Raw genomic sequence first — 114312 nt, 5'->3', positions numbered from 1 at the left:
ATCACATCTCGACGCCCAGATGCTTCGCCACGGTGAAGATGTCCTTGTCGCCGCGGCCGCACATGTTCATCACGATCAGCGTCTCGGGCGGCAGAGTCGGTGCCAGCTGGATCACATGCGCCAGCGCATGGGCGGGCTCCAGCGCGGGGATGATGCCCTCCAGCCGCGAGCACAGCTGGAAGGCGTCTAGCGCCTCGGTGTCCGTCGCGCTGACGTACTGCACGCGGCCGAGTTCGTGCAGCCAGGAATGCTCCGGCCCGATGCCGGGATAATCCAGGCCGGCGCTGATGGAATGCGCCTCCAGGATCTGCCCGAATTCATCCTGCAGCAGGTAGGTGCGGTTGCCGTGCAGCACGCCCGGCCGGCCCTTGGTGAGCGACGCCGCATGCTGGTCGGTGTCGACGCCATGGCCGGCGGCCTCGACCCCGCGCATCGCCACCGATGCATCATCGAGGAACGGATAGAACAGCCCCATGGCGTTCGACCCGCCGCCGATCGCCGCAACCAGGATATCCGGCAGGCGGCCTTCGGCGGCCATCATCTGCTCGCGGGTTTCCTCGCCGATCACCGACTGGAAGTCGCGCACCATCACCGGGTAGGGATGCGGGCCGGCCACCGTGCCGATGCAGTAGTAGGTGTCGTGGACATTCGCGACCCAGTCGCGCAGGCCCTCGTTCATCGCATCCTTCAGCGTGGCGGCGCCGGAGGTCACCGGGATCACCTCCGCACCCAGCAGCTTCATGCGGAAGACGTTGGGCTGCTGGCGCTCGACATCGGTGGCGCCCATGAAGACCGTGCAGGGCAGGTCCATCAGCGCGCAGGCCGTCGCGGTGGCGACGCCATGCTGGCCGGCGCCGGTCTCGGCGATGATGCGGGTCTTGCCCATGCGCTTGGCCAGCAGGATCTGGCCCAGCACGGCGTTGATCTTGTGCGCGCCGGTGTGGTTCAGCTCGTCGCGCTTGAAGTAGACCTTGGCGCCGCCAAGGTGCTTCGTGAGGCGTTCCGCATACCACAGCGGCGAGGGCCGGCCGACGTAGTGCGTCAGCAGCCGGCGCCATTCCGCCATGAAGGCCGGGTCGTTCTTGGCGTCGTTGTAGGCGCGCTCGACCTCGAGGATCAGCGGCATCAGCGTTTCCGCCACGAAGCGGCCGCCGAACTGGCCGAAGCGGCCGCGGGCATCGGGGCCCTGGCGGAAGGAATTGGGCAGGGGCTTGTTCAAGGGCGTTGTCTCGGCCGTCCCGGGGAAAGGGCTCGTGTAGCGGAAGGTCGCGGCAGCGGCCAGGGGCGCGGCGCAACCCCGGTCGGCTGGCCGCCGTTCCAAAGGACCGCGCCCCCGGCGGCATCGACGGCGCGGACACCGCGCGCCGCCGGCGCTGCTACGCCGCCTTCATCCCCGGCCCCGTCGGCCGGCGGCGTGCCGCCGGCCGCGACGCCAGGCGCTCAACGCACCCGCACGTCGATCACATTGGTCTTCATGAAGCCCGAGACCTCGCCCACCGCGCGCCCGCGGAAGGCGGCGTCGCCCTGCAATTCGGTGCCCAGCGTCCGACAGGCCGCGCGCGACCGCGCATAGGCATCCAGCGTCGACGGGTTGGCCCCGATGCGGAACAGCGAGGCGCCGCTGATGCCCGAGGCGCGTTCGCGCCACAGCCCGTCCGGCCCCTGCTGCCAGACGCAGCGGGTGATGTTCTCGCCCTGCGGGTTGGCGCGCACCGGCCCGGCCGGGTCATCGAAGCCATGCCGGGCGTTGTTGTAGGTGTTGATGGTGATGTTGCCGCCCGAGGCGCGCAGGAACGACCCCAGGTCATCGCAGGCCGGCTTGCCGGTCACGTTGTCGCGGCTGCCCACCAGCACCAGGATCGGCCGCCGCCCCGTGTCGCGGTTGCCCAGGCGATAGGAGCAATCCGGCGCCACCGCCGCGAAGGCCAGGAAGCGCGCCGCATCCGCCGGGCGGCCCTGCCCCACCAGCGTATGCGCGGCCAGCAGCGCGCCCCCGCCGCCGCCCTCCCCGAAGCCGACCAGGCCGATGCGCCGGCGGTCGATGCGCGGGTGCTGCACGGCGGCGTCCATGGCGCCATAGGCATCCAGCGCGAAGTCGATGGTGGTGAAGAAGGCGCGGTCCGCCGGCGGGCGCGTCGGGTCGATGCTGCGCGAGGTGTAGTGGTCCAGCACCACCACCGCCGCGCCCATCCCCTTCAGCGCGTTCACGTAGTCGGTCAGATGCGGGTCGCGCTTGCCGCGGATGTCATGCGACAGGATGACCAGCGGCACGCGCCCGGTGCCCTCCGGGAGCCAGAGGTCGGCGCCCATCGGTTGCCCGCCGGCGCCGGTATAGACCAGCGGGTCGGGGCGCGGGCCGGACGAACAGGCGGCGGCGATCAGCACGAGCAGCAGCGGCAGCAGGCGGCGCATCGGGTTTCCTCCGTCGGGTGCGGCATGTTCCGACGCGCGCGCGCCGGGCGCAATGATCGGCGTCGCACGGAACGCGGAAGGGGGTCGCGCACAGCGCGCGGGCTGGAGGCGCGCACAGCGCGCGGGCTGGAGGCGCGCACCGCGTGTGGGCACGGGTCCCGCACCGCGCGCGGGCACGGGTCGCGCAGCGCGTGTGGGCCGGGTCGCGCCAGGCGCGCGGGCGGGTCTCGCGCCAGGCACGCGGGCAAGCGTCCCGCCCGGCGCGCCGGTCGCCGCCGCGTCAGCCCCGCGCGGCGGCGACGAAGGCGCGGATCAGCGCGGGATCCTTCACGCCGCGCGTGCGCTCCACGCCCGAGGCCACATCCACGCCCGGGGCGCCGGCGGTGCGGATCGCCTCCGCCACATTGCCCGCGGTCAGCCCGCCGGCGAGCAGCCAGGGCTTCGGAATGGCCCGCCCGGCCAGCAGCCGCCATTCGAAGGGCTGGGCATTGCCGCCCGGCAGGGTCGCGCCGGGCGGCGGCTTGGCGTCGAACAGGAAGCGGTCGACCACCGGGGCGAAGGCCGCGACCGCGGCGAAATCCGCCTCGGCGGCGATGCCGAGCGCCTTCATCACCGGCAGGCCGAAGCGCGCGCGGATGGCGGCGGCGCGTTCGGGCGTCTCGCTGCCTTGCAACTGCAGGATCTCCAGCGGCACCGCCGCCAGCACCGCGGCGATGGCATCGTCCGCAGCATCGACGAACAGGCCGACGCGCTGCGGGCCGCCGGCATGGCGCGCCGCCAGCGCGCCCGCATCCACCGGCGCGATGAAGCGCGGCGAGGGCGGGTAGAAATTGTAGCCGACGAAATCCGCCCCGGCCGCGACGACCGCGTCCAGCGCTTCGGCATCGCGGATGCCGCAGATCTTTACCTGCACCGCCATGGACTCAGCCGGCCAGTTCGGCGGCGATGGCGGCGGCCGCGGCGGCCGGGTCGGCCGCACCGGTGATCGGCCGGCCCACCACGATCCAGTCGGCGCCGGCGGCCACCGCCTCAGCCGGGGTGGCGACGCGCGCCTGGTCCCCGGCGGCGCTGCCCGTGGGGCGCACGCCGGGCACCACCAGCGCGGGGCCGGGGCCGAGTTCGGCACGCAGCAGCGCGGCCTCGTGCGGGCTGCACACCAGGCCATCGGCGCCGGCGGCGATCGCCATGCGGGCCAGGCGCAGCACCTGCTGCGCGGGCGCATCCGCCACCCCCGTCGCGGCCAGCGCGGCGGCATCCATGCTGGTCAGCACGGTCACGGCCAGCAGCAGCGGGCGGGCGGCGCCGGCGGTCTCGGCCTCGCGCCGCGCGGCGGCGATCATCGCCGGCCCGCCGCCGGCATGCAGCGTGACCATGGCCGGCTGCAGCGGCAGCAGGGAGCGCAAGGCGCCCGCCACGGTGTTCGGGATGTCGTGCAGCTTCACGTCCAGGAACACCGGCGCGTGGCGCGCGATCGCCGCGACCGCCGGCGCCCCCGCCGCGCAGAACAGTTCCAGCCCCACCTTCAGCACGCCGCAGCGCCCGGCCAGCGACGCCGCCAGCGCCTCGGCCCGCGCCAGGTCGCCGGTGTCCAGCGCCGGGATGATGCGCGCCGCGCCGCTGTCCGGTCTGCCGATCATGTCAGGCCGATCCTGCCAGCCGATCGGATGCGGCGGCCTTCTCCAGCGCGTGCAGCCGGTCGATCTCGCGCTGCAGCGCCGCCGCGCGGCGTTGCGCCGACCAGCCGCGCCGGCGCGCCGGCAGGTCCGACAGCCACACGATCCCGGCCCCCACCAGGAAGGCCAGCGCGGCCGGGATCAGCACCGCCACCGCCAGCGGCGCCGCCCAGGCGACATCGAGCGGCCACAGCCGCATCTCCACCGTGTCGCGGTTGGACAGCGCGAACAGCACGACCAGCACCGCCAGCGGCAGGAAGACCACCCAGCGCATTCAGGCCGGCACGCGCGCCGCGGCGCGCGCCGGCGCGGTGGCGGGCTTGTTGATGCGTTCGCGCAATTCCTTGCCCGGCTTGAAATACGGCACCGACTTGGCCGAGACCTCCACCGCCTCCCCCGTGCGGGGATTGCGGCCGGTGCGCGGGTCGCGCGCCTTGGTCGAGAACGCGCCGAAGCCGCGCAGCTCCACACGGTCGCCGCGGGCCAGCGCCTCGGTGATCTCGTCGAAGATGGTGGTGACGATCAGCTCCACATCCGGCTGGCGCAGATGCGGGTTGGCGCCGGCAAGGTGCGCGATCAGCTCGGACTTCGTCATTCCTGGCCTTCCCTCGGCGTGACGGCGGGGGCCGCAGCGCGCATCGAGATCGCTTGTCGTGAAGTTCAGCGCGAAGGCTGCCAAAGGGCGCGGGGGGCGTCAACGCCAAGCCATTCCGACAAAAGGATTTTCATGAAGCCTTCGGTCGCGGTCGACAGCAGCCGCTCGGCCGTGCCACGGACATCGACCTCGCGCACCGGCAGCGTCTCGGGCACGTGGCGCTCGGCGGCCAGCCAGGCGCGGGCCTCGCGTTCGCCGCCGATCGCGTCCACCAGGCCGGCCTCGACCGCCTGGCGGCCGGTGAAGACGCGGCCATCGGCCAGCGCCCGGGCGCGGGCGGGGTCCATCCGCCGGCCGGTGGCGACCATGGCGACGAATTGCGCGTGCAGGTCGGTGATGACGCGGTCGAGCGCGGCGCGGCCTTCCTCGGTCAGCGGGCGGAACAGGCTCGGCTGGTCCTTGAGCGGGCCGGAGGCGATGACCTGCGCCTGCACCCCGACGCGGGCCAGTAGTTCCGCCACGTTGAAGGATTGCAGCAGCACGCCGATCGACCCGGTCAGCGTCGATTCGCGGGCAATCACCCGATGCGCCGGCAGCGCCACCATGTAGCCGGCCGAGGCCGCGGTCGCGCCCATCACGGCCACCACCGGCTTGCGTTCGGCGATGCGCGCCAGGGCGCCGTGCAGGGCCTCACCGCCCGCGACGGTGCCGCCGGGGCTGTCGATCGCCACCAGCACGGCGCGCACGCTGTTGTCCGTGGCGGCACGCTCCAGCGCCTGGAGCAGGCGGCGGTCCTCGCTGATGACACCGCTGATCGGCAGGCGCAGCACATGGGCGCCGCCCGCCAGCACGCCGGAGGACTCGCGCAGCCCCGCCACCAGCGCCAGCGCGCCGAACAGCGCGAAGATCGCGAGCGCGCGCCAGAGCGTGAGGCGCCGGCGCAGGCGGCGGCGGTCGGCGAGGAGGTCGGCATCGAGGGACATGCAGGGTTCAATGGCGATGCGCGGGGCTGCGGGCAAGGGGAGACGGAGGGGCGCCGCCCCCTGGATCCCCCTTTACCGAACCTGAGCTCAAGGCTTCGAGGACGGTGCTGACGACCGCGTTCTTTTCGCACAGTTCAACACCCCCAGCCTTGAGCATCTCCATGAGGTGCCCGACCAGTTCGATCTCTGGCGGACTGCCTGGCCCGTCCCCGGGCCCCACGATCACCTTGTCGACGAGTGCACGGGCGGCGTCCAGCACCTCCGGCTCGTTGCGCCCTTGGATCGCCGCCCCCAGCACCGCCACCCGCCGTGCGTAGACTTCGGCGATGTTGGGCAGGAGCACGGGCGCAGGAGCCGGCTGGTCCTCGAGAGCCGCCAGCAGCTGCGTCCGCCGCGCCTCGACATCATCCAGCTTCTCCTGGATGCCGGGGCTCCGTAGGCCGTCTGCGATTGCCTGAAGCAGATTGTCTCGCTGGCGCTGCACGACCTGAAGCGCTCGCTTCTGGGTGTCAGCGCTTGCGGTCGTCTCCGCATGCGCCCGGCTCCATTCCGCGACGTAGGCCTTGCCGAAGGCGGCGACGCGGTCGGGGCGCATCAGCCGGCTGCCGAGCGCCCCCATGACCAAGGCCTCGAGCTTGGCGCGCCGCACCGTCCGTGTGTTCGCGCATCCCTTGCCGCGCCGGGCGCGCTGGCAGCCGAGGTAGTCACGGCCCAGCGCGGCATACTGGCCGCCGCAGGTCGCGCATACCACCTTGCCGGTCAGCAGGTGCTTGGCCCGCCGCCGTTCCCAGAATGCCGGAACCTCCCCGTCGCGCGTCGGAGCAGCCTCCTTCGTCAGCCGGGCCTGGGCGCGATCCCACAACCCGTCGTCGATGATGCGCAGGTGCGGCACATCGACCTCGACCACCTCCTCGCGGGGTCGCCGGCGGCGAACATGGCGGCCGGTCTCCGGGTTCAGCAGGTGCTGGCTACGGTTCCAGCGCATCCGGCCGACATAGATCGGGTTGCGCAGCAGCCCATCGTCGCGCTTCGGGCGGCCGCGGATGGTGGTGTCATACCAGGGCGTACCCGCGGGGCCGGCGACGGCCTCCGCATTCAGCGCCGCCGCGATCTCGCGGGGGCTGCGACCGGCGACATAGTCGCCAAAGATCCGGCAGACGATCGCCGCCTCGACGGGATCGACCTCGCGCCGCCCGAGGACGGGGTCGCCCTTGTCATCGAACTGGCGCACCTTGCGATAGCCATAGGGCGGCGGACCGAACGCGAAGCCCTTCCGAACCCGCCCTTCCTGACCGCGACGGGTCTTTGCGGCGAGATCCTTGAGGTACAGCGCGCCCATGGCGCCCTTCACGCCGACATGAAGTTCCGAGATCTCGCCCTCGGCCAGGGTGACGATCCTGACCCGGCAGAATGTCACCTGCTTGTACAGCGCGGCGACGTGCTCGAGGTCGCGGGAGAACCGGTCGAGGCTCTCGGCCAGGATCAGGTCGACCTTGCCGGACCGGATCGCGGCGAGCATGGCCTGGTAGCCGGGGCGCAGCAGCGTGGCACCGGAGATCGCCGCGTCCGCGAAGGTGCTGACGATGGTCCACCCCTCGCGCTCGGCGCGGGCCGTGCAGAGGCGGAGCTGGTCCTCGATCGAGGCGGCGCTCTGGAGGTCGGAACTGTAGCGCGCATAGAGCACGACACGCATGGTCATGCATTGTCCTCCTTGGCGGTCATGGTGCCATCACCGGACCGCCGACGGCGAGGCGGCTTTGCAGGCGCGGGGTCGCGCCAGCCATAGGCCGAGGCGGCGAGCGACCAGGTCCGGTCCCGCTCCCGTTCGATCCCGGCGCCGTGCCGTCGAATGGCTTCGGCAGCGGTGGCCTTGGCGTAGTTGTTGATTGACGTCTGCGGGCTGTGCCCGAGCATGACCGCGGCGTCGAGGGCCAGTTCGGGGGCCACGTTCGACGCAAAGGACCGGATGCATTTGCGAAACCAATGCGGTCCCCGCGCGACCCCGAGCCAGGCCTTGGTCCGGCGCAGCACAATCTTGGTGAGATCGCGCTTGTTCAGCGGCTGGCCGCGCGTGCCGAGCCACAGCTTCGCCGTGCTGCGACCGGCACCAAAACCCGGCCGCGTAACCATGATGTAGTGATCGAGGATCGGCACCAGCTCCGGGTTGATGTCGTAGCTCAACGGTTGCCCGGTCTTGGTATCCCGTTCGCCGAAGTCGAGCTGATAGCCATCGCCCACGCGGCGAATGTGCGTACCCAGTTCCATGACGCCGATCGAGGCGATGCGCGGCGCGTGCGCGGCCAGCAGGCCCAGCAGCGCAGCATCTCGGATCGCGGTCCGGCCTTGGGCGTAGCTCTTGCCGGACTTCCCTTCCGCGAACAGCGCCAGGACGTGAGTGAGCAGGATGCGCGGGTCGATCACCGTCGTCGGGCGCGACACCGGGCGCAGGACCTTGCGCAGGGGCACCCCCCGCGGCCGGAGGATGAAGTCGACGTCCGCATCCGGAACCATCAGGCGCAGGATCGCATGGAGAGCGCGCAAACGACCGAGGACTGTTGCGTCGCGGTTTCCCCGCGAGCGTTGATCGGAGATCCACCCGTTGAGACGGCTCTTCGTCACGCGCTTCGCCGGCGAGAGGTCAGGCTCCAGCTGGCCACTACGTCCCAAGTAGGAGAGCCAGACCCCATACTCCTCCTGAAGCTTGCCAACGGCAGCATCAGAAAGGTGGGCGCCCCCGCCCCCCTCCTCGTCGAACAGGCTGTCGACCGGCGCAACGGCCCGCTGCAACGCCTGCCGATCGAGCGGGGGCCAGTCGGCGATGGCAACGGAAAGCATACGCGGGCGGATCACGTCTGCCTCCGGCGCCCGGGGCCCCGGCGCGCGGGCCCGCGGTGGCCGAGCGGGCCCGGGCTGCGCGCGAAGGCGGCATCGGCCACCAGGCGCGTCTTGCGACGCTCCACGGTGACCTGCGCGTTGAACCGCGCGACGGCCTCTTTCGGAGCCCATCGCGCATAGTAGCGCATCGCCGTTTCCGTCGTGCTGTGGCCGAGGATGAGCCGCAGGTCCTCGATCGCGTGCGGGTTGCGCTCGAGGATCAGGGCCCCGGCAAACGCGCGGAACTGGTGCGGCGTCATGCGAACGCCGACCAGGCTGTGGATTTCGCGCGTGATGGCCGTCCCGAGGCCCTTCTTGCCCCGCGGCCCATCGTCGCGGGTCTTGGACGAGAACAGCCAGTCCGTGACCGCATGGGGCAGCAGCGGCCGGTACAGCCGCACGTAGTCGTCGAGCAGCGCCGCCGAGGTGTCCTCCAGCGTCCATTCGAGCGGCTGATGGTTCTTCATGTCGTCCTCGGTGAGCACCACGTGGGAGATGCGGTTCCGCTGCCCGCCGTTGCGCTGCAGCTGCACGCCGATGCGCAGGTGATCGAGCGTCTCGAGCCGCAGCGGGCACTGCAGTTCGAGCTCGATCGCCGCGGCGAGCGAGGCGATCCGCGCCGCCTCGCCGGGGCGCGGCGCGTGCTCTACGCTGTCAGCATCGATCCAGCCCTCGCGCAGCCGCGCCGCCAATTTCATCATGTGCCGCGGCAAATGCAGGATCTGGGCGCGGCGCGTCGGGTCCTCCAACTCCCGCAACAGGCGGGTGTTCTTCTCCGTCATGCCCTTGCGCTTCGGGGGCTTCGCCTTCGCCAGCACCGGGATCAGCTTCGCCATGCGTTCCGGCGGGAGCCGGACATGATGCTTGGCGATGACCTTCAGCGTGTCGCTCAGCACGCCGGTATGGTCCGTCGTGCGGCGCCCCGCGCGGATCCAGTGCCAGTTGAGGATGGCCTTCGCGGTCTTGATCTCCACCAGCACGGCGAGCGAGGTGATGCTCGCGATGGGCGTGCCGGTGTGGACCGCTGCGGCGAGCAACAACCGCACCGCCTTCATGCGGGTCGTGACGGTCGCGGGGCGGAGCGCGAGGCGCGGCCCGTCGTCCTCGTCCTCGTCGTCCGGTCCGTAGAGGTCGTCGCCGATCGGCACCGTGAGGCGTTCGTTGAACGTGGCGACATCCGCCTGCAGCGCCGGCGGGTACTCGTCGAACTTGAAGCTGTACTGCCGCGTCTCCGCCGCCGGGGCCGTCAGCCGCGACGTCGGCCAGCCGGGGACGGCCTCGACCGCGGCGTTCCAGGCGTGGACCACGCGGCGGATAGTCGCGCGGGCCGTGCCGCGGATGTCGGCGGCGAGCAGATGCGCCTGATAGGCGGCGAGGACCGTGTCCGTCACTTCGCCAGGGGCGATGCCATGGTCGGAGCAGTACCGGACGAAGGCGCGCAGGCGGATCCATTCCTTCACGCCGTCCAGAACCGCCACCAGCGGCGCCCAGGCCGTCATGAGGTCCGAAGCCGCGCGGTGGCGCTCGGCCATGAGCCCGAGACGCTTCAGCACGTAGCCGATCCAGCTGCGATAGGCCCCGAAGCTCGCCGGGCTGACGCCGCAGGCAACCGGCGTGGTGGCGTCGAGGATTGCAATGACGTTGGCACGCGTGAACTCGATCGCGGCGAGCTCCTTCCCGCTCGCGCGCGCGAGCAGGCTGATCGCGGTGCGCAGGTCGCGACGGCGGCCGGGGCTCAGATCGAGCCAGTCGTCGAGGAGGCCGTGGATGGCGTCGACACCGGGGAGGTTCTTGCGCCGACACGCGCGGACCGCCTTGCATCCGGCGACCTCCAGCGCGGTCAGCGTGCGCAGCGCATCGAACGGCGCGAGCGCGCCGAGCTGGGGCTTGCGGGGCATCATCATGTTCATTGAAAGGGCTCCAACTTCAGGACCGGGCAGCAGCCGGCAGTTCTTCGAGGGGGTCGCAGGATCATGCAGGAAATGTGAGGGCGGCCCTGTCGAAGGCGGCAGCACAAACGCTTGCGAATGCTGAGGCCTCACGCGCGGCCCTGCGCGAGCAGGTGCTCGACGTCGGCCCGCGCGTAGTAGCGCCGACCGCGGATGCGGACGGCCGGAACGAGGACCCCTGCTTCCGCCCAGTTGTGCAGAGTCCGGAGGTTGATGCCGAAAATCATCGCCACGCGGGCCGCCGGGATCAGGGCCGACTCGTGCGCGTCGCCTGAGCTCTCGATCACGACCGGGACGCCCGCTTGGCGCGGGGCGACAGCTCCGAGGCAGGAGCCCGCTCAGGCTGCTGCGCCGCCGCCGCGCGATCCGCGCGCGCCGCAGCACGGCCCAGGGCCGCTGCCAGCGTCAGCCAGGCATGATCAGCGTCGCCCGACGCGGCATGGACGATCCCATCCTGCCGGATGCTGGAAGCAACCGGCAGGCCCGTCGTGACGACGTCGGTGCGGGATGTGTTGCGGCGACCGCCCATGGCGATCGAGGGCAGTAGCCACGTTTTTTGCCGATCGCAGCAACAAGATGCTGGAGAAACCCGGCGACTTTCGACGCGCTCGGATCAGCGGGCCCAGCAACGCGAAAAGCCCCGCCGGATCGCTCCGGCGGGGCTCTTTGGTTGGTCAGGTCGCGCTGTCCTCCGCATCCATGACGGCGCCGAGAATGGCGCTCGCCTGGGAGGAGAGGCGCTGCGTCGCCCCGGCCAGGTCGGCCTCGGCAGCAGTCATGAGGTGGATGCTGTCGGCCCAGGCATCGCGCAGCTGTTCGCGACTCGCGACGCCTCGCAGGCGGCCATGCTCGGTCGCCTGCAGGCGCATGAGGGACGAGATGCGCCGGGCTGCGGCGAACACCGCCTCGAGGTCGTTGGACAGCACGGTCCAATCCAGGCACGCGGACGCGCCTGGAGGGTTTTCCTGGTTCATGAGAGATGTTCCTGATTGGGATGTGATCGTGATGGCCATCCAGCGCGCTGGCGGCCGTGCGGACGCAAAGGTGCCGCAGTCATTATATTGTATTCACTACTAAGTATTTCAATGAAGATAGTATATCTTGGACAATTTTACATTATAATTTTAGCGCTCTTTCGCAGAAGGCGTCGAATATTTTTGTATCCCAATCCGCCGAGCGTTCGGATTTGTTGCGTGGCAGGAAATCGACAACCGCGCCCATGACTGTCCCGTCGTCAAATCCAACTGCCTTGGCGCCGAACATGGCCAGAGCGAGGGCAGCGAACCCGTCTTCGCCAAGGCTCTGCGTCGCCTCGTCTCTGCGGTACTGGGTCCAGAGGATCTTCAGGCCCTCCAGTCCCATCTGCAGTGCGTCATGACGGACGGGCGCGCCGTTGCGTCCGGCAAGCTCGTCACCTTGGCTCACGGCCGCGAAGCCACGTTCAACGGTCGCGAGCAAACCGTCCAGCCGAGCAAGATCAGCGAGCATGGTTGCGCGGCTGTGTGCCGTGATGTCCTTCACGACGTCCCCGCTTTCCCCCGCTGGTTCCGCTTCGACGATATCGGAGCCGGCGCCCTCTCCTACCGACGCGACATTCCCGACCAGCTCCGATGCGTCAGGGACGCCCGTGTCGGGGCACGACCCCTCGGCTGCCAAAGTCGGTTCCATGCGCCGTGCGTCACCCTTCATCGTCATGGGGGGCGGGGCGCTCTGCTGGGACATGCCAACGCTTAACGCTTCCACGCGGGTCGACAGATCGATCTTCCGGAGAGCCGTCCTGAGCCGGTGAGCCGCGCTGGCAACTGCGACGAGGTCGGCCTTTCGGGCACTGCGTTGTCCGGGCGTTGGGTTGTTCTCGCGGAATTGGGCGACGGCGCGCGCCAGATCCCGCAGCTTCGGTGCCGCGTCCTGGTCCTTCAAGTACCTCGCAGCGAGGAGGTCGAACGCGGGGGTCACGGTCACGGGCGATGGTCCTGCATAGGCCCAGAGATGATGGCGCCGAGGCCGATGCGCCAGACCGACGGAAATCCGCCGCGAAATCGCAACGACATTTCGCCCGCTCAACCAGAAGGAGAAGTAAGTGCTCAGGCTTGTTCTGGTGGTGAGGTTCGGAGCGGAAGGCAAAGCGGGACCAGTCCCGCGCCTGGCGCCGGATGGTCCCGCCTGCCTTCGCGATCTGTTCCGGCGGAGCCGGCCCGTCGCATCAGGCCCGCATGCCACCAAGAGACGGACACGCGGCACGCTCGCTTCTTCACGAGGGCTGCCTGCACCCCCGGGTGGCCTTGGGCATCGAGCGTCAGCGGTGCCCTTTGGGTGTATGCCACCTGTCCCACAGTTCCCGTTCGTCCAGCGCGCTGCCGTCTGGGACCGACCACGCCGCCCGGCGGTGTGCCCACGGAAGGGCACAGAGCGCGGCGAAGATCGCCGACGACTTGAACGGCCGCACGCGTTGATTGCTCGGAAATCCGAAAAAAACTCGACGCGCCTCCGCTCAGCCATCCATCCCACTGAACCCGGCCCCTTCCGGTGTATGCCGCCTGGCGGATGGCGTCGGCCCAGGCGTCGCGCAACTGGGTGCGACTGGCGATGCCCCGCGGGTGACTGTGCTCGGTCGGCTGAACGAGAGCCGATCGCGCAGTTGGACGGCGTGTAGAGCGCCTGGCCCACCAGCACCCGGACATCAGCATCGCGCCGTAGGGCGGGCGGCCGCCGCGGCTGCGGTCCGGGCGCGGCAGCATCGCCTCCAGTCCCGCCCGGAACGCCTCGAACCCCACCACCGTGCGAACCCGCTCCAGCGGGTCGCCCAAGGCCGGCAGCCAGCGCAGGCGTCGGGCCCGGGCGCCTCGCGGTCGATCAGACCCTAGGGGCCCTCAGCGCTGAAGCGTACGACCTAGTTCCTGACAATCTACAGGGTCGCACGGCCGAGCCACGCAGCCTTCGAGCGCGTGCCGCCGTCGTGGATCGCTGCCACGCCAGCAGACGGCGAGCATGGCACGCCAGCAGACAGCGAGCATGGGCGGCGTCTCCGATCTGCCGCGCCAGACGGCGCACCTACGCGGCATTGAAGTCCGAGCCACCGCGTCGGAGCCCTCCCGGCCAGACCCTCCCACCCAAAGACTTGAAATAACGATTTTTTGACGCAAGCGCGAGAGCAAATGAAGTATTGGTTAGGTCGCTAAAGGTGGATTTAAGATGGCGCGGCGCGTTGTTTATTCGGCAGACGAAAACAGACCAAGACAGGCTGACCACTATGCAAGAATCGGAAATAAAAACATAGTATTTAGATGTGAAAACAGAACGATATTGAAAATTAATGTAGCTAAATTGTTCATCTCTTGGGCATCAATTAAGAATATCGTCTTAATATTTGTGTGCGTTGGTTTAAATTCCTGTGCAATAGGTGCTGTCCCCAATTTGGGGCCCAGCAATAATTCATATATCCTGCAAAGCGCTAGTAATATAAATGAAAATCAGGGAATAACTTATATTATTAATGGAAATAGATTGCGAATTCCTCTATCGGTCCTTGGACCAAATGCCAGGGCTAACTCCTTGGAGGGAGTTTCCCGCCAAGATGTTGTAGCTCTCATCATTTTAGGAGATGCCTTAGGTGCAGAGAGCGGGCGCACTAGAGAATGTTGGCTGCGTGCGCCGGATTGGTGCTCGGATGCTATACATGTTCACTTTAGTGCGCATCGCCCACCATATTTCATACCAACATTAAGCTCACCTTCTATTTTTACAGAAAATATTGGCGCCGGGCCAATTTTGTTCGCGCAATATCATGAGATTAATAGGATGATAACATCATTATTTTCATATCGAAATGACTCAAATGTGCTGTTCGATGGTTTTTGTTCAGTCGAATATCTGCAACAACGCAGCCCGCGGCAAAATTTTCAGGGTCGCGATCGTATAAATTGCCGCGCAGTACGATCATTAGATAACGGTTTACATGTAATGATAAATTTTCAGATTTCATCGATCGATGACATCATAAATTACTTAGATTATGCAAGTGAGTTTATTCGATTAACGCTAAGGTAAAAAATAGAACATAATCCGAGATAAAGGAAGCAATCATGCCGGTGCAGCTAACCTCCTTAACACAAAATTCTGATGGTAGCTACAGCTACAATGGAGCGAACGGAACAACAACGTTTCGATTTGCTGGCGTCGTTACACCTATTGATCGTGACAGAATAGTTCAAGCACTTGATTATTCAATGTCCTTAAGACAACACTCAATTGTTGAAAACCATATTCTTCCAATAAATAATAGAGAAATTACAATCACAACAGATGTCGATGAATATAATAGAATTGTAATGCCTGAACAACCAATAATTAATGACGCGCACTACGCTCATGAGCCTACTGGAACTCTATTTATGAGACCGAATACTGATTTTCCTCAAATGGTCTCTGGCATAAATCATGAACTAATGCATATCGCAGGACACTCTCATCCAGAACAAAATGGCCCGCATTACAGTCCAAGTTGGATGCATCCATTTGGAATTCTAATGGATTTACTAAGGCAAAGTTTACCGGGTGGGAAGCTCGTTGATCCGACGAACGGTCAAGAATTCGGAGTTCCCGGATATAAGGAAGGCGCCGCTGCGCAGAAGGCGAAAGATCATGTCAAAGATGGCGAAGAGAAAATATCCCCGCTCACGCTCGACCTCGACGGCGACGGCCTAGACCTGATCTCCGTCGCGGACTCCACCGCCTTCTTCGACCTCGACAATGACGGCTTCGTCGAGCGTGTCGGCTGGGTCGGCGCCGACGACGCCCTCCTCGCGATCGACCTCGACGACAACGGCTACATCGAAACCCGCAACGAACTCTTCGGCGGCTCCCCCTCCGACGGCTTCGCCTCGCTCCGCCTGCTCGACAGCAACGCCGACAACGTCATCGACGCCTCCGACGCCGCCTTCGCCGACCTCAAGGTCTGGCGCGACCTCAACGGCAACGGCGTCTCAGAGGCCGGCGAGCTGCAATCCCTCACCGCGGCCGGCATCGCCTCCATTAGCCTCGCCTCGGTCCACCTGACCACGCCGCAGACCATCGCCGGCAACTCCGTCACCGACACCTCCACCTTCACCTGGACCGCCGGCGGCACCGGCACCATCGCCGATGTCTGGTTCAGCGTGAACCAGGCCTTCTCCTTCGACGCCCGCCCGGTCGAGATCGTTCCTGAGGCGCTCGTCCTCCCCACACTCCGCGGCTACGGCATCATCTCCGGCCTCACCGCCCAGATGAGCCGCGACGCCACCCTGCTCGACCTGGTGCAGGACTTCGTCGAAACCCCCATCGCCGACGTCACCGACGCCCAGATCCGCGACATCATGTACCGCTGGGCTGAGGTCGACGGCATCTCGCCCACCGCCCGCGGCCCCTACATCGATGCCCGCCAGCTAACCTTTCTCGAGCGCTTCCTCGACCAGCCGTTCCTGCAGAACGGCTGGGGCACCAACCCGGGCGTCAACGCCACCGCCGATCTCGAGGCCGCCTTCGCGGCTGTCCAGCGCGCCGTGGCGGCGCATCTGTTCGTGCAGGCGCAACTCAGCGACGTGGTCGGTATCGGCGCCTACGACTACCTGAGCGATAGCGTCGTCATCGCCGACCTCGAAGCAGCGCTGGAGCTCGCCGGCACTGCCGCGGCGGCCGTGTCCGGCGGCTTCGACGCAAAGCTGGCCTGGTGGAAGCATGTCTCCCCGATCTTCAACGACGCCGCACCGACCCAGGAAACGCCCACCGCGGACTACGAGACCTGGTTTCTTGCCGCAACGGCGGCCGGCCTCGGCTTTGCCTTGGCCTCGGCGGATGTGGGAAAGTTCGAAGTTCGCGGAACCAGCAGCGCCGAGACGCGGAACGGCACGACGGCCGCGGACATGGTCATCGGCGGCGCCGGGAACGACACCCTCAACGGCGGCCAGGGCGACGACGTCTACCTCTTCGCTCGAGGGGATGGCCAAGACCGCGTCGTCGATGCGGCCGGCAACGACGCCCTGACGCTCGCCGCGGACATCCTTCCCGGCGATGTCACCCTTTCACGCGCCGGAGCCGCCGCGAACGACCTGGTGATCTCCGTCGCGGGCGGCGGACAGGTCACCATCGTAAACTACTTCTGGCTGGACTACTCCAGCAACTACTCCAATCGCATTGAGCAAATCCGCTTCGCCGACGGGACCAGTTGGGACTACGACGCCGTTTTCGGCATCGTCACCTCTGGCACGGTGGGCAACGACACGCTGCATGGCGACGAAGCGTCGAATGCTTTCGGCGGTGCCGCAGGCAACGACTGGTTGTATGGTCGCGATGGCGCCGACACCCTTGGGGGCGGCGACGGACTGGACACGCTCGAAGGCGGCGAGGGCGACGACCTGCTACAGGGCGGCGCGGGCAATGACAGCCTTTTTGGGGGCGCTAGCTACACCAGCACCGCCGGCAACGACACGCTCGAGGGCGGCATCGGCAACGATACGCTCAATGCGGGCAACGGTGCCGACGTATACTTCTTCTCCCTTGGTGATGGACAGGACCGCATCCTCGATACGTCCGGCGATGATGCCGTCGCCTTCGCGGCGGACATCCTTCCCCGCGATGTCATCCTTTCACGCGCCGGAGCCGCCGCGAACGACCTGGTGATCAACGTCGCGGGCGGCGGACAGGTTACCATCGTAAACTACTTCTGGCTGGACTACTCCAGCAACTACTCCAATCGTATCGAGGACGTCCGGTTCGCCGACGGTACCGTGTGGGACTACGATGAGCTTTTCGGCATCCTCACCACTGGCGCTGCCGGCAACGACACCCTCTATGGCGACGAAGCCGCCAATGCGTTCGGCGGCGCTGCCGGAAACGACTGGCTGTATGGCCGCGACGGCGCAGACACGCTCGACGGTGGCGATAGCGCTGACAAGCTAGACGGCGAGGAGGGGGATGATCACCTCCGGGGCGGCGCGGGGAATGACAGCCTTTTTGGGGGTACCAGCTACTACAACACCGCCGGCAACGACACGCTTGAAGGCGGCGCCGGTAGCGATACCCTCAATGCTGGCAAGGGTGACGACGTTTATTTCTTCTCTCGCGGCGACGGCCAGGACATCATCAGCGAGCCGGACAACAGCACGACCAACGGTATCGACACCATCTCGTTCGCGCCCGACATCGCCCCCGGGGACATCACTCTCTCCCGAGCCGGCAGTAACGCGGACGACCTGGTCATCTCCATCGCAGGAGGCGACCAAGTCACCGTCAAGGCCTACTTCACCGCTGGACTCTGGGACACCTACGCCTCCCGTATCGAGGCCATCAACTTCGCCAGTGGCACAAGCTGGGACTATGCGAGCATCCTCACTAGGCTCACGACCGGCACCGCAGGCGCCGATATCCTGATCAGCGATCAGAACCACAATACGATCAGCGGCTTGGACGGCAACGACACGATCGATGGCCGCGCCGGCAACGACACGCTCGATGGCGGCGCCGGCAATGATCGCCTGCTGGCCGGCGTCGGGAACGATGTTGCCAACGGTGGGACCGGCCTGGACACGCTCGATGGCGGTGCCGGCAACGACCTGCTGGAGGGTGGCGATGGCGCCGACTCCATCTTCGGCGGATACGACCTCCATGTCGGCGGCGGCAACGACACCATCGTCGGCAGCCTTGGCAACGATACCCTCAATGGCGGCGATAGCGACGACCTCTATACCTTCAATCTTGGCGACGGTCAGGACCGCATTGTCGAGACTGCTGGCGGCGTCGATACCATCTCCTTCGCCGCCGGCATCGTGCCTGGCGCGATCACTGTCTCGCGTGCCGGGACAAACTTAGACGACCTGGTCATGGCCGTTGCCGGCGGCGGCCAGGTGACCGTGCAGGCGTACTTCACGCGCGACTTCTACGGCAACTACAGCAGTCAGATCGAGCAGATCCGCTTCGACGACACGACGCTGTGGGACTACGCTTCGGTCCTCGCCAGCGTGACGACCATCACGGCCGGCAACGACCGGGTGATCGGCGACCACGTCGCAGACGCCTTCGACGGGCTCGGTGGGAACGACACCATCGAGGGCCGCGATGGCAACGACACACTTGATGGCGGCCTGGGCAATGACCGGCTGGTCGGCGGGACCGGTGATGATCTGTACTTCGTCGACTCCTCGACCGACGTTGTCGTGGAAATTGCCGCGCAGGGCTCCGATGAGGTTCGAGCGGCTGCGTCGAGCCTTACACTCGGCGCCAATGTCGAGCGGTTGGTCTACGTCGGATCCGGGAACTTCGCCGGCACTGGCCATTCAAGCGCTGAGACCATCTACGGGGGCGCCGGTGCGGATACCCTGCGCGGCGTCGCCGGAAACGACGACCTGCGCGGCGGCGATGGAGCTGATGTGCTGGTTGGTGGTGCCGGTGCCGATACCCTCACCGGTGGGGCCGGCGCGGACACTTTCCGCTACGAGGTGGCCTCCGAACCAGGGCTCGCTGCCAACGCGGACCGCGTGCTCGACTTCACGCAGGCCGATGGCGACCTGATCAATCTCTCGGCCATCGATGCGAACACGACGGTCGGCGGCGACCAGGCGTTCAGCTTCATCGGGACGGCGGCGTTCGCTTCGGGTACCCGGGGGCAGCTGCGCTTCGAGAACCGCGTCGACGGCAACACCTGGGTTCAGGCCGACCTCGATGGCAATCAGGTTGCTGATTTCGAGATCGTGCTGATCGGGAGCAAGACGCTCACCGCCGGCGACTTCGTCTTGTAGCAACACAAGAATATACAAAGGTGACAGGAGCTACTGCTGGGCTTAATACTCGTCTATGTCCTTTTCGTACTTCATGAACAACCTCTCGACAGGTGTCTCAGCGGCGAGTAGGGCAGCGGGAACTGCATTGCGGGTAGGGCGCGCATCGGCGTGCGCTGGAGGCGATTAAACCGCTGCGCGCCTTCCGCACGACCTGAACGCTACTTGGAATGGAACACGCGACGGCCCAACAAGGCAACTTACCATTGGCACCGCATCCAGGTATGTTTGTCGCCGTTTCGGGGGGGCTCTTCTCGCGTGGCAGGCTACTCGCACCTCGACCGCCCCTTTCTGCTGGGGAAGCTAAACTCGCTCGTTGATTTTCATTTGTGGCCGCCTGAAGCGCGCGTGGACCCACGCCGCTGGCTCGGAAATTTCCGCAATGATGCGGATGCGGTGTACGCGCACCATCTCCTCAACGGCTTTACCTATCTATCGGGAGCTATGACGGCGGAGGTCTTCAGCGCCGGCTTCCATTCACTCAGCAGCCGTTGCGCACAATCGGCAGCTGACTTCCCGACGGCAGCCCGCCTGTGGAGGAGTTTCTGCGACAGTCTGATCATCACGCACGTGACCGGGGAACAGCCAAACCCATCGGACAGCGGTGCAATCTTCGTCCGCATGATGCGCACCGTCGTCGGATTGAGGGAGGAGCAGCTGTTCCCGCCCGACGGTGCGCTGGCCGAAGCGACGGCGACGCCGAGCCGACCTGTCCTCTTCGTCGACGACTTCGTCGGATCGGGCAACCAGTTCGTCGATACCTGGAAGCGGTCCTACTCCATCGGCGCGACGACGACCTCCTTCAAAGCTCTCGCGCATGCCAGCCCGAGCACCGAGTTCTTCTACTGCCCCGCGATCTGCACGGCCTTCGGCGCGCGCAACATCCGCACGAAATGCCCGGCGGTGCATCTCAGCCCGGGCCATCTGCTTCCGCCCGAGTACAGCGCCTTGCACCCTGCGTCCGTCATCTGGCCCGACGACATGCGCGCGGAAGGCGCCGCATTCATCGAGCGCACAAGCCGGGCGGCCGGGATCCCGGACCTGGGGGGCCAGGTCGACGACTACCGCGGTTTCAACCGTTTGGGCCTCACTTTGGCCTTTAGCCACTCGGTGCCGGACGCAACGCTTCCATTGTTTTACTGGGAAGGCAACGGTTGGCACCCGCTGGTGCGCCGCCGATGAGCTCCACCGAAACCCGAAGCCGGATCGAGCAGCTCGGAGAGCTCTTCGGCAGCTACAAGGCCGAGTGGTCGCAAGAGCTAATCTTCCAGCTCTTCACGCGGCCGGACTACTTCCCCGAGCTGGAAACGGCGCGGCCCTGCGTCTTGATCGGCGGGCGCGGCACGGGGAAGACGACGGTACTCCGGTCCCTCTCGTACGAGGGGCGCGCAGCCCTCCCTCGCGGTTGCGACGCCGACCCGAGCACATGGCCGTACTACGGCTTCTACTACCGCGTGGACACGAACCGCGTGACGGCCTTCGACGGCCCTGATTTGCCGCCCAGGACGTGGACGCGCGTGTTCGGCCATTACGTGAACCTGTTGCTGTGCGGGCAGGTGATTCGGTTCCTGGACTGGTACGCGCGCGAGCACCCGGGTGATCCCGTGCTGGAACCTCGCGCGTGCCAAACTGTCTCCGCCAGCCTGCACCTGGCGAGTGCTGACACCGTTCAGGGCCTGCTGCTTTGCATCAACACCGCGCGCGTGCGGTTTGAGGCCTTCCTGAACGATCTGGGCGAGAGCGACCGGATCCCGCTCTCGTTGCAGGGCGCCCCTATCGACGAGCTGATGAGCGCTGTCGCGCGCCTGCCGCAGTTCACGGGTAAGCGGTTCTTCTTCCTCATCGACGAGTACGAGAACTTCCTGGACTATCAGCAGGAGGTAATGAATACGCTCATCAAGCATTCCGGCGGACACCACACCTTCAAGGTGGGCGTGAGGGAGCTTGGATGGCGCAGGCGAATGACCCTCAATCCGAACGAGCAACTAACCAGCCCTGCCGACTACCACCTCATCGCGATCGCCGAGAAGCTCGATACAGCGACCTTTACCAAGTTCGCCGCCGACATCGTCAACCAACGCCTCGCGCGGATCGACACGTCGAGCGACGCGAGCCTCAAGGTGGAGGAGCTGCTTCTCGGCCCCTCCGACGACGAGGAGGCAGACGACCTGGGGGTCCGCGAAAAGGTCGCGCTGGAGGTCTCGAAGCCCGGATTTTCGCCCGGGCAGGGTCGGGCGCTGCTGGAGTTGCCGCCCCTTGAGGCGTATTTTGTTTTGTTCTGGGCGAAGGCCCAAGGTGTGACGCCAGAGCAAGTCCTCGCCGAGCGAGCGAACATGCCAGGCGCTTGGCAAACGCGTTTCGCGAACTACCGCCACGCGATCCTTTTCTCCATCCGCGAGGGGAAGGCGGGCCTTCGCAAGCACTATGCGGGATGGGACACGTTCGTCCTCCTATCGGGCGCAAACATACGGTATCTCTTGGAGCTGGTGCACCAAGCGTTGTTGCAGCACGAGCGCCAAGGAGGCACGACTCGCGAAGCGGTCGGGTGGAACACGCAAACTGAAGCGGCGCAAGCGGTGGCGAAGAACCGCGTTGCGGAGATACAGGGGCTGTCCATCCAGGGGGCCAATCTCACCAAGCTCGTGCTCGGCCTAGGGCGCGTGTTTCAAGTGCTTGCGCTGCGTCCAGGACCCCACACACCCGAGGTTAACCAGTTCCACCTCTCGGATGCGAGCGAGCTGCCGCTGGACGTCTCCGATCTGCTGACGTTCGGCGTGATGCATCTTGCGCTGGTGCGAAGCACCGCGAACAAACTGTCCAGCCCAACGGAGCTGGAGGATTACGACTACGCTCTTCATCCGGTGTTCGCCGCCTTCTTCACCTTCAGCCATCGGAGGAAGCGGAAGATGCGCCTCCACCCCAACCGACTTGTTGGCTTGGTGAAGGACCCGACGCGGACCATCCGCGAGATCCTGAACGAACAGAACCGGCGCGAGGTCGACGACCTTCCGGAGCAGCTACGCCTCTTCGACGGTTACTATGAGCAAGCTACTTAGCAGACCGCTCTTCACGCAGCGCTTCGAGCAGCCGGGCGATTTCAGACCACCGCCCGGCGCGACCTACTTCTTCGGCCGGCTCGAAGAGCGGAGCGAGCACGTCGAGGGTCTCAAGGCCGCCGCGTCGGGGGTGGACTTTGTCGAGCTGAAAGAACTGGGCTGGACCGAGATCGCGGCGGACATCGAGGGTGGCGAACGGCTTTCGTTGCGCCGACGCGACCACGTCGAGAAACTCCTCGCGCGCACCGGCTCGGGGGTGACCTACATCGACCTGACGGGCCTCAGCCACCACGTTTGGGCACCTCTAACCCGGCTTGCCCTCGCGTCGTCCTTCAGCGTCCGCGCGGTGTACGTCGAGCCCCACAGCTACCAGTACAGCGCGGATCACGGCACGAGGGGCGAGATCTTCGACCTCAGTGAGCGGATACGTGGCATTTCCCCCATCCCGCTCTTCGCCTCTTTGGCTGAGGCTCGTCGAGAGAGCACGTGGTTCGTGCCATTCCTGGGCTTTGAGGGGGCGCGGTTCGCCTTTGTCGCGGAGCAAATGGATCCACCGCCCGACCGGATCATCCCGGTTCTGGGGGTGCCGGGGTTCCGCATCGAGTACCCCTTCCACAGCTTCGTGGGCAATGCGCGGATCCTGAGCGAAACAAAGGCGTGGCAGCGGGCGAAGTACGCGCGCGCGAACTGCCCGTTCAGCGCCTTTTTCGTCTTGCAAGACATTATGACCGATCGACCGGGCGACCACCTCAGGGTCGCGCCGATCGGCACGAAGCCGCACGCGTTGGGTGCCGTGCTCATGGCGTGCGTGGCTCCGCGAAACATCGAGCTGGTATACGACCACCCGAAGCGGAAGCCCAAGCGAACGGCGGGCAAGGAGACATGTTTTGTCTACTCGCTGTCTGAGTTCTTGCTCGCCAATCCGGCGGCGTCAGCACGAGCGGCGTTCTGAATGGACCGACACTACACCCCCGCGGACGTCGCGCGTGCGTTGCTAGCGTTCGCCCACGACCGTGCTCCGTCCGCAGCGGCGGATTTCGCTGCCGGGGATGGCGCTCTCCTCAATGCTGTGAGCGAAAGGTGGCCGGACTGCGCGCTGGTCGCGTCCGATGTCGACCGTGGCGCGGTTCACAGACTTCGCAAAGCCCTTCCGCTCGCCAAAGTTGGTCGGTGCGACTTTCTGAACGCAAGGTCGCGCAGAGCCTCGCCGGCGATTGCCCACGGGGTCGCCGAGATCCCCTTGATTGTCCTGAACCCGCCGTTCTCGTGCCGGGGCAGCGAGCGTCACGTTATGCATTTCAACGGGGGCGAGGTCCGCTGTAGCAAGGCCATGGCGTTTGTTCTGGGCGCGCTTCCGTACCTGCGGTCAGATGGGCAGCTCCTCGCCTTGCTGCCATCATCCTGCTTGACCAGCGAGAAGGACGCGCCCGCGCGGCGAACCCTATCCACCCAGTTCACCTTGGAAGAGTTGGGAAGAGTTAACCGGGGAAGCTTCGCGGGTTGCGAGGTGCAAGTGTCCTATGTGCGCGTTTCCCAACGCGCAAATCCCGATCCGGCCAATGAACTACCCGGCGCAACGACGGCGGAGTTCCGCCGCCCCGTGCGCCAGCGGGACCATGTGACTATCGTGCGCGGCTCTTTGCAGATGCACGAGATCGGCCGCTCGGGCGCGCGGGGCGCGCGCAGACTCGTGCACACGACGGAGCTAAAGGGTGGTCTTGTTCTTCGTGGGACGGTCTCCGTGACCACCGAGCGGTCAACGATCTCAGGCCCGGCCGTTCTCATGCCGCGAGTTGGTCGGCCGTCTCTGGGAAAGGTGTGTCTTCTTGGAGCGGGACAGACGGTGGCGATTTCGGCCTGCGTCATAGCGCTGAAGGGCGTTGACGAGGCTTCCACCAAACGACTTTACGGAATGCTCCGGCATCATTGGCTCGTGGTCGAGGCAGCGTACACGGGAACCTGCGCGCCCTACGTGACGCTGGATCGCCTATCGGGCGTTCTCCAAACGTTGGGTTTCGCGAGTTTGGCACGTCGTGGCCGTGACAAGGGGCGTGCCATGAGCGGGCACGGAAAGGAGGACCAGGTGGCGGCGGGCGGCGGGCATGCCGCGCCCAACCGACTGGTGGGGCAATCTGACTACTGGGGTTCGGCGGCGAGGGCCGAACAATTAGACCCTAACTCAACGGTTTAGGCCTGGCGGAAAAATGTTCGTACCCTCCAGGTGCGTAGAGTCTCTTCTCTCTCCTGCCCAAATTCGTTGGGGTTCTACCCTCGAACCATCAAGGTCCGCCCGAAAACCCCGTCCAAACCTGCGCCTCAGTGAGTTGCTCGGACCCGCAGGGATAGGCTGTGAGAGAAAAGCCCGGGCGAGCATGGAACTTCGGCATAAGCCGATGCGTGTTCCCGATTTGAGAATGCGCCAACGAAGATGTGGCCGCCGATCGACGCATTTTATGGCCTAAGGCGGGTTCGGTATAAGTGGGTATGAGCCCTCCGGACCACCCCGCCAGGTGGCAGTGCCACCTGGACCGCCGGGACGAAAAAACCCCCGGAGCATCGCTGCCCCGGGGGTTCGCTCCGTCACGCCTTGCGGCGTGGCGGGTCTTATTCCTCGCCGGCCATCTCGCGGCGGCGGCGGATCGCCGCGCCCAGGATGTCGCCGAGGGAGGCGCCGGAATCGGCAGAACCGTATTCCTTCATCGCCTCCTTCTCTTCCTCGATCTCCTTGCCCTTGATGGTCAGGGCCAGGCGGCGCGCGGCGCGGTCCACCGCGGTCACGCGTGCATCCACCTTCTCGCCGATCGCGAACTTGTCCGGCCGCTGGTCGGCGCGGTCGCGGGCCAGTTCGGCGCGGCGGATGAAGCCGGTCAGCACTTCGTCGACCTTCACCTCGATGCCGTTGGTCTCGACCTTGGTCACCACGCAGGTGACGATGTCGCCCTTGCGGACGCGGTCGAGCACCTCGGCGGCCGGGTCGGCCTCGAGCTGCTTGATGCCGAGCGAGATACGCTCCTTCTCGACATCGACATCCAGCACCTTCGCCTTGACGACCGTGCCCTTGGTGTAGGCCTGCATCGCGGCTTCGCCGGCCTCGTCCCAGGACAGGTCGGACATGTGGACCATGCCGTCCACATCCGGGCCCACGCCGATGAACAGGCCGAATTCGGTGATGTTGCGGATCTCGCCCTCGATGATCGAACCAGGCGGGTGGGCCTCCAGGAACAGCTCCCAGGGGTTGCCCTGCGCCTGCTTCAGGCCCAGCGAGATGCGGCGCTTCGGCTCATCGACGTCGAGGATCATCACGTCCACCTGCTCGGAGGTCGCGACGATCTTGCCCGGATGGACGTTCTTCTTGGTCCAGGACATCTCGCTGACGTGCACGAGGCCCTCGACGCCCGGCTCCAGCTCCACGAAGGCGCCGTAGTCGGTGATGTTGGTGACGCGGCCGGCGAACTTGGCGTTGACCGGGTACTTCAGCGCCACGCCATCCCACGGGTCGGACATCAGCTGCTTCATGCCGAGGCTGATGCGCTGCGTCTCGGAGTTGAAGCGGATGACCTGCACCTTCACCGGCTGGCCGATGGTCAGCGCCTCGCTCGGGTGGTTGATGCGGCGCCAGGCGATGTCGGTGACATGCAGCAGGCCGTCGACGCCACCCAGGTCCACGAAGGCGCCGTAGTCGGTGATGTTCTTCACCACGCCGTCCAGGATCATGCCTTCCTTGAGGCCCTGGATCAGCTCGCTGCGCTGTTCGGCGCGCGTCTCCTCCAGCACCGCACGGCGCGACACCACGATGTTCCCGCGCGCGCGGTCCATCTTCAGGATCTGGAAGGGCTGCGGGCTGCCCATCAGCGGGCCGACATCGCGCACCGGGCGGATGTCCACCTGCGACCCGGGCAGGAACGCCACCGCGCCGCCGAGGTCCACGGTGAAGCCGCCCTTCACGCGCCCGAAGATCACGCCGTTCACGCGCACCTGCGCGGTGAAGGACTTCTCCAGGTTGGTCCAGGCTTCCTCGCGCCGCGCCTTCTCGCGCGACAGGACGATGGAGCCGTCGCGGTCTTCATAGCGCTCGACGAACAGCTCGATCAGGTCGCCGGGCTTCACCTCGGCCTTCTGGCCGGGGGCGGCGAATTCCTTGAGGGGAACGCGCCCCTCGCTCTTGAGGCCGACATCGACGACGGCAACGTCGTCATCCACGCGGATGACCTTGCCGGTGACGACCGATCCGGCAAACCCGGTGTCGGCGCCAAGCGTTTCGTCGAGAAGGGCGGCGAAATCCTCGCTACCCACGCGGTCGGCGGTGATGCTTGCCATGCAGTGCTGTGCTTTCCGGTATCGACCCGCCAGCGATGCGGCGGGGGATGCGGCTTGCGCGCCCGCGCTTCGGCGGGAACGGCTTGGCCCGGCGCGCCTCGGAAGGCAGCCGCAACGGGCCCGGATGACGGGGCACACCACGGGGTGCCCGGAACCGGTCCCCAACGAGGGACAGGCGCGCTTAGGCGCCGACAGGAAAAGAGTCAAGAACCAACGCAGCGAAGGCTGCCACCCCGCGCGCCGCCCGGGCGCCGGCCCGTCCGCCGGGTCAGGCGCCGCCCCGGGCTTCGGCGCCATCGATGCTTCCATGCTACTGCACGCGCATGGAGACCAAGCCCCCCGTTTCGCGCGCCATCCTCGTCGGCATCCAGACGCCGGAGGTCGATGACATCGCGCACGCGGCCAGCCTCGAGGAGCTGGGCCGCCTGGTGAAGACCCTCGGCCACGAGGTGGTCGGCTCCGTGTCGCAGCGGCGCGAGGGAACCGGCGCGGGGTCGCTGCTGGGCAGCGGCAAGCTGGCGGAGCTCGCGGCACTCACGGGCGGCACCGGCGTGGTCGGGACGATGGCGCCGCCCCCGCGCACCAAGGCCCGCGAACGCTTCGCCCCGGCCGCCGACACCACCCCCGGCGCGCCGCCCGACCCGGACGCCGCGCCCCGGCCCGACTACGTGATCGTCGACCACGAGCTCTCGCCCAGCCAGATCCGCAACCTCGAACGCGCGACCGGGGCGCAGGTGCTCGACCGCACCGGCGTCATCGTCGAGATCTTCCACCGCCACGCCAATACGCGCGAGGCGAAGCTGCAGGTGGAAATGGCGCGGCTGAAATATGTCGCGCCGCGGCTGCGCGAATCCTCCGGCGGCGGCGGGCGGCAGCAGGGGCCAGGCGCGGGCGAGACCACGCTCGACCTCGACCGCCGCAAGATCCGCGACCGCATCTCGGAATTGCGGGACCAGCTGGAAACCGTGCAGCGCGACAGCGACAACCGCCGCACCGGCCGGCGCGACCAGCTGCGCGTGGCGCTGGTGGGCTATACCAATGCGGGCAAGTCATCGCTGATGCGGGCGCTGACCGGCAGCGAGGTGCTGGTCGAGGACAAGCTGTTCGCCACGCTCGACACCACCGTCCGCATCCTGCAGCCGGAGACGCGCCCGCGCGTGCTGGTCTCGGACACGGTCGGCTTCATCAAGCAATTGCCGCACGACCTGGTGGCGTCCTTCCGATCCACCCTGGCGGAGGCGCTGGAAGCGTCGTTGCTGCTGTTCGTGGTGGATGCGTCGGACCCGACCTACGAGGCGCAGCTGGAGGTCAGCCGCAGCGTGCTGCGCGAGATCGGCGCCGATGCGGTGCCGGCGCGCCTGGTGCTGAACAAGATGGACCGGGTGGACGCCGCCGGGCGCACCGCGCTGGCGGAAAAGCACCCCGACGCGATCATGCTCTCCGCCCATGCGCCCGGCGATGTGGCCGCGCTGCGCGAGACCATCATCGCCTTCTTCGAGGCCGCGATGATCGAGGACGTGCTGGTGCTGCCCTATGCGAAGCAGGGGCTGCTGGGCGAGGTGTACGACAGCGCGCGCGTGCTGTCCGAGACCTACGACGAAACCGGCCGCGTGCTGACGGTCCGTGGCCTGCCCGGCGCCATCGCGCGGTTGCAGCGGAACCTGGCCGCGCCCTGAGCCCCGGCGCCGGCGGCGCAGCCCGTCAGCGCCGCGCGCGCCCCTGCAGCCACCCCACCACCAGCAGCAACACCACCGAGAACGCCACCAGCATCGCCGCCGCCGCCGCCGTGGTCAGGCTGATGCTGTCGTTCAGCCCGGCGAACATCTGCCGCGGCAGGGTGCGCTGCGCGGGGCCGGCGATGAACAAGGCCACCACCACCTCGTCCAGCGAGGTCGCGAAGGCGAAGACCGCGCCCGCCGCCACGCCGGGGAAAATCTGCGGCAGGCACACGCGGAAGAAGGCCCGCACCGGCCCCGCGCCGCAGGCCGCCGCGGCGCGCAACTGCACCGCATCGAAGCCTTCCAGTGACGCCAGCACCGTCACCACCACGAAGGGCACGCCCAGCGCCGCATGCGCCACGATCATCCCGGCATGGGTCGCCACCAGCCCGATCGGCCCGAAGGCGAGCAGAAGTGCGACCGCCACCACGATCACCGGCACCACCATCGGCGCCAGCACCACCCCCAGCACCACCGCCCGCGCCGCCCCGCGCAGCCGCCACAGCCCGAAGGCCGCCGGCACGCCCAGCAGCGTGGCCAGCCCCGCCGCCGCGCCGCCGATCAGCAGCGAATTCCACAAGGCCGGCAGCCAGAAATCCGATCCGAAGAAATCCCGGTACCAGCGCAGCGACAGCCCCGGCAGCGGATAGAACAGGAACGACCCGGCCGAGAAGGACAAGGGCAGGATCGCCAGGATCGGCGCCAGCAGGAAGGCCGCCACCAGCAGCCCCGCCGCCCACAGCACGCCACGCCCCATCACGCCGCCCCCGGCCGGCGAAACCCCGCCAGCCGCCCATACAGCGCGACGCACACCCCGACCGCCACCAGCAGCAGCAGCGACAGCGCCGCCGCCAGCCCCCAGTTCACGCTGCGCGTGGCGTAGAATCCCACGAACCAGGCCAGCATCTGGTCCCCCGGCCCACCCAGCAGCGCCGGCGTGACGTAGAAGCCCAGCGCCTGGATGAAGACCAGGATGCACCCCGCCGCGATCCCCGGCAGGCACAGCGGCAGCGTCACACGCCGGAACACCCGCCACGGGGAAGCGCCCAGCGACGCCGCCGCGCGCGGCAGGCGCGGGTCCAGCCCGCGAAACGCCGCCACCAGCGGCAGCACCATGAACGGCAGCAGGATATGCACCATCGCCAGCACCACGGCGAAGCGGTTCATCATCAGCGGCAGCGGCCCGATGCCGAAGGCGCCCAGCGCCGCATTCACCACGCCTTCGCGTTGCAACAGCACCATCCACGCCGCCGTGCGGACCACCAGCGAGATCCAGAACGGCAGCAGCACCGCCCCCAGAAGCAACGTCGCCGCCCACCCGCGCGCGGTGGCGGCCAGCCAGGCCAGCGGCCAGCCCAGCGCGAGGCACACCCCGGTCACCAGCAGCGCAATCCACAGGCTGCGGACCAGTACCGCGCCGAACACCCGCTGGTCGTCCGGCAAGGCCCGCAGGCTGCCTGACGCATCCCGCCGAAGATCGAGCGCCGCCAGCACATGGAAGGACGACAGCGGCCCGCCGGCGCGGCGGATCGCGCCCCAGGTCTCGGGGTCGGCCCAGGCCGCGCTGATGGCGATCACCGCGTCGCGCGCCGGCCCGTCGAAGGGCGCCGCGACGCGCCGCGCCGTCATCGGCAGCACGCCGCGCAAGCCGGGCCGGTCCGCATTCAGGCGCGACGCCGCGCGGGCGATGCCGCCGGCCGGGCCGGTGGCTTCGCGTGCCCGCGCCTCGCGCAGGTCCGCGACCAGGGCGGCGAAGGCGGCGTCGTGCGGCGCGGCCGCGCCATCCCAGCCGGCCAGCGCGACGATGGTGCGCGGCAGCACCGCCGCCACCTCGGCATCCGATACCGCGCGCCACAGGAAGGCGCCGATCGGCGCCACGAAGGACAGCAGCAGGAAGGCCAGCAGCGGCGCGGTCAGCAGCGCGGCGGACAGGCGCGGCGAGCGGCTCATGCGCCGCGCGGCGGCCGGTTCAGCGCGCCACCCAGGTGTTGAACCGCTGCGTCAGGCTGTCGAGGTTGTCGATCCAGAAGCGGTCGCTGATCTGCAGCGCGCTCTCGATATTGGCCGGCGCCGTCGGCAATTGCGCCAGCACCGCCGGCGCCAGCCGGTCGTTGGCGCCCTTGGCCGTGACGCCATAGGGGATGCGCGGCGGCAGCGCGGCCTGGATCTCCGGCTGGCCGACGAATTTCAGGAAGTCCAGCGCGCGCGCCCGGTTCGGGCTGCCCTTCATGATCACCCAGGAATCCAGCGTGAACAGGTTGTTGGTCCAGACGATCGCGAAGTTGCGCCCATCCGTCGCATTGGCCGCGGCGATGCGGCCATTGTAGGCGACGGTCATCGCCACCTCGCCGGCGGCCAGCCATTGCGCCGGCTGCGCGCCGCGCTCCCACCACGCGAGCTCGGCCTTGATGCTGTCCAGCTTGCGGAACGCGCGGTCCACCCCCGCCGGCGTGGCCAGCATGGGATAGACCCGCATCGGCGGCACGCCATCGGCCAGCAGCGCCATCTCCAGCGTGGTCTTGGGCCCGCGGCGCATGCCGCGCTTGCCGGGGAATTTCGCGGTGTCGAAGAAGTCCGCCCAGCTTTCCGGCCCCTGCGCGAGCCGCGCGCGGTCATAGGCGAAGATGAAGGAATACAGGATGGCGCCAACGCCGTGCTCGTTGAAGGCTTCCGGGATATAGGCGTCGCGCCCGCCGATCGCGGCCCAGTCGATCGGTTCGAACAGGCCTTCCTCGGCGCCGATCAGCAGTTCCTCGGATTCCACCTGCACCACGTCCCAGGTATTGGCGCCCGAGGCGATGCGCGAGCGCAGCACGCCAATGCCGCCATCCCAGGTTTCCTCCAGCATGCGGATGCGGGTGGCCTGCTGGAAGGGGCGGAAGAACACCTCGCGCTGCGCATCCTGGTAGGCGCCGCCCCAGGAGACGACCGTCAGGTCGCGGCCCTGGGCCCGGGCAGCCAGGGGCAGCGCAGCGGTGGCGAGCGTGCCCTTGAGCATGGTGCGGCGGAACATCGTCGGCGTCTCCCTGTCGCGCGGGCGCAAGCCTAGCGCCATATCGCGCCGGCCCGCATCGGCCGGAGCCCCTTTTCAGGGCGCGCGTTGCGCTTTTTCACATCCGGCAGCCGCCCGCACCCTGCGCCGCCATCCACGATGGCGACGCCCGCCGCCCGCCGCCCGCGCGCCATGGCCGGGCGGGGGGCACGCGCCGGCGTCGGAACCGGCAATGCGCCCCGCGGTGCGGCCTCGCACGGCCGCTCAGGCCGGCGGGCGAAACGCGAAGGCCGCGCCCTCCGGCCAGGCGACCGCCGCCGGCCCGCCCGGTTCGGGCAGCGCACTCATCCCCGCCGGGCGCTTCGCCAGGATCGCCCCGCCATCGCCCAGCGCCAGGCGCAGCCGCACATGGTCGCCCTGGAAGATCGCCTCGGTCAGCACCGCCGGCAGCGCGCCCTCGCCGAGCTCGGCCGCGGTCACGCCCGCCACCGCCACGCGCTCCGGGCGGATCGCGACCAGGCAGCGTTCCCCCGCGCCGCCGCAATCGACCGCCTGCGCATCCACCACCGGGCCGCAATCGAGCCGCACGCGCAGATCCAGCTCCTCGCGCGATTCGACCACGCCGGGCAGCAGGTTGTTCTCGCCCACGAAGCCGGCCACGAAGGCATCCGCCGGGCGGTCGTACAGGCGGCGCGGGTCGGCCAGCTGGCGCACCCGCCCGCCCTCGAACACCGCGATGCGGTCGGACAGGGTCAGTGCCTCGGCCTGGTCGTGCGTGACGTACAGCATGGTGACACCCAGGCGCTGGTGGATGTGGCGGATCTCGAGCTGCATCTCCTCGCGCAGCGCCTTGTCCAGCGCGCCCAGCGGTTCGTCCAGCAGCACGATCGGCGGTTCGAACACCAGCGCACGCGCCAGCGCGACGCGCTGCTGCTGCCCGCCCGAGAGCTGCGCCGGCCGGCGATCCCCCAGGCCCTGCAGGCGCACGGTGTCCAGCGCCTTCGCCACGCGCCTGGCCTGGTCGTGCTTCGACACCCCGCGCACCGCCAGCGGGAAGGCCACGTTCTCCGCCACGCTCATGTGCGGGAACAGCGCATAGGATTGGAACACCACGCCGATGCCGCGCCGGTGCGGCGGCAGCCGCGCGATGTCGCGCCCATCGAGCATGATGCGCCCCGCGCTGGGCAGCTCGAACCCGGCCAGCAGCATCAGCGTGGTGGTCTTGCCCGACCCCGACGGGCCCAGCAGCGTCAGCAATTCCCCGCGCGCGATATCGAGGTCGAGCGACTGCACCGCCGCCGGCCCGCCGGCGCCGTAGGTCTTCCGCACGCCTTCGAAGCGCACCAGGGTTTCGCTCATGGGGCATACCTCCGGGCCGCCAGGCCCGCTTGTCAACGTGGCGCGCCGGCGGCTACCCCGTCCGGCACGCTGCGCATGACGGCGCGCCTGACGCCGTTCACCGAGGAACCGCCCATGTCCGAGACCGCCGAACCCAGCCTGATCGCCCGGCGCGAGGGCATTGCCGGCACGCTGCTGATGAACCGGCCGAAGGCGCTGAACGCGCTCGATCTGCCGATGATCCGCGCCTTCGCCGCCGCCATCGCGGATTGGCGCGCCGACGCCGCGCTGCGCCTGGTGGTGCTGGAGGGCGCGGGCGGGCGCGCCTTCTGCGCCGGCGGCGACGTGCGCGCGGTGCGCGCCGCGGCCATCGCCGGCGACCGCGCGGCGGTCGAGGCCTTCTTCAGCGAGGAATACGCCGTCAACACCGGCATCGCGACCTTCCCCAAGCCCTGGGTCAGCCTGATCGACGGGGTGTGCATGGGCGGCGGCATCGGCGTGGCCGTGCACAACGGCCCGCGCATCGTCACCGAGCACGCGCTGGTCGCGATGCCCGAGACCGCCATCGCGCTGTTCCCCGATGTCGGCACGTCCTTCGTGCTGCCGCGCCTGCCGGGCGCGGTGGGCACCTGGCTGGCGCTGACCGGGGCGCGGCTGACCGGGGCTGATTCGGTGCATGCGGGCCTCGCCACGCATTTCGTCCCGCGCGCGAGCCTGCCCGCGCTGCGCGCCGCGCTGGTGGCTGACGGCGCGGATGCCGTCGCCCGCTTCGCGGTGGCACCGCCCGAGGCCTCCTTCGCCGCCCACCGCCCCGCCATCGACCGCTGCTTCGGGCGCGACAGCGTCGCCGGCATCCTGGCCGCGCTGGATGCCGAGGGCAGCGAATGGGCCTCCGCCCAGGCCGCCATCCTGCGGCGCATGTCGCCGACCTCGCTGTGCGTCTCGCTGGAGCTGCTGCACCGCGGCGCGGCGCAGGACCTGGCCGGCTGCCTGGCCACCGAACTGGCGCTGACCCGCGTGGTGGTGAACGACCATCCGGACTTCGCCGAGGGCGTGCGGTCGGTGCTGGTGGACAAGGACGGCGCGCCGAACTGGCAGCCGGCGCGCATCGAGGATGTCGACCCGGCGGCGATCGCCGCGATGTTCGGATAGCGCGCGCCCAACCGCCCCCGGCCGCCCGGGACCGCCCCGCCGGGTCGGTCCCGGGCGCCCAAAAATCGGCGTGCCGGCAGGCCCCGGCCTGTAACACGCCTTGCGCATGCCGCGCCCCATCCCGACAATCACCGGATGGCCGCGCCGCTTCCCCTGCCCGACAGCACCGACCCCAGCTTCGCCGAATTGCTGGCGCTGCGCCCGCACCTGACCCTGCACGCCATGGACGGGCTGGTCATGGAGGAGGTGCCGCTGGCGCGCATCGCGGCCGAGGTCGGCACGCCCGCCTGGGTCTATTCCGCGGGCGCGCTGCGCCGGCGCGCCCGGTCGCTGAAGGCCGCGCTGTCCGGCGCCGGGCTGGCCGCGACCATCCACTTCGCCATGAAGTGCAACGACAACCTGTCCGTCCTGCGCGTCCTCGCCGCCGAGGGCCTCGGCGCCGACGTGGTCAGCGAGGGCGAGCTGCGCATCGCCCGCGCCGCCGGCATCCCGGCCAGCGCGATCGTCTTCTCCGGCGTCGGCAAGACCGCCGACGAACTGCGCCACGCGATCGACCAGGACATCTTCCAGATCAATGCCGAAAGCGAGGAGGAGATCGCCATGATCTCCGCCATCGCATCGGGCCTGGGCCGCACCGCGCGCGTCGCACTTCGCGTGAACCCCGACGTGGACGCCAAGACCCACGCCAAGATCACCACCGGGAAAAGCGAGAACAAGTTCGGCGTCGCGATCTCCGACGCGATCGACATCTACGCCCGCATGGCTGCGCTGCCGGGCATCGACCCCATCGGCATCGCCACGCATATCGGCAGCCAGATCACCGCCGGCATGTCGGCCTATCGCGCGGCCTATGCGCGCCTGGCGGAGACCATCCGCGAATTGCGCGCCCGCGCCCTGCCGGTGCGGCGCGTGGATTGCGGCGGCGGCCTGGGCATTCCCTATCGCGACGAACCGGCCCCCAGCCCCGAGGCGCTGGCCGGTGCCATCAAGGCGACGCTGGGTGACCTCGGCCTGCCGGTCATGCTGGAGCCGGGCCGCTGGATCGCCGGGCCGGCGGGCGTGCTGCTGGCCTCGGTGGTGCTCCAGAAACAAGGTGCCGCGCATCGCTTCGTCGTGGTGGATGCCGCGATGAACGACCTGATCCGCCCTGCGATGTACGAGGCATGGCACGGCATCGTGCCGATCGGCGCCGCCCGCGCCGTGGCGCCGCTGACGCCCGCCGAGGTGGTCGGCCCGGTCTGCGAGAGCGGCGACACCTTCGCCCGTGGCCGCCTGCTGCCGGTGCTGGCGCCGGGCGATGCGGTCGCCTTCCTGGATGCCGGCGCCTATGGCGCGGTGATGTCCTCGACCTACAACGCCCGGCCCTTGGCGCCGGAGGTGCTGGTGGACGGCACCCGCTACGCCGTGGTGCGCGAACGCCAGACCCATGACGCGCTGCTGCACGGCCAGCGCGTGCCGGAATGGCTGACGACATGATGGCCCGCGCATCCGATGACCGCAGGGCGCAGGTGCCGCAGGCGCCGGGCACCGCAGGTCTGGATCGGATGCGCCACCCCGCCGGAGCCACGCCATGACCGACCGCGACCGGCTCGCCGCCCGCGTTGCGCGCCGCACCTGGCTGGCGCGCCTGGCACTGTGGTGGGAAGCCGCCTGGCCGGCGCTCTGGCCGCCGCTCGGCGTGGTCGGGCTGTTCGTCGTGGTCGCGCTGTCCGGCCTGCCGCTGGCGCTGCCGGCGCTGCTGCACCTGGCACTGCTGGCCGGCTTCGCCGCCGCGCTGGCCTGGACCGCGCGGGGCGCGGCCCGGCAGCTCGCCCTGCCCGGCGCCGCCGCCGGCCAACGCCGCATCGAACGCGATTCCGGCCTGGCGCACCGCCCCATCGCCACGCTGGGCGACCGGCCCACCGGCAACGACCCCGTCGCGCTGGCGCTGTGGCAGGCGCATCGGCGCCGCGCCACCGAACGGCTGGCCGCGCTGCGCGTCGCGGCGCCGAAGCCGGGCCTGGCCGCCATCGACCGTCGCGCGCTGCGCGGCGGGCTGGCGGTCGCGCTGGTCGCCGCCCTGGTCGTGGCGGGCACCGAGGCCCCCGAACGGCTGCGCCGCGCCCTGCTGCCCGCCTTCGCCGGCACCGCCTTGCCCACCACCCCGGGCGTGCGCCTCGAAGCCTGGGTCACGCCGCCGGCCTATACCGGCGCGGCGCCGATCTTCCTCGACCCCGCCGGCGGCAGCGCGGCGGTGCCGGCCGGCAGCCGGCTGCAGGTGGCGGTTTCGGGCGGCGCCGGCGGCGTGCCGGACCTGATGCTGGATGCGGCCGCGACACCCTTCCGCACGCTCGACCGCGGGTCCTTCGCGGCGGAGGCCACCATCGAATCCGGCGGCCGCCTGGCGGTGCGGCGCGATGGCAGCGACCTCGCGCAATGGTCGCTGTCCGTGCGTGCCGATGCGCCACCCAGCGTCGCCTGGGACCAGCCACCGGCGCGCGCCCAGCGCGGCCTGGCCATCCGCCTGCCCTGGCGGGCGGAGGATGACTGGGGCCTGGCGACGCTGCGCGTGGAACTGCGCCTGAAGCTGCGGCCGGAGGCCGAGCCCGTCACGCTCGACCTCCCGCTGCCCGGCGGCAGCCCGCGCAGCGCGCGCGGCGCGTCGCAGCCGGACCTCTCCGCCCATCCCTGGGCCGGGCTGGAGGTCGAGGCGCGCCTTGTCGCCACCGACCATGCCGGCCAGGACGGCCGCAGCGAGGGCGCCTTCCTCGAACTGCCGGAACGGTCGTTCACGCATCCCGTCTCGCAGCAGCTGATCGCCCTGCGCAAGGCCCTGTCGGTCGACCCCACCGGGCGCGAACCCGCGCGGCGCGAACTGGACCGTATCGCCGCCGCGCCCGAGGCCTTCGAGCACGACACCGGCACCTTCATGGCGCTGCGCAGCGCGCGCCACCGCCTGCTGCGCGACCGCCGCCCCACCGCGGTGACGGAAGCGCAGGAGATCCTGTGGGACGTCGCCGTCGCGCTGGAGGAAGGCCGCACCGACCGCACCGCCCGCGCCCTGGCCGAGGCGCGGCAGGCCCTGCGCGAGGCGCTGGAGGAACAGCGCCGCACGCCCAACGACCAGCGCACCGACGAACAGCGCACCGAGATGGACCGCCGCATCCAGGAACTGCGCGAGGCGATCCGCCGCCACCTGGAAGCCCTGGCCGAACGCCTGCAGCGCGAAAACGCCGAGGCGCTGCCCTATGACCCGCAGCAGCGCCTGATGGACCAGCGCGAATTGAACCGCCGCACCCAGCGCATGCAGGACGCCGCCCGCCAGGACCGCACCGAGGACGCGCAGCGCGAACTGGCGGAGCTGGAGGAAATGCTCCGCGCGCTGGAGGAAGGCCGCAACATGCGCGCCGAGGACCGCCAGCGCCAACAGCAGCGCCAGCGCGGCAACCAGCAGATGGGCGCCGTGCAGGACATGGTGCAGCGGCAGACCCAGATGCTCGACCGCAGCCACCAGCGCGCCGAGCAGACCGACCGCGAACGCACCGAACAGCGCCGCCGCCCGCCCGGCAGCTTCCCGCAGCAGCAGCAGCAGCCCCCGCAACAGGCGCAGCCCAATCCGGAGCGCCAGGCGCAGGCCCAGCAGGATGGCCGCGTGCAGCGCGCGCTGCGCCGCGCCCTGGGCGAGCTGATGCAGCAATTCGGCGACCTGACCGGCGACGTGCCGCAGCAGCTCGGCGAGGCCGACCGCGCCATGCGCGACGCCGATGAGAACCTGCGCGCCGGCGGCGACCCGCGCGACGCCCAGCAGCGCGCCATCCGCGCCCTGACCGAGGGCGGCCGCCAGATGGCCCAGCAGATGCAGCGCCAGTTCGGCCAGGGCCAGCCCGGCGAGGGCGAGGAAGACGGCGAGGGCGAAGGCGAGGGCATGGCCTCCGGCCAGCAGGGCGGCGAGGGCCAGGACCAGGCGCAGGAACAGGGCCAGGGCCGCGACCCGCTCGGCCGGCGCAACCGCGAGGCGACGGGCGGGCAGGACAATGCGTCCGACACCCGCGTGCCGGACGAGGCCGAGTTGCTGAAGACGCGCCGCATCCAGGAAGAACTGCGCCGCCGCGGCGCGGAGCGGGAACGGGCGCCCGCCGAGCTCGACTACATCGACCGGCTGCTGCGGCGGTTCTGAGCGCCGCCGGCCAGGCCGCGGGGCCGGGCACGATCGAGCAGTCGTGAACCGTTCCGCCCAACGGATTGGACGGTTGCAACTTCCGATTTATTGCATCGGCATGGATACCCCGTAGCGTCCAGGCATCGCACTGAACCTGCCGGGATCGATATGCCGCCGAGTGGCCTGAACACCCTGTCCGACGGCTTCGTCCTGGGCAGCGACATCGAAACCTCGTCGCCGTTCCGCGCCGAGATCTACAACCCGATGAAGGAATCGGACAGCATCGGGAGCTCGACGGCGGGAAACTACGCCTCGCTGACGCGGGCGGACCTGGTCTTCGCGCAGCAGGACGGGCTGCACTGGCGCGAATACGACGCGCCGTCCAATACCTTCAACGGGTCGGTGGTGTTCGGCGCCGATGCCGGGCTGGACTACATCTACACCACCGACCTCAACGGCGACGGCTTCGGCGACATCGTCGGCTTCCCGCTGACCACGGCGGTGCCGGGCGACCCCAATTCGCTCTATGTCACGTCGTTCCAGGGCACGCCCAATGCCGCGGCCGGCGCGGCGCCCTTCATTAACGAACTCTATTCCTACATCCCCGCCGGCAACATGATCCTGGAGGGCCCGTCCGACTTCCTCCAGGTGCACGATGCCGACTTCGCCGACTTCAACGGCGACGGGATCATGGACATCATCGTGGCCGGGGTGAATGGCTACGATGTCAGCGCCCCCAGCAGCGGCAACGACATCGACACCTATGGCTGCTACGCGATCGGCCTGGGCAACGGCCTGGGCAACTTCAACTTCCAGCCCTTCCAGTACAACGGCGTGCTGGCCGGCGGCGGGAATGGCAGCGCCGGGCTGACCTCCGGCATCCTCGCGCGCGTCACCACCGGCGACTTCAACGGCGACGGGCTGGTCGACGTGGCCTTCGCCTACCATCCCGACGACGGCGACGACATCGTCACGCCCAACCCGACCGCCTTCGTGGTGTGGGGCGATGCCGGCTCGTCCTCCGATGCGCCGATCCTCAACACCGACAGCAGCAACACCTACAGCAACAGCTGGCAGAACCCCCAGGACGTGGTCGCGCTGAAGCCCTATCCCAACTACTTCGCGCAGCTCGTCATCACCTTCGACGACCAGATCCACATCGCCGGCTTCGACTTCAACAAGTCGCTGGTGAACGACAACGTCATCGCTCAGACGCCGCGCGGCAATCTCGGCACGCTGCTCGACTACGATCTCGATGGCTCGCCCGACATCATGGTGTCGGATGGCGAAAGCTCGGCGATCTATTTCGGCTACGACTGGCTTGGCACCAGCGGGGACTATGCCTACGAACAGACCGGGCTGACGCTCGGCACCGACATCGCGAACGCGACCGGCGCGGATTTCAACGGCGACGGCAAGCCGGATTTCTACGGCTCCTACAACGACTACCTCTACGCCTACGAGAACGTCACCACGCCGGCCTCCTCGGCGGTGACGCTGGTCGAAGCGGACGCCGTCGCGCCACAGGCGGTCAATGGCGTTGCCGCCGCCTTCATGACCGGCGACGGCGCGGCGCGCTACGAGGTCTCGGTGGTCGGCGGCCGCACCGCCCAGGACAACGCGCTCGGCTGGTTCGAAATGCACGCCGACGGCACCTTCGGCACGGCGCGCTTCATCGACCTCGATGATGCCGCGGCGGGTGGCGTGGGTCTCGCCACGCCGGCCGCGGGCGCGCGCATCGCCCTGTTCCTCGTGGCCAATGGCGCCTTCCTGAACGGCGACCTCGATGGCGCGTTCCGCTTCGTGGATGCCGAGACCGGCGATACGGCGCGGCTCGGCAGCACGTCGCCGAGGCTGGTGCGCGACGGCACGGGCGCCGCCATCCTGGGCGACATCTTCCACACGCTGGACGCCAACCCCTTCGATGCCGGCAACGCGCTCAACACCGGCGGCGAGGTCCAGGCCCTCTCGCGCGCGGACGGCGCGCAAAGCCTGCTTGTCGCCTTCGAGGACCTGCGCTTTTCCGCCAGCGATGCGGACTTCAACGACCTGGTGCTGCGCGTCAGCGTCTCGACCGACCTGGTGTTGTGACGCGCGCCGCCGTCAGGTGACGCGGTCGAGCTCCTTCTCGTCCAGCGCGCCGGGCACCAGCGTCAGCGGCACGCTCAGCCGGTTCGCATAGCGCCCGGTCAGCGCCGCGATCAGCGGCCCGGGCCCGCCGGACCCCGGCGCCATCGCCAGCACCAGGATCGAAATGCGCGGGTCTTCCTCAAGCAGCTTGAGCAATTCGTCGCGCGATTCGCCCTCGCGGATGATCAGGATGGGGAAGCCGCCGGTGATCTCGTTCACCTCGGCGGCCAGGCCCGAGAGCATCTTCTCGGCTTCCTCGCGCCGTTCCTCCTGCATCATCACGCCCACGCCGGCCCATTCCACCAGGCCGACCGGTTCGATCACGCGCAGCAGCGCCACGCGCCCGCCGCCCTTGCGCGCCCGCAGGCAGGCATAGCGCAGCGCCACCGCGCGTTCGGGGCTGTCATCCACCACCACCAGGAAGATGCGGTCGCGCTTGGCGGCGCTGGTGGCGGCGGCGGCTTCCTCGGTGCCTGGCATCTGCAGCCCTCAGTTGCGGCGGAACAGGACGGAACCCAGCCACCCGGCAAGGGCGGCCAGCACGATGCAGCCCAGACCATAGAGCAGCGGCGCGGTGCGGGCGATATTGGCGATCCAGGCGGCCGTACCCACCCGGTCCACGCGCAGGAACAGTTCCTGACGGGCCACGATGCGCCGGTCGCGCACCAGCAGCACCTCCACCCGGTAGTCCCCGGTCTGCACCGTGTCGGGGAAGGACACGCGCGTGCTGAACAGCCGGCCGCCCGCCACCGAGACCGGCGCGGCGTATTCCTGCCAGCGCCCATCCTGCTGCTTGAGGTCGAGCAGCGCCGCGCGGAAGGCCGGCGCCTGCGCTCCCACCGCCCGCAGCGGCAGGGCCTCAAGGCCGAGCCTGGCGCTGCGGCGCACCTCCTCGGGCAGCACTTCCCAGACCGGCCGGGTGGCGGCGATGGCGTAGAAGCCCGGGATCTCGGGGAAGGTCGCCGCCGGCCCGTTCACCCAGAAGCCGAGCACATTGACCTTGCGCCGCACCACGGTGGCCTGCGACGGGCCCCAGGCCAGCACCACCACATCCTCGCCGGTCTGCGGGCCGATCAGGTTCTCGGTGGCGCCGAACACGATGACCGACGCGCCGGTGAATCCGGTGGTGATCTCGACCTGGTTGGTCGACAGGTCGGCGGTGAGAAGCGGCGTGGTGGCGGGCTGCTGCGCGCGGGCGGGCAGCGCCAAGGCCAGCGCGATCAGCAGCGCCGCCCACCTCATCGCGCCAGGCCGATGGCGAACAGGTTCTCCGGCGCGCGGATCAGGTCCCAGGCCAGGCCCAGCGCGACCGACAGCACCAGCAGGCCGAGCAGCGCGCGGGTTTCCTCCCCGCGCAGCTTCGTGCCCATCGATGCGCCGAACTGCGCCCCGGCCACGCCGCCGGCCAGCAGCAGCAGGGTCAGCACGATGTCCACGCTGCCGACCTGCCAGGCCTGCAGCAGCGTCACGTTGGCCGACACGAACACCACCTGGAACAGCGACGTGCCGATCACGACCGAGGTGGGCATGCCCAGCAGGTAGATCATCGCCGGTACCAGCATGAACCCGCCGCCCACGCCCATCACGGCCGACAGCACGCCGATGCCGAAGCCCACCAGCAGCGGCGGCACGATCGAGATGTACAGGCGCGACTTGCGGAACCGCATCTTGAACGGCAGGCCGTGCAGCCAGGTGTGCTCGCCGGTGCGCGCCGCGGACACGCCGGTGCGCCGGCGGCGGATGATGGCGCGCACGCTCTCGCGCACCATCAGCATGCCCACCGTGCCCAACACCACCACGTAGAAGAACGACACCGCGACATCGACCTGCCCGGCGCGCCGAAGTGCCGCGAACAGCTGCACCCCCAGCGCCGATCCGACGAAGCCCCCGGCCAGCAGCACCAGGCCCATCCGCAGGTCGACATTGTCGCGCCGCCACTGCGCGATCAGGCCCGAGACCGAGGCCCCCAGCGTCTGGTTGGCACCCGACGCCACCGCGACCGGGGAGGGGATTCCGATCAGGATCAGCAATGGTGTCAGCAGGAACCCCCCGCCCACGCCGAACAGCCCCGACAGCCAGCCCACGCCGAAGCCGATGCCCAGCAGCAGCAGGGCATCCACACTCATCTCGGCGATCGGCAGGTAGACCTGCATCGCGCGCCCCGCGCTTCGGTTGCGGTGAATCCTCGACGACGCCAGGCGTGAGCCCGGGCGCGCCACCGCGTTTGAACCCGACGGCGCAACGCGGCAAGGGACAATCGACGCGCGACGCGGCAGGATTGCGGCAGCCACCCGCATGAGGCCCCGCATGATGCTCACCCGCCGCCTGCTGCTCGGCGCCACGATCGCCACGCCCTTCCTGCGCCCTGCCGCCGCGCAGGCGGCGCGGCGCATCCGCATCATCCACACCAATGATTTCCACAGCCGGCACGAACCGGTGGTGCGCGCCACCGGCGCGGCCTGCCGGGCAAACGAGACCTGCCTGGGCGGTTCCGCGCGCCTGGCCGGTGGTGTCGCGGCCGCGCGCGCCGAGGCCGCGGCGGCCGGGCGCGCCGTGGTCGCGGTGGATGCCGGCGACCAGTTCATGGGCTCCCTGTTCTACACGCAGCATCGCGGCGCCGCGGAGCTGGCGGTGATGCGCGCCTGGGGCTGCGAGGCAATGACGCTGGGCAACCACGAATTCGACAACGGGGCCGAGGTGCTGGCCCGCTTCGCCACCGCCGCCCCCTTCCCCATCCTCGGCGCGAACATCGATGCACGCGCCGAACCGCTGCTGGCCGGGCGGATTCGCCCATGGTTCGAGACGGTGCGCGACGGCGCGCGGATCGCCTTCGTGGGCGTCAGCACGCCGGAGACGCCGCAGCTCTCCTCGCCCGGCCGCAACCTCCGCTTCACCGATCCGGCCGAGGCCGCCACGCGCGCCATTGCCGAGATCCGCGCGAGCGGCCCCGCCACCATCGTGCTGCTGTCGCATCTGGGCCTCGCGGCCGACCGCCACATCGCGGAGCAGGTGGCGGGCATCGATGCCATCCTGGGCGGGCATTCGCACACGCTGCTGGCGGCGGAACCCGACGCCGACGGGCCATCCCCCACGCTGGTGGATGGGCGCGACCGCACGGTGCGCATCCTGCAGACCGGGGCTTATGGGCGCTTCCTCGGGCGGCTCGACCTCGATCTTGCGGTGGATGGGCGGATCGCGGCGCAGGGCGGGTCGACCATCCCGCTCGGCGCCGGGATCGCCGAGGATGCGCGCGTGGCGGCCCTGGTCGCCGAGCTTGCCGCACCGCTCGAGGAAACCCGCCGCCGCCCGGTCGGCCGGCTGCCCATGGCGCTGCCCAACGCCGATTGCCGGCGCGGCGAATGCGCGCTGGGCAACCTGGTGGCCGAGGCGATGCTCGCCGCCGTGCCGGGCGCTGAGGCCGCCATCACCAATGGCGGCGGCCTGCGCGCCGGCCTGCCCGACGGCCAGGTGACGATCGGCGACGTGCTGACCGTGCTGCCCTTCGGCAACACCGTCGCGGTGATGGGGCTGCGCGGCGCCGACGTGCTGGCCGCGATCGAGCACGGCCTGTCGCAGGGGGCCGGCACCGCGGGGCGCTTCCCCCAGGTCGCCGGGCTGCGCTTCGCCTGGGACCCCACGGCGCCGCCGGGCAGCCGCGTACGCGGGATGCAGGTGGCGCAGGGGTCGCGCTTCGCGCCGATCGACCCCGGGCGGGTGTATCGGGTGGTCACCAACGACTTCATGCGCAAGGGCGGCGACGGGTACGTCATGTTCCGCGACCGCGCGCTGGACCCCTACGACACCGGGCCGGTGCTGGACGAGGTGGTGGCGAATGCGATCGCCGCCGGGCGGCTGGCGGGCGTGCCGCCGGATGGGCGCATCGCGCTGCGGTAAAGCCCTCTCGGCTCGCCGCAACGTCTCCTGGCCGCCATCTTCACGCGCAGCTTCACCCGGCCAGGTGATTGCGCGCGGGCGGGACCCGTTCTCCAGCTCCCGGGCCGCGCTTGCGCCGGCCGGAGGGCCGCGGCGGGACCTGTGGCGATGTCGTCCGGCCTGCGGATGCGTCGCCGCCGCGACCCCGGGGACGGCGCGGAGCCGGGCCGCGCGGCGGACCGCGCCGCGGCGCCACGCCCGCCCGGCGGTGGCGATTCGGACACCGGCCCCCGCCCCCACCCGCGCGGCATCCGGCGGGCAAGGGGCGGCGGGCGCGTGCATCAGCCGAGCCGCTGTTCCAGCCGCGCCAGCCGTGCCTCGACCCGCGCGGCGCGTTCGCGCGTGACCGCGCCGAGCGCGTCGGCCAATTGCTGGTGCAGCGCGCGCAGTTCGACATCCGGCACAGTGCCGAGCGTGGCCAGCACTGCCGCCAGGGCCTCGCCCGTGCTGCCGGCGGCCGCCGCGGGGGCGGGGTCGGCGGGAGGGGGCGCGGCCTCGGGCGGCGGGTCGTCCACGAAGGTCAGCACCACGCCGAGCGCGCGGCCCTCGGCGCTGGCCGCGACATCCTGGATCACCTGGCGGCGGATGTCGGGGCGGTTCTCCACGCGCTGGAGGTGATGGCGGTAGCCGTCCTCGTCCGGCCAGCGGTTGAGGATGACGGTATAGAGGTTGACGACGAATTCGTGGTCGCTGCCGGCCAGCAATTCGCTGCCGTTCACCTCGCGCATGGGGGACCTCCGTGGGACAGGGGGGCTGAATGCCCGGCGGGTGCGGGCATGGTCAACGCCGGGCCGTGAAGAAATGGCGCAGCAGGGCGGCACAATCGCTCTCGCGCAGGCCGCCGACCACCTCGGGGGCGTGGTGGCAGGAAGGGGCGGCGAAGATGCGCGCGCCGTGGTCCACGCCACCGCCCTTCGGGTCGTAGGCGCCGAAGACCAGGCGCTTCACGCGGAAGAAGGACGCCGCCTGGGCGCACATCGGGCAGGGTTCCAGCGTGACGGTCAGGGTGCAGCCGACCAGGCGGGGGCTGCGCAGGCGGGCGGCGGCGGCGCGGAGCGCCAGGATCTCGGCATGGGCGGATGCGTCGTGGCGGGCCTCGACCTCGTTGCCGGCGGCGGCCAGCACGGTGCCGGCTTCGTCGGTGACCACGGCGCCCACGGGAACCTCGCCGCGGGCGGCGGCGGCGGCGGCTTCGGCCAGGGCCAGGTCGATCGGGGTCATGGAGACGCCATGGCCGTCAGCGCATCCACCCCGGCCGGATCGCGCCACGATGTGTGGGGGCCGCCGGCGGGAGAAGCGGCGGGACCGCCGGGTATCGCCGTCAACAATGCGCCTCCACAAGACCGCCCCGCGCGGTGTGTTCCGGCCGGGCCGCCGGGCGTATCAGATGCTCGCCTGCCAGAACAGGACAACATCCGAAAACCGGATGGTGCGGGAATCGCTTGAGCTGCTGTTGTAGCTGAAGACATTCTCGCCAGGCTTCACGACGCCCGCCGCGACCACCTCCTGAAAGAACCGCACCGGGCGGGAATCGCCGCTGCTGGCGGTCCAGGTCCAGGCCAGGCTGCCGTTCAGGCGAACATTGACCGTGACACCATCGTCGCTGTCCGCGTCGAACATGAAGGTCAGGATCGAACGCGACGACGGATGGATGTTGTCCGGAACCGTGAATTTGCGTGAGTCGGTGCTGTTTTCCGAGATCCAGCTATCGACGATGATGGAATAGTCCGCGACGCGCGCCATCTTGAAGCCTTTCCTGGACGGGAAGATTTCCGCACGAGTGTTCCGGCACTTGCTGGATGTCTGTCGTCTCGCGATCCGGCTGACGCAGAACGGTCACCATGGGGCGACGCGCCCCTGTCAGATGTCCGCCTGCCACCAGAGCACGGCATCGGAGATCTCGATGATCGACAGGCCACCATCTGGATCGTCGAAATCGACGATGAAGCTGAATGTATTCTCGCCTGGCTTCACAACGCCTGCTGGAATCACTTCCTGAAACACGCGGGTCGGATTGCTGTCGTTTGTCCAGTTCCAGGTCCAGACCGTATTCCCATTCAATCGCAGTTTTGTTTCCATGCCATCGAAGGAGCCGAAAGGTACATCGCGCTTGTCATATCCCCGCGCCTTGATCTTGAACCGCAGGACCGAACGCGATCCGGCATGAATATTGTCGGGCACGGAAAAATTTGTGCTGCTGCTTTGCATCACGCTGTCGGCAATGATGGAATAATCCGCGACGCGTGCCATTTCAGCGTCCTTTCCCAGAGCGGAAATTTTCCGCCGGAACGTGCCGCAGCGCCCACAGCATGGCCGGGCGTCAAGACGAATGCCACGACATCGTAAGAGACTTGCACCCGGGGGTGCAACAAATTGCTCGGTCGGGCCAGCGTTTCCGAGCCCGCAGCGGCCCCGCCTGGCCGCGGTTGCCGCGCCCCGCCGCCGGGTGAACACTCCCGCCGAACGGAAGGACACCGCCATGCCAGAGGCCCCCGCCGCCCCCGTCATGCCCGAGACCACCTTCGACGCGCTGATCGTCGGCGCCGGCTTCGCCGGGCTGTACCAGCTGCATGCGCTGCGCGACCGCCTCGGCCTGCGCGCCCATGTGCTGGAGGCCGCCGATGGCGTGGGCGGCACCTGGACCTGGAACCGCTACCCCGGCGCGCGCTGCGATTCCGAAAGCCACGCCTATGCCTTCTATTTCTCCGACGACCTCCTGCAGTCCTGGGACTGGTCCGAACGCTACCCCCAGCAGCCCGAGATCCTGCGCTACCTGAACCATGTGGCGGACCGGCTGGACCTGAAGCGCGACATCACCTTCGGCGCGCGCGTCGGCAGTGCGCGCTGGGACGCCGCCGCCGGGCTGTGGCGCGTGGCGACGCAGGATGGCCGGCGCTATGCCGCGCCCTTCCTGGTCACCGCCGTCGGCTGCCTGTCATCGACCAACATGCCCGACATCCCGGGGCGCGAGGACTTCGCCGGCGCCGTCCACCACACCGGCGAATGGCCGCATGACGGCGTGGATGTCAGCGGCAAGCGCGTGGCGATGATCGGCACCGGCTCCACCGGCATCCAGGCCGCGCCGGTGCTGGCGGAGGCCGCGGCGCATCTCACGGTGTTCCAGCGCACCGCGAACTACTCCATCCCGGCGCGCAACCGGCCGCTGGACGATGCCTTCAAGCACTGGGCGAAGGCCCATGCGGCCGAGATCCGCGCGACGATGCATGCGACGCCGAACGGGCACCCCTGGACGGTCGGGCCGCGCTCGGCGCTCGAGGTGAGCGCCGAGGAGCGCGAGGCCGCCTACGCCGCCGCCTGGGAGAAGGGCGGCCTGGCGCTGCGCGCCACCTTCCGCGACATCCTGACCGACCGCGCCGCCAACGACACCGCGGCCGACTTCATCAAGGCGCGCATCCGCGAGGTGGTGCAGGACCCCGCCACGGCGGCGAAGCTGGCGGATATCGACCACCCCTTCGCCACCAAGCGCCCGCCCATCGACACCGGCTATTTCGAGACCTTCAACCGCGCCAACGTGGCGCTGGCGGATATCCGCGCCGACCCGATCGAACGGATCACCGCCACCGGGATCAGGCTGCGCAGCGGGGCCGAGCACGCGGTCGATGTCATCGTCTTCGCCACCGGCTTCGATGCCATGACCGGGGCGCTGCTGCGCATGGGCATCAGCGGGCGCGACGGGCTGGCGCTGAGCGATGCCTGGGCGGCCGGGCCGCGCACGCAGCTGGGGCTGCAGGTGCCGGGCTTCCCGAACCTGTTCACCATCACCGGCCCCGGCAGCCCATCCGTGCTGACCAACATGCCGGTGGCGATCGAACAGCATGTCGAATGGATCACCGACTGCATCGCGCAGCTGCGCGCCCAGGGCCGCGCCACCATCGAGGCGACGGACGACGCCGCCGAGGCCTGGGTCGCGCATGTCAACGACGCGGCGAACGCCACGCTGATGCCGCAGGCCGGGCATTCCTGGTACCTCGGCGCGAATGTGCCGGGCAAGCCGCGGGTCTTCATGCCCTATGCCGGCGGCATGGCGCGGTATCGCGCGATCTGCGCCGAGGTCGCGGCGCAGGGCTATCCGGGCTTCGTCATGGCGGGGCAGGCGGCGCGCGTGCCGGCCTGAGCCGCGCCGCGGTCAGAAGGTGACGCGCGGCGGCGGCTGCGGCGTGCCCGGCGGGATGGCGCCGGCGCGGATCATGCACGCGTGATACAGCTGCGGCAGCAGGACCAGCAGCTGCTGGCGGACCGTCTCGCTGTTCGAGGGATTGCCGCCGGCCTCCGACCCCAGCCGGCGCACCTGCGGGTCGCGTTCGATCTCGCTGCGGCAGGCGGCGGCGACCGGGCCGGGGTCCTGCGGCACATTCGCCCAGACGCCGCCGCCGCAGCCGGCGGTGGCGAGCGCCAGGGCCAGCATCGGCGCGGCGGTCCACGGGTGCTTCATCGGAGGATCTCCCTTCACGCCGGCGGCGCCAGCACCTTGTCGCGGTAGTTGCACATGGCGCGCGCCACGCAGCGCCAGCATTCCGGCGCGCGCGCCTTGCACACGTAGCGGCCGTGCAGGATCAGCCAGTGATGCGCGTCGCGCAGCAATTCCGGTGGGCAGCGCCTGACCAGGCGTTCCTCGACCTCGCGCACGTTGCGCCCCGGCGCCAGGCCGCAGCGATTGCCCAGGCGGAAGATGTGGGTGTCGACCGCCATCGTCTCCTGCCCGAACACCACGTTGAGCACCACATTCGCGGTCTTGCGGCCGACGCCGGGCAGGGCTTCCAGCGCCACGCGGTCGGCGGGGACCTGGCCGCCATGCTTGTCCAGCAGGTCGCGCGCCAGGGCGGCGACGTTGCGCGCCTTGCCCTGCCACAGCCCGATGGTGCGGATGAAGGGGCCGATGCCCTCGGCCCCCAGCGCGGCCATCGCCGCCGGCGTGGGGGCGGCGGCGAACAGCGCGGGCGTGCAGCGGTTCACCGCGGCATCGGTGGTCTGCGCCGACAGCACCACGGCGACCAGCAGGGTGAAGGGGTCGCTGTAGATGAGCTCGGTCTCGGGCGCGGGGTTCGCCACCGCGAGGGCGCGGATGAAGGCCTCGGCCTGGGGGGCTGGCATCATGCGCGCGCGCCGCGGCGCGGCGGCGGAGCCGTGGTCGGGGCGCTTCGGCTTGGCGGGGCGGGCGGTCATGGCTGGCAAGGGCGCGATCCTCGCCTATCCTCTGGTGCGATGACAGCCCCTGCCGAACCGGTCCTGTTCCAGGCCGTCTGCACGCCGCCGCGGTCGCTGACGCGGCGCGGCTTCGGCGCCTTCGCGGTGCTGCTGGGCGTGGTCTCGGCGGCGCTGGGCGGGCTGTTCCTGGCGATCGGCGCCTGGCCCGTGCTGCCCTTCCTGGGCGCCGAGCTGGTCTTCGCGCTGGCCATGGTGGCGCTGCATGTGCGCGGCGCGGCGCGGCGGTCGGAACTGCTGCTGCTGGTGCCCGGGCGGCTGTCGATCGCGCGGACCGACGCGCGCGGGCGGCGGGAGGAGATCGTGCTCGACCCCTACTGGGCGCGCGTGACCCACCACGCGGATCCCGGCGGGGCCGGCCGCCTGCTGCTGGAAAGTCGCGGCCGCGTGGTCGAGATCGGCCACGACCTGGGCGCCGAGGACAAGGCGTCGCTGCAGCAGGCCCTGCACGCGGCGCTGGTGCAGGCACGCCGGCCGGATTTCGGGTGATGTGAGGTTTTGTTTGCCCGCAGGCGGCGGGCGCCGGGGACTGGTGCGCCCGGCGGGGCTGATGGGCTGGGCGCGGTCGCGCATTCGCGCTCCCGGATCGTGCCTTCGCACGATCCGAGTCTTTGCGTGACTCTCAGGCGGCGGGCGCCGGCCGTCCGGCCGGCTTGCCTGCGCGCCGGGGACTGGTGCGCCCGGCGGGGCTGATGGGCTGGGCGCGGTCGCGCATTCGCGCTCCCGGATCGTGCCGTCGCACGATCCGAGTCTTTGCGTGACCCTCAGGCGGCGGGCGCCGGCCGTCCGGCCGGCTTGCCTTCGCGCCGGGGCTGGTGCGCCCGGCGGGGCTGATGGGCTGGGCGCGGTCGCGCATTCGCGCTCCCGGATCGTGCCTTCGCACGATCCGAAGGAGTGGGGCGCTGTCTGCTCGCGCGGTCAGCCTTGCCGCGCGGCGGCGCGGGCCAGCGCATCCACGCGCCAGCGCAATTCGCCATCACCCACCAGGGAGGGCGCCACGCTGGTCGCGCCGGGCATCCCCGGCGCCAGCAGCGCCACCACGGCCTCGGCGGCTTCCGGCGCCAGCGCGGCCTGGCGGCACATGCCCGCCACCGACTTCGCGCAGCGCGTCGCGATCGCATGGTCCACCGCGCTGCGCGGCATGCGGCTGAGCGCCGCCAGCGCCGCGGCGACGAAGGCGACCTCCCCGCCATGGGCGGCGCGCAGGATGGTTGCGTCGTTCAGCGCGCCGGCGCGGTCCAGAATGGTGGCGCGGGTGGCGGCATCCTCGGCGCTTTCGCCGGCGCGCGGCGCCCCCGCCAGGCGCGTCGCGACCGCCGCGCGCACCTGGACGGCCACCGCCGGCGGCAGGTCGGCGCGCTCGGCCAGCGGGGCCAGCAGTTCCTCGGCGATGAAGGCGGCCAGCGCCACCGCCGCGCGCGGTGGCAAATAGGGCCGGCGCACCAGCGGTTCCTGCCAGGCGGTGTGCTCGGCCGCCTGCACCACCAGCGCGTCCAGCGTGCTCTCGCGGATGGCGGCGGTGCGGTTGCGCAGCAGCATGCCGATGGCGGAGGCATCGCCGGTGGCGACCAGCGCATCGGCCACGGCCTCGCTGATGCCGGGGCGGCGGGCGACGGCGGTCAGGGTCTCGCGCACCGGCGGCGCATCGACCAGCGCCAGCAGGTCGGCCTCGGTCAGCAGGGGCGACAGGCGGATCACCGGGCCGGCCACGCGGATGTCGCGGTCGGCCGCCAGGGCCAGCACCATCTCGCGCGGCGCGGCGGGCAGGTCGCGCACCGCCTCGGCGATGGTGGCGCGGATCTCGGCGGCGGTGTCGGCGGCCAGTTGCGCCAGCGCCGTCCAGGCCATGTGCGCGAGCCGATCCTGCTGCGCCGGCGCCAGGTCGGGCGCCAGCGCCGCCAGCCGGGTGGCGAGCGTCGCACGCACCTCCTGCTCGCCATCGCCGGCCAGCACGGGGAAGCTGTGGTGCGGCGTGGCGGGATTGCCGGCGACGGCGCGACGCACCGCGGGGTCGTCATCCCCCGCCAGGTAGTACAGCGCCTCCGGCGGCGCCTGCGGATTGGCGGCCAGCGCGGCGCGGGAGGGGGTGTGGCCTTCGTCGAGGATGCGCGCGGCGGCGCCGAGCCCGATCATGGCGCCGGCTCCGCCAGCCGCCAGCCGCCGCGGCCATGGCGCTTCGCGTCGTACAGCGCGGCATCGGCACGCGCGAGCAGCCGCGCGACGCTCTCGTTCGATGCGGGATCCCAGGCGGCGAGGCCCAGGCTGAATCGCGGCGCGTGGTCGTGGTCCTGCGCCGCGGCGGCGTCCAGCAGCGCCCGCGCGCGCGTGATCGCGGCCGCCGCATCGGCGCCGGCGATCCACAGGATGAATTCATCGCCGCCGAAACGCCCCACGATGTCGCCCTCCGCCGCGGTGGCGCGCAGCATCCGCGCGGTGGCGCGCAGCGCGACGTCGCCGGCCTCGTGCCCATGGCGGTCGTTCAGCGGCTTGAGGTTGTCGAGGTCGAGGAAGGCCAGCGCGCCGCGGACCCCGCCCGGACCCGCTTCGGGCCCCGCGGGATCGCGTGGCGCTTCGCCAGCCGCCTCCGCCCCCGTTGCGCCGCGAGGATCGCGCCGCGCGGGATCCAGCCGCGCCTCCAGCGCATCGAGGAAGGCGCGGCGGTTGTCGAGCCCGGTCAGCGGGTCGGTGCTGGCCTGGCGTTCCAGTTCGCGCTGCATGCGGTCGAAGCCCAGCACCGCGCCCAGCATGGCCGCCATCGATCGCAGCACGGCCAGGTCCTCGGGGTCCCAGTCGCGCGCGCCGGGGTCGCGCCAGGCGGCCAGGGCGCTGGCGGCGGGCGGACGGCCATGGTGGTGCAGCACCGCGCCGGGTTCGCCGGTGTCGAGCAGGCCGAGCCAATCCTGCCCGATGCGCAGCGCCGGCCCGGCGCGATCGAGCAGCGCGGGGGGCGGGCCGGTGGTGGTGGCGGCGACCTCGGGCAGCGGGTCGGCCGGCACCAGCATCGCGGTGCCGGCGCAGCCCAGCGCATCGCGCAGCCCGGCCAGGCCGAATTCCACCGCCTCCCGCGCGGTGCCGGCGTGGCGCACGCATTCCGCCAGGGAATCGAGCAGTGCGGCGCGGCGCAGCCCGGCCGCCGCGCTGGCCGCCGCGGCTTCCTGCTGCGTCACGTCGTGCGCCGCGCCGCGCAGCCCCGCATGGCCGCCACGCTCATCGCCCAGCGGCGCCAGCGAGAGGGCCAGGCAGCGCGGCTGCCCCTGCGCATCCGCCATCCAGACGCGGTGGCCGCGCAGCGCCTGGCGCAGGGCGAAGGGGTTGGGCACGGCGCCGAGCAGCAGGCTGTCGGCGCGCCGGCCGAGCAGGTCCGCCGCACGATGGCCCAGCACGGTGTCCGGCCACAGGAAGGTGAAGCGGCCGGCATTGTCGGTCTCGAACACCAGGTCGGCCGCAAGGCCAGCCAGGTCCTGCCAGCGCTGACGCGATTCCAGCAACGCGCCGTGCAGCGCCGCGGAGGCGGCGGCCGCAGGCGGGACCATCACCGACCAGTCCTCAGGGCGGAGCGCCGTGTTCATCGGGGTGATGGAAGCGCGCGGCGGGTGAATCTCCGGTTAGCGCGGGGCGGTCAGGGCGCGCCGGGGCGTACGTGCCTCCGGACCCACGGAAACGAAGGGCTGGTGGGGAGGAGGGGCTCGTCGGTGCCGCCGACGGCAGGGCACGCCACGCCCCTCCTCCCCACCAGCCCTTTGACCCCGGGTCTGGGAGGCGGTCGCCTCCCAGCGGGGGGTCCGGGGGGCTGGCCCTCCGGTCGCGCGTTGACAGGCCCGCGCCACCGCCGCAAGGAGCGCCGCCTGCCCGCCGCACTGCCGGAGACCGACGCCATGGACAAGACCGCCCTTCAGGCCCGCATCGAAGCCCTGTGGCAGACCCGCGACCGCGTCTCCTCCGCCACCGGCGGGTCCGACCGCGCCGCGGTCGAGGAGGCGCTGGAGGCGCTGGACAACGGCCAGGCCCGCGTGGCCGAGCCCGATGGCGCCGGCGGCTGGAAGGTCAACCAGTGGCTGAAGCAGGCCGTGCTGCTGTCCTTCCGGCTGGCCGATTCCGCGCCGATGGACACCGCCGCCGGCGCCTATGACAAGGTGCCGCTGAAGTTCCAGGGTTGGGGCGAGAACCGCTTCAAGGAAGCCGGCTTCCGCGCCGTGCCGGGCGCCGTGGTGCGCCGGTCGGCCTATATCGCGCGCAATGTCGTGCTGATGCCGTCCTTCGTGAATGTCGGCGCGCGGGTCGATGAAGGCACCATGATCGACACCTGGGCCACCGTCGGGTCCTGCGCGCAGATCGGCAGGAACGTGCATATCTCGGGCGGGGTGGGCATCGGTGGCGTGCTGGAGCCGCTGCAGGCCAACCCGGTGGTGATCGAGGATGACTGCTTCATCGGCGCCCGGTCGGAAGTGGCCGAGGGCGTCATCGTCGAGAAGGGCGCCGTGCTGTCGATGGGCGTGTTCATCGGCGCCTCGACCAAGGTGATCGACCGCGCCACCGGCGAGATCTTCATCGGTCGCGTGCCGTCCTATGCCGTGGTCGTGCCGGGGTCGCTGCCGGGCAAGCCGCTGCCGGACGGGTCGCCGGGGCCGTCGCTGTATTGCGCGGTGATCGTGAAGCGGGTGGATGCGCAGACCCGCGCCAAGACCGCGATCAACGAATTGCTGCGCGACTGATGCGCTGCGCTGACGCGCCGGGCGGGCGGCAGGCGCCGCCACCGTGTCGCTGGCAGGCTTGCGCCAACGCGCCGCTGGCACACGCGCGGCGTGACGCAGGCCGCGGACCAGGCGGCGCGCATCCGGGCGCGGGGCGCGCCGCGCCATGACGCAGCGCGTGGCGACCGACCCCATCCCGCTGGCGCAGGCGCTGATCCGCTGCCGGTCGGTGACACCCACCGATGACGGCGCGCTGGAGGTGGTGCAGCGCGCGCTGGAACCGCTCGGCTTCGCCTGCACGCGGCTGGTCTTCGGGCCGGACGACTACCGGGTGGACAACCTGTTCGCCCGGCGTGGCAGCACCGGCCCGCATCTCTGCTACGCCGGCCATACCGACGTGGTGCCGCCGGGCGATGTGGCGGCCTGGACCGATGACCCGTTCTCCGGCGCGGTGCGCGACGGGGTGCTGTACGGCCGCGGCGCCTGCGACATGAAGGGGGGCATCGCCGCCTTCATCGCCGGGCTGGCGGACTACCTGGCCGGGCGGCCGGATCACCCGGGGTCGATCTCCCTGCTCATCACCGGGGACGAGGAAGCGCGGTCGGTCGACGGCACCGCGCGCGTGCTGGAATGGATGCAGGCCGAGGGGCACATCCCCGACATGGCGCTGGTCGGCGAACCGACCAGCAAGGCCAGGCTGGGGGACACCATCAAGATCGGCCGGCGCGGCAGCCTGACGGCGCGCATCGCCGTGCAGGGCAAGCAGGGGCACAGCGCCTATCCGGCGCTGGCCGACAACCCGATCCATCGGCTGGTCGCGGCACTCGGCCCGCTGCTGGCCGCGCCGCTTGACCATGGCAGCGAGTTCTTCCCGCCCACCACGCTGCAGGTGACCGGCTTCGATGTCGGCAACACCGCGTCGAACGTCATACCGGCCTGCGCGCGGGCCATGCTGAACATCCGCTTCAACGACCTGCACGACAGCGCGGCGTTGACCCAGCGGCTGCATGCGGCATTGCAGGCCGCCGGGTGCCGCTACGACATGGTCGCGGAGTGTTCGGGCGAGAGCTTCCTGACCCGCCCCGGCCCCTTCGTCGATGCGCTGTCGCGCGCCATCGCGGCCAGCACCGGCGTGACGCCGGCGCTCGATACCGGGGGCGGCACCTCGGATGCGCGCTTCATCGCGCGCTATTGCCCGGTCGCGGAATTCGGCGCGGTCGGCGCCACGCTGCACCAGGTGAACGAGAACGCGCCGGTGGCGGAACTGCGCGCGCTGGCGGCGACCTATCGCGCCATCCTGCACGAGGTGCTCGGCTGAACGCTGGCCAACCCCCGCCGGCCGGGCCGGTGGTGCGCGGCATTGCCGCCGCGCTGCTGCTGGCGCGCGGCCGCGCCGCCGGGGTCCTGGCCTTCGCGCCGACCATGGCCGAGGCGCGGGCATCCTTCGTCGCGGCGCTGCTGTGCCTGCCGATCTTCCTGCTGCTGCGCGGGCTCAGCGGCACCGGCGCGGCCGGCGGGCCGGACGCCGCGCGGGCATTGGCCGCCGACGTGATCGCCTATGTCTGTTCCTGGGCAGGCTTCGCCCTGGCATCCCTGCCGCTGGCCGAGGCCATGGGCCGCCGCGCGCTGTGGCCGCGGCTGATCGCGGCGTGGAACTGGGTGAACCTGGTGCAGTACGTGGTGCTGGCAGCCTTTACCCTGCCGATGCTGCTCGGCCTGTCGGGCCTGGTGTCGGACGCGCTGGGGCTCGCGGCCGTGGGCTACGCGCTTTGGCTGCAATGGTTCACCGCGCGCGCGGCACTGGGGGTGAACGGCCTGCGCGCCGCCGGCTTCGTGCTGCTGGACCTGGGACTGGCACTGTTCCTGTCGGGGCTGGTGATCCGGCTGTCGGGGGGGTGATGGCGCTATCGGGAGGGCTCTGCCCTCCCGGACCCACCCGCCGGGGCATACGTGCCCCCGGACCCGCGGTGACTGAAGGGTTGGTTGGGAGGAGGGGCTCGTCGGTGGAACCGACGCGACGTGCACCGCGTGCCCCTCCTCCCAACCAACCCTTTGACCCCGGGTCTGGGAGGCGGTCGCCTCCCAGCGGGGGGTCCGGGGGGCTGGCCCCCCGCTGCGCCCTTACCCCCAGTCGATCGCCGGATCGTAGCGCACGCTGGTCAGCGTCAGCCCCTCCGGTGGTGCGGTCTGGCCGGCGCGGGCGCGGTCGCGGCTGTCCAGCACGGCGCGGGGCCAGGTGGTGGGGCGGCGGCCCATGCCGACTTCGGCCAGCGTGCCGACCAGGTTGCGGACCTGGTGGTGCAGGAAGGACCGGGCTTCGGCGATGATGACGATGTCGTCGGCGAGGCGCGCGACGTCGAGGCGATCCAGCGTGCGCAGCGGTGAGTTCGCCTGGCAGGAGGCGGCGCGATAGGCGGAGAAATCGTGCCGCCCCAGCAGCGCCTGCGCTGCATCGTGCATCGCCGCGGCATCGAGCCGCCGCGGCACGTGCCAGACGCGGCCGAGGTCGAGCGCCGGGCGCGAGCGCCGGTTGAGGATGCGGTAGCGATAGGCGCGCCCGATGGCGTCGAAGCGCGGCGACCAGCCCGGCGCGGCGGGCACGGCCGCCAGCACGACCACGGGATGCGGGCGCGCGTGGAAGTTCAGCGCGTCGCGCACGCGGTCGGGCGTCAGCTCGGCGCTGATGTCGATCAGCACCACCTGCGCTTCGGCGTGCACGCCGGCATCGGTGCGGCCGGCGGCGGTGGCGGTGGGGGGTTCGCCGCCGTTCAGATGGGCGGCGGCGTCCTCGATCACCTGCTGGACCGACAGGCCGGTGGCTTGGCGCTGCCAGCCGATGAAGGGCGCGCCGTCGTATTCGACCCGCAGCGCGAAGGCCGGCATCAGCCCAGCGCCGCCCCGCGCGGCAGCGGGAAGCCGCGCAGGAAGGGTTCGGCCTCCTGCGCCGCGCGGCCAGGGCGTTGCAGGCGCAGCAGGCGCAGCGCGCCGCACCCGGTGGCGACCAGCGCGGCATCGTCCAGCACGGTGCCGGGCGGGCCTTCGCCGGGTTCGACCTGCGCGGCCAGCACGCGCACCTGTTCGCCGCCATGGTCGAAGAAGGTGCCGGGCCAGGGGTTCAGCGCGCGCACGCGGCGGTCGAGCGCGGCGGCATCGGCCGTCCAGTCCAGCCGGCCATCCGCCTTGGTAAGCTTGGGCGCATAGGTCACGCCGGCATCGGGCTGCGGCACCGCGGGGGGCTGTTCGGCCAGCGCGCGCAGCACAAGCCGCGCGCCGAGGTCCGCCAGCGCATCATGCAGCGCGCCGACGGTGGCGTCGGGCGCGATTTGCACCGCCTGCGCGAGCAGCATGGGGCCGGTGTCGAGGCCTTCCTCCATCCGCATGATGGTGATGCCGGTGGCGTCGTCCCCGGCCAGGATGGCGGCGTGGATCGGCGCCGCGCCGCGCCAGCGCGGCAGCAGCGAGGCATGGATGTTGATGCACCCCTGCCGTGGCGCATCCAGCATGGCGCGCGGCAGGATCAGCCCATAGGCGGCGACCACCGCGGCATCGAGGCCAAGGGCCGCGAAGGCGTCGTGTTCCGCCAGGTCGCGCTTGAGCCGCGCCGGCGTGCGGACCGCCAGGCCGAGTTCCAGCGCCGCGCGATGCACCGGGCAGGGGGTTTCCTTCTGCCCGCGCCCGGCCGGGCGTGGCGGCTGGCAATAGACCGCGGCGATGTCGTGCCCGGCCGCGTGCAGCGCGCGCAGCGCCGGCACGGCGAAGTCGGGGCTGCCCATGAAGGCCAGGCGCATCGGCTCAGTCGTCCCGCTGCTTCGCCTTGAGGTCCTTGGCGAGCCGGCGCAGCAGCATGTTGCGCTTCAGCGCGGACAGGTAGTCCACGAACAGCACGCCATCCAGGTGGTCGATCTCGTGCTGCAGGCAGGCCGACAGCAGGCCGTCGCCCTCGATCTCGCGCCGTGCGCCGGACAGGTCGTGGTAGCGCACGCGCACCTGCGCGGGGCGCGTCACGTCGGCGTATTGGCCGGGCAATGACAGGCAGCCTTCCTCGCGCGTCGCGACATCCTTGCTGGCGGCGATGATCTCGGGGTTCACCAGCACGATCGGGTCGGGCGCCTCGTTCTTCTGGAGGTCGATCACCACCAGGCGCAGCAATTCGCCGACCTGCGGCGCGGCCAGGCCGATGCCGGGCGCGGCGTACATCGCCGCCAGCATCTGCGGCGCCAGGGCGCGCACACGGTCGGCATCGGCGGCGCCGACGGGCTTCGCCTTGGCGCGCAGGCGCGCGTCGGGAACGAACAGGATCGGCAGCGTCGGGGTGTCGGTCATGGCGGGCGGGGCGATGTAGACCCCGCCGCCCCCCGTTGCAACGGCGCAGGCCCCCTTGCAACCGGGGCCCCGCCCGCCAAAATCCTGGGACGGCGGGGTGCTTCGGGTCCCGCCACCGCTTCGCTCTCGATTGAGGAGGCCCGCTTCGGTGTCGCGCCAGTCGCTTTTCGGATCGCCCCTGTTCCTCGGCTTCGACCACCTCGAGCAGATGCTCGACCGGGTCGGCAAGAACGCCGATGGCTACCCGCCCTACAATATCGAGCAGACCGGCGACAACCGCCTGCGCATCACCCTGGCCGTCGCCGGCTTCGCCATGGACGACCTGCAGATCACGCAGGAGGACAACCAGCTGGTGATCCGCGGCCGCCAGAAGGACGACAGCGAAGGCCGCATCTTCCTGCATCGCGGCATCGCGGCGCGCCAGTTCCAGCGGGCCTTCGTGCTGGCCGAGGGCATGGAGGTGGAAGGGGCGTGGCTCGACAACGGGCTGCTGCACCTCGACCTCAAGCGCCCGCAGCCGGAGGCGCGGGTCAAGACCATCCGCATCGGCGCGCGCACCAACGGGCCGACCGCCCTGATGGAAGGCCCGCCGGAGCGGCGCTGAGACGCCCCCAGGACCACCCGCCTTCCCCCCATCCGGGCCCGTCCGGGCCGGACAACACCGCACGGGCCCCTTCGGGACGGCGCGGCAGGAGCAACCGACATGACCGACCAGACCGACGACACCGACCTGCCGCAGGACCAGGCCCTGACCGCGGCGGACCTCAAGCGCCTCTCGCCGCTGGATTGGGCGCGCTACGGCGCGCAGCGCATCGCCTATGTCCGCCCGGTGGTGGTGAACGGCCAGGCCGCCATCGCCATCCATGCGGCGGACGGCACGCCGATCGGCGCGGCGCCGAGCCTCGACCTCGCGACCGCGGCCATCATGCAGCACGGCATGGGGGCGGCGCTGGTCCACTGACCGGCGCGCCGACAGGCCGTTCGGGACTGCCGCTGCCGTGGCCCGGGCTGCGCCGGACGGCGCAGCCCCACGCGGTCTCTCAGGCCGCCGGGTAGCCCAGCCGTTCCGCCAGGTCGCCGAAGTTGCGGCGGAACTGGGCGTGCAGCGCGGGGGTGAACTGCTCGCGCCACTGCTCCGGGCGGCCGCTGCGCACATGCGTGGTCTTGAGCTGGCCCGAGAAGATGCTGTTGGCATGGGCGATGCGCAGCGCGGCGTCCATGTCCTGCGGGCGCAGCCCCAGCCATTCGAACATCCCGCGAAAGGTCCGCAGCTCGTTGTCCGTCACCAGGTCCTCGAAGCGGATGGTGCGGAAGGTCGGCGACGGGTCGGCGAAATGCGCCATGCGCTTCAGCGTGGTGGCGGCCATGTTGTCCATCTCGAAGGACAGCCGCGCCTCGTCGTCGGGCAGGGAGGCGATCTTCTGCGTGTAGGTCAGGCCGCCGAAGGCCGGGCGCGGGATATGCGCCCAGGCCTCGGGCGGGCCGGGCGTCAGGCGTGCATGGTAATGGGCGCCGCTGATGACGATGTCGCGCGGGTCGCGGATCACGACGATGCCGCGCGCCGTGGGCGGCAGGGGGCCGGTATCGAAGCGCGAATGCGCGTCGATGAAGATGTCCCATTCGTCGATCGGCGGGCGCCGGCGCGGCGCCGACAGGCGATAGCCGCGCCGCACCGCGATCTGCGTGAAGATCTTGAACATCAGCATGGTGCCGGATTTGTGGAAGGTGCCGACCAGCATCTTGCCGGCCAGGGCGTCCGCGGGTGGCGGCGCGGCCGCCACGCCCTGGTCGCCGGTGATCTCCGTCATCCGCCGCTTCTCCATCCGGTTGGCCCGGCGATCCATCCCGGCCGTTCCGCTGCGCCCTGGCGCGGGGCGCCGTCGCCGGGCGCGCCCCGGCGGCCGGGACGCGCCGCTGGAACCGGACTGCTGTAGAGCAGATGCCGGCCGGATGGAATCATCCGGTCGGGCGATGATGCGCGCGGAACCGGCGTGCCGCCGCGCGGCCTTGCCCGTGCCGTCGCGCCCTGTAGCATCGCGCCGCCCGCGCAGCCCCGCCGGCAAGGCGCGGCATCCCAGGGAGAGCGGCCGGGAGCATGGACAAGGAGGTTCCCCCGCCGCCCGCCGCCCCGGCGGACAAGGCGCTGCGCGAAGCCCACCTGGCCGCGGTCGCCACGCTGCGCAAGGCCGCCGCGCGCGGCGACGGCGCCACGGTGGTCGGCCTGTCGCGCCAGCTGGATCCGATGAAGGTCGGCCCAGGCATCGTCGCCGCCGTGGTGAGCGCGGCCCTGCTGGAAGGGCGCGAGCGCGATGTCGCGCATGCCACGGGCTTCGCCATCGCCGCGCAGATCCTGCCGCGGCTGCGCGTGACCATCGCCTGGCAGCTGACCAATTCGGGCCATGTGCTGGAAGGCCTGGCGGTGCTGATGGCCGACAGCGCCACCCTGGCGCCGGTGCCGGGCGACGACGGCGCCAGCCTGCCGGTGCTGCTGCGGATGCTGCAGCGCGCCGCCCATACGGCCACCGTCCCGCCGCCGCTGCGCGCCGCGACGGCGGCGCTGGCCCGGCGGATGCTGGGCGCCGCCGACCGCAAGCCGGAGCCGACCGCGATCCCGTTCGGACCGCCCGGCCCGCGCGCCCCCCTGGCCGGCCCGCCCACCATCATCCGCGCCGCCCCCGGCCTGCCGGCGCCGGTGGCCGAGGAAGCCGCGCGCGCGATGGCCGCCTTCGAGGCCAAGGCGGCCGAGATCGCGCGCCCCGAGGTCTCGGTGCTGCGCAACGTCTTCGTCGACCGCCGCGGCCTGGTGTGGGATCGCGACGGGCGGCCGGTGATGACCTACCAGCAGCCGGTCCCGCCGGCGGGGCTGGCGGCCATGGCCGCTGCGCCGTCGGTCAAGGCGGCGGTGCTGGCGGTCGAGCCGCATGGCAACCTGTACCACTGGTTCGCCGAATGGCTGCCGAGCCTGGCCTGGCGGCTCAATGATGCCGCCGGCACGCTGCCGATCCTGCTGTCGGACCGCGCGCCGGTCTTCGTGGAGGAAAGCCTGGACCTGGCCGATGCCGGCGCCGCGCCGCGCATCGCGGTGGGCGATGCGCTGTTCGTCGAGGAACTGTTCGTCGGCGGGCGCAACCTGTCCTTCCTGGTGCATGGCGCGGCCTATGGCGGCCTGCTGGAGCGCATTGCCGCGCGCGCCGAGGCGATGGCCGATCCGGCGATGGCGGGCGGGCCGGTCTATGTCTCGCGCCGCGATTCGCCCAAGCGCCCGATGGGCGAGGAGGCGGCGCTGGAAGCCGCGCTGGTCGAGCGCGGCTTCGACTGCCTGCTGTTCGCGCAGATGACGCTGGCCGACAAGATCGCCCGGCTGCGCCGCGCGCCGCGCGTGGTCGCGCCCCATGGCGCCGGACTGGCGCTGCTGCTGGCCGCGCGCCCGGGCACGCAGGTGGTCGAGGTGATACCCGCGACGCGCGCCGCGATCACGCTGCGGTCATGCTTCGCGATGATCTCGCGCATCGTCGGCCATCGCCACGTCATGTGGCTGGAACGGCCGGAGCTGGTGGGCGCGGCCTGGGCGGTGGACGTGCCGGGGGTCCTGGCGGAGATCGACGCAGCGGGCGGCTGAACCGCCCGCCGGCGTTGTGGCTGGAGGCATCCACGCTCGCCTTGGCTCGCTTCGATGCATCCAGCCCCTTGTTGTCACGAGCATCCTGGCCCGGTCGGTTGGGTCCAACCGATCGGGATCTGCGCTGGAGCATGCTGCGTTCGCTCGCGCTCACTTCGCAGGCTCTAGCCTGTTGTTTTCAGAGCATCTTCACGCGTTCAGATGATTCGATCTGAACGCGATCTGCTCTATGCCGCGCCGGGATCGAGCCACCCCACATTCCCGTCGGCGCGCCGGTACACCACGTTCAGCGCGCGCGTCGCGGAGTTGCGGAACATCAGCACCGGCACATGCGCGAGGTCCATGCGCATCACCGCCTCGCCCACGCTCAGCAGCGCGATCTCGGCAGGGTGCTCGGCGATGATGGCGCCGTGGTCGGCGCCGTTCGGGGCGGGCGGGGCTTCCTCCTCCTCGCCCTCGATCGCGGCGAGCACGCGCTCGCGACCGGCGGGCGGCGCCTCGCGTTCCGGCGCGGCGGAGCGCGCGTGTTCGTTCATGCGGCGGCGATAGCGGCGCAGGCGCTTGGCCAGGTGTTCGGCGGCCTCGTCGAAGGCGCGGTGGGCGTCGGGGCCCTCGCCCTCGGCACGCATGGTCAACCCGCGCCCGGCCTTGAGGTTGATGTCGCAGGCGAAATGCGCTCGGGAACGGTGGAAGGTGACGTTGGCTTCCAGCGCGTGGTCGAAATACTTGCGCGTGATGGCATCGAGGCCGTCTCGCACATGGACCTTCAGCGCCTCGCCGGTTTCGACCTGCTTGCCTGCGACCGTGACATGCATGGGGCTCTGCCCTCCTTCTTCAGTGAAAGGGAGGGGCCGCCCGTGGCGACCGCATCGCCGGGTCCGCATCCTCCGCGCGGGCCCGCAAGGCTCTCGGGTCGATCAGGCCGGGACGGCCTTCTCCCGTTTGCGTTGCACGGATGATGGGATGCGCAACGCGTCGCGGTATTTGGCCACGGTCCGGCGGGCAATGTCCACGCCTTCCGCGCGAAGACGCTCCACGATCGCATCATCCGACAGGATATCGTCGCAGCGCTCGCCCTCGACCATCGCCTTGATGCGGTGTCGCACCGCTTCCGCGCTCACGGAATCGCCCCCGGCGGTGCCGGCGATGGCGGTGGTGAAGAAATACTTGAGCTCGAAGGTGCCGCGCGGCGTGGCGATCGCCTTGTTGGACGTCACGCGGGAGACGGTGCTTTCGTGCATGCCGACTTCCTCCGCGACGTTGCGCAGGATCAGCGGGCGCAGGTGCGCCACGCCGTGGCGGAAGAAGCCGTCCTGCCGGCGCACGATCTCGGCCGAGACCTTCAGGATGGTGTTGGCGCGCTGCTCCAGCGACTTCACCAGCCACGACGCGGTCTGGAAGCGTTCGGCCACCCAGGCCTTCTCGTCGCGCGACCTGGCACCCACCACGGCGCGCGCATGGAAGCCGCGGTTGATCAGCACGCGCGGCAGCGTCTCGGGGTTGAGTTCGATGATCCAGTCATCGGCCGGGCCGCGGCGCATCAGCACGTCGGGCACCAGCGTGACCGCCGGCGGGGCGTCGAAGGAACAGCCGGGCTTGGGGTCGAGCCGTTTCAGCTCGGCCACCATCTCCGCCATGTCCTCGGCATCGACACCGCACACGCGCTGCAACCCGCGCAGGTCGCGCCGCGCCAGCATGTCCAGGTTGTCGAGCAGCGCCGCCATGGCCGGGTCGTAGCGGTTGCGGTCGGCCAGCTGCACCATCAGGCATTCGCGCAGGTCGGCGCAGAACATCCCCACCGGGTCGAAGCGCTGCATGCGGCGGCGCACGGCGGTCACCGCGGCTTCGTCGCAGCCCAGCGCATCGGCGATGGTGGCGTCGGGCACCGCGAGCCGCCCGGCGGGGTCCACCAGCGCCAGCAGGTTGCCCGCGATCATGCGTTCGGCCGGCGTGCGGAAGGTCAGGCGGAGCTGCTCGCCGAGATGTTCGCGCAGCGTCTTGCCGGGCGCCGCCATGGCGTCGATGCCCGACAGCTCGTCGTCGAAATCGGCGCGCCCGCCCGCACCCATGTGCGGCGTGCCGGCGTCGTAGACGTTGTCCCACTGGGCATCGAGCGGCGCCGCGGTGTCGGCGGGCAGCACATCGGATGCCGCGGCGGCGGCGGCGTCGGGGGCTTCGGGGGCCGCGGGCAGCGGGTCGGTGCCGCGGCCGGCATCGGGGCCGGGGTCGGTGCGCTCGTCGCGTTCGAGCAGCGGGTTGCGCTCCAGCTCCTCCTCGACGAAGGCGGTGACTTCCAGGTTCGAGGATTGCAGCAGCTTGATCGCCTGGCGCAGCTGCGGCGTCATCACCAGCTGCTGCGAATGGCGCAGGTCGAGCCGCGGGCCGATCGCCACTATCCGCTGCTCCGCCGCGCGGCCATCGCGACGCGGACGCGGCCCGCGGGCGCGGTTGCGCCGTGCATGGCCCGGCCGGCCCCGTCCCGGCCTGCCGCACGCCCCTGCCAGTAAACGCGGTCAGCCATCACGCCAGCCTAGAGACTGAACCTTTCGCCCAGGTAGACGCGGCGCACCCCCTCATGCGCGACGATGTCGCGCGGGCTGCCCTCCATCAGCACCTGGCCGTCGTGCAGGATATAGGCGCGGTCGATGATCTCGAGCGTCTCGCGCACGTTGTGGTCGGTGATCAGCACGCCGATGCCGCGGTTCTTGAGGTGCTTCACCAGGTCGCGGATTTCGCCGACCGCGATCGGGTCGATGCCGGCCAGCGGTTCGTCCAGCAGCACATAGGCGGGGTGGGTCGCCAGCGCGCGGGCGATCTCGCAGCGCCGGCGCTCGCCGCCCGACAGCGCCAGCGCCGGCGCGCGGCGCAAATGGGAGATGCCGAATTCGGCCAGCAGGCTGTCGAGCATCTGCTCGCGCCGGTCGCGCACGGGTTCGACCACTTCCAGCGCGGCGCGGATGTTGTCCTCGACATTCAGGCCGCGGAAGATCGAGGCTTCCTGCGGCAGGTAGCCAAGGCCGAGCCGCGCGCGGCGGTACATCGGCAAGGTCGTGACGTCGTGACCGTCCAGGATCACCTGGCCTTCATCGGGCTGCACCAGGCCGGTGATCATGTAGAAGGTGGTGGTCTTGCCGGCGCCGTTCGGGCCGAGCAGGCCGACCGCCTCGCCCCGCTTCACCGAGATGGAGACGCCGCGCACCACGGGGCGCTTCTTGTAGCGCTTGCCCAGGCCGTTCGCGACCAGCGTGCCGGCGGCGCCTTCGATCACGCGCAGGGCGTCGCTCATCGCGGCGCCTGCTGCTGTTGCTGCGGCTGGCCGGGCGCGGGCAGGCCCTGGCCGCCCTGCTGCGGCACCACCAGCCCCTGCACGCGCGCACCCGGCGCGGAGACGAGGCGCGCCACGCCGGTCTGCATGTTCACGATCGCTTCCTGGCCCGACAGCGTATTGTCCCCCCGGGTGATCCGCACATTCGCCAGCAGCCGCGCCAGGCCGGTATTCGGGCTGTAGACGCCGCGGTCGCCGCGCACGACCTCGTCGGCGGTGCGAATCTCGACATTGCCGAAGGCCTCGACGCGATCGAGGCTGGACGGCGCCTGGCTGCCCGGCGCGGCACCGGGCATCGCGGTCGTGCCCGCGCCGGCGGTGGCGGTGGCGGTGACGGCCTGCGGCCGCGGCGCGGTGGCCGTGGCGGGGGTCTCGGCGAAATACGCGACCAGCGTGTCGGCCCGCACGCGGCGGCCGTCATTGGTCACCACCACAGCATTGCCGCGCGCCACCGCCATGCGGCGGGCAGACCAGTACTCGATGCTGTCGCGCGCGGTCAGCGTATTGTCGGGATTCACCAGGCGCAGGTTCTGCCCGGTCAGCACCATCACCGCCTGGTCCATGTCGTAGACGGCGCGATCGCCTTCGGCGCGGTCGGTGGCGGTGGTGATGACCACGTTGCCCTCGGCCTCGAGGCGCCAGATCTCGCCGCCGCCGGCGGGGCCGTCGGCCGGCGCGCGCGCGGCGGTGGCACCGGCGCCGCCACGCGGACGATAGCGCGCGATCAGCCGGTCGGATTCAACCGTGACCCCGCCGCGCGTGGCCCGCGCCTGGCCGCGCGCGACGATGACCTGGTCGGCCTGGCGCCATTCGATCCCGTCATTCGACGTCACCTCGACCGGGCCGCCCTGGCTGAGGTCGATGCCCTGCGCGACGGCGCCGCCGGCGAGCAACAGCATGGCGGCGGCCAGCGCGGCCGCGCGCAGGTGGTGCAGGCCGCGGGTGATCGGCTGCGGCTGGGCGCCTTGCGGTGCGGTGCTCGGCCGCGCCTGCGCGCACTGATGGTCGCCGGTGCGCGGCGGCCACGGTCGCGGATCCGACGCGCTCATTGCCCACCCTCCAGCACCGCGCGGGCGCGGCCGGTGAAGACCACCACCTGGCCGCGCTCGGTCAGGCGGAAGCCCTCGCTGACCAGCGTGCCGAAGGGGCCCTGCGCGGCGACCGGGCTGTCGCCCGAGGCGGCGCCATCCTGCAGCAGCACCTCGGCCGTCGCGGTCACCAGCAGATTGCCGCCATCCTGCCAGAGCGTGACGTCGCCGCTCAGGTCAAGCCGGTTGGTGCCCTTGTCGAAGCGACCCTCGCGCGATTCCAGCAGCACCCAGGACCCGTCGGTCAGCAGGATGTCGGCGCGCGGCTGCGTCAGGTCCACGATATCGGCGGAGTCGGTCTGCGCCGCGACATCGGCGGTGACGGTGAAGGGACGGTTCTGCTCGTCCAGGCCCTGGTAGCGCGGCTCGACCAGCCGCACGGCATCGGGCTGCGCCTGGATGACGCGGCGGAAGGACACCCGCGCGCGGTCCTCCATGCGGTCGAGTTCCGGCCAGACGGCGATACCCACCAGCAGGCCCACGCCCAGGATCGGGAACAGCCACTTCGCCAGGCGCACCGCAAGCCGCCGCCGCGCGATCTGCCCGGCCGAGGGCGCCCAGCGTTCGCGCGACGGCGCGAGCATGCGGCGCGGCGCGACCGGACCGGCCGTGCGCAGCGGCACGGGCGGCGCGGCGCGGGGACCCTCGCGCGTGCTCATGGCGCGGCCCGGCGCGCCTTGGCGCGGCGCTGCCCGCGGACATCCACGCCGCGCAACCCGCGCGTGCCCGAGAGATGTGTCCCACGCGTCGTCACGCGATGCGTCCCGCATGCACCGGCGGACCCTCCCCCGCGCATGGTCACGCCACCCCCGCGCGCAGCAGGTCGTGGATGTGCAGGATGCCGACCGGGCGGCCGCCATCGTCCAGCACGAACAGCGCGGTGATGGCGCGCGTGTTCATCTCGTGCAGCGCCTCGGCGGCCAGGGTGTCGGGGCGAACGGTGCGCGGCGCGCGGGTCATCACCTCGCCGGCAGTGCGTGACAGCAGCGTGGCCGCGCCGCCGGATTCCAGGCCGCGGCGCAGGTCGCCATCGGTGATGATGCCGAGCAGCCGGCCATCGGAATCGGTCACGCCCAGGCAGCCGAAGCGACGGGCCGTCATGGCCACGATGGCGGCGTCCATCGGCATGGCGGATGGCGCGACGGGCAGTTCCTCCGCGCCGTGCATCAGGTCGCGCACACGCGACAGCCGCGCACCCAGCTTGCCGCCCGGGTGGAACACCCGGAAATCGGCGGCGGTGAAGCCGCGGCGTTCGAGCAGCGCCACCGCGATCGCGTCGCCCAGCGCCAGCTGCATGGTGGTCGAGGTGGTGGGCGCGAGGCCCATCGGGCAGGCCTCGGGTGCCGCGGGCAGCACCAGGGCGACATCGGCGGCGCGCGCCAGCGTGCTGTCGGCGCGGCCGATGATGCCGACCAGCGGCAGGCCGAACCGCTTGGCATGGCCGATCAGGTCGGCCAGTTCCGGCGTCTCGCCCGAATTGGACAGCGCGAGCACCGCATCGCCGGCGACGATCATGCCGAGGTCGCCGTGCGAGGCCTCGGCCGGGTGGACGAACAGCGCCGGCGTGCCGGTCGAGGCCATGGTCGCGGCGATCTTGCGTGCGACGTGGCCGGACTTGCCCATGCCGCTGACCACGACGCGGCCGGTGGCGGATGCCAGGCGGGAGACCGCCTGCGCGAAGCGGTCGTCGAGGCTGTCGGCGAGCGCGGTCAACGCCTCGGATTCCAGGGCGAGGACGCGGCGGGCGGTGGCGATGTCGGGATGCGGGGCGGGCGCGTTCACGCTGCCTGTATGGTGCGGCGGGGGCGACGGGTCAATGAAACTGCGCCAATGGTAAACAAGAAGCGTGCCACACGGAACCGGCACCCGCGGCGCCACTGCCCGCCCGGCGCCGGCGGCCCAAGGCCCACGCAACAGCGCCACCCACATTCTTCGGATCGTGCGCAGCGCGATCCGGGAGCGCGACTGCGCGACCGCGCCCAACCCGCCCGCCGCCGCCAGCGCACCAGCCCATGGCGCGCAGGCAAGGGCCGCGAACGCGGCCCGCCCGCCGATTGAGGGTCACGCAAAAACCTCGGATCGTGCGCAGCGCGATCCGGGAGCGCGACTGCGCGACCGCGCCCAACCCGCCCGCCGCCGCCAGCGCACCAGCCCATGGCGCGCAGGCAAGGGCCGCGAACGCGGCCCGCCCGCCGTCTGCGGGTCACGCAAAAACCTCGGATCGTGCGCAGCGCGATCCGGGAGCGCGACTGCGCGACCGCGCCCAACCCGCCCGCCGCGCCGGGCGCACCAGCCCCCGGCGCGAAGGCAAGGGCCGCGGACGCGGCCCGCCCGCCGTCTGAGGGTCACGCAAAAACCTCGGATCGTGCGCAGCGCGATCCGGGAGCGCGACTGCGCGACCGCGCCCAACCCACCCGCCGCCGCCAGCGCACCAGCCCATGGCGCGCAGGCAAGGGCCGCGGACGCGGCCCGCCCGCCGTCTGAGGGTCAACCTAATGATGCTTCCACGGAACCAGCGCGGGGCCCGGCGCCGTCGGGTCGACCCGCAGGATCTGGCCGTTCGTCACGCTGAGCCCGGTCAGCGCCATCACGAACCCCCAATGCGTCACCACCAGCGTATGCGCCCAGTCGTCCAGCGCCGCCATCTCGGCGCGGAACAGCGCGGCGCGAGCCTCGACCTGGTCGGCGGGTTCCTCCTGCGGCGGCCACCAGACCTCGTCGATATGCGCCAGGTCGACATCGGGAAACGCCATGCGCAGCGCCGTCGCCGGGCTGCCGATGTCGCAGGTGAAGGCGTAGCGTTCGCGCACCAGCGGCGTCACGGTCAGGCGAAGCCCCAGCCGCCGCGCGGTCGGCAGCGCGGTCTGGATCGCCCGGCGATACGGCGAGACCAGGATGCGGCGGATGTCCTCGGTCGCCAGCGCCTCGGCCGCCTGCTGCGCCTGCTCGTGGCCGAGCGGCGTCAGCACCGGGTCGACGATGCCCGGATCCTTCCGGGTCTGGGTGAACAGCAGGTTGAACTCGCTCTGTCCGTGGCGGAGCAGGATCATGCGGCGGGCGTCCCGGGAACGACCGCACCGGGGTAGCGGGCGGCGCGCCGGGCCGCAACCTCGGGCGGCCTGATGCGCTTGGCGGTCAAGGACCAGCCGTGCCGGGCCTGCCCTGGCGGGGTCGCGCGGCGGCGAAGCACCCGGTCAATGTTGCGGACGGGGCATGGCGGCCCTAAGTGATGTGATCCGAGGAGTTCCCCATGACAGGCGGCTTGCCGATCGATCTGATCCTGTTTGCCATGGTCGCGGCCTTCCTGGTGCTGCGCCTGCGCAGCGTCCTGGGGCGCCGGACAGGCTACGAGCGTCCGCCGGAAGCGGCGCCCGGCGCCCCCGCCGCACCGGCGGGGCGCGAGGCCGACATCATCCCCATGCCGGCCGCCGCCGCGGCGCCGCGCGGCCTGCCCGACCCGCGCAGCCCTGCGGGCCAGGCGCTGGCGCGCATCCGCGGCGCCGATGCCGGCTTCGACCCGGCCGCCTTCCTGGGCGGCGCCGAGGGCGCCTTCCGCATGATCGTGGCCGCCTTCGCCGCCGGCGACCGCGACACGCTGCGCAACCTGCTGTCCGACGATGCCTATGCCGGCTTCGACGGCGCCATCGCCCAGCGCGAGGCCGCCGGCGAGACCCAGCGCACCGAATTGCGTTCGATCCAGGAGATGGCGATCGAAGGCGCCGAGCTGCGCGGCACCGTCGCCGACATCACCGTGCGGATCGTCTCCGACCAGGTGAACCTGACGATCGCGAGGGACGGTTCGATCAGCGCGGGCGCCGAGGCTGTGACCGAGATCATCGACCTCTGGACCTTCCAGCGCGACGTTTCGGGTTCCGATCCCACCTGGAAGCTGGTGGGAACCCGGCCCGCCTAAGCCCCGGGCCGGGGCGTCCGCGACGCTCCTTCAGCCCCCGGAGAGTCGCGGCGCCGGCCGGGCTGGGGTAATGTTCCGATCATGGTCTGGGTGGGATCGTCCGGCCGCGGGTTTGGCGCCGCTGCCTTCGTGCTGATGGGGCTGCTGGCGGCATTGCCGGCCCGCGCCCAGCATGGCGGCCCGCCCGCCGAGCCCGAGCCCCGCGCGGCCGAGGAGCTGGGCCCGCCCGCGCCCCCGCTGCTGCGCCGCGTGGCCTTCGACGACCTGCCGGGCTGGGCTTCCGACACGCATCACGACATCCTGCCGGCCTTGCAATCCAGTTGCGGCGCCCTGCGGCCGATGCGCGCCGACTTCGTGCTGGGCGGTCAGGGCGATGCGGCGCTGCGGGCGGGCACGGCGGCGGCCTGGCAGGGGCTGTGCCTGGAGATCCGCGCGCTGGAACGCGCCCTGCCCCGCCCGCCGCGCGCCGGCGCCGGCCGTGCGCATGACCGCCGCGTGGCGGCCTGGCTGGCGGCGCGCCACCTGGCGGTGCGCGAATTCATCGAGGCCCGCTTCGAGCCCTTCGCGGCCGGCGCGGGCATCATGACCGGGTATTACGAACCGATCCTGCGTGGGGCGGTGGAACCCGACGAGGTGTTCCGCACCCCGCTGCACAGCCGCCCGCCCGAACTGGTCGAAGCGGCCGTGCCGAACAACCCGCTGCGCCGCCGCTACGGCATGATGGTCGAAGGGCGGATGGAGCCCTTCCACGACCGCGCGGCGATCGACACCGGCGCGCTGGCCGGGCGCGGGCTGGAGCTGGTCTGGGTGGACGACCCGGCCGATGCCTTCTTCCTGCATATCCAGGGGTCGGGCCGCGTGGTGCTGCCGAATGGAGAGGTGATGCGCGTCGGCTTCGCCGGGCACAATGGGCGCGGCTATGTCGCGATCGGGCGGCTGCTGATCGAGCGCAACGAGATCCCGCGCGAGCAGATGTCGATGCAGGCGATCCGCGCCTGGCTGGCCAGCGCGGGCCACGACCGCGCCACCGAATTGCTGCGCGGCAACCCGTCCTATGTGTTCTTCCGGCGGGTCGAGGGGCTGACACTGGAGCAGGGGCCGATCGGCGCCATGGGCGTGCCGCTTACGCCCCAGCGCAGCGTCGCGGTGGACCGCGCCTTCATCCCGCTGGGCGCGCCGATGTGGGTGATGGTGAAGGACCCGATGGCGCGCCGCGACACGCCGCCGGTGGGCCGCCTGGTGGTGGCGCAGGATACCGGGGGGGCGATCCGCGGGCCGGCGCGCACCGATTTCTTCCAGGGCTGGGGCCAGGAGGCCGGCGAGCGCGCCGGGCGCATGCGCGACGAGGCGGAGGTGTTCGTCCTGCTGCCGCGCGGGACGGAGACGGCGACGGCGCAGGCGCAGTAGCGCGCTGCGTCGCGCCGGCAGGCGCGCCACTGCTCCCGCTACGCCGGCAGGCGCGCCACTGCTCCCGCTACGCCGGCAGGCGCGCCACTGCTCCCGCTACGCCGGCAGGCGCGCCACCGCTCCCGCTACGCCGGCAGGCGCGCCACTGATGGACAGCCCCTGGCCGCGGCGCAAGGATGCGCGGCAGGAGGAACGCCCGTGCAGGACTGGCCCGCGACCATCGCCGACGAAGAATCGCTGGAGGAGGTGCTCTCGCGCCCCGACCCCGCGCTGGTGGCCGACCTGGCCGCCGTGCCCGGCGACATCCTGGTGCTGGGCGCGGCCGGCAAGATGGGGCCGACGCTCTGCCGGCTGGCCAAGCGCGCGGACCCCGCGCGGCGCATCATCGCGGTGGCGCGCTGGTCCGAGGACGGGCTGCGCGCGCGCATGGAATCCTGGGGCATCGAATGCCTCGCGGCCGACCTGACCGACCGCGCGGCGCTGGCGGCCCTGCCCGATGCGCCCAACGTCGTGTTCATGGCGGCGCGCAAGTTCGGCTCCACCGGCAACGAGGCGCTGACCTGGGCGATGAACGTGCTGCTGCCGGCGATGGTGGCGGAACGCTGGGCCGGATCGCGCATCGTGTTCTTTTCCACCGGCAACGTGCTGCCGCTGGTGCCGGTGGGGTCGGGCGGCGCGACCGATGACACGCCGCCCTCGCCGATCGGCGACTACGCGGCATCCTGCCTGGGGCGCGAACGCGTGTTCCAGCACGCCGCCGCCACCCGCGGCACGCCCTGCTTCGGCATCCGGCTGAACTACGCGATCGACCTGCGCTATGGCGTGCTGGCCGATATCGCGACGAAGGTGCGCGACGGCGTGCCGGTGCCGGTCACGATGGGCCATGCCAACGTGATCTGGCAGGGCGATGCCAATGCCTGGACGCTGCGCGCGCTCGCGCGCTGTTCGCCCGACTGCCCGGTGCTGAACGTGACCGGGCCGGAGACCGTGAGCGTTCGCCAGGTCGCCGGCGACTTCGCGCGGCGCCTGGGCCGGGACGTGACCTTCGCCGGCGCCGAGGCGCCCGATGCGCTGCTGTCCAACGCGGCGCGCGCCTTCGCGCTGTTCGGCTACCCGCGCGTGCCGCTGGCGCGGATGCTGGACTGGGTGACGGGCTGGGTGGCGCAGGGCGGGCGCTCGCTGGGGAAAGCCACCAAGTTCGAAGTGCGCGACGGGCGGTTCTGATGGAGGGATCGGCGCAGCGGCCCTTGTCCGCGCGCGCCGCCGCGACGCGCCAGCGCATCCTGGATGCGGCGCTGGCGGAATTCGCGGCCCACGGGCTGGCCGGCGCGCGGGTGGACGAGATCGCGCTGCGCTCGGGCGCCAACAAGCGGATGCTCTACGCGCATTTCGGATCGAAGGAAGAGCTCTGGCTGGTCGTGCTGGAGCAGGCCTATGCCGCCAAGCGCGCCGAGGAACGCGCGCTGGAGGTCGAGCACCTGCCCCCCGAGGAAGCGATGGCGCGCCTCGTGCGCTTCAACCTGCGCTATACCGCCGCCCATCCGGAATTCGTCGCACTTCTGAACCAGGAGAACATCCACCGCGCGGCGTATCTGAAACGCAGCGCGGAAGTGCCGGCGATGTACTCGCCGCTGCTCGGCAGCCTGCGCGCGGTGCTGAAGCGCGGCGAGGAGACCGGGCGCTTCCGCCGCGGCGTGGATCCGCTGCAGCTGTATGTGACGATGCTCGGCCTCGGGCATTTCTGGGTGGCGAACCGGCACACGCTGTCGACGATCTTCGACGCCGACCTCGGCACCGAGGCGGCGCTCGAGGCGCGCGAGGCGCATGTGGTGGAGGTGGTGCTTGGCTACCTGAAGCCCTGATCAGTTGAGCTGGATGTCGAGGCGCCGCAGCAGCGGGCCCCAGCGTTCCGCCTCGCGCGACAGGAAGGCCTGGAAGTCGGCGGGCGTGCCGCCGGCGGCCAGGATGCCCTCGTTCAGCAGGCGTTCCTTCACCGTGGCATCGGCGGTGGCGGCAGCACCGGCGGCGTTGAGCCGCGCGACCGCGGCCGGCGGCGTGCGCGCGGGTGCCAGCAGCCCGAACCAGGTCACCGCGACCAGGCCGGGATAGGACTCCGCGAAGGTCGGCTGGTCGGGCAGGTTGGGCAGGCGCGTCTCGCCGGTCCAGCCGATGATGCGCGCGCGGCCCGACCGCGCGGCCGCCAGGCCCGTGGCGCCGCCCACCAGGATGGAATCGAGCGTGCCCGCCAGCAGGTCGTTCAACTGCGGCGCATCGCCGCGATAGCCCACATCCTGCCAGTCCAGGCCGATGCGATCGGCGATCAGCGCGCCGGCGATGTGGTTGAACGACCCGCGCCCATTGTGGCCCCAGGTGACCTTGCCGGGATTGGCGCGCACATGCGCCACATACCCGGCAATGGTGTCGGGGATGCCGGGCTTCACCGCGATGCAGAAGGGCAGCGTCGCGACATGCACGACGGGCGCGAAATCCTCCGGCCGGTAGGGCAGGTTGCGGCCGATCAGCGGGTTGATGGTCAGCGTGGTGCCCGACGACATCAGCAGCGTATGGCCATCGGGGGCGGCGCGTGCGGCGGCCTCGGCGCCGATCACGGTCTGCGCGCCGGGCTTGTTGTCGATCACCACGTTCTGGCCGAGCAGCGGGGCCATCTTCTCTGCGACCAGGCGCGCGGTGACGTCGGTGGATCCGCCGGGCGGGAAGGGCACGATGATGGTGACGGGGCGGGTGGGGCTCCAGCCCGCCTGCGCGCGGGCGGCGCCGGCGGCGGCCAGGCCCAGCGCGGGCAATGCGCGGCGGGCGATGCGATGGGTCATGCCGTTTCCTCCCAGGATTTGGCGTAAGCCTGCCACCGGCCCCGGCGCCGCGCCATCACTTCAGCGCCGCGACAGCGCCACCAGGTAGCGGCAGGGCTTCGACTTCGATGGGTTGCGGTAGGCATGGCCCCTTGGCGTGTCGAGGTCGAAGGCCAGGGCGTCGCCGGCCTGGAGCACGGCTTCCTCGGCGCCTTCCTCGATCGCGAGGCGGCCTTCCAGCACCCAGGCCACCTGGCCGCGCAGGAAGGCGAAGGAGGCCGCCGGATAGGCCACGCGCGCGCCGGGCGGCAGTTCCACTTCGACCAGCTCCGGCTCGGCGCCGGGGGGTGATACGGCGCGGCGGCGGTAGCGCGTGGCGGGGTCGGTCCAGAGCGGCTGCGCCGGCAGGCGCGCGATGCGCGAGGGCCCGGCATCGGCCTCGGCGCGCGCCAGCAGGGTGGAAACCGTCAGGTGCAGCGCGCCCGACAGCCGGCCGAGCAGCGCGGCGGTGGGGCTCGCCTCGGTGCGCTCGATCTTGCTGATCATGGCGCGCGAGACGCCCGAGGCGGCAGCGAGGTCGGCGATGGACCAGCCGCGCGCCTCCCGTTCGCGGCGGATGCGCTGGCCGAGGAGGGTGTCGAGGGGTGCCGGCGTTTCGGTGGACATGCATCCACTATAGTGGATAATGCGGCGATGACCACGCCGCCCCCGCCCCGCCACAATGGTGGCCCACCGCTGCATGAGGACGAAGCGCAGACCGGCTGGAAGGCCTGGTGCTGGCGCCGCGCGCACAAGCGCGCCTGGAAGACCCCGCCGCGCGAGGTCGCGCTGCGCCGCCTGGCGCGGGCGGAGGCGCTGGGCATGAGCTATCGCGACTATACGCTCGAGATCCTGGAACGCGGGCGCTACCTGTGAGGATCGTCGAGGGGGGTCTGGACGATGCGCGGGTGCAGGCGCTGGTGGCGCTGCACCAGCGCCTGGCACGCGAAGCCACGGCGGAAGGCTTCGCCTTCGCGCTGGACCTGTCCGGGCTGCGTGCGCCCGGGATCCGCTTCTTCAGCGCCTGGGATGCCGATGCGCTGCTGGGCGTGGGTGCGCTGAAGCGCCTTGCACCCGACCATGGCGAGGTGAAGTCGATGCACACCGCGCAGGCGGCGCGGCGCCGTGGCGTCGGTGCGCTGCTGCTGCGCCACATCATCGCCGAGGCACGCGCGGCCGGCATGGCGCGGGTCAGCCTGGAGACCGGCACCAGCGCGTATTTCCAGGCCGCGGTGGCGCTGTACCTCGCGCAGGGCTTCACCCCCTGCGGCCCCTTCGGCGACTACGCCGCCAGCGCGGAGAACCGCTTCCTCACACGCCCGACCGCCGCGGCGTCCGGGTGATCCCCGCTTCGGCGTGGCGGGTCAGCCGGCGTCAGTTGTAGGTGATGAAGGTGCGCCCGTCGGCGCGGTCGTGATTGACCCGCACATGGGGTGGGAAGGGCCCGCTGATCCGGCGCACCAGCGTATGCGCCGTGGCCGCATAGACGCAGGACATCCAGACCGGGCCTTCGACCGCCGGCAGGCCATAGCGCATGCTGACCACCGTGCCGCGCGCGCTGCCGGCGACCGGTTCGACGAAGCGACCTTCCGATGGCGGGCCGGCATGGAAGCGGATGTCGATCAGCCGGTGCGGCAGGTCGCGCTGGAAGTGCTGCCAGCCCGCCGGGGCGGCGCCCTGGGTCGCGTCCGTCACCGCGATGGTCTCCGGGCAGGCGGGCAGCTCCTGCTGCGCCAGGGCCGGCGCGGCGAACAGCAGCGCCAGCGCGGCGAGGTGCAGCCTCAACGCCCGTTCGCCTTGCGCCAGGCCTCGTAGATCGGCTTGTTGGCCGCGTCGGTCATCGGATAGAGCCCGCGGATCGTGTGGCCGGCGGCGACGCGTTCCTGCACGAAGTCCTCGAACACCGTCTGCTCGAAGGCCTCCGCCGCGACGTCATCGGCGATGTGGGCGGGGATGCAGACGATGCCCTCGCCGTCGCCCACCATGATGTCGCCGGGATGCACGCCCACGCCGGCGCAGGCGATCGGCACATTCAAATCCACGCAATGGTGGTGGATCAGGTTGGTCGGCGCCGAGGGCGTGGCGTGATAGGCCGGCCAGCCCATCGCGCCGATCTCCGGGCTGTCGCGGAAGCCGCCATCGGTGACCGCGCCGGCCACGCCGCGCGCGCGCAGGCGGGTGATCAGGATGCCGCCGGCCGAGGCCGCCCGCGCATCGCCGCGGCTGTCGATGACGAAGACGGCGCCGGGCGGGCATTCCTCGACACCCTTGCGCTGTGGGTGGTCGGGGTCCTTGAAGACCTCGAGATGATCGAGGTCCTCGCGCGCCGGGATGGTGCGCAGCGTATAGGCGGGGCCGACCATGTTCGGTGCGCCGTGCCCGACCGGGTGCAGTGCGAGGAACACGTTGCGGAAGCCGCGCTTGAACAGGACCGTGGTGAGCGTGGCGGTCGAGACCGCCGCCAGCTTCGTCCGGGTGTCGTCCTTCATGGCATCCTCACTACGCGGCCTGGGAGATGTTCCAATAGACCGGGACGGGGGAATCGAGAATCCCCCCGAGGGCGCCGCGGTGCGCTGCATCCCGTGCTTTCTTCCGCGCGCCGCTTTCCGCCGGCGGCGAAAGACAGGCTAGGATCGGTCCGGTCGCGTCGCAACCGCCGCGCGGAGCTGGCCAGCACCGGAGGCGCCATGCCCGACAATACCGCGCAGAAGCGCTCTCGATCCTTCCTGCTCGCTGTCGAGGACCAGGACTTCCTGCTGCGCGACGAGATGCGCCCCCTGCGCTTCGGCATGGAATACGCCAAGGCCGAATACGCGCTGCGCGACTGGGGCGTGCGATCGACCGTGGTGGTGTTCGGTTCGGCGCGCATCCCCTCGCCCGAACGCGCCGAGGCTTTGGCGGCGGCGGCGAGGACCGCGGCCGAGAACCGCGCCGCGAAGCAGGCGCTGGAGCGCAGCCGGATGTACGAGGACGCCCGCGCCTTCGCGCGCATCGTGTCCTTGCGCGGCGGTGCGCTGGCGGCCTCCGGCGCGCCGCGGGACAATGTGATCGCGACCGGCGGCGGGCCCGGCATCATGGAGGCGGCCAATCGCGGCGCGGCCGAGGCCGGCGCGCCATCCATCGGCTTCAACATCACCCTGCCGCACGAACAGGACCCGAATGCCTGGTCCACGCCGGCGCTGACCTTCCGCTTCCACTACTTCGCGATGCGGAAGATGCACCTGGCGATGCGCGCCAATGCGCTGGCGGTCTTCCCCGGCGGCTTCGGCACCTTCGACGAGCTGTTCGAGCTGCTGACGCTGGTGCAGACCGGCAAGGCCACGCCGCGCCCGATCGTGCTGTTCGGCCGCGCCTTCTGGGAGCAGGCGGTGAACCTGCCGATGCTGGTGGAACACGGCATGATCGACGCGCGCGACCTGTCGCTGTTCGAGATGGTGGACACGCCCGAGGAAGCCTGGGCGAGCCTGGTGCGGCGCGGGCTGGAGGCGGCGCCGCTGCCGGCCGCGCCGACGCCACCGCCGGCGCCGAGGCGACGCAGGAAGGCGGCGGAGCAGATGAAGGCGCCCGGCTAGAGGCGCCCCCGCGCGCGACAGCGCGTCGCGCGCTGTCACCCGCCTCTGCGGCCGGTCGGGACTGGTGCCCCCGCTGCGTTCACCACCCTTCGCGGCAAACGCAGCGGGTCAGCAGGCCACTGAAACCAATGCCGAGGGGGGCCTGAAGGACCGCGGAACAGGACCCTAGCCCCGCGGCAGGCACGCCGCCGACAGCAGCGCAAACGCCCGCGCGCGATGGCTGATCCGGTGCTTCTCCGCCGGGTCCATCTCGCTGAAGGTCTCCGCGCCGCCATCGGGCACGAACATCGGGTCGTAGCCGAAGCCCTTCGCACCGCGCGGTGGCCACACCCAATGGCCCATGGCGCGGCCCTCGAAGCCCTCGATGTGGCCATCGGGCCAGGCGAGGACCAGCGCGCAGGAGAACCAGGCCGAACGGTCCTCGAATTCCTGCGCGGCTTCCATCACCTTGCGCATCGCCTCGGCGTAGTCGCGCGTGCCGTCCGGCTGCATCGCCCAATCCGCCGTGCGCACGCCGGGCGCGCCGGCCAGCGACGCCACCGAGAAGCCGGAATCATCGGCCAGCGCCGGCAGCCCCGCCGCCCGCGCGGCCGCCAGCGCCTTGATGCCGGCATTGCCGAGGAAGCTGTCCTCGGTCTCCGCCGGTTCGGGCAGGTTCAGGGCACCGGCGGACACCGTCTCGATGCCGAAGGGTGCCAGCAGCGCCGCCACCTCCCGCAGCTTGCCGGCATTGTGGGTGGCGATGACGATGCGTTCGCCGCGGTCGAGGCGACGATGCGCGCTCACAGCCCGGCGGCCTCGCGCTGCTTCGCGAACAGGTCCGTGGTGCCGCTGCGCGCCAGCGCCAGCAGCGCCATCAGCTCGGCATCGGAGAACGGCGCGCCTTCCGCGGTGCCCTGCACCTCCACGATGCCGCCGGCGCCGGTCAGCACGAAGTTCGCATCGGCATCCGCCTTGCTGTCCTCGGCATAGTCCAGGTCGAGCACCGGCGTGCCTTCCCACACGCCGCAGGAGACCGCGGCGACCTGGTCCTTCAGCGGGTTGCGGGTCATGATGTTCATGCGCCGGCAGTGTTCGAAGGCGAGGTGCAGCGCCACCCAGGCGCCGGTGATGGAGGCGCAGCGCGTGCCGCCATCGGCGGTCAGCACGTCGCAGTCGATGGTGACGGTCATCTCGCCCATCGCCTTCATGTCGGTCACCGCGCGCAGGCTGCGCCCGATCAGGCGCTGGATCTCCTGCGTGCGGCCGGATTGCTTGCCGCGCGCGGCCTCGCGGTCGCCGCGGGTGTGGGTGGCGCGGGGCAGCATGCCGTATTCGGCGGTGACCCAGCCCTGGCCCTGGCCGCGCAGGAAGGGCGGCACGCGGCCTTCCACGCTGGCGGTGCACAGCACCTCGGTCACGCCCATGCGGATCAGGCAGGACCCTTCGGCGTGGCGGGCGAAGCCGGGTTGCAGGCTGACGGTCCGCAGCGCGGCGGGGTCGCGGCCGGAGGGGCGCATGGGCGGTGTCCTTGGGGGGTGAGGCGGCGGAAAATGGCGGCGCGGGCGGCCTGCGTCCAGTCCCCCGGGGTGCCGCGGGCGTCGCGCAGGCCATGGCCGGATCGCGACCCTTCGCCAGTCCTGCGTTGACGGGGCTCGAAGCCGGCCCCTAGCCTTCCCATCTCACGGTGAGACATGGGACCCAGCTTCAAGCTTCCTCCCGGCCCGGCCGCGGCATCGATCGCGGGCCTCGACAATCGCAGCGCGCTGATCCTGCGCGAGCTGGTGGAGACGTATGTCGCCACCGGCGAGCCCGTGGGGTCGCGCACGCTGTCGCGCCGGCTGCCGCTCGGCCTGTCGCCGGCGACCATCCGCAACGCCATGGCGGACCTGGAAGATGCCGGGCTGCTCTATGCGCCGCATACCTCGGCCGGGCGGCTGCCGACCGAGCGCGGGCTGCGGCTGTTCGTGGACGGGCTGCTGGAATTCGGTGCCCTGGGGGAGGAGGAACGCGACGCGATCTCGGCCCGCTGCGCGGCCTCCGGCCGGTCGCTCCAGGAAACGCTGGGCGAGGCCGGGCAGATGCTGTCGGGCCTGGCGGGCGCGGCGGGGCTGGTGGTGGCGCCGACCTCCGAGGGCGCGCTGCGGCATATCGAATTCGTCGCCCTTGGTCCCGGCCGCGCGCTGGTGGTGCTGGTCCATAATGACGGCCAGGTCGAGAACCGCGTCATCGAGGTGCCGGCCGGCGTGCCGCCCTCGGCGCTGCAGCAGGCGTCGAACTACCTGAATGCGCGCCTGACCGGGCGCACCATCGAGGAAGCGCGCGGTGTCATCGCCGCCGAGATCACCGACAACCGCACCGCGCTCGATGCCCTGACGCAGCAGGTGATCGAGGCCGGCCTGGGCACCTGGACGGGTGGGCATGGCGGGTCGCTGATCGTGCGCGGCCAGGCGCGGCTGCTGGAAACCATCGACCAGGCGGCGCGGGTGGGCGAGATCCAGAAGCTGTTCGAACGCCTGGAACAGCAGGAGACGATGATGCGCCTGCTCGACCTCGCGCAGCGGGGCGAGGGCGTGCAGATCTTCATCGGCGCGGAAAGCGGGCTGTTCGACAGCGCCGGGCTGTCGATGGTGGTCGCACCCTTCCGCAACGGGCAGGAACGGATCGTCGGCGCGATCGGGGTGATCGGGCCGACGCGGATCAACTACGGGCGGGTGATCCCGGTGGTGGATTATACGGCGCGGGTGATCGGGCGGTTGCTGGGGTAGGCGGCGCCTGGCGCACGGAGCCGCGCGCGGGATTGCCAACGCCACGACGCCCCTGCCACGCTGGCCCCGGCTGCATCGCGGCCATGCGTCAGCGAGGAGCCGCGCCCATGTGCATCGCCTGCAGCCCCTTCGGGAGCGCCCTCGCCGCCGCCGCATCGCGCCGCGCCGTGATGGACGGCATGGGCCGTTTGGCGATGGGTGCCGGCGCGGTCGGCTTCGGCAGCCTGCTGCGCTGCGCCGAGGCGCAGACGCCGCCCAACCCGTCCGGCGCGGCGGATGCGATCTGGTCCGGCGGCCCCATCCTGACCATGAACGACGCAGCCCCCTCCGCCGAGGCCGTCGCCGTGCGCGGCGGGCGCATCCTCGCGGTCGGCACGCGCGCGCAGGTCGAGGCCACGCGAGGCCCGGGCACGCGCATGATGGACCTGGCCAACCGCACCATGCTGCCAGGCTTCGTCGATCCGCACGGGCATGTCGTGATGGTCGGGCTGCAGGCGGTCGGCGCCAATATGCTCGCCGCCCCGGATGGCGAGGGCAACGACATCCCCGCGCTGGTCCGCATCCTGCGCGAATGGGCGCAGCGCAATGCGGCCGCCGCGCGGCGCTACAACCTGATCTTCGGCTTCGGCTACGACGACAGCCAGCTGCGCGAACAGCGCCACCCGACGCGCGAGGAGCTGGACCAGGTCTCGACCGATGTGCCGGTGCTGATCATCCACACATCGAGCCACCTGGCGGCGGCGAATTCGAAGGCGCTGGAGGTGGCGGGCATCACCGCCGCCACGCCCGACCCGGTGGGCGGCGTGTTCCGCCGCCGCGACGGATCGCGCGAACCGAATGGCGTGATGGAGGAGAACGCGATGCTCGCGGTCGCCGGGCCGCTGCTCGGCCGGCTCGACGAGGCGGCGTGGCTGTCGATGATCCGCGCGGGGTCGGAATTCTATGCATCGTTCGGCTACACCACCTGCCAGGAGGGGCGCGCCATGGGCCCGGCGCTGGCGAACCTGTCCAAGGCTGCCGAGCGCGGGCTGCTCGCGGTGGATGTCGTCGCCTATCCGGACATCCTGGGCGCGGCGGACCAGCTGGGCGGGGCGCTGCAGGGGCGGGCCTATCGCAGCCGGCTGCGCGTGGGCGGTGCCAAGATCTCGCTGGACGGGTCGCCGCAGGGCAAGACGGCGTGGCTGACGCGGCCCTACCTGGTGCCGCCCGCCGGCGCCGCGGCGGATTACCGCGGGCTGCAGACCGCGCCGACCGACGCGACGATCGAAGCCTTTTCGCGCTGCTACGAACGTGGCTGGCAGATCATGGCGCATGCCAATGGCGATGCCGCCATCGACCTGATGATCGCCGCCGCGCGCGAGGCGACGCGCCGGCACGGCCCGGGCGACCGCCGCCCGGTGCTGATCCATGGCCAGACGCTGCGCGAGGACCAGGTGGACCAGCTGCGCGACCTGGGGATCTTCCCTGCGCTGTTCCCGATGCACACCTTCTACTGGGGCGACTGGCACCGCGATTCGGTGCTGGGGCCGGAGCGGGCGGAGAACATCTCGCCCACCGGCTGGCTGATGAGCCGCGGGATGATGTTCACCTCCCACCACGACGCGCCGGTGGCCCGGCCGGATTCGATGCGCGTGCTGTCCGCCACGGTCACGCGGCGGTCGCGCACCGGCGACATCATCGGCCCGCGCCACCGCGTGCCGGTCGGCACGGCGCTGAAGGCGATGACGCTCTGGGCCGCGCACCAGCATTTCGAGGAAGCGTCGAAGGGATCGATCGAGGTCGGCAAGCTGGCGGATTTCGTGGTGCTGTCGGACAACCCGATGACGGTGGATCCGGAGACGCTGGCGACGCTGAAGGTGACCGAGACGATCAAGGAAGGCGCCAGCGTGTTCCGCGCCTGAGCGCGGCTCTCAGGCCTTGAGCGCGGCTGCGCGCGCCGGGCGCGGCGCTTCCTCCGGCGCCAGCGCCGCCTCCAGGGCCCTTCGCAGCGTCACCAGCTTGCGTTCGTTCTCCACCTTCAGCCCGAACACGTCCTTCACGTAGAAGACGTCGACCGCGCGCACGCCATAGGTGGTGATGTGCGCCGAGGCGATCTGCAGACCCTGGTCGCTGATGGCGGCCGTGACGTCGTGCAGCAGGCCGGGCCGGTCGCGGCCGTTCACCTCGATGACGGTGAAGGTGTTCGACGCGTGGTTGTCGATCACCACGCGCGGCGGCACGGTCACGGCGCGCAGCCGGGCGGGCTCGCGCTTCAGCTTGCGGATCTCGTCGCGCAACCGCAGCCGGCCGGACAGCGCCTGTTCCACCAGCACCGACAGTCGCGCCAGGCGATGCGGGGCTTCGAAGGCCCCGCCCTGCGCGTCCTGCACCCAGAAGGTGTCCAGCGCCATGCCATCGGTCATGGTGTGGATGCGGGCGTCCACGATGGTCGCCCCCGCCACCGCCAGCGCGCCGGCGATCTTGCTGAACAGGCCCGGATGGTCGGTGCAGTATACCGTCACTTCCGTCACCGCGCGGGCTTCCAGCACGCGGGTGCGGACGGTCAGCGGCGCCTTTTCCTCGCGCGCTTCCTGGATCATGGCGGCGTGGCGCGCATGGGTCTCGGGGTCGAAGGACAGCCAATAGCCGGGGTAGCCCAGGTCGAGGAAGGCACCGACCTCCGGCTCGGGGCGGTCGGCCAGCAGCAGGGCGGCGGCTTCCTTGGCGCGGGCCACGCGCACGTCGCGCTCAGGCACCGACAACCCGCCGGCCAGGACTTCCGCCACGCGCCAGTACAATTCGCGCAGCAGCGTGGCCTTCCAGCCGTTCCAGACCTTGGGGCCGACCGCGCGCATGTCGGCCACGGTCAGCACCAGCAGCAGGCGCAGGCGTTCGGGGGATTGCACGACCTCGGCGATATCCAGGATGGTCTTGGGGTCCTCGATGTCGCGCTTGAAGGCGGTCTGGCTGATCAGCAGGTGGTGCAGCACCAGCCAGGAGACCGTCTCGGTTTCCTCCGGCGTCAGGCCCAGCATCGGGCAGATGGTCTGCGCCAGCTGCGCGCCCAATTCGCTGTGGTCGCCGCCGCGGCCCTTGGCGATGTCGTGCAGCAGCATCGCCACATACAGCGCGCGGCGGGATTGCAGCTGGCCGATCAGCTCGGAGGCGACCGGCGCGACCTCATGCAATTCGCCGCGTTCCAGCGCGGCCAGAACGCCGATCGTCTCGATGGTGTGCTCGTCCACCGTGAACACGTGGTAGGTGTCGAACTGCATCAGCCCGACGATGCGCTGCCAATCCGGCAGCAGGCGGGAGATCAGCCCGGCCTCGTTCAGCATGCGCATCCAGGTGCCGGGGTCGCGGCCGGACAGGATGTCGAGGAATTCGGCGCTGGCATCGGCCTGCCCGCGCAGCCGCCCGACATGCCGCGCATGCCGCACGATGGCGCGGAAGGCCAGCGGATGGATATCGAGCCCCCGGTCGCGCGCCATGCGGAAGATCCGCAGCATCAGCACCGGGTCGAGGGTGAAGTCGTGCCCCAGTGCCGCGATGATCTTGCCATCCGCCAGCGCGAAGCCCGCTTCCGTCAGCGCCTTGTCCGAGGCCGGCACCACCGCGGGCGGACCCAATGAGGCACGTTCGATGGCGGGTTCCAGGATGCGCGTGAAGCGCGCCACGTCGCGCACGGTCAGGAAGAAGTGCTTCATGAACCGCTCGACGCCGTCCTGCAGGCCGTGGCGGGTATAGCCCATGCGGGCGCCGACCACCGGCTGCAGGTCGAAGGTCAGGCGTTCCTCGGCGCGGCCGGTGACGATGTGCAGGTGGAAGCGGACGGTCCAGAAGAAGTCCCAGGCGCGGCGGATGGCGCGGGCTTCCTCGGGCAGCAGCAACCCGCCGCCGGGGGTATGGGCGCCGACCAGCTCGGGCATGCGCTGCACGTTGAAGGCGTAGCGCGCCAGCCAATACAGCGTCTGCAGGTCGCGCAACCCGCCGCGGCCTTCCTTCACATGGGGTTCGACCATGAAGGGGCTTTCGCCGTAGCGCGCGTGGCGGTGCTGGCGCTCGGCGCGCTTGGCAACCAGGAAGGGGCGCAGGCCCCAGTCGGCGCGGGTCTTGCGAAAGGCGTCCTCGAAGCGGCGGAACACCGCCTCCTCCCCGGCGACGTGGCGGGCATCGAGCAGCGCGGTCAGCACCGTGGCGTCGGCCTTGGCATCGACCAGGCAATCGGCGCGCGATCGCGTCGCGTGCCCCACCTTCAGCCCGAGGTCCCACAGCAGGTAGAGCATGAATTCGACCGACTGCCGGCCGCGCGCGCCCATGCCCGCATCGGTCAGGAACAGCAGGTCGATGTCGGAATAGGGCGCCAGCACGCCGCGCCCGTAGCCGCCGGTGGCGACCAGCGCCCAGGGCTTCTCGCCGGGTGCCGGCGGCAGCGTCGCCTCGGTATAGGCGTGGATGCCGACCATCACCGTATCGGTCAGCGCGGCCAGCCAGCGGGCGGCGGCCAGGCCCGAGAGCTCATGCGCCTCGAAGGCCTGCTGCACGCGGTTCTGAACGCGGCCGAGGTGGCGGCGCAGCAGGGTCACCGCGTCCTCCCGCGCGACCGGGCGGCCACGCGGCATCAGGTCGGCGACCAGGTCGGCCAGCACGACCGGCGGTTCGCCCACGACCGGCGCCGGGCGGGATGCCGGGCGCTCCGCGGGTCCGGCCTCGGGTCCGGCGTCTTCGAATGAGCTCATCGCGCGGCAGACTACCTATTCCGGGGCGGGCGCAACAGCCTCCTCCAGAAGGGTTTTCAAGTGGTAGAGCGCGTCCAGCGCCTCTCGCGGGCTGAGTGCATCGGCGTCCAGTTCCGCCAGCGCGGCCAGGGCGGGATGGGCCGGCGGCGGCGGTGCGGCGCGGGCAAACAGCGGCAATTCATCCGACAGCGGATCGAGGCCACGGGCGCGCGCCTCCAGCGACTTCAGCACCTCCTGCGCGCGCGCCAGCACCGGGCGCGGCACGCCGGCCAGCCGCGCCACATGCACGCCCCAGGACCGTTCGGCCGCGCCCGGGCCGACGCGGTGGTCGAACACCACCTCGTTCTTCCATTCCCGCACCTGCATGGTGGCGGGCACCAGCTCCGGCAGCTTGCCGGCCAGCGCGGTCAGTTCGTGGAAATGGGTGGCGAAGATGGTGCGGCAGCGGATGCGGTCGTGCAGCGCCTCCAGCACGGCCCAGGCGATGGCCAGGCCATCCCAGGTGGCGGTGCCGCGCCCGACCTCGTCCAGCACCACCAGCGACCGGGCGGTGGCCTGGTTGAGGATGGCGGCGGTCTCGGCCATCTCGACCATGAAGGTCGATCGCCCGCCGGCGATGTCATCCGCCGCGCCGACGCGCGAGAACAGCCGGTCGACCAGCCCCAGCCGCGCGCTGTCCGCCGGCACGAACAGGCCGGCCTGGGCCAGGATGACCAGCAGGGCGTTCTGCCGCAGGAAGGTGGACTTGCCGGCCATGTTGGGGCCGGTCAGCAGGCACAGCCGCCGCCCGGCCGACAGATCGCAATCATTGGGTACGAAGGCCGGGCCACGCGCGCGGGCGAGTGCGCCTTCCACCACCGGGTGGCGTGCCGCGGCCACCGCGAAGTCGGCGCGGTCGGTGATGTCCGGGCGGCACCAGCGGCCATCGGCGGCGAGCTCCGCCGCGGCGGCATGGACGTCGATCTCGGCCATCGCAGCCGCCGCGGCGGCGACCGCCTGGCCGGCCGACAGGCACAGCCGGCGCAGGTGCTGCGCCACCAGGCGTTCGCGCTTGCCGGCCTGTTCGCCGGCCTCCGCCACGCGGCGGTCCAGTTCCGCCAGCGCGGTGCAGGTGAAGCGCATGGCGTTCGCCATGGTCTGGCGATGCACCGGCGCCTGCGGGCCGTCCTTGGCGCCTTCGCGCAGCAGCTTCTCGCCGGCCGCCGCGGGCACTTCCGCCAGGAAGCCGAATTGCTGGTGGTGGCGGATCTTCAGGCTGGCCACGCCCCAGGCCTGCGCCAGCGCCATCTGCAAGGCGGCGATTGCGTCCCGCGCGCCGGCGGACAGGCGCTTCAGCGCATCCAGTTCGCCGTCATAGCCGGTGGCGACCAGGCCGCCATCATCGAGGCGCGCGGGCAGCGGGTCGGCCAGGGCGCGCTGCAATTCGGCGCGCGGGCTGTCGGGCGGCAGCAGCGCGGCGGTCGCGGCGGCCAGCAGCGGCGGGATGGGCGGCACGCCCTGCGCGCCCGCCAGCGCGGCCGCCATGGCCTCGGCGCGCGCCAGCCCGTCGCGGATGGCGCCGAGGTCGCGCGGCGCGAAGCGGTCGAGCGACAGGCGCGCGAGCGCGCGGGCCATGTCCGGCGCGCCCTTCAACGCGCCGCGCAGCGCCGCGCGCACGGCATCGGCCGCACGCAGGAAGGCCACCGCATCGTGGCGGGCCCCGATCGCCGCGCCGTCGGCCAGGGGCGAGGCCAGCCGCGCGGCCAGTTCGCGCGCCCCCGCCGGCGTGACGGTGCGGTCCACGGCGGCGACCAGGGAATGCCGCGCCTCGCCGCGTTCGCTGCGCAGGATCTCCAGGCTGCGGCGCGTCGCGCCATCCATCTGCAGCACGCCCTGCCCGCCGGCGGGCACCGGGGGCGACAGGCGCGGCAGGGCGCCGGCCTGGGTCAGCCGCACATAATCCACCGCCATGGCGGCGGCGGCGATTTCCTCGGCCGTGAAGGCGCCGAAGCCGTCCAGGGTGGCGACGGCGAAGGCCTCGGTCACGCGGCGCAGGCCGTCGCGCGGCGGGTCGACATGCGCGATGCGCTCGGCGTGCTGCGCCAGCACCGGGCCGCGCGCGAGGGCTTCGGGCGCCAGGATTTCGGCCGGTTCCAGCCGCGCGACCAGGGCGGGCAGGTCGGCGGCGGCGATGCGTTCGGTGCCGAAGGCGCCAGTCGTGACATCGACCCAGGCGGCACCCAGCGCGTCGCCCGCCGGTGCCAGCGCCAGCAGCCAGGCCGGGCGCGCGGCGTCCAGCAGCGTCTCCTCGGTGACGGTGCCGGGCGTGACCAGGCGCGTCACCTCGCGCCGGATGGTGGGCGCGCGGCGGGCCTTCTGCTCCTCCGGTGTCTCGGTCTGGTCGCAGATGGCGACGCGGAAGCCCTGGCGGATCAGCTTGCCGAGGTAGCTGTCGAGCGCATGGGCCGGCACGCCGCACAGTGCGACCTTGTGGCCCTGGTGTTCCCCGCGGGAGGACAGCGCGATGTCGAGCGCGGCGGCGGCGACCTCGGCATCCTCGAACAGCATTTCGAAGAAGTCGCCCATGCGGAAGAAGATCAGCGCATCGGGGTGGGCGGCCTTGGCGGCGAACCATTGGGCGATGGCGGGGGTCGCGCCTGTGGCGCGCGGGTCGGGTGCGCCTGTGGCGCGCGGGTTGGCAGGTGCGCCGGTCGCGCGCGGGGCCGGCGTGCCGTCCGGCGAAGGAAGGGGCTTGCGGTTCTGCGGCGGGGCGCCTGACATGCAGTTCGTCTAGACCGGAAACCGGCACGAGGGGAGGGAGCGATGCAGCTCGAAGGACTCGACCACGCCAATGTCCGCCTGCGGCCGCAGGACCTGCCGGCCGCACTGGCCTTCTACCGCGACCTGCTGGGGCTCGCGGAAGGACCGCGGCCGGCCTTCGATTTCCCCGGCGCCTGGCTCTATGCCGGCGGCCGGCCGATCGTGCATCTCGCCTGCCGCGACACGGTGGAGGCGCCGACCGGCCCCTCGCCCAGCGTGTCCTTCGAACACATCGCCTTCCGCGCGCGTGGCCTGCCGCAGGTGCGCGCGACGCTGGCAGCGCGCAACATCCCCTATGCCGAGGCGCCGCTGCCCGGCTTCCCGCTGCACCAGCTGTTCCTGACCGATCCCTTCGGGCTGCGGGTGGAGCTGACCTTCGACATGCAGGATACGGCGAACGCTGCGACCGCCTGACGCGGCGCGGATGCGCCTTGCCGGCATGCCGGGGTGATCCCACCTGTCGCGGCGAGGAGACAGGGAAACGCCCGATGCCACGCCAAGGATCGCGCCGCGCGCCGCGGCATCGCGCCCATTGACGCATGACGCCGCCTGGCGCCGCTGGCTGCCCGCACTGCTGGGCCTGCTGTTCGCCGCCGCCCTGGCAGGGCTCTGGGTGGTGCAGGGCTGGCGCGGTGCGCACCTGGTCCATGCCGCCTGCATGATCCTGGCCTGGGCGGGCATGTTGCCGGCGGGTGCGATCGTCGCGCGCTGGTGGAAGGTGACGCCCGGGCAGGATTTCCCGGCCCGGCGTGACAACCCACTGTGGTGGAACTGGCATCGCGCGCTGCAATACGGCGGCATGGCGGTGGCGACGCTCGGCCTGGTGGCGGTGCTGGCGCAGACCGGCGGGCGCTTCGACGGCGCGCATGCGCTGCTCGGCGCCGCCGCCATGCTGGCGGGCTGGGGGCAGGTGATCGGCGCGCAGCTGCGCGGCACCAAGGGCGGGCCGACCGACCCGCGCGCCGACCCCGCCGACCCCGCGACCTGGCGCGGCGACCATTTCGACATGACCCGCCGGCGCCGGCTGTTCGAGGCCCTGCACAAGACCGGCGGCTGGCTGACGCTGGCGCTGGCGGCGGCGGCGCTCGCGACCGGTGCCGCGCTGGCGGGCGCGCCCGACTGGCTGGTCGTGCTGCTGGGCGTGGCCTGGCTGGTGGCGCTGTTCGCCGTTCTCGACCTGGTGCGGCGCGGCCGGCATGTCGATACCTATGTCGCGATCTGGGGTCCCAACCTGCGGTCGGACCGGCTGCCGCCGGGACGCGCGCCATGAGCGCCGCCGAGATCCTCGACCCGCGCTTCGCGCCGCTGGTGATCGGCCATGCGTTGCTGGAACGCCTGTGGACCGGCGGGCGCTGGGTGGAAGGGCCGGCGTATCTCGCGGCCGGGCGCTACCTGGTGTGGTCCGACATCCCGAACGACCGCGTGATGCGCTGGGACGAAACCGATGGGTCGGTCTCGGTGTTCCGCAGCCCCTGCAACAACGAGAACGGGCATGCTGTGGACCGCCAGGGGCGTCTGCTGTCCTGCGAGCATCGCGGCCGCTGCGTGTCGCGCACCGAACATGATGGCAGCCGCACGGTGCTGGCCGCCGCGATCGACGGGCGGCGGCTGAATTCGCCCAATGATGTCGCGACCGGCCCGGATGGCGCGGTGTGGTTCACCGACCCGACCTATGGCATCGACAGCGACTACGAGGGCGATGCCGCGCCGTCCGAGCTCGGCGCCTGCCATGTCTATCGCATCGACCCCGCGACCGGCGCGGCGCAGGCGATGGTGACCGACATGCTGCGCCCGAATGGCCTGGCCTTCTCGGCCGATGGCGCCTGGCTGTACGTGTCCGAGACCGGTGCGACGCATGATCCGGCGCGCATGCCGGAGATCCGCGCCTATCCGCTGCTACCGGGCGCGGCGGGGGTGGGGCCGGGGCGCCGCTTCGCCACCTGCGATGCCGGCTTCTTCGACGGGCTGCGCTGCGATGCCGCCGGGAATGTCTGGACCTCGGCCGGCGATGGCGTGCGCTGCCACGCGCCGGATGGGGCGCTGATCGGGCGCATCCCGGTGCCCGAGATGGTCTCGAACCTCTGCTTCGGCGGGCCGAAGCGGAACCGGCTGTTCATCACGGCCCACACATCGCTCTACGCGATCTACGTCAACACGCGCGGCGCATGACGCGCCGCGCCACAGGGAGAACACCATGAATCGTCGCGAGATCCTGGCCGCCGGGGCGGCCGCGCTGGTGGCCAGCCAGGCCCGGCCCGCCGCCGCGCAGGCCGCCTGGCCCGACCGGCCGGTCACCATCATCATCCCGTTCGGCCCGGGCACGTCGCAGGACGTGATCGCGCGGCTGGTCGCACCGATCCTGACCACGCGCTGGGGCAAGCCGGTGGTGGTGCAGAACGTGACCGGCGCGGCCGGCACCATCGGCGTGGAGCGCGTGGCCCGCGCCGCACCGGACGGGCACACCATCGTGCTGGCCGGCGATGCCGCGATTGTCGTGCGCGTCAGCATGAGCCCGCGCCCGCCCTATGACCCGCAGCGCGACCTGGCACCCATCACGCTGGTGGGGCGCACGCCGAACGTGCTGGTGGTGTCGGCCGAGGCACCCTATCGCAGCGTGGCGGACATCATCGCCGCGGCGCGCGCGCAGCCGGGCAGCATCACCTTCGGCCATGCCGGGCCGGGCACCTCGCAGCATATCGGCGGCGAGATGCTGGCGCAGATGGCCGGCGTGCAGCTCACGGGCGTGGCCTACAACGACCCCGCGGCGCAGATCATGGACGTGCAGACAAGGCGCGTGACCATGTCCTTCCAGAGCGGCGTGGTGGCGCTGCCCAAGGTGCGCGACGGGTCGTACCGCGCGCTGGCGGTGTCCTCCGCCACGCGGCTGCCGTCGCTGCCCGATGTGCCGACGGTGGCCGAGCAGGGGCTGGCCGGCTTCGAGGCCTCGGCCTGGCTGTCGATCTATGCGCCGGCCGCCACGCCGGGCCCTATCGTGCAGCGGATCAGCACCGACATGCGCACCGCGCTGAACGATGCCGAGGTGAAGCGCCGGCTCGATGAACTGGGCGTGGTGCTGGTGGCGAGCACGCCGGAGGAGCTGGCGGCGACCATCGCGCGCGAGATCCCGCGCATGCGCGGCGTGCTGCGCGCGGCGGGCATCCAGGGCGAGTGAGGCGCCCGGCGCGCGGCGGCATTGCCGTCGTGCGCCGGTTCCCGCGGCGCGGGTCCTGGCCTATCCTGCGCGCTGACGCCGGCCCAAGACCCGGCGCAGGAGGACGCCATGATCCATCGTCGCAGCCTGCTTGCCGCGGGCGCCGCGCTGCCCGCAGCGCCCGCCGTCGCGCAGAACACCCGCGCCACCACGCTGCGCTTCGTGCCGCAGGCCAACCTGAGCGTCCTCGACCCGATCTTCACCACCGCGACGGTCACGGGCAACCACGGCTACTACGTGTACGACACGCTGTATGGCGTGGATGCGCGCCTGACGCCGCGCCCGCAGATGGTCGAGGGGCACGAGACATCGTCGGATGGCCTGACCTGGCGCTTCCGCCTTCGCGAGGGGCTGCGCTTCCATGACGGCGCGCCGGTGCGCTCGGCGGACTGCATCGCATCCATCAAGCGCTGGTGCGCGCGCGAGCCCTTCGGGCAGTTGCTGGCCCGCGTGGTCGACGAATGGTCGGCACAGGACGACCGCAACTTCCAGGTGCGTCTGAAGCGCGCCTTCCCGCTGCTGCTCGATGCGCTGGCCAAGCCCGATTCCTCGACGCTGTTCATCATGCCCGAGCGCATCGCGGCGACCGATCCCGGCCGCGCCATCACGGAAGTGGTCGGCTCAGGCCCCTTCCGCTTCATCGCGGGCGAATACAATTCCGGCTCCCGCGTGGTGTACGAGAAATTCGACGGCTACGCCCCGCGCAGCGAGGCGCCGTCCTGGACCTCGGGGGCCAAGGTCGCGCATTTCCGGCGCGTCGAATGGCATATCCTGCCCGACCCCGCGACGGCGGCGGCGGCCCTGCAGAATGGCGAGGTCGATTGGTGGGAACGCCCGCACCCCGACCTGGGTCCGCTGCTGGCGCGCGCGCGCGACGTGCGGCGGGAGGTGACCGACCCGAACGGGCGGCTCGCGGTGATGCGGATGAACTGCCTGCACCCGCCCTTCGACAATGTCGCGATCCGCCGCGCGGTGCGGCTGTCGGTCCTGCAGGAGGACTACATGCGCGCCTCCCGCGGGGATGATCGCAGCGACTGGGACCTCAACCGCAGCCTCTGGCCGCGCGGCACGCCCTACAACGCCGACGAGGGCACGGCGATGATGCCCGGCGACCTCGACCGCGCCCGCGCCGCGCTGCGCGAGGCCGGCTACGCCAACCAGCGCGTCGTCGTCATCAACCCGACCGACTTCCCGGATATCGGGCCGCTGGGGCAGGTCTCGGCGGATCGGCTGAAGCGCATCGGCATGAACATCGACCTGGCCGAGAGCGACTGGGGCACCGTGGTGCAACGGCGCAATTCGCGCGAGCCGGTGGAACGCGGCGGCTGGTCGATGCTGCACACCACCGGCGGCGCCACCGCCTGGGCCAACCCGGCGCTGTCCTTCCTGGTGCGCGGCCAGGGGCTGGCCGGCTGGTTCGGCTGGTGGTCCAGCCCGCGCGCGGAGGAGCTGGCGGAAGCCTGGCTGTTCTCCACCGACCCCGATCGCCAGAAGGCGCTGGCCGGCGAGCTGGGCCGCCACGCGATCGAGGACGCGGCCTTCCTGCCGCTCGGCCAGTTCCGCATCCGCACGGCGTTCCGGCGCGACCTGACCGGGATGCTGGAAGGGTCGTCGCCCTATCCGTGGAACCTGCGCCGGGGGTGATCAGCGCAGCGGCGGCACGCCGCGGCCGGGGGCGGGGTGGCGCACCAGGCACCAATGCTCTGCCTCCGGCTCGCGCGGGCCGCAGCCGGGCCACCAGTCGGCGCGGCAGACGCGGTTGGCCTGCGTGAACCACTCGGCGCTGGCGGTGCAGCCCTGCCAGTGGCGCGGCGTGGCCGCCGCATTGGCCAGGTGGATGATGTCGAGCCAGGCATCGCCCACATCCTCCAGCGCCGGCATCAGGTCGCTGAACCATTGCCAGCGCGTCGGCCGCGCCGGCCGCGCGAGAGCGATCGCGCCGCGCCCCACCGCGCGCCGATAGCCCTTGAGGAAGTGCGATTCCAGCCGCACGCCGAAGGGCCCGGCCTGGGCGCCGACCACCAGTTCGGCGACCGTCATGTCGCATTCGTCGGGCAGCACCAGCGCGGTCGGGAAGGCGAAGGTCTGGCCCATGAAGGTGCCGCCGCGCGCGAAGATGTCGATCTCGAAGAAATAGCCGATCGCGCGGGTGCGCCCGATGACCGCTGCCAGGTGCGAGGCTTCCTGGCCCGGCGGCACGGCATCCCATGGCGCGGAGACCGCGCGCCAGACCTCGGCCGCCGTGGCGTGGTCGGGGTCGGTCGCGGCCCAGTGGCGTTCGAGCATCGGCGCATAGCCGCGCTGCGCCCCGGCGCGGTGCCGCGCCATGGCGCGCAGCAGGGTCTCCTGCGCGCCGGACGCACCCCAGGACACGATGTGGACCAGCCGATGCGGTGCGCGCCGTGAATCGAGAAGCGCCTGCACCAGGTAGCCGACGCCTTGCGCGGACAGCCCGCCCTGGCTCTGGCCGGTGACGAAGACCTCGCCACGGCGGGCGTAGTCCGCGGCCTCGCGCACCATGCGCAGCGCGCCGTTCGACAGGACCTGCGCGCGCCCCATGGTCAGGCCAGAGGCCCAGCCGCGCAGATCGGTGCGTTCGAAGACATGCGTGCCGGCGATGGCGTAGATCCGGTGCGGGTCGCGCGCCGCCGCGCCGCGTGCCTCCAGCACCAGCGCGGCGAAGCCGCTGTGGCGGTCCCCATGCAGCCCGACAACGGCGTAGTCGGCCAGCGCGGCGTCGGGCTCCGCGGGTTCCAGGCGCAGCGCGCCGTCCGGGCCGTCGTCGCGGATGTCGTAGGCACGATCGGCGGCCACCACGCTGGCGGCATCGACACGCCACAGCGCCGGGATGCGCGAACGGCGGTCCTGCAGCACGGCGGCGCCGTCGATCCCGGGCAGGTAGGTGACGGGCGGGGCGCCGTCGGGCAGGGCCAGGTCGCGCACGTCGCGCAGGTGCAGCTCCACCCTGATCTGCTGGGCCGCGCCGGAGACCGTGGCGCGCACGCCATGATGCGCCAGGATGTCGCGCGCATAGGGCAGCGCGCGCACGAACTGCAGCTGGAGGTCGCGCAGCGACTGCCCCGCGGTGGTGCCCGCGCAGCGCGCGATCTGCGTCGTGCCGGCATCGGACCGTGGGTCGCGAGCGGGCTGCGCCATCGCCGCCCCGGCGACCAGCAGCACCGCGAGCGTCGCGGCGCTTCGCCACGCGGCAGGCCACCGCATCCCCTCCCCCTTCGCGCCGCGCCGCATGGTGTCCCTCGATGCCACGCGAAGTCGTCGCACGGTCCCGCGCGCCCCGGCTACCGCGCCTGCGAAGACGGGGGGTCGCAAGCCGCGCCCGCCGGGGCCATGATGGGCGCCTGATACCGGGGAAGAAGCACGATCATGGATGACGTGAAGCCACACGCGGAAGACACCCGCACCGCCCGCGTCACCGGCGAGGAAGCCCTCGCGATGCATGCCGAGGGGCGCCCCGGCAAGCTCGAGATCCGCCTGACCAAGCCGCTGGTCACCGCGCGCGACCTGTCGCTGGCCTATTCGCCAGGGGTGGCGGAACCCTGCCTGCACATCCACCGCGACCCCAAGCTGGCCTACGACTACACGGCGAAGGGCAATTTCGTGGCGGTCATCAGCAACGGCACGGCGGTGCTGGGGCTGGGCAACCTGGGCGCTTTGGCGTCCAAGCCCGTGATGGAAGGCAAGGCCGCGCTGTTCAAGCGCTTCGCCGATGTCGACAGCATCGACCTGTGCGTCGACACCGAGGATGTGGACGCCTTCGTCAATTCCATCCGCTACCTCGGCCCGTCCTTCGGGGGCATCAACCTCGAGGACATCAAGGCGCCGGAATGCTTCGTCATCGAGCAGCGCCTGCGCGAGCTGATGGACATCCCGGTCTTCCATGACGACCAGCATGGCACCGCGATCGTGGCGGCAGCGGGGCTGATCAATGCCATCCATTTGACCGGGCGCGACATCAGGACCACGCGCCTGGTGATCAACGGCGCCGGCGCGGCTTCCATTGCCTGCGCCGAGCTGGTCAAGGCCATGGGCATGCGGCCCGAGAACGTGATTCTGTGCGACACCAAGGGCGTGATCTACCGCGGCCGCACCGAGGGCATGAACCAGTGGAAGTCGGCGCATGCGACCGCCACGCCGGCGCGCACGCTGATGCAGGCGCTGGATGGCGCCGACGTGTTCTTCGGCCTGTCGGTGAAGGGCGCGCTGACACCCGAGATGCTGCGCGCCATGGCGCCGAAGCCGATCCTGTTCGCCATGGCGAATCCCGACCCCGAGATCACGCCGGACGAGGCCCGCGCCGCGCGGCCGGACTGCATCATCGCGACGGGACGTTCGGACTATCCGAACCAGGTGAATAACGTGCTGGGCTTCCCCTTCATCTTCCGCGGCGCGCTGGATGTGCGCGCATCCACCATCAACGACGCGATGAAGATCGCCGCGGCGGAAGCACTCGCCATGCTGGCGCGCGAGGACGTGCCCGAGGAAGTGGCCGGCGCCGGTGCCGGCCTCGCACTGCGCTTCGGGCCTGAATACATCATCCCGAACGCCTTCGACCCGCGGTTGATCTCGCGCGTGTCGCCCGCCGTGGCGAAGGCGGCGATGGACAGCGGCGTGGCGCGCAAGCCGCTGGTCGACCTGCAGCGCTACGCGCGGGACCTGGCGACGCGCCTGGATGCCACCGCCGGCGCGATGGAGGCGATCAGCGAAAGCGTCCGCCAGAACCCCCGCCGCGTCGTGTTCGCCGAGGGCGAGGAGGAGAAGGTGATCCGCGCCGCGATCGCCTTCCGCAACGCCGGCTACGGCACGCCGGTGCTGGTGGGGCGCGAGGACCGCATCGCCGCCATCACCTCCGCCATCGGCATCCCGCTGCCCGCCGGCATCGAGATCCACAACGCGCGGCTGTCGGATTCCAACCGCCGCTACGCGGAATTCCTGTACGCGAAGCGCCAGCGCGACGGCTTCCTGCTGCGCGACTGCCAGCGCCTGGTGAACCAGGATCGCAATGTCTTCGGCGCCTGCATGGTGGCGATGGGCGATGCGGATGCGATCGTGACGGGCTCCACCCGGTCCTATTCCGTGGCGCTGGATGGCATCAACATGGCGATCGACCCGGTGCCGGGGCGCGTGGTGTTCGGCGTGTCGATCGTGGTGTCGCGCCGCGCGGGCACGGTGCTGGTGGCCGACACCGCCATCCATGAACGCCCCGATGCCGAGACGCTGGCCGGCATCGCGCGCGGATCGGCGGCGGCAGCGCGCAGGCTGGGGCTGGAACCGCGCGTGGCGTTCCTGTCCTTCTCCACCTTCGGCGATCCGCGCGGCACCATCCCGGGGTCGATCCGCGACGCGGTGAAGCTGCTGTCCGAACGCGGCGCGGATTTCGAGTTCGACGGCGAGATGTCGGCCGACGTGGCGCTGGACCCCGGGCTGCGCGCCGCGCTCTATCCGTTCTGCCGGCTGACCGGGCCGGCGAATGTGCTGGTGATGCCGGGGATGCACGCGGCGCATATCCTGACCAAGGCGGTGCCCAAGCTGACCGGCGCGACGGTGATCGGCCCGCTGCTGACCGGCATGACGCATTCGGCGCAGATCGTGCCGATGCAGGCGGGGGTGAACCAGATCCTGGACGTCGCGTGCCTGGCCGCCCATGCGGCCGTGAAGCGGTAGGCATGGCGGCGCCGATCAGCACGATCGGCTACGAGGGCGCGACACCCGCCGCGTTGATCGCGGCGCTGCGCGCGGCCGGGATCGAGACGCTGGTGGATGTGCGCGCGCTGGCGAACAGCCGGCGACCCGGCTTCGCCAAGCGGGCGCTTGCGGCGGCGCTGGAGGAGGCCGGCATCGGCTACCTGCACCTGCGCGCCCTGGGCACGCCGGCGGAGGGCCGCGCGGCGGTGCGGTCGGGCAAGCCGGCCGTAATGCGCCGCATCTTCGCCGCGCACCTGGCCGGCGACGAACCGCAGGCCGCGCTGGCGAACCTGTCGGACCTGGCGCGGCGGCAGCGCGTGTGCGTGCTGTGCCTGGAGGCCGACCCCGCGACCTGCCACCGCACGCTGGTGGCGGAGGCGGTCGGCCTGCCGGTGGTGCACCTGCACCCCGGCGTCACAGCCGGATCGCGCTGAGCGCCGCTTCCATCCGCCGCGTGAAGGCTTCCGCATTGCCGCCCGTGCGCAGCCAGGTGCCGCCGGACAGCACGCGGCGCGCGGCGGCCAGCGCGGCGGGGTCGCGCCCGTAGCGCAGCGCCGTCGCGACATAGCCATCGAGCGTGGTCGCGATGCCCTCGGTCAGCCCGGCCGCGGTGAGCAGGCTGGCCGCCATGCGCGAGGCGAAGGACCGCCCGGCCAGCGTGACGATCGGCAGGCCCATGCGCAGCGCGTCGGACGCCACGGTGCCGGCATTGTAGGGGAAGGTATCGAGGAACAGGTCGGCGCAGCCCAGCCGCGCCAGGTAGCGCTGCGGGTCGCAGCGGGTGGCAGGAACGATGCGCTCGGGCGCGATGCCCGCCGCCTGCGCCGCGGCGCGCAGGTTGGCAATGCCCGTCGCGTTGTCCTCCGTCAGCCACAGCAATGCGTTCGGCAGCCCGTGCAGGATGCGCGTCCAGGCGCCGAAGACCTCCGGCGTGATCTTGTAGAAGTTGTTGAAGCAGGCGAGGACGAAGCCGTCCTCCGGCAGGCCCTCATTGGTGCGGTGGGCGGGCGCGGGCGGCGGCGTGCTGTCGTCATTCGCCTGGTACAGGCCATCGAGCGGCAGCGGGCGCGGCGCGTAGTGGCGTGCCTGGTCGGGCGGCACCACGACGCCGTCGCAGATCATCCAGTCCAGCTCGGGGATCGGCACCGGGCCGACATAGCCGAGGTAGGTCGCCTGCACCGGCGCCGGCTTCCAGCGCAGCGCACCCAGGCGCGCGCCACGCGTCAGGCCGTTGAGGTCCACCAGGATGTCGATCTGATCGGCGCGGATGCGGCGCGCGGCGGCTTCCTCGCTCAGGTGGCCGATCGGCACGTGGTGGTCGAGCGCGGCGACGATCCGCCTGCGCAGGTCGGAATGGTCTTCGTCGGTCGAGCAATAGCCGAAGACCTCGAAGCGGCTGCGGTCGTGGCGTTCCAGCAGGCCGGCAATGAGGAAGCCCATGGCGTGGCGGCAGAAATCCGACGACATGTAGCCGATGCGGATGCGGTCGTGCCGATAGCCCTGCGCGGGCGCCAGGCGCTCCGGCGCGGGCGGCACCTTGCGGGCGATCCAGGCCTCGGCGATGCGCCGTTGCAGCACCGGGTCGTCGGTCAGCGCCAGCGCGCCCAGCGGCCCGCCCATCAGCGCCAGTTCGTCGGATGTCAGGCCGGGCACGCCGCCGCCATCGAGCGGCCAGAGGCAGCCCTTCTGGCGCAGATGCGCCCAGTGCTGCACCACGTCGGGCTGGCGCGGGTCGATCAGCAGGCTGCGACGCAGCGCGGCTTCCGCGCTGGCGTAGTCCTTGCGCGATTCCAGCAGGCGGCCCTGGTGGTTGAGCAAGGGCAGCCGTGCATCATCCGGCTGCAATGCCGCGGTCCAGAGCGCGAGGGCTTCGTCGCCGCGGCCCTCGGCCTCCAGCGCCAGCCCCAGGTTCACCTGCGCCTGGTGCAGGTCCGGCTTCAGCGCCAGCGCCTGGCGATAGGCGATCATGGCCGCCGCGCGATCGCCAGCGGCGCTCAGCACCACGCCGAGGTTGAACCAGGCGGCGAAGCGCTGGGGCGACGCGGGATTGGCCGCGAGCCACACCCGGTAGGCGGCGATGGCTTCGGCGGCCGGTGCTCCTTCAATCCGCGGCAGCAGGGCTTCAAGGGGTTCTGCGGCGTCGAGCGGCATGGCGTCAGCCCGCCGCCGCATGGTAGCGCCGGTCGGGCGGCAGCGGCGCATAGGCATGGCGCCGCGCCACCGCCGCACGCCAGCGGTCGTCCAGCGCGGGATCGAAGCTCGCTTCCGCCGTGTCGTGGTCCATCGCCGCGCCGATCTCAAGATAGGTGTCGAGGTTGGTCAGGTCCGGCTGCGCCAGCCGGCCCTGCGCGAAGTCCTCCCACATGCCGCGGAACAGGGCTTCGAGGTCGCGCACCAGGCGCGGCGTGTCGAACAGCAGCGCGGTGTCGCGGGTTTCGGCCAGCCGCGCGCGGAACGGGGCCAATGCCGCGCGGTCGCGCCCGAAGGCGATGGCGCGCGCGACGTAGTCCTCGGCGGAGGCACAGACGAAGTCGGGCAGCCCGGCCGCCTGCACCAGGGACGCACAGACCCGCGCGGCGAAGGACCGCCCGGGCACGGTCAGCACCGGCACGCCCATCCACAGCGCGTCCGAAGCCGTGGTGTGCGCGCCATAGGGCAGCGTATCGAGGAACAGGTCCGCCAGCGCATAGCGCGCGAGGTGCGCGCGATTGCCGATGATGGGGGCGAAGACGATACGTTCGGGCGCCACGCCGGCGGCCGCTGCCTGGGCGCGCAGCCGCGCCTCCACCTCGTCGCAGGATTTCAGCAGCCACAGCACGCTGTCCGGCGCGCCGCGCAGGATCGCCATCCAGCGCGCGAAGACGAAGGGCGTGACCTTCTGCGTGCCGTTGAAGGAACAGAAAACGGTCGCGTCCGCCGGCAGGCCGTGGGCGGCGCGGGTCGGCGCGGTGTCGTCGCCGGCCGGGCGTGCGCGGTCGTTCGGCTGGTAGCAGGCCAGGCGCGCCACGCGTTCCGAGTAGAAGCCTTCGTGGCCGGGCGGGATGATGGTCGCGTCGGCGATGATGTAGTGGTGGAACGGGCTGCCCATGCTGCCCGGATAGCCCAGCCAGTTGACGATGATGGGTGCGGGGCGCCGCGCCAGCAAGCGGGTGCGCGCGCTGCGCGTGTGGCCGTTCACATCGACCAGGATGTCCACGCCGTCGGCGATCATCAGCGCCTCGGCCGCGTCGTCGTCCAGCGCGGTGATGTCGCGCCAGTGTTCGACCGATGCGCGGATGCGCGCCTTGGTCGCGTCCTCCTGAGGGACGCCGCAATAATAGGCGAAGACTTCCACCTGCGCGCGGTCGTGCAGCGCGAACATCCCGGCCATCAGCGACCCGATGGCGTGTTCGCGCAGGTCCGACGACAGGTAGCCCACGCGCAGCCGCCGCGCCGGGACCTGCCCGATGCGGTCGGCGAAATCCGCGGTGGTGCGGAAGCGTTCCGGCGCGCCGTGATCCTGCGCCACATGCGCATGCGCCACCGCCAGCTGCATCATCGGGTCGTCGGCATGGCAGGCCATGGACAGCGGCGCGATGCGGCGCAGCAGCGCCGCGCGATCATGCCCGGCCAGCGGTTGCAGCAGCGGCCACTGGCATTGCCGCTGGCGCAGGCTGATCCAGTGCTGCACCACGTCGCGCTGCCAGGGCGTGAGCTCCGCCACCTGGCGCAGCGTGTCCTCGGCTTCCGACAGGCGCCGCGCGGATTCCAGCATCTGCGCCATCTGCTTCAGCGCGGTCGCCTTCCACGCCACGCTGTCCCCGGTCAGCGCCGACAGGCTGGTCGAGACATGCGACCAGTGCCCGAAGGCCTGCGCGCCGGCGCCCAGCCGTTCATAGGCCGCGCCCAGGTTGATGTAGGGCGGCAGGAAGTCCGGCCGGCGCCGGATCGCGGCCGAGAAGGCCTCGATCGCGCCATGCGTGTCGCCCAGCGCGGCCAATAGCACGCCGCGGTTGAACTCCGCCGCATGCAGCAGCGGGTCGTCGGGGTTCAGCGCCACCCAGTCGCGGTACAGCTCCGCGGCGAGCGACGCCTGGCCCGCGGTGGCCAGCGCCTGCGCGCTGCCCACCAGTTCGGCGATGCCCATCCTGGCCATGCCGTGGTCTCCTGCAGGTTGGCGTCAGGCGAACAGGGCGTTCACCTGCGCGGTGGTCATCACGTCGATCTGCGTGGTGGTGAAGCCGGCCACCTGTTCGTCGGTCAGTGCGACGATGTCGCTGGTTTCAAGCGCGCCGACCTGCGTCGTGCTGAAGGCGCCGATCTGCGTCGTGGTCAGCCCCGCCACCTGCGTCGTGGTCAGCGCCACCACGCCCGTGGTGCTGAGCGCGGCCACCTGCGTGGTGGTCAGTTCGCCCAGCTGGCTGGAGGTCAGACCGACCTGCTGGGTGGTGGTCAGCGCGGCGATGGCGGTGGAGCTCAACGCCGCCACCTGCGGCCCGGTCAGCGCGTTGATCTGCGTCGAGGTCAGGGCGCCGATCTGCGTCGTGTTCAACACCGCGACGTCGGTCGATTCGATCCCGCGCACCTGGGTCACGCCCAGCGCGCCGATCTGGGTCGTGCTCAGCGCGCCCACCTGGGTCGTGGTCAGCGCCGCCAGCTGGGCCGTGGAGAGCCCGCGCACCTGCGTGGTGCCGAGCGCCCCCACCTGGGTCGTGGTCAGCACGCCGACCTGCGTCGTGGTCAGCGCCCCCACCTGGGTCGTGGTCAGCACCGCCAACTGCGTGGTGGTCAGGGCACCGACCTGCGTCGTGGTCAGCGCCCCCACCTGCGACGCCACCAGGCCACCGACCTGCGTCGTGGTCAGCACCGCGAGGTCGGTGGTCTCCAGCGCGCGGACCTGGGTGGTGGACAGCGCGCCGACCAGCGTGCGGCTGAGCGCGCCGATCTGTGTGGTGGTGAAGGCCGCGAGGTCGGTGGTCTCGAACCCCGGCAGCTGCGCCACCGAGACCGCGGCGATCTGCGTGGTGGTCAACGCGCCGACCTGCGTGGTGCTGAGCGCGGCCAGCTGCGCCGTGGTCAGCCCGCGCACCTGCGTGGTGCCGAGGCCGCCCACCTGCGTCGTGCTCAGCACGCCGACCTGCGTGGTGGTCAGCGCCGCCACCTGCGCCGAGGTCAGCCCCGCGAGCTGCGTCGTGGTCAGCGCGCCCACCTGCGTGGTGTTCAGCGCCGCCACCTGCGTGGTCGACAGCCCGCGCAGCTGCGTGGTGCCGAGCGTCGCGAGGTCCGTCGTCTCCAGCGCCACCAGCTGCGTCGTGGTCAGCCCGGCGACCTGGCTGCTGACCAGGCCGGCCACCTGCGTGGTGGTCAGGCCGGCGATGTCGGTGGTGTCGAAGCCGCGCAGCTGCGCCGTGGTCAGCGCACCCACCTGGGTCGAGGTCAGCGCCCCCAGCTGCGTGGTGGTCAGCGCCGAGACCTGCGTCGAGGTCAGCCCGCCAAGCTGGGTGTTGCTGAGCCCGACGACCTGCGTGGTGGTCAGCGCCGCCGCCTGCGTCGTGGTCAGCGCGCCGATCATGGTGGCGCCCAGCGCGCGCAGCTGCGTGGTGGTCAGCACGGCCAGGTCGGTGGTCTCAAGGCCGCGCAGCTGCGTGGTGTTCAGCGCCGCCACCTGCGTGGTGGACAGCACGCCCACCTGAGTCGTGGTCAGCGCCGCGACATCGGTCGATTCCAGGCCGGCCAGCTGGGTCGCGGTCAGCGCGCCCACCTGCGTCGTGGTCAGCGCACCCACCTGCGTCGTGGTCAGCGCGCCGATCTGCGTCGGCAGCAGACCGCGCAGCGCGGTGGTGCCGACCGCGCCCATCTGGGTGGTGGTCAGCGCACCCACCTGCGTCGTGGTCAGGCCCGAAAGCTGCGTCGGCGTCAGGCCGCCGACCTGCGTGGTGGTCAGCGCGCCCATCTGCGTGGTGGTCAGGCCAGCGACCTGGGAGGAGCCGAGCCCGCGCAGCTGCGTCGTGGTCAGCACCGCGAGGTCGGTGGTCTCAAGGCCGCCGAGCTGCGTGGTGGTGAGCGACCCGAGCTGCGTCGAGGTCAGCCCACCCGCCTGCGTCGTGGTCAGGACGCCGATATCGGTGGTGTCCAGCCCGCGCAGCTGCGCCGTGGACAGGGCGCCGACCTGCGTCGAGGTCAAGGCGCCCAGCTGTGTCGAGGTGAGCGCGCCGACCTGTGTCGAGGTCAGGCCGGCGACCTGCGTGGTGGTCAGGGCATCGACCTGCGTCGTGGTCAGCGCGGCCATCTGCGTGGTGGTCAGCGACGCCAGCTGCGTGGCGCGCAGCCCGCGCACCTGGGTCGTGCTCAGCACCGCGAGGTCGGTGGTCTCGAGCCCGAGCAGCTGCGAGGTCACGAGCGCACCGATCTGCGTGGCGGTCAACGCCGCCACCTGGGTCGTGGTCAGCGCGGCGAGGTCGGTGCTCTGGATGGCGGCGACCTGCACGCTGGTCAGCGCCGCCACCTGCGTGGTGGTCAGCGCCGCCACCTGTGTCGTGGTCAGCCCCGCCACCTGCGCCGCGGTCAGCCCCAGCAGCTGCGTGGTCGTGAGCGTCGCCAGGTCCGTGGTCTCGAGCGCCGCGACCTGCGCGGTGGACAGCCCGGCGATCTGCGAGCTGCGCAGCCCGCCGGCCTGGGTGGTGGTCAGCGCCGCGATGTCGGTGGTGTCGAAGCCGGCCAGCTGCGCCGTGGTCAGGCCGCCGACCTGCGTCGTGGTCAACGCGCCGAGCTGTGTCGTGGTCAGCGCCACCACCTGGGTGGAAGACAGCCCGCCGACCTGCGTGGTGGTGAGTGCCGCGACCTGCGTGGTGGTCAGCGCACCCACCTGGGTGGTGGTCAGCGCGCCCAGCTGCGCTGCCGTCAGGCCGCGCATCTGCGTCGTGGTCAGCGCCGCGAGGTCGGTGGTCTCGAGCGCGCGGGCCTGCGCCGTGGTCAGCGCACCGACCTGCGTGCTGGACAGCGCGCCGAGCTGTGTCGTGGTCAGCGCCGCGATGTCGGTGGTCTCGAAGCCGGCCACCTGGCTGACCGACAGGCCGGCGACCTGCGTGGTGGTCAGCGCACCCACCTGCGTCGTGGTCAGCGCGCCGACCAGGCTGGCGCCGAGCCCGCGCACCTGCGTGGTGGTCAGCACCGCGATGTCGGTGGTCTCGAGCCCGCCCACCTGCGTCGTGGTCAGCGACCCGAGCTGCGTCGCGCTCAGCCCGCCCACCTGCGTGGTGGTCAGTGCGCCGATGTCGGTGGTGTCGAAGCCGCGCAGCTGCACCGTGGACAGCCCGGCGACCTGGGTCGAGGTCAATGCGCCGAGCTGCGTCGTGGTCATGGCGGCGACCTGGCTGGAGGTCAGCCCGGCGATCTGCGTGGTGGTCAGCCCGCCCACCTGCGTGGTGGTCAGCGCCCCCACCTGGGTGGTGGTCAGCGCCCCCAGCTGGCTGGCGCCCAGGCCGCGCAGCTGCGTGGTGGTCAGCACCGCGAGGTCGGTGGTCTCGAGCGCGCGCACCTGCGTGGTGCCGAGCGCGCCGAGCTGCGCCGAGGACAGCGCGCCCACCTGCGTGGTGGTCAATGCCGCGAGGTCGGCGGTCTCCAGCGCCGCCACCTGGCGCGCCGCCAGCCCCGCCACCTGCGTGGTGGTCAGCGCGCCGACCTGCGTCGTGCTCAGCGCCGCCACCTGGGAGGTCGACATCCCGAGCAGCTGCGTGGTGGTCAGCACCGAGAGGTCCGTCGTCTCGAGCGCCGCGACCTGCGTGGTGGTCAGCGCGGTGACCTGGCTGGAGCGCAACCCGCCCACCTGCGTGGTGGTCAGCGCCGCGATGTCGGTGGTGTCGAACGCGCGCAGCTGCGCCGGCGTCAGGGCCCCGAGCTGGGTCGAGGTGAAGGCGCCGATCTGCGTCGTGTTCAGCGCGACCACCTGGGCCGAGGACAGCCCGGCCACCTGCGTGGTGGTCAGCGCCCCCACCTGCGTGGTGGTCAGCGCGCCAACCTGCGTGGTGGTCAGCGCCGCCACCTGCGCCGAGGACAGCGCGCGCACCTGCGTCGTGCTGAGCACCGCGACATCGGTGGTCTCGAGCGCGACCAGCTGCGTGGTGGTCAGCGCCGCCGCCTGCGTGCTGGTCAGCGCGCCGACCTGCGTGGTGGTCAGCGCCGCGATGTCGGAGGTCTGGAAGCCCGCCACCTGCGACGCGCTGAGCCCGGCCACCTGCGTGGTGGTCAGCGCACCGACCTGCGTGGTGGTCAGCGCCGCGATATGCGTGGCGCCCAGCCCGCGCAGCTGCGCGGTGGTCAGCACCGCGACATCGGTGGTCTCGAGCGCGCCGACCTGCGTGGTGGTCAGCGCCGCGATCTGCGTGGTGGCCAGCACGCCCACCTGCGTGGTGGTCAGCGCGGCCAGCTGCGTGGCGGCCAGGCTGCGGATGTCGGTGGTGGTCAGGCCCGCGATCGTCGTGGTCGTCAGACCCTGGATCTGCGTGGTGTTGAGCGACGAGATGACGGGCATTGCAGGCTCCGGCCGGTGCTTGTCCGTGCTGGACAAAGGACGCCGGCCGTGGATGCGGCTGGCGACGTCGGGCACCGGCTTGGACGTCCTGTCGGCACGGTGCCGCGGGCAGCATGCGCACGCATCGCTTGCCCAACGGTTAAAGGCGCTCAGGGCTCCCGCAGGCTTTCGCGCGCGCCGCGGATCAGCGGCTGCAGCAGCGTGGCCAGCAGGCTGCGCGAGCCGACATGGATCTCGGCGGTCACGGTCATGCCCGGCATCGGCGTGCCGCCGGCCAGCACCGGCGCGTCCAGCACCACCTGGGCGCGGTGCAGCGCGCCGGCGGGGGCGGCGGGCGCGCCGTCCTCGCCGCGGGAATCCTGCGCGATGGCGCGCAGCCGGCCGGCCAGCGCGCCGTGGCGCTGCCAGGGGAAGGCGTCGATCTTCACCACGGCGGCGTCGCCGGGCCGGGCCTGGCCGACATCGGCGGAGCGCAGCGCCACCTCGGCGATCAGCGGCGCGCCGGCGGGCACCAGCGTCACCAGGGGCTCCGCCTCGCGCAGGATGGACCCGGCCGACCGGCGCGCGACATCCAGCACGGTGCCGTCGGCCGGCGCCACGATGGTGGTCAGCTCGGCCAGGCGCACCGCCTTGCCATGGGCTTCGTCCACGCGCGCCGCCTCGGCCCGCAGCCGCGCGACTTCCTCCAGCACCTGGCGGCGCCAGTCATCGAGGAACGCCTGGCGTTCCGCCTGCTTCTGCGTCAGCGCGTGGCGCAGCGTCCCGAGCCGCGCGCGGTCCTGTTCGCGCTGCTGTTCGGCGGCGATGCGCCGCGCCCGGGCCTCGAGCAACGCGAGCCGCGAGCCGATCTGGCCTTCCAGCAGGCGGGCGCGCAGGGCCTCGATGTCGCGGGCGATCGCCACCTGCTCGGCGGCGGCGGCGTCGGCATCCTCCAGCGCGCGGATCGCGGTGCGCTGGCCCTGCATTTCCTCATCGAGGGCCCGCAGGCGGGTGGCGACGAAGGCCGCCCGCTGCGCCTGCAGCCCGGCCTGGAGCCGGGCGTCGCGGTCGGGGGCGTCGGGCGCCGCCAGGCCGGCCAGCTCGGCATCGAGCCGCGCCAGCGTGGCGGCGATGGTGCCGCGCTGCGCGGCCAGCGCCGCGCGGTCGGCCTCGGCGAAGGACGGGTCGAGCAGCGCCAGCACGTCGCCGCGCCGCACCACGTCGCCGGGGCGCACGCGGATCTCGCGGATCACCGCGCGCTCCATCGGTTGCAGCACGATCGGCGGGGCATCGGGCGCGAGCCGGCCGGCGCCGGTCACCACCACATCCACCTGCGCCACCGCGGCAATGCCGACCAGGGCGACGAACAGCGCCGCCACCAGCCAGTGCACACCGCGCAACAGGCGCGGCGGGGGCTCGGCGATCACCGCCTCCAGCGGGTCCTGGAAGGGCACGGCCTCGGGCGCCGGCCCGGGGGCGCGGCGGCGGCGGCGCGGCAGGGCGCGGCGCGTGGTCATCGCATGTGCTGCGTCTGCTGATGCCACAGGTGGCGATACACGTCGCAGCGGCCCAGCAGCACGTCATGCGGCGCGAAATCCGCCACGCGGCCCTGTTCCAGCACCAGGATGGAATCCGCGCGCACCAGGGACGACAGCCGGTGCGACACCACGATCATCGATCGACCGCGGGCGATCTCGGCCAGGTTGGCCTGGATGATCGCCTCGCTGTCGGGATCGAGCGCGCTGGTCGCTTCATCCAGGATGAGCAGCGGCGGGCGCGTGAGCAGCGCGCGCGCGATGGCGATGCGCTGGCGCTGGCCGCCGGAGAAGTTGGAGGCGCCTTCCTCGACCATCGTCTCCAGCGCATGGGGCAGGCGTTCGATGAATTCCAGCGCGCCGGCCAGGCGGGCGGCTTCCAGCACCTCGGGGATCGACGCGCCGGGGCGCGCGGCGGCGATGTTGTCGCGCAGCGTGCCGCGGAACAGCAGGTTCTCCTGCAACACCACGCCGACATGGCGGCGCAGGTGCTCGAGGTCGATGGTGCGAAGATCCGCGCCGTTGAAGCGGATCAGCCCGTCCTGCGGCGCGTGGATGCCCTGGATCAGCCGCGTCAGCGTGGTCTTGCCGGAGCCCGAGCGGCCGACCACGCCGATCACCTCGCCTTCCTCGACCGCGAAGGACACGCGGTCGAGCGCCGGCATCGCCGCGCCGGGGTAGCGGAAGGTCACGTCCTCGAACCGCAGGGCGCCGGAGATGGGCGGGCGCGACAGGCGTTCGCGCGCGCGGGCCTCGGGCTTCGCGTTCATCACCGTGCCCAGCATCCGCACGGACAGCGCGGCCTCCTGCGCTTCGTTGATCAGCGTCACGATCTGCACCAGCGGGCCCGTCACGCGGCCCGACAGCATGGTGAAGGCGACCAGCGCGCCGATCGTCAGCGACCCTTCGAAGACCAGCGCGGTCCCCAGCCCCAGCACCGCGATCTGCATCAGCCGTTCCAGCACCGAGGTGCTGACGGCGCCCAAGGCCGAGATCCGCCCGACATCCGCGTGCGCGCGCACCGCCGTCGCCACCTGGTTGTCCCAGGCGCGCTGGCGCACCGGCTCCAGCACCAGCGACTTCACGGCGCGCATGTTGTGCAGGGTTTCCACCAGATGCGCCTGGCGCGCGCCCTCCGCCGCATAGAGCCCGTTCAGCCGGCGCCGGAAGGCCGGCACCATGGCGCCGATCACCAGCGCGATGGCCGCCGAGAAGCCCAGCACCACCACCGTCAGCACCCCGGAATAGAAGGCCAGCAGCACCAGCAGCACTGGCAGCAGCGCGGCGTCCAGCAGGGTCTGGAACAGCCGCCCGGTCAGGAAGTGCCGCAGCTTTTCGGTCTGTTGCATGTGCCGCACCAGCACGCCGGCGGCATGGGTCTCGAAGAAGGACAACGGCAGCGACAGCAGGTGCGCGAAGGACCGCGACCCCAGCCGCGCATCGACCTTGTTCGACGCCAGCAGCATCAGCCGCTGCCGTGCGTACAGGAAGAACCCGTCGAATCCCGCCAGCAGCACGAAGACCAGCACCAGCACGGTCAGTGTCTGCCAGGCCTGGTGCGGCACCACCTTGTCGATCAGCACCTGGAACAGCAGCGGGATGGCGAAGGCGATCAGGTTCGACAGGATCGCCGCCACCGCCACGCCGGCGAAGAAGGGGCGGTGCTTGACGATCTCGGCCAGGAACCAGGACAGGCCGAAGGGGCGGTCGTGTTCGGGCAGCGGCGTCGCGCGGCGGCACAGCACCAGCGTGCCGGACCAGTCGGCCAGGAAATCTGCGCGCGGGACCAGCTGCACGCCGGCGGCTTCCTGCAGCGGGTCCAGCACCGCGGCCATGGGCGTGCCATCCGGCCCGGGCATGACATGCACCAGGATCAGCCAGGACCCGTCGCGCCGCGTGGCCAGCGCCGGATAGGCGGTGCCGAGCCGCGCCGCCTTGTCCCAGTCGCACCCGGTCACCGCGCGCGCCTTCAGCCCGGCGCGCCGCATGGCGCCCAGCATGGCGGGGAGCATGTCCTGCCCCTGCGCGTCCGGCAGTTCCTCAGGCGCCAGGTGCAGCCCGTGGTGCATGGCGACGAGGAACAGGCAGCGCAGGGCGGTAAGGTCTGGCGCCAACATCCTGTCCGGCCCGGGGTCCGCCATGACCCTAGGCCGGGCAGTCTTGCGCGCCGGTTAAGCGTCGAGCAGGGCGCGCACTTCGCGTTTGATGAAGGCCGCGTCGGCCGGGTTCGCCACCGGGTTGCCGGCGCGATGGCCCCAGACGGACGGGATCGGCGCCAGGCGCCCGTGCTTCAGATGCGGCAGTTCGGCCGCATTGTCGGCCACGCGGAAATACAGGTCGGTCTCGGAGGGCATCAACAGCACGCGCGCGGTGATGCCGCGCAGCGCGGCCACCAGGTCGCCGCCATCGGCGATGTCCCCCGCATCCCAGCTCCGCAGCATGGCCAGCAGGTCGGCGGCGGCACGGCGGCCGAAGCGGTCTTCCCAATCGGTGCGGTAGAAAGTGTCGAGGTCCGGCGCGCCCAGCGCGGACACATGCAGCCCGGCGCGATAGAAATCCTGGCTGAGCGCCCAGCCGGCATAGAGCCGCCCGAAGGCCCGCAGCGCGGCGCTCGGCTGCGCGGCGAACAGCGCCGTGCCGTCGTATTCGGGCGCGGCTTCCAGCACCGCCATCATGCCGGCCAGGAACACGCGGTTGTGCGTGGCGGTGCGCGCGCTGCCGCAGTTGATCACCGCGCGGTCCACCGCGTCGGGATACGCCGCCGCCCAGTGATAGGCCTGCTGCGCGCCCATCGACCAGCCATAGACGGCGTGCAGGCGCTCCACGCCGAACACCTCGGCCAGCAGGCGCTTCTGTGCCGCCACGTTGTCATGCGCCGTCACCACCGTCGGCCAGGGCGCGGTGTTGCTGGGCGAGGAGGACAGCCCATTGCCGAACATGTTCGGGATGACGATGAACCAGCGCGTCGGGTCCAGCACGCCATCGGGCCCGATCAGCCATTCGAGGTCCGGGTGCTGCGCGCCATAGCTCGTGGGGTACAGCACCACGTTGTCCCGCGCGGGTGCCAGCGTGCCATGCGTGCGCCAGACGATCCGCGCCTCCGGCAGCACGCCGCCGCGGCGCAGCGGCAGGTCGCCAAGCGTGAAGACGCCGTCGCGCAGCGTCATGCGATCGGGTCGCGATGCAGTTCCACGGCGATGCCCGCGAGCCCCGGCACGGCAGGGTAGCGGCGCATCACCTCAGGGTCGTGGCCGGGCACGATATGCGCGGGCGAAGGTGCCAGCGCGCGCAGCCGGTCGAAGCCGTCCAGCAGGCCGCCCACGTGGAAGACCGTGGTGTAGGGCCGGCCGGTCTCCATGTGTTCGTAGTAGTGCGTGACGTCGGAGGCGAGCACCACCTGGCCGCGCTCGGTCGCCACGCGCACGCATTGCAGCCCGGCGGAATGGCCCGGCGCGACATGCAGCGTGATGCCGGGCGCCAGTTCGGCATCGCCGTCGTGGAACACCACGCGGTCGGCGTAGGTCATGCGGATGATGCCGGCGACGTCCTCGACCTCGAAGGAATGGCGCAGCTTGCGGTGCTTCATGTAGTGGCCGCAGGCGTAGTGCATCTCGGCTTCCTGGAGGTGGAAGCGCGCGCGGGCGAATTTGTGGAAGGTGCCGACATGGTCGTAGTGCAGGTGGGAGATCACCACATCCTCCACCGCATCCGGGTCGACCCCCAGCAGGCGCAGGCTGTCGACCGGGCAGCGCAGCCAGGTGCGCGCGCGCTTGCGGGCCACCGGCTCGGTGAAGCCGGTATCGAGCACGATGGCCTGGCCGTCGCGCACCATGGCCCAGACGAAGTAGTCCATCGGCATCGGCGCGTCATGCGGGTCGCCGCCGATGAAGTGCTCGTGCCGCCGCGCATCGCGCATGGCGTAGCGCAGCGCGTAGACCTTCCAGGTCATGTGGCGCCATCCGCGTCGAGCACCGCCTGCACCGCCTTGGGGTCGCACTTGATCGCCACGCCCGCGCGGTCGAGCTGCATCTTCATCGGCACGCGGCTGTCGAGCGAATCCCAGCCCGGGTGATTCAGCGCCTCGTTGAAGTCTTCCAGCACCAGGTTGCACAGGCGCATCGGCACGCCGAGCTCGCGCCCCAGCCCGACCGCCAGCGAGATGTCCTTGTGCGCCAGCTTCAGCGCGAAGGATGGCGGGTCGTAGTGGTCGACCAGGAACTGGTCGCCCAGCCGGTCGAAGGTGCGCTTGCGGCCCAGCGCGCCCTGGCGCACCGATTCCCACAATTCCAGCGGGTCCATGCCCGCCTTCACGCCCATCGAGAAGACCTCCGCCATTGCGGTCTGGATGGCGTAGCCGGCCATGTTGTGGACCAGCTTCGCGACCGTCGCGGTCCCCACCGGCCCGATGTAGCGCGCCTGGTCGCCGAAGGCGTCGAGCACCGGCTTGAAGCGGTCATAGGCCGTGCGGTCGCCGCCGACCCAGATCGCCAGCCTGCCGGTCTCCGCGCCCTTCGGCCCGCCGCTGACCGGGGCGTCGAAGCCGTAGGCGCCCTTGTCGGCGAGCGCCTCGGCGAAGCGGCGCACCAGCGCCTGGGAATTGGTCGACAGGTCGAACACCGCCGTGCCGGGCTTCACCCCGGCGATGATGCCATCGGCGCCGAACATCACCGGCTCGACCTCCTTCGGGCCGGGCAGCGAGGTGAAGACGATGTCGGATTGCTCGGCCACCGCGCGCGGCGTGTCGGCCCAGACGGCGCCGGCGGCCAGGCGGTTCGCGCCGGCGTCGCGCCGCACGTCGTGGATCACCAGGTCATGCCCGGCCTTCTGCAGGTTGGCCGCGATGAAGGCGCCCATGGTGCCGAGGCCGATGAATCCCACCTTCATGGCGTCAGCCCTTGTCCTGCGCGTCGAACACGTCGGTCGCGACATGCGCCGCCGTCATGGCGGAAGGCCAGCCGGAATACATCGCGAGATGCGTGATCGCCTCGGTCACTTCCTCCCGCGTCAGACCGTTCGCCAGGCCGCGGGAGATGTGCCCATCCAGCTGGTCGGTCCAGCCGAGCGCTGTCAGCGCGGCGATGGTGATGAGCGAACGATCGCGCTTGGACAGCTGCGGGCGTTCCCACACGTCGCCATAGACGTACTGCTCCGTCATCTCGATCAGCTTGGGGAAGTTCGGCTTGATGCGGTTGCGGCGCTCGATGTTGGACGCGGCCATGCGGCTGTTGCTCCTGCTGTGGTGCTGTGCTGGCGGCACGGCGGTCGCCGCCTGCGGCCCCGGGGGACGTCGGGCGATCAGTCGCGGAAGCCGGGATCCGTGCGGTCGAGCATCCGCAGCAGCCCCTGCCATTCCAGCGGGCCGTATGTCCGCGAATTGCCCGGCGCGTACATCGAGCAGGATTTCTCCACGACCTCGGCGCTCGGCATTTCCAGTTCCGTGTTGCAGGCCATGGCGGCGAGCTGCGCCTGGCAGGCGCGTTCCAGGCCCCACATGGCGATGAAGGCCTCGGCGACGCTCTCGCCGACCGTCAGCAGGCCGTGGTTGCGCAGGATGCAGTAGCTGAGCGCCCCCAGCGACGTCGCCAGCAGGTCGCGCTCGGACGGGTCGCGCTCCGGCCCGCGGAAATCGTGATACGCCGTACGACCGTAGAAGCGCGTGGCGGTCTGGGTCAGCGGCAGCAGCCCGCATTTCAGCGCACTGACCGCCATGCCGGCGATGGTGTGGGTGTGCATCGCCGCCGCCGCATCGGGCCGCGCGCGATAGATCGCCGAATGGATGGTGAAGCCGGCCGGATGCAGGCCATAGGGCAGGTCGGGGCGGTACAGCACCTCGCCGTCCTCGTTCACCTTCAGCAGGGATGACGCCGTCATCTCGCTGAACAGCAGCCCGTTCGGATTGATCAGGAACTGCCCCGGCGCATCCGGCACGCGCGCCGTGATGTGGGTGTAGATCATGTCCGACATGCCGTAGCGCTCGCACAGCCGGTAGCAGGCCGCGAGGTCGACGCGCGCCTGCCATTCGGCCGCGCTGACCGAACCCTGGACCGGCGCGATGGCGAGGGATGTGGCCTGGTTCATGGCGTCGCTCCTTGGGCGGATGGCGCGAGGTCGAAGCGCGTCGTGTCGTCCAGCGTGGCGCCGAACCAGCCGCGGATCGCCGCCTGCTGCCGGCCGATCGCGCGCGGCACGCCGTTCTCGACCACCATCGGCAGGTCATGGCCCGGGACCAGCAGGCAGCCGGGGCGCGCGCGCACGATCTCCCACACCATGTCGATCGTCGCGCGGCTGACCGCCGGGTCGTAGGTCATGTCGGTGCGCCGCGTGGTGAGTTCGACACGGTTCTTCACCGCGTCCTGCAGCAGCACGCAATCCTGGCCGTCGCCGGCGATGACGAAGATCAGGTGGCCGGGCGTGTGGCCCGGCGAGAGATGCGCGGTGATGCCCGGCAGGACCTCCTCGCCGTCATCCACCAGGCGCAGCGTCGGCCACTGCGACAGCGCCGCGATCGCGTGCTCGGGCACCGCGGTCTCGCCCCAGGGCACGCCGAGCGCCCAGGCCAGTTCGACCCGGCCGAGCCAGATGCGTGCCTGGCGGAACATCGGCCAGTTCACCGCATGGTCGTGGTGGGAATGGCTCAGCAGCAGGTCCGTCACGTCGCCCGGCGCGATGCCGCGCTGCTTCAGGTGGTCGAGCAGCGGGCGGCGCAGCCCGTAGCCGCCGCCATCCAGCACGACGATGCGCCCATGCCCGCGCAGCAGCACCACCGTGCTCCAGCCGAGGCCCCCGTGCAGCACCGCCTTGCCCGGATATCCCGTGACCAGGATGTCGAGCTCCCAGCCGCCGCCTTGCCAATCCATGTCCCGCGTCCCTGCCCGCGGGGAAGCCTAGGACCCCGCGGCGGCGGCGACCAGAGCCGGCGCCGCTACGCGCCCAGCCCGCCCTCCGGCTCGCCCCGCATCTCGGCGAAGACCGCGCGCGCCACGATCAGCCCCTCGCGCACCGAGGGCAGGCCGATATAGCCGGACAGGTGCAGC

General features: G+C 71.3%; 97 protein-coding genes (2 of these 97 running past the window's edge). 35 read left to right on the top strand and 62 right to left on the bottom strand.

Going from position 1 to position 114312, the window contains the following annotated elements:
- From LQ222_RS03605 to LQ222_RS03540, 14 genes are all read right to left on the bottom strand, one after another.
- On the bottom strand, positions 1-5 hold the start of the coding sequence (locus tag LQ222_RS03605) for a hypothetical protein (protein WP_230164540.1). 463 nt of this gene lie to the left of the window's left edge; only the first 5 of its 468 coding nucleotides appear in the window; it begins with the start codon at positions 3-5; the stop codon falls past the left edge of the window.
- The gene (gene trpB / locus LQ222_RS03600) at positions 2-1219 is read right to left on the bottom strand and encodes a tryptophan synthase subunit beta (protein ID WP_230164539.1); all 1218 of its coding nucleotides are present in this window, start codon (positions 1217-1219) and stop codon (positions 2-4) included. Before trpB ends, LQ222_RS03605 begins: the two co-directional genes overlap by 4 nt.
- Before the next feature lie 221 nt (positions 1220-1440).
- Positions 1441-2412, bottom strand: coding sequence for a dienelactone hydrolase family protein (locus tag LQ222_RS03595; RefSeq protein ID WP_230164537.1), 972 nt, complete (start codon positions 2410-2412; stop codon positions 1441-1443).
- 280 nt (positions 2413-2692) lie between these two features.
- Positions 2693-3331 carry a phosphoribosylanthranilate isomerase gene (locus LQ222_RS03590; RefSeq protein ID WP_230164535.1) on the bottom strand — a complete coding sequence of 213 codons (639 nt, stop codon included), beginning with the start codon at positions 3329-3331 and terminating at the stop codon, positions 2693-2695.
- 4 nt (positions 3332-3335) lie between these two features.
- Complete coding sequence (gene pyrF / locus LQ222_RS03585; protein WP_230164533.1) at positions 3336-4049, bottom strand: orotidine-5'-phosphate decarboxylase; 714 nt, start codon at positions 4047-4049, stop codon at positions 3336-3338.
- A 1-nt stretch (position 4050) separates the two neighbouring features.
- Positions 4051-4359 (bottom strand): LapA family protein, encoded by a 309-nt coding sequence (locus LQ222_RS03580; protein WP_230164532.1) that lies wholly within the window; start codon positions 4357-4359, stop codon positions 4051-4053.
- On the bottom strand, positions 4360-4680 hold the full coding sequence (gene ihfB / locus LQ222_RS03575) for an integration host factor subunit beta (RefSeq protein WP_230164531.1): 321 nt from the start codon (positions 4678-4680) through the stop codon (positions 4360-4362).
- A gap of 65 nt (positions 4681-4745) precedes the next feature.
- Entirely contained in the window at positions 4746-5663 is a 918-nt protein-coding gene (gene sppA, locus LQ222_RS03570) for a signal peptide peptidase SppA (protein WP_230164530.1), read from the bottom strand.
- Between the two features lie 7 nt (positions 5664-5670).
- On the bottom strand, positions 5671-7362 hold the full coding sequence (locus LQ222_RS03565) for a recombinase family protein (RefSeq protein WP_230164529.1): 1692 nt from the start codon (positions 7360-7362) through the stop codon (positions 5671-5673).
- Positions 7359-8513 carry a hypothetical protein gene (locus LQ222_RS03560; protein WP_230164528.1) on the bottom strand — a complete coding sequence of 385 codons (1155 nt, stop codon included), beginning with the start codon at positions 8511-8513 and terminating at the stop codon, positions 7359-7361. The genes LQ222_RS03565 and LQ222_RS03560 overlap by 4 nt, the downstream gene beginning before the upstream one ends.
- Entirely contained in the window at positions 8510-10447 is a 1938-nt protein-coding gene (locus LQ222_RS03555) for a hypothetical protein (RefSeq protein WP_230164527.1), read from the bottom strand. The genes LQ222_RS03560 and LQ222_RS03555 overlap by 4 nt, the downstream gene beginning before the upstream one ends.
- A gap of 128 nt (positions 10448-10575) precedes the next feature.
- On the bottom strand, positions 10576-10773 hold the full coding sequence (locus LQ222_RS03550) for a MerR family transcriptional regulator (RefSeq protein WP_230164526.1): 198 nt from the start codon (positions 10771-10773) through the stop codon (positions 10576-10578).
- A gap of 387 nt (positions 10774-11160) precedes the next feature.
- The gene (locus LQ222_RS03545) at positions 11161-11460 is read right to left on the bottom strand and encodes a hypothetical protein (protein WP_230164524.1); all 300 of its coding nucleotides are present in this window, start codon (positions 11458-11460) and stop codon (positions 11161-11163) included.
- A gap of 142 nt (positions 11461-11602) precedes the next feature.
- Positions 11603-12448, bottom strand: coding sequence for a hypothetical protein (locus LQ222_RS03540; RefSeq protein WP_230164522.1), 846 nt, complete (start codon positions 12446-12448; stop codon positions 11603-11605).
- A gap of 2564 nt (positions 12449-15012) precedes the next feature.
- Here LQ222_RS03540 and LQ222_RS03535 point away from each other — a divergent pair.
- The 5 genes from LQ222_RS03535 (at position 15013) to LQ222_RS03515 (ending at position 24540) form a co-directional block, all read left to right on the top strand.
- A complete protein-coding gene (locus LQ222_RS03535; protein WP_230164521.1) occupies positions 15013-19254 on the top strand; it encodes a calcium-binding protein in 4242 nt (1413 codons plus the stop codon).
- A gap of 297 nt (positions 19255-19551) precedes the next feature.
- Complete coding sequence (locus LQ222_RS03530; RefSeq protein WP_230164520.1) at positions 19552-20475, top strand: hypothetical protein; 924 nt, start codon at positions 19552-19554, stop codon at positions 20473-20475.
- Positions 20472-22349, top strand: coding sequence for a hypothetical protein (locus LQ222_RS03525; RefSeq protein WP_230164519.1), 1878 nt, complete (start codon positions 20472-20474; stop codon positions 22347-22349). The genes LQ222_RS03530 and LQ222_RS03525 overlap by 4 nt, the downstream gene beginning before the upstream one ends.
- Positions 22333-23301, top strand: coding sequence for a hypothetical protein (locus tag LQ222_RS03520; RefSeq protein ID WP_230164518.1), 969 nt, complete (start codon positions 22333-22335; stop codon positions 23299-23301). The genes LQ222_RS03525 and LQ222_RS03520 overlap by 17 nt, the downstream gene beginning before the upstream one ends.
- Complete coding sequence (locus LQ222_RS03515) at positions 23302-24540, top strand: methyltransferase (protein ID WP_230164517.1); 1239 nt, start codon at positions 23302-23304, stop codon at positions 24538-24540.
- A gap of 413 nt (positions 24541-24953) precedes the next feature.
- On the opposite strand, the gene rpsA is transcribed toward LQ222_RS03515, so the two are convergent.
- Complete coding sequence (rpsA, locus tag LQ222_RS03510) at positions 24954-26666, bottom strand: 30S ribosomal protein S1 (protein WP_230164516.1); 1713 nt, start codon at positions 26664-26666, stop codon at positions 24954-24956.
- Positions 26667-26989: 323 nt separating this feature from the next.
- Here rpsA and hflX point away from each other — a divergent pair, with 323 nt between their 5' ends.
- Positions 26990-28342, top strand: a complete 1353-nt coding sequence (gene hflX, locus LQ222_RS03505) for a GTPase HflX (protein WP_230164515.1) — start codon at positions 26990-26992, stop codon at positions 28340-28342.
- Positions 28343-28367: 25 nt separating this feature from the next.
- Here the strand turns inward: hflX and LQ222_RS03500 are convergent, their stop codons facing one another.
- From LQ222_RS03500 to LQ222_RS03485, 4 genes are all read right to left on the bottom strand, one after another.
- Complete coding sequence (locus LQ222_RS03500) at positions 28368-29141, bottom strand: ABC transporter permease (protein WP_230164513.1); 774 nt, start codon at positions 29139-29141, stop codon at positions 28368-28370.
- Positions 29141-30334 (bottom strand): ABC transporter permease, encoded by a 1194-nt coding sequence (locus tag LQ222_RS03495; protein WP_230164511.1) that lies wholly within the window; start codon positions 30332-30334, stop codon positions 29141-29143. Before LQ222_RS03495 ends, LQ222_RS03500 begins: the two co-directional genes overlap by 1 nt.
- Before the next feature lie 19 nt (positions 30335-30353).
- The gene (locus LQ222_RS03490) at positions 30354-31397 is read right to left on the bottom strand and encodes an ABC transporter substrate-binding protein (protein ID WP_230164509.1); all 1044 of its coding nucleotides are present in this window, start codon (positions 31395-31397) and stop codon (positions 30354-30356) included.
- Positions 31398-31640: 243 nt separating this feature from the next.
- Positions 31641-32735 carry an ABC transporter ATP-binding protein gene (locus tag LQ222_RS03485; protein ID WP_230164507.1) on the bottom strand — a complete coding sequence of 365 codons (1095 nt, stop codon included), beginning with the start codon at positions 32733-32735 and terminating at the stop codon, positions 31641-31643.
- A gap of 114 nt (positions 32736-32849) precedes the next feature.
- Here LQ222_RS03485 and LQ222_RS03480 point away from each other — a divergent pair, with 114 nt between their 5' ends.
- The 4 genes from LQ222_RS03480 (at position 32850) to LQ222_RS03465 (ending at position 40095) form a co-directional block, all read left to right on the top strand.
- The gene (locus tag LQ222_RS03480) at positions 32850-33866 is read left to right on the top strand and encodes an enoyl-CoA hydratase/isomerase family protein (RefSeq protein WP_230164506.1); all 1017 of its coding nucleotides are present in this window, start codon (positions 32850-32852) and stop codon (positions 33864-33866) included.
- A 135-nt stretch (positions 33867-34001) separates the two neighbouring features.
- Complete coding sequence (gene lysA, locus LQ222_RS03475) at positions 34002-35342, top strand: diaminopimelate decarboxylase (RefSeq protein WP_230164505.1); 1341 nt, start codon at positions 34002-34004, stop codon at positions 35340-35342.
- A 94-nt stretch (positions 35343-35436) separates the two neighbouring features.
- Positions 35437-38022 (top strand): DUF4175 domain-containing protein, encoded by a 2586-nt coding sequence (locus LQ222_RS03470; RefSeq protein WP_230164504.1) that lies wholly within the window; start codon positions 35437-35439, stop codon positions 38020-38022.
- 150 nt (positions 38023-38172) lie between these two features.
- Positions 38173-40095, top strand: a complete 1923-nt coding sequence (locus LQ222_RS03465) for a VCBS repeat-containing protein (protein WP_230164503.1) — start codon at positions 38173-38175, stop codon at positions 40093-40095.
- A 12-nt stretch (positions 40096-40107) separates the two neighbouring features.
- Here the strand turns inward: LQ222_RS03465 and LQ222_RS03460 are convergent, their stop codons facing one another.
- The 3 genes from LQ222_RS03460 to LQ222_RS03450 are packed head-to-tail and all read right to left on the bottom strand — an operon-like array spanning position 40108 to position 42287.
- On the bottom strand, positions 40108-40614 hold the full coding sequence (locus tag LQ222_RS03460; protein ID WP_230164502.1) for a universal stress protein: 507 nt from the start codon (positions 40612-40614) through the stop codon (positions 40108-40110).
- Positions 40615-40623: 9 nt separating this feature from the next.
- Positions 40624-41376 carry a TIGR02186 family protein gene (locus LQ222_RS03455; RefSeq protein ID WP_230164501.1) on the bottom strand — a complete coding sequence of 251 codons (753 nt, stop codon included), beginning with the start codon at positions 41374-41376 and terminating at the stop codon, positions 40624-40626.
- A complete protein-coding gene (locus tag LQ222_RS03450) occupies positions 41373-42287 on the bottom strand; it encodes a sulfite exporter TauE/SafE family protein (protein WP_230164499.1) in 915 nt (304 codons plus the stop codon). The genes LQ222_RS03455 and LQ222_RS03450 overlap by 4 nt, the downstream gene beginning before the upstream one ends.
- 154 nt (positions 42288-42441) lie before the next feature.
- On the opposite strand from LQ222_RS03450, the gene LQ222_RS03445 reads away from it, so the two are divergent.
- A complete protein-coding gene (locus LQ222_RS03445; RefSeq protein WP_230164497.1) occupies positions 42442-44028 on the top strand; it encodes a bifunctional UDP-sugar hydrolase/5'-nucleotidase in 1587 nt (528 codons plus the stop codon).
- A gap of 320 nt (positions 44029-44348) precedes the next feature.
- Here the strand turns inward: LQ222_RS03445 and LQ222_RS03440 are convergent, their stop codons facing one another.
- From LQ222_RS03440 to LQ222_RS03425, 4 genes are all read right to left on the bottom strand, one after another.
- The gene (locus tag LQ222_RS03440) at positions 44349-44795 is read right to left on the bottom strand and encodes a DUF4214 domain-containing protein (protein ID WP_230164496.1); all 447 of its coding nucleotides are present in this window, start codon (positions 44793-44795) and stop codon (positions 44349-44351) included.
- A 52-nt stretch (positions 44796-44847) separates the two neighbouring features.
- Positions 44848-45288, bottom strand: coding sequence for a nucleoside deaminase (locus LQ222_RS03435; protein ID WP_230164495.1), 441 nt, complete (start codon positions 45286-45288; stop codon positions 44848-44850).
- 162 nt (positions 45289-45450) lie between these two features.
- Positions 45451-45810, bottom strand: a complete 360-nt coding sequence (locus tag LQ222_RS03430; RefSeq protein WP_230164494.1) for a hypothetical protein — start codon at positions 45808-45810, stop codon at positions 45451-45453.
- A 117-nt stretch (positions 45811-45927) separates the two neighbouring features.
- On the bottom strand, positions 45928-46317 hold the full coding sequence (locus tag LQ222_RS03425; protein WP_230164492.1) for a hypothetical protein: 390 nt from the start codon (positions 46315-46317) through the stop codon (positions 45928-45930).
- 229 nt (positions 46318-46546) lie between these two features.
- Here LQ222_RS03425 and LQ222_RS03420 point away from each other — a divergent pair, with 229 nt between their 5' ends.
- A complete protein-coding gene (locus tag LQ222_RS03420; protein ID WP_230164491.1) occupies positions 46547-48202 on the top strand; it encodes an NAD(P)/FAD-dependent oxidoreductase in 1656 nt (551 codons plus the stop codon).
- A gap of 12 nt (positions 48203-48214) precedes the next feature.
- Here LQ222_RS03420 and LQ222_RS03415 read toward each other — a convergent pair whose 3' ends face one another.
- Both LQ222_RS03415 and nth read right to left on the bottom strand, forming a co-directional pair.
- Positions 48215-48520 carry a hypothetical protein gene (locus LQ222_RS03415; RefSeq protein ID WP_230164490.1) on the bottom strand — a complete coding sequence of 102 codons (306 nt, stop codon included), beginning with the start codon at positions 48518-48520 and terminating at the stop codon, positions 48215-48217.
- A 14-nt stretch (positions 48521-48534) separates the two neighbouring features.
- A complete protein-coding gene (gene nth / locus LQ222_RS03410; protein WP_374202150.1) occupies positions 48535-49251 on the bottom strand; it encodes an endonuclease III in 717 nt (238 codons plus the stop codon).
- A gap of 39 nt (positions 49252-49290) precedes the next feature.
- Between nth and LQ222_RS03405 the strand changes: the two genes are divergently transcribed.
- Entirely contained in the window at positions 49291-49779 is a 489-nt protein-coding gene (locus tag LQ222_RS03405) for a DUF2244 domain-containing protein (RefSeq protein ID WP_230164489.1), read from the top strand.
- 429 nt (positions 49780-50208) lie between these two features.
- Here the strand turns inward: LQ222_RS03405 and LQ222_RS03400 are convergent, their stop codons facing one another.
- Positions 50209-51423: a DUF2336 domain-containing protein gene (locus tag LQ222_RS03400; RefSeq protein ID WP_230164488.1), complete on the bottom strand. Its 1215-nt coding sequence runs from the start codon at positions 51421-51423 to the stop codon at positions 50209-50211.
- Positions 51420-52823 carry a diguanylate cyclase gene (locus tag LQ222_RS03395; protein ID WP_230164487.1) on the bottom strand — a complete coding sequence of 468 codons (1404 nt, stop codon included), beginning with the start codon at positions 52821-52823 and terminating at the stop codon, positions 51420-51422. Before LQ222_RS03395 ends, LQ222_RS03400 begins: the two co-directional genes overlap by 4 nt.
- Before the next feature lie 342 nt (positions 52824-53165).
- On the opposite strand from LQ222_RS03395, the gene dapD reads away from it, so the two are divergent.
- From dapD to LQ222_RS03380, 3 genes are all read left to right on the top strand, one after another.
- Positions 53166-54002 carry a 2,3,4,5-tetrahydropyridine-2,6-dicarboxylate N-succinyltransferase gene (gene dapD, locus LQ222_RS03390; protein WP_230164486.1) on the top strand — a complete coding sequence of 279 codons (837 nt, stop codon included), beginning with the start codon at positions 53166-53168 and terminating at the stop codon, positions 54000-54002.
- A gap of 145 nt (positions 54003-54147) precedes the next feature.
- A complete protein-coding gene (dapE, locus tag LQ222_RS03385; protein ID WP_230164485.1) occupies positions 54148-55299 on the top strand; it encodes a succinyl-diaminopimelate desuccinylase in 1152 nt (383 codons plus the stop codon).
- A 32-nt stretch (positions 55300-55331) separates the two neighbouring features.
- Positions 55332-55880: a hypothetical protein gene (locus LQ222_RS03380; protein WP_230164484.1), complete on the top strand. Its 549-nt coding sequence runs from the start codon at positions 55332-55334 to the stop codon at positions 55878-55880.
- A 222-nt stretch (positions 55881-56102) separates the two neighbouring features.
- Here LQ222_RS03380 and truA read toward each other — a convergent pair whose 3' ends face one another.
- From truA to def, 3 genes are read right to left on the bottom strand one after another with little or no spacing between them, the layout of a single operon-like run.
- On the bottom strand, positions 56103-56864 hold the full coding sequence (gene truA / locus LQ222_RS03375; protein ID WP_230164483.1) for a tRNA pseudouridine(38-40) synthase TruA: 762 nt from the start codon (positions 56862-56864) through the stop codon (positions 56103-56105).
- Positions 56864-57769, bottom strand: a complete 906-nt coding sequence (gene fmt, locus LQ222_RS03370) for a methionyl-tRNA formyltransferase (protein WP_230164481.1) — start codon at positions 57767-57769, stop codon at positions 56864-56866. Before fmt ends, truA begins: the two co-directional genes overlap by 1 nt.
- 4 nt (positions 57770-57773) lie before the next feature.
- Complete coding sequence (gene def, locus LQ222_RS03365; RefSeq protein ID WP_230164479.1) at positions 57774-58304, bottom strand: peptide deformylase; 531 nt, start codon at positions 58302-58304, stop codon at positions 57774-57776.
- A 208-nt stretch (positions 58305-58512) separates the two neighbouring features.
- Between def and LQ222_RS03360 the strand changes: the two genes are divergently transcribed.
- Positions 58513-58908: an Hsp20 family protein gene (locus LQ222_RS03360; protein WP_230164550.1), complete on the top strand. Its 396-nt coding sequence runs from the start codon at positions 58513-58515 to the stop codon at positions 58906-58908.
- Between the two features lie 99 nt (positions 58909-59007).
- Positions 59008-59265, top strand: a complete 258-nt coding sequence (locus LQ222_RS03355; protein ID WP_230164477.1) for a DUF1150 domain-containing protein — start codon at positions 59008-59010, stop codon at positions 59263-59265.
- Between the two features lie 79 nt (positions 59266-59344).
- On the opposite strand, the gene LQ222_RS03350 is transcribed toward LQ222_RS03355, so the two are convergent.
- Positions 59345-60112, bottom strand: coding sequence for a sulfotransferase domain-containing protein (locus LQ222_RS03350; RefSeq protein WP_230164476.1), 768 nt, complete (start codon positions 60110-60112; stop codon positions 59345-59347).
- Between the two features lie 287 nt (positions 60113-60399).
- On the opposite strand from LQ222_RS03350, the gene LQ222_RS03345 reads away from it, so the two are divergent.
- Positions 60400-61923, top strand: coding sequence for a DUF563 domain-containing protein (locus LQ222_RS03345; RefSeq protein WP_230164475.1), 1524 nt, complete (start codon positions 60400-60402; stop codon positions 61921-61923).
- Between the two features lie 227 nt (positions 61924-62150).
- Here the strand turns inward: LQ222_RS03345 and hpf are convergent, their stop codons facing one another.
- The 7 genes from hpf to LQ222_RS03310 all read right to left on the bottom strand — a co-directional run bounded on the left by hpf (position 62151) and on the right by LQ222_RS03310 (position 69386).
- Positions 62151-62738, bottom strand: coding sequence for a ribosome hibernation-promoting factor, HPF/YfiA family (gene hpf / locus LQ222_RS03340; RefSeq protein ID WP_230164474.1), 588 nt, complete (start codon positions 62736-62738; stop codon positions 62151-62153).
- A 102-nt stretch (positions 62739-62840) separates the two neighbouring features.
- A complete protein-coding gene (gene rpoN / locus LQ222_RS03335; RefSeq protein ID WP_230164473.1) occupies positions 62841-64316 on the bottom strand; it encodes an RNA polymerase factor sigma-54 in 1476 nt (491 codons plus the stop codon).
- 137 nt (positions 64317-64453) lie between these two features.
- Entirely contained in the window at positions 64454-65209 is a 756-nt protein-coding gene (gene lptB / locus LQ222_RS03330) for an LPS export ABC transporter ATP-binding protein (RefSeq protein ID WP_230164472.1), read from the bottom strand.
- The gene (locus LQ222_RS03325; RefSeq protein ID WP_230164471.1) at positions 65206-66297 is read right to left on the bottom strand and encodes an LptA/OstA family protein; all 1092 of its coding nucleotides are present in this window, start codon (positions 66295-66297) and stop codon (positions 65206-65208) included. Before LQ222_RS03325 ends, lptB begins: the two co-directional genes overlap by 4 nt.
- Positions 66294-66995, bottom strand: a complete 702-nt coding sequence (lptC, locus tag LQ222_RS03320; RefSeq protein WP_230164469.1) for an LPS export ABC transporter periplasmic protein LptC — start codon at positions 66993-66995, stop codon at positions 66294-66296. The genes LQ222_RS03325 and lptC overlap by 4 nt, the downstream gene beginning before the upstream one ends.
- Before the next feature lie 139 nt (positions 66996-67134).
- On the bottom strand, positions 67135-68118 hold the full coding sequence (locus tag LQ222_RS03315; RefSeq protein WP_230164467.1) for an SIS domain-containing protein: 984 nt from the start codon (positions 68116-68118) through the stop codon (positions 67135-67137).
- 710 nt (positions 68119-68828) lie between these two features.
- A complete protein-coding gene (locus LQ222_RS03310) occupies positions 68829-69386 on the bottom strand; it encodes a histidine phosphatase family protein (RefSeq protein ID WP_230164466.1) in 558 nt (185 codons plus the stop codon).
- A 200-nt stretch (positions 69387-69586) separates the two neighbouring features.
- On the opposite strand from LQ222_RS03310, the gene LQ222_RS03305 reads away from it, so the two are divergent.
- The 4 genes from LQ222_RS03305 (at position 69587) to LQ222_RS03290 (ending at position 73518) form a co-directional block, all read left to right on the top strand.
- Positions 69587-70249 (top strand): Tim44/TimA family putative adaptor protein, encoded by a 663-nt coding sequence (locus LQ222_RS03305; protein ID WP_230164464.1) that lies wholly within the window; start codon positions 69587-69589, stop codon positions 70247-70249.
- Positions 70250-70330: 81 nt separating this feature from the next.
- A complete protein-coding gene (locus tag LQ222_RS03300; RefSeq protein WP_230164462.1) occupies positions 70331-71656 on the top strand; it encodes a murein transglycosylase A in 1326 nt (441 codons plus the stop codon).
- 198 nt (positions 71657-71854) lie between these two features.
- A complete protein-coding gene (locus tag LQ222_RS03295) occupies positions 71855-72880 on the top strand; it encodes an NAD(P)-dependent oxidoreductase (RefSeq protein WP_230164460.1) in 1026 nt (341 codons plus the stop codon).
- A gap of 23 nt (positions 72881-72903) precedes the next feature.
- Positions 72904-73518 carry a TetR family transcriptional regulator gene (locus tag LQ222_RS03290; protein ID WP_230164458.1) on the top strand — a complete coding sequence of 205 codons (615 nt, stop codon included), beginning with the start codon at positions 72904-72906 and terminating at the stop codon, positions 73516-73518.
- On the opposite strand, the gene LQ222_RS03285 is transcribed toward LQ222_RS03290, so the two are convergent.
- Both LQ222_RS03285 and LQ222_RS03280 read right to left on the bottom strand, forming a co-directional pair.
- Positions 73519-74487 carry a tripartite tricarboxylate transporter substrate binding protein gene (locus LQ222_RS03285; protein ID WP_230164456.1) on the bottom strand — a complete coding sequence of 323 codons (969 nt, stop codon included), beginning with the start codon at positions 74485-74487 and terminating at the stop codon, positions 73519-73521.
- Between the two features lie 60 nt (positions 74488-74547).
- Positions 74548-75132: a helix-turn-helix domain-containing protein gene (locus tag LQ222_RS03280; protein ID WP_230164454.1), complete on the bottom strand. Its 585-nt coding sequence runs from the start codon at positions 75130-75132 to the stop codon at positions 74548-74550.
- Between the two features lie 27 nt (positions 75133-75159).
- Here LQ222_RS03280 and LQ222_RS03275 point away from each other — a divergent pair, with 27 nt between their 5' ends.
- Entirely contained in the window at positions 75160-75381 is a 222-nt protein-coding gene (locus LQ222_RS03275) for a hypothetical protein (protein WP_230164452.1), read from the top strand.
- The gene (locus LQ222_RS03270; protein ID WP_230164449.1) at positions 75378-75848 is read left to right on the top strand and encodes a GNAT family N-acetyltransferase; all 471 of its coding nucleotides are present in this window, start codon (positions 75378-75380) and stop codon (positions 75846-75848) included. Before LQ222_RS03275 ends, LQ222_RS03270 begins: the two co-directional genes overlap by 4 nt.
- A 31-nt stretch (positions 75849-75879) precedes the next feature.
- Here LQ222_RS03270 and LQ222_RS03265 read toward each other — a convergent pair whose 3' ends face one another.
- Both LQ222_RS03265 and LQ222_RS03260 read right to left on the bottom strand, forming a co-directional pair.
- Positions 75880-76290, bottom strand: coding sequence for an STY0301 family protein (locus LQ222_RS03265; RefSeq protein ID WP_230164447.1), 411 nt, complete (start codon positions 76288-76290; stop codon positions 75880-75882).
- On the bottom strand, positions 76287-76994 hold the full coding sequence (locus tag LQ222_RS03260; RefSeq protein WP_230164445.1) for a ribonuclease activity regulator RraA: 708 nt from the start codon (positions 76992-76994) through the stop codon (positions 76287-76289). The genes LQ222_RS03265 and LQ222_RS03260 overlap by 4 nt, the downstream gene beginning before the upstream one ends.
- Positions 76995-77192: 198 nt before the next feature.
- On the opposite strand from LQ222_RS03260, the gene LQ222_RS03255 reads away from it, so the two are divergent.
- Complete coding sequence (locus LQ222_RS03255) at positions 77193-78077, top strand: LOG family protein (RefSeq protein WP_230164444.1); 885 nt, start codon at positions 77193-77195, stop codon at positions 78075-78077.
- A 165-nt stretch (positions 78078-78242) separates the two neighbouring features.
- On the opposite strand, the gene LQ222_RS03250 is transcribed toward LQ222_RS03255, so the two are convergent.
- Together LQ222_RS03250 and rph are read right to left on the bottom strand one after the other, a co-directional pair.
- On the bottom strand, positions 78243-78863 hold the full coding sequence (locus LQ222_RS03250; protein ID WP_230164443.1) for a non-canonical purine NTP pyrophosphatase: 621 nt from the start codon (positions 78861-78863) through the stop codon (positions 78243-78245).
- Positions 78860-79576, bottom strand: a complete 717-nt coding sequence (rph, locus tag LQ222_RS03245) for a ribonuclease PH (RefSeq protein WP_230164442.1) — start codon at positions 79574-79576, stop codon at positions 78860-78862. Before rph ends, LQ222_RS03250 begins: the two co-directional genes overlap by 4 nt.
- 174 nt (positions 79577-79750) lie before the next feature.
- Here rph and hrcA point away from each other — a divergent pair, with 174 nt between their 5' ends.
- Positions 79751-80824, top strand: coding sequence for a heat-inducible transcriptional repressor HrcA (gene hrcA / locus LQ222_RS03240; protein ID WP_230164441.1), 1074 nt, complete (start codon positions 79751-79753; stop codon positions 80822-80824).
- Positions 80825-80931: 107 nt separating this feature from the next.
- Positions 80932-82725: an amidohydrolase gene (locus tag LQ222_RS03235; protein ID WP_230164440.1), complete on the top strand. Its 1794-nt coding sequence runs from the start codon at positions 80932-80934 to the stop codon at positions 82723-82725.
- 9 nt (positions 82726-82734) lie between these two features.
- Here LQ222_RS03235 and LQ222_RS03230 read toward each other — a convergent pair whose 3' ends face one another.
- Positions 82735-85542 carry a [protein-PII] uridylyltransferase gene (locus LQ222_RS03230; protein ID WP_374202147.1) on the bottom strand — a complete coding sequence of 936 codons (2808 nt, stop codon included), beginning with the start codon at positions 85540-85542 and terminating at the stop codon, positions 82735-82737.
- A gap of 15 nt (positions 85543-85557) precedes the next feature.
- Entirely contained in the window at positions 85558-88302 is a 2745-nt protein-coding gene (gene mutS, locus LQ222_RS03225) for a DNA mismatch repair protein MutS (RefSeq protein ID WP_230164439.1), read from the bottom strand.
- A gap of 42 nt (positions 88303-88344) precedes the next feature.
- On the opposite strand from mutS, the gene LQ222_RS03220 reads away from it, so the two are divergent.
- The 5 genes from LQ222_RS03220 (at position 88345) to LQ222_RS03200 (ending at position 93196) form a co-directional block, all read left to right on the top strand.
- Complete coding sequence (locus LQ222_RS03220; protein ID WP_230164438.1) at positions 88345-88755, top strand: VOC family protein; 411 nt, start codon at positions 88345-88347, stop codon at positions 88753-88755.
- Between the two features lie 118 nt (positions 88756-88873).
- The gene (locus LQ222_RS03215; protein ID WP_230164437.1) at positions 88874-89611 is read left to right on the top strand and encodes a hypothetical protein; all 738 of its coding nucleotides are present in this window, start codon (positions 88874-88876) and stop codon (positions 89609-89611) included.
- Positions 89608-90510: an SMP-30/gluconolactonase/LRE family protein gene (locus LQ222_RS03210; RefSeq protein WP_230164435.1), complete on the top strand. Its 903-nt coding sequence runs from the start codon at positions 89608-89610 to the stop codon at positions 90508-90510. The genes LQ222_RS03215 and LQ222_RS03210 overlap by 4 nt, the downstream gene beginning before the upstream one ends.
- A gap of 25 nt (positions 90511-90535) precedes the next feature.
- Entirely contained in the window at positions 90536-91513 is a 978-nt protein-coding gene (locus LQ222_RS03205; RefSeq protein ID WP_230164434.1) for a tripartite tricarboxylate transporter substrate binding protein, read from the top strand.
- A 108-nt stretch (positions 91514-91621) separates the two neighbouring features.
- Positions 91622-93196: an ABC transporter substrate-binding protein gene (locus LQ222_RS03200; protein ID WP_230164433.1), complete on the top strand. Its 1575-nt coding sequence runs from the start codon at positions 91622-91624 to the stop codon at positions 93194-93196.
- Here the strand turns inward: LQ222_RS03200 and LQ222_RS03195 are convergent, their stop codons facing one another.
- Positions 93197-94774, bottom strand: coding sequence for a hypothetical protein (locus LQ222_RS03195; protein ID WP_230164432.1), 1578 nt, complete (start codon positions 94772-94774; stop codon positions 93197-93199).
- Positions 94775-94936: 162 nt separating this feature from the next.
- Here LQ222_RS03195 and LQ222_RS03190 point away from each other — a divergent pair, with 162 nt between their 5' ends.
- Both LQ222_RS03190 and LQ222_RS03185 read left to right on the top strand, forming a co-directional pair.
- Positions 94937-97234 carry an NADP-dependent malic enzyme gene (locus LQ222_RS03190; protein WP_230164431.1) on the top strand — a complete coding sequence of 766 codons (2298 nt, stop codon included), beginning with the start codon at positions 94937-94939 and terminating at the stop codon, positions 97232-97234.
- Between the two features lie 2 nt (positions 97235-97236).
- A complete protein-coding gene (locus LQ222_RS03185) occupies positions 97237-97689 on the top strand; it encodes a DUF488 family protein (protein WP_230164430.1) in 453 nt (150 codons plus the stop codon).
- On the opposite strand, the gene LQ222_RS03180 is transcribed toward LQ222_RS03185, so the two are convergent.
- The 12 genes from LQ222_RS03180 to LQ222_RS03125 form a co-directional block, all read right to left on the bottom strand.
- Complete coding sequence (locus LQ222_RS03180; protein WP_230164429.1) at positions 97670-99406, bottom strand: tetratricopeptide repeat protein; 1737 nt, start codon at positions 99404-99406, stop codon at positions 97670-97672. The genes LQ222_RS03185 and LQ222_RS03180 overlap by 20 nt on opposite strands.
- Positions 99407-99410: 4 nt before the next feature.
- Positions 99411-101390, bottom strand: a complete 1980-nt coding sequence (locus LQ222_RS03175; protein ID WP_230164427.1) for an O-linked N-acetylglucosamine transferase — start codon at positions 101388-101390, stop codon at positions 99411-99413.
- Between the two features lie 24 nt (positions 101391-101414).
- A complete protein-coding gene (locus tag LQ222_RS03170) occupies positions 101415-105764 on the bottom strand; it encodes an S-layer family protein (RefSeq protein WP_230164426.1) in 4350 nt (1449 codons plus the stop codon).
- 149 nt (positions 105765-105913) lie between these two features.
- Positions 105914-107260 carry an HlyD family type I secretion periplasmic adaptor subunit gene (locus tag LQ222_RS03165; protein WP_230164425.1) on the bottom strand — a complete coding sequence of 449 codons (1347 nt, stop codon included), beginning with the start codon at positions 107258-107260 and terminating at the stop codon, positions 105914-105916.
- The gene (locus LQ222_RS03160) at positions 107257-109392 is read right to left on the bottom strand and encodes a peptidase domain-containing ABC transporter (RefSeq protein ID WP_408906404.1); all 2136 of its coding nucleotides are present in this window, start codon (positions 109390-109392) and stop codon (positions 107257-107259) included. Before LQ222_RS03160 ends, LQ222_RS03165 begins: the two co-directional genes overlap by 4 nt.
- Before the next feature lie 57 nt (positions 109393-109449).
- Positions 109450-110445 (bottom strand): alpha/beta fold hydrolase, encoded by a 996-nt coding sequence (locus tag LQ222_RS03155; protein ID WP_230164423.1) that lies wholly within the window; start codon positions 110443-110445, stop codon positions 109450-109452.
- On the bottom strand, positions 110442-111227 hold the full coding sequence (locus LQ222_RS03150; protein ID WP_230164422.1) for an N-acyl homoserine lactonase family protein: 786 nt from the start codon (positions 111225-111227) through the stop codon (positions 110442-110444). Before LQ222_RS03150 ends, LQ222_RS03155 begins: the two co-directional genes overlap by 4 nt.
- A complete protein-coding gene (locus tag LQ222_RS03145; RefSeq protein ID WP_230164421.1) occupies positions 111224-112162 on the bottom strand; it encodes an NAD(P)-dependent oxidoreductase in 939 nt (312 codons plus the stop codon). The genes LQ222_RS03150 and LQ222_RS03145 overlap by 4 nt, the downstream gene beginning before the upstream one ends.
- 4 nt (positions 112163-112166) lie before the next feature.
- Positions 112167-112496 (bottom strand): carboxymuconolactone decarboxylase family protein, encoded by a 330-nt coding sequence (locus LQ222_RS03140; RefSeq protein ID WP_230164419.1) that lies wholly within the window; start codon positions 112494-112496, stop codon positions 112167-112169.
- Positions 112497-112573: 77 nt separating this feature from the next.
- The gene (locus LQ222_RS03135; protein ID WP_230164417.1) at positions 112574-113356 is read right to left on the bottom strand and encodes a class II aldolase/adducin family protein; all 783 of its coding nucleotides are present in this window, start codon (positions 113354-113356) and stop codon (positions 112574-112576) included.
- Positions 113353-114135, bottom strand: coding sequence for an MBL fold metallo-hydrolase (locus LQ222_RS03130; RefSeq protein WP_230164415.1), 783 nt, complete (start codon positions 114133-114135; stop codon positions 113353-113355). Before LQ222_RS03130 ends, LQ222_RS03135 begins: the two co-directional genes overlap by 4 nt.
- Before the next feature lie 65 nt (positions 114136-114200).
- On the bottom strand, positions 114201-114312 hold the 3' end of the coding sequence (locus tag LQ222_RS03125) for a carboxymuconolactone decarboxylase family protein (RefSeq protein ID WP_230164414.1). It continues 299 nt past the right edge of the window; only the last 112 of its 411 coding nucleotides appear in the window; its start codon lies beyond the right edge, outside the window; the stop codon is at positions 114201-114203.

This window comes from Roseomonas sp. CECT 9278 (genome assembly GCF_918698155.1).
In the GTDB taxonomy this organism is placed as follows: Bacteria; Pseudomonadota; Alphaproteobacteria; order Acetobacterales; family Acetobacteraceae; genus Neoroseomonas.
This window is presented reverse-complemented; position numbering and strand designations above follow the sequence as displayed.

Bases quoted from the DNA above. Each gene is read 5' to 3' on its own strand.
- LQ222_RS03595 (WP_230164537.1), bottom strand. From the start codon at position 2,412: ATGCGCCGCCTGCTGCCGCTGCTGCTCGTGCTGATCGCCGCCGCCTGT.
- LQ222_RS03590 (WP_230164535.1), bottom strand. From the start codon at position 3,331: ATGGCGGTGCAGGTAAAGATCTGCGGCATCCGCGATGCCGAAGCGCTG.
- pyrF (WP_230164533.1), bottom strand. From the start codon at position 4,049: ATGATCGGCAGACCGGACAGCGGCGCGGCGCGCATCATCCCGGCGCTG.
- LQ222_RS03580 (WP_230164532.1), bottom strand. From the start codon at position 4,359: ATGCGCTGGGTGGTCTTCCTGCCGCTGGCGGTGCTGGTCGTGCTGTTC.
- ihfB (WP_230164531.1), bottom strand. From the start codon at position 4,680: ATGACGAAGTCCGAGCTGATCGCGCACCTTGCCGGCGCCAACCCGCAT.
- sppA (WP_230164530.1), bottom strand. From the start codon at position 5,663: ATGTCCCTCGATGCCGACCTCCTCGCCGACCGCCGCCGCCTGCGCCGG.
- LQ222_RS03565 (WP_230164529.1), bottom strand. From the start codon at position 7,362: ATGACCATGCGTGTCGTGCTCTATGCGCGCTACAGTTCCGACCTCCAG.
- LQ222_RS03555 (WP_230164527.1), bottom strand. From the start codon at position 10,447: ATGAACATGATGATGCCCCGCAAGCCCCAGCTCGGCGCGCTCGCGCCG.
- LQ222_RS03545 (WP_230164524.1), bottom strand. From the start codon at position 11,460: ATGAACCAGGAAAACCCTCCAGGCGCGTCCGCGTGCCTGGATTGGACC.
- LQ222_RS03535 (WP_230164521.1), top strand. From the start codon at position 15,013: ATGGATTTACTAAGGCAAAGTTTACCGGGTGGGAAGCTCGTTGATCCG.
- LQ222_RS03525 (WP_230164519.1), top strand. From the start codon at position 20,472: ATGAGCTCCACCGAAACCCGAAGCCGGATCGAGCAGCTCGGAGAGCTC.
- LQ222_RS03520 (WP_230164518.1), top strand. From the start codon at position 22,333: ATGAGCAAGCTACTTAGCAGACCGCTCTTCACGCAGCGCTTCGAGCAG.
- LQ222_RS03515 (WP_230164517.1), top strand. From the start codon at position 23,302: ATGGACCGACACTACACCCCCGCGGACGTCGCGCGTGCGTTGCTAGCG.
- rpsA (WP_230164516.1), bottom strand. From the start codon at position 26,666: ATGGCAAGCATCACCGCCGACCGCGTGGGTAGCGAGGATTTCGCCGCC.
- hflX (WP_230164515.1), top strand. From the start codon at position 26,990: ATGGAGACCAAGCCCCCCGTTTCGCGCGCCATCCTCGTCGGCATCCAG.
- LQ222_RS03500 (WP_230164513.1), bottom strand. From the start codon at position 29,141: ATGGGGCGTGGCGTGCTGTGGGCGGCGGGGCTGCTGGTGGCGGCCTTC.
- LQ222_RS03495 (WP_230164511.1), bottom strand. From the start codon at position 30,334: ATGAGCCGCTCGCCGCGCCTGTCCGCCGCGCTGCTGACCGCGCCGCTG.
- LQ222_RS03490 (WP_230164509.1), bottom strand. From the start codon at position 31,397: ATGTTCCGCCGCACCATGCTCAAGGGCACGCTCGCCACCGCTGCGCTG.
- LQ222_RS03485 (WP_230164507.1), bottom strand. From the start codon at position 32,735: ATGAGCGAAACCCTGGTGCGCTTCGAAGGCGTGCGGAAGACCTACGGC.
- LQ222_RS03480 (WP_230164506.1), top strand. From the start codon at position 32,850: ATGTCCGAGACCGCCGAACCCAGCCTGATCGCCCGGCGCGAGGGCATT.
- lysA (WP_230164505.1), top strand. From the start codon at position 34,002: ATGGCCGCGCCGCTTCCCCTGCCCGACAGCACCGACCCCAGCTTCGCC.
- LQ222_RS03470 (WP_230164504.1), top strand. From the start codon at position 35,437: ATGACCGACCGCGACCGGCTCGCCGCCCGCGTTGCGCGCCGCACCTGG.
- LQ222_RS03465 (WP_230164503.1), top strand. From the start codon at position 38,173: ATGCCGCCGAGTGGCCTGAACACCCTGTCCGACGGCTTCGTCCTGGGC.
- LQ222_RS03460 (WP_230164502.1), bottom strand. From the start codon at position 40,614: ATGCCAGGCACCGAGGAAGCCGCCGCCGCCACCAGCGCCGCCAAGCGC.
- LQ222_RS03455 (WP_230164501.1), bottom strand. From the start codon at position 41,376: ATGAGGTGGGCGGCGCTGCTGATCGCGCTGGCCTTGGCGCTGCCCGCC.
- LQ222_RS03450 (WP_230164499.1), bottom strand. From the start codon at position 42,287: ATGCAGGTCTACCTGCCGATCGCCGAGATGAGTGTGGATGCCCTGCTG.
- LQ222_RS03445 (WP_230164497.1), top strand. From the start codon at position 42,442: ATGATGCTCACCCGCCGCCTGCTGCTCGGCGCCACGATCGCCACGCCC.
- LQ222_RS03440 (WP_230164496.1), bottom strand. From the start codon at position 44,795: ATGCGCGAGGTGAACGGCAGCGAATTGCTGGCCGGCAGCGACCACGAA.
- LQ222_RS03435 (WP_230164495.1), bottom strand. From the start codon at position 45,288: ATGACCCCGATCGACCTGGCCCTGGCCGAAGCCGCCGCCGCCGCCGCC.
- LQ222_RS03430 (WP_230164494.1), bottom strand. From the start codon at position 45,810: ATGGCGCGCGTCGCGGACTATTCCATCATCGTCGATAGCTGGATCTCG.
- LQ222_RS03425 (WP_230164492.1), bottom strand. From the start codon at position 46,317: ATGGCACGCGTCGCGGATTATTCCATCATTGCCGACAGCGTGATGCAA.
- LQ222_RS03420 (WP_230164491.1), top strand. From the start codon at position 46,547: ATGCCAGAGGCCCCCGCCGCCCCCGTCATGCCCGAGACCACCTTCGAC.
- LQ222_RS03415 (WP_230164490.1), bottom strand. From the start codon at position 48,520: ATGAAGCACCCGTGGACCGCCGCGCCGATGCTGGCCCTGGCGCTCGCC.
- nth (WP_374202150.1), bottom strand. From the start codon at position 49,251: ATGACCGCCCGCCCCGCCAAGCCGAAGCGCCCCGACCACGGCTCCGCC.
- LQ222_RS03405 (WP_230164489.1), top strand. From the start codon at position 49,291: ATGACAGCCCCTGCCGAACCGGTCCTGTTCCAGGCCGTCTGCACGCCG.
- LQ222_RS03400 (WP_230164488.1), bottom strand. From the start codon at position 51,423: ATGATCGGGCTCGGCGCCGCCGCGCGCATCCTCGACGAAGGCCACACC.
- LQ222_RS03395 (WP_230164487.1), bottom strand. From the start codon at position 52,823: ATGGTCCCGCCTGCGGCCGCCGCCTCCGCGGCGCTGCACGGCGCGTTG.
- dapD (WP_230164486.1), top strand. From the start codon at position 53,166: ATGGACAAGACCGCCCTTCAGGCCCGCATCGAAGCCCTGTGGCAGACC.
- dapE (WP_230164485.1), top strand. From the start codon at position 54,148: ATGACGCAGCGCGTGGCGACCGACCCCATCCCGCTGGCGCAGGCGCTG.
- truA (WP_230164483.1), bottom strand. From the start codon at position 56,864: ATGCCGGCCTTCGCGCTGCGGGTCGAATACGACGGCGCGCCCTTCATC.
- fmt (WP_230164481.1), bottom strand. From the start codon at position 57,769: ATGCGCCTGGCCTTCATGGGCAGCCCCGACTTCGCCGTGCCGGCGCTG.
- def (WP_230164479.1), bottom strand. From the start codon at position 58,304: ATGACCGACACCCCGACGCTGCCGATCCTGTTCGTTCCCGACGCGCGC.
- LQ222_RS03360 (WP_230164550.1), top strand. From the start codon at position 58,513: ATGCTCGACCGGGTCGGCAAGAACGCCGATGGCTACCCGCCCTACAAT.
- LQ222_RS03355 (WP_230164477.1), top strand. From the start codon at position 59,008: ATGACCGACCAGACCGACGACACCGACCTGCCGCAGGACCAGGCCCTG.
- LQ222_RS03350 (WP_230164476.1), bottom strand. From the start codon at position 60,112: ATGACGGAGATCACCGGCGACCAGGGCGTGGCGGCCGCGCCGCCACCC.
- LQ222_RS03345 (WP_230164475.1), top strand. From the start codon at position 60,400: ATGGACAAGGAGGTTCCCCCGCCGCCCGCCGCCCCGGCGGACAAGGCG.
- hpf (WP_230164474.1), bottom strand. From the start codon at position 62,738: ATGCATGTCACGGTCGCAGGCAAGCAGGTCGAAACCGGCGAGGCGCTG.
- lptB (WP_230164472.1), bottom strand. From the start codon at position 65,209: ATGAGCGACGCCCTGCGCGTGATCGAAGGCGCCGCCGGCACGCTGGTC.
- LQ222_RS03325 (WP_230164471.1), bottom strand. From the start codon at position 66,297: ATGAGCGCGTCGGATCCGCGACCGTGGCCGCCGCGCACCGGCGACCAT.
- lptC (WP_230164469.1), bottom strand. From the start codon at position 66,995: ATGAGCACGCGCGAGGGTCCCCGCGCCGCGCCGCCCGTGCCGCTGCGC.
- LQ222_RS03310 (WP_230164466.1), bottom strand. From the start codon at position 69,386: ATGATCCTGCTCCGCCACGGACAGAGCGAGTTCAACCTGCTGTTCACC.
- LQ222_RS03305 (WP_230164464.1), top strand. From the start codon at position 69,587: ATGACAGGCGGCTTGCCGATCGATCTGATCCTGTTTGCCATGGTCGCG.
- LQ222_RS03300 (WP_230164462.1), top strand. From the start codon at position 70,331: ATGGTCTGGGTGGGATCGTCCGGCCGCGGGTTTGGCGCCGCTGCCTTC.
- LQ222_RS03285 (WP_230164456.1), bottom strand. From the start codon at position 74,487: ATGACCCATCGCATCGCCCGCCGCGCATTGCCCGCGCTGGGCCTGGCC.
- LQ222_RS03280 (WP_230164454.1), bottom strand. From the start codon at position 75,132: ATGTCCACCGAAACGCCGGCACCCCTCGACACCCTCCTCGGCCAGCGC.
- LQ222_RS03275 (WP_230164452.1), top strand. From the start codon at position 75,160: ATGACCACGCCGCCCCCGCCCCGCCACAATGGTGGCCCACCGCTGCAT.
- LQ222_RS03260 (WP_230164445.1), bottom strand. From the start codon at position 76,994: ATGAAGGACGACACCCGGACGAAGCTGGCGGCGGTCTCGACCGCCACG.
- LQ222_RS03255 (WP_230164444.1), top strand. From the start codon at position 77,193: ATGCCCGACAATACCGCGCAGAAGCGCTCTCGATCCTTCCTGCTCGCT.
- rph (WP_230164442.1), bottom strand. From the start codon at position 79,576: ATGCGCCCCTCCGGCCGCGACCCCGCCGCGCTGCGGACCGTCAGCCTG.
- hrcA (WP_230164441.1), top strand. From the start codon at position 79,751: ATGGGACCCAGCTTCAAGCTTCCTCCCGGCCCGGCCGCGGCATCGATC.
- LQ222_RS03235 (WP_230164440.1), top strand. From the start codon at position 80,932: ATGTGCATCGCCTGCAGCCCCTTCGGGAGCGCCCTCGCCGCCGCCGCA.
- LQ222_RS03230 (WP_374202147.1), bottom strand. From the start codon at position 85,542: ATGAGCTCATTCGAAGACGCCGGACCCGAGGCCGGACCCGCGGAGCGC.
- mutS (WP_230164439.1), bottom strand. From the start codon at position 88,302: ATGTCAGGCGCCCCGCCGCAGAACCGCAAGCCCCTTCCTTCGCCGGAC.
- LQ222_RS03220 (WP_230164438.1), top strand. From the start codon at position 88,345: ATGCAGCTCGAAGGACTCGACCACGCCAATGTCCGCCTGCGGCCGCAG.
- LQ222_RS03210 (WP_230164435.1), top strand. From the start codon at position 89,608: ATGAGCGCCGCCGAGATCCTCGACCCGCGCTTCGCGCCGCTGGTGATC.
- LQ222_RS03205 (WP_230164434.1), top strand. From the start codon at position 90,536: ATGAATCGTCGCGAGATCCTGGCCGCCGGGGCGGCCGCGCTGGTGGCC.
- LQ222_RS03200 (WP_230164433.1), top strand. From the start codon at position 91,622: ATGATCCATCGTCGCAGCCTGCTTGCCGCGGGCGCCGCGCTGCCCGCA.
- LQ222_RS03195 (WP_230164432.1), bottom strand. From the start codon at position 94,774: ATGCGGTGGCCTGCCGCGTGGCGAAGCGCCGCGACGCTCGCGGTGCTG.
- LQ222_RS03190 (WP_230164431.1), top strand. From the start codon at position 94,937: ATGGATGACGTGAAGCCACACGCGGAAGACACCCGCACCGCCCGCGTC.
- LQ222_RS03185 (WP_230164430.1), top strand. From the start codon at position 97,237: ATGGCGGCGCCGATCAGCACGATCGGCTACGAGGGCGCGACACCCGCC.
- LQ222_RS03180 (WP_230164429.1), bottom strand. From the start codon at position 99,406: ATGCCGCTCGACGCCGCAGAACCCCTTGAAGCCCTGCTGCCGCGGATT.
- LQ222_RS03175 (WP_230164427.1), bottom strand. From the start codon at position 101,390: ATGGCCAGGATGGGCATCGCCGAACTGGTGGGCAGCGCGCAGGCGCTG.
- LQ222_RS03170 (WP_230164426.1), bottom strand. From the start codon at position 105,764: ATGCCCGTCATCTCGTCGCTCAACACCACGCAGATCCAGGGTCTGACG.
- LQ222_RS03165 (WP_230164425.1), bottom strand. From the start codon at position 107,260: ATGACCACGCGCCGCGCCCTGCCGCGCCGCCGCCGCCGCGCCCCCGGG.
- LQ222_RS03155 (WP_230164423.1), bottom strand. From the start codon at position 110,445: ATGACGCTGCGCGACGGCGTCTTCACGCTTGGCGACCTGCCGCTGCGC.
- LQ222_RS03150 (WP_230164422.1), bottom strand. From the start codon at position 111,227: ATGACCTGGAAGGTCTACGCGCTGCGCTACGCCATGCGCGATGCGCGG.
- LQ222_RS03145 (WP_230164421.1), bottom strand. From the start codon at position 112,162: ATGAAGGTGGGATTCATCGGCCTCGGCACCATGGGCGCCTTCATCGCG.
- LQ222_RS03140 (WP_230164419.1), bottom strand. From the start codon at position 112,496: ATGGCCGCGTCCAACATCGAGCGCCGCAACCGCATCAAGCCGAACTTC.
- LQ222_RS03135 (WP_230164417.1), bottom strand. From the start codon at position 113,356: ATGAACCAGGCCACATCCCTCGCCATCGCGCCGGTCCAGGGTTCGGTC.
- LQ222_RS03130 (WP_230164415.1), bottom strand. From the start codon at position 114,135: ATGGATTGGCAAGGCGGCGGCTGGGAGCTCGACATCCTGGTCACGGGA.